The sequence below is a fragment of the Actinoplanes sp. NPDC023714 genome, assembly GCF_040639855.1.
Classification (GTDB): domain Bacteria; phylum Actinomycetota; class Actinomycetes; order Mycobacteriales; family Micromonosporaceae; genus Actinoplanes.
The window spans coordinates 376655-491997 of the sequence record NZ_JBFAAR010000004.1 but is presented as its reverse complement, the minus strand read 5'-3'; the positions used below and the strand labels follow the sequence as shown (position 1 = coordinate 491997).

The following is a 115343-nucleotide window of genomic DNA, read 5'->3' as shown; positions in this document are numbered from 1 at the left end:
GCGGACGCCTATGCGAGGCGGCGCGGGCTGAGTGCGCTTTTCACGACGTACGGGGTGGGCGAGCTCTCCGCCATCAACGCGGTGGCCGGCGCCTACGCCGAGGACTCCCCGGTCGTGCACGTCGCCGGCTCCCCGCGCACCACGACGGTGGCGGCCGGCGCGCTCGTCCACCACACCCTCGCCGACGGCGACTTCGGCCACTTCGCCCGCGCGTTCGCCGAGGTGACGGCGGCCCAGGAGACGCTTCGCCTTTCGACCGCCGGCGCCCAGATCGACCGGGTGCTGCTCGCGGCGCTCACCCACCGCAAGCCGGTCTACCTCAGCGTCCCCCAGGATCTCGCGCTCCAGCGCATCGCCTCGGCGCCGCTGCGCGAGCGCCTCGCGCCCGCGTCCGACCCGGCCGCCGTCGCTTCCTTCCGCCAGTCGGTGGCCGATCTTCTGACCCCATCGGTACGTCCGGCGATCGTCGTGGGCCAGTTGGTCTCCCGGTACGCCCTGAGCACACCGGTGGCCGAGCTCGCCGCCGGATCCGGAGTCCCGGTCGTCACCCAGCTGTCGGCGAAGGGCGTCGTCGACGAGTCCTCCCCCGCGAATCTCGGTTCCTACGCCGGCACCATGCTCGACGGCCCGGCGCAATCGCTGATCTCGTCCGCCGACGTGGTCATCCACGTGGGGACGGCCCTGACCGCCGAGCTGACCGGCTTCTTCACCCACCGCGAGCCGGACGACCGGACCGTCCAGCTGCTGGCCACCTCCGCCCTGGTCGGCTCGAAGCGTTTCGAGGACGTCCTCTTCCCCGACGCCGTCAAGGCCCTCGCCGAGGTGTTGCAATCCCTCGGGCCCTTCGCCGAAGGCACCTCTTTCACGCTCCCCACCACGGGTGAGAGGGACGAGGCCGAGGGGGCGCCGCTGACGCAGGACGGGTTCTGGCGGGAGATGCAGGAGTGGCTGCCGTCCGGCAGTGCCCTGATCGCCGACACCGGCACCTCCTACTGGGGTGCGCTGGCCCTTCGCCTTCCGGACGACACGGTCTTCCTCGGGCAGCCCATCTGGAACTCGATCGGCTGGGCCCTACCGGCGGTCCTCGGCCAGGGCCTGGCCGACCCGGAACGCCGGCCGATCCTGGTGATCGGCGACGGCGCCGCGCAGATGACGATCCAGGAGCTGGGCACGATCGTCGCGGCCGGCCTCGAACCGATCGTGCTGTTGCTGAACAACCGCGGCTACACGATCGAGAGGGCGTTGCAGAGCCCGGAAGCCGGCTACAACGACGTGGCCCCCTGGAACTGGCGCGCCGTGGTGGCGGCCTTCGCCGGCCCGGCGACCGAATACCACCAGGCGACCACCATCACCGAGTTGGCGAAGGCCCTCACCGCGGCGTCCGGCTCCCAATCCCCGGTCTTCATCGAGGTGGAGCTGGACGCCTACGACACCCCACCCCTGCTCCGCCGCCTGGCCGAACGAGCAACCGCCACCCCACCCGCCTGACCCAGCCCCGCCCCAGGCAGGCCGCACCCAGGCAGGCCGCACCCAGGTAAGGCCGCACCCAGGTAGGCCGCACCTCAGGCACGGCTGCGAGCCCTAGGTACGCCGCACCTCAGGCACGGCTGCGAGCCCCAGGTACGCCGCACCTCAGGCACGGCTGCGAGCCCCAGGCAGGCCGCACCCCAGGCAGGGCTGCGAGCCCCAGGCAAGCCGCACCCGGGTAGGCCGCACCCCAGGCACGGCTGCGAACCCCAGGCAGGCCGTTCCTGGGCAGGCTTTGCCCCAGGCAGGGCCACGGCCCAGCAAGACCTTGCCCCTCCGAGCCGCGCCCGTCCCTGCTGAGCCCCCTCCCGCAGGGACGGGCGCGCTCCTTCGAGTCGTCGCTCGCGCGACACCGCCGGACAACCGGGATCCCCACCGATCCCCGGCCCGGCACCCGAGGTCTATCCGGCACCCCCTCCGCCGGTCACGCCCGGCTGGTCGAGCGCGGCCGGAGGGTCAAGCGCGGCCGGAGGGTCAAGCGCGGCCGGCCGAACCGGCTCGGCTGAAGAGCCGAGCGCGGCCGGCCGAACCGGCTCGGCTGAAGAGCCGAGCGCGGCCGGTCGAACCGGCGCGGCTGAAGAGTCGAACGCGGCCGGCCGAACCGGCTCGGCTGAAGAGCCGAGCGCGGCCGGCCGAACCGGCGCGGGTGAAGAGCCGAGCGCGGCCTGTCGAACCGGCTCGGTGGAGGGGGCGGGCTCGGCCGTCCAATCGGGTGGGTCGGTGGGGTGGAGGCAGGGGTCGTCGATGGGGAAGGTTCGGACCGGGCCCGGTGGGGTGTGCGGGCCCTCGAAGCGGACCGTCACCCGGCCCAGGCCGCTCCCCCACACCCAGCCGGGACCGTGGAGGTCGTGGAGGACGTCCTGGCCGGGGCGCCAGGTGTGGAACTCCGGATCGGCGACGGTGGCCGGGGGCGGAGGTTCGAGGACCGTGACCATCCCGGCCTCGGGGGCCACCGCGGTGGCGCGCAGCGAGGAAGGGAGCGGCTCCGGGATCGCGAAGCCCTCCAGGGACGCCGCGGTGAAGAGGTCGTCCTGGGCGAAATCGGCCAGGGTGGACACTCCCACGCCCAGCAGGCGGACGCCGGCGGAGGTGTCGAGCTCGGCCAGCAGGCGGCGGGCCAGCTGGGCTACCAGGCGGCCGTCGTCGGTGGGCTGGTCGCGGGTGACGGCTCGGGTGACCGTGGTGAAATCCGGGCTGCGGACCTTGATGTTGACGGTGCGGCCGGTGAGGCCGCTCGCGCGCAGGCGGCCGGCGACGCGGGCGGACAGCAGGTCGAGCTCGCGGTTGAGGCGGGCCGGGTCGGTGAGGTCGACGTCGAACGTCTCCTCGGCGGAGACCGACTTGGCCTCCCGCTCGCCGACGACGGGACGGTTGTCGTCGGCGCGGGCCAGGCGGAACAGTCCGTTGCCGTGCGCCTGGCCGAACCAGTCGACGAGGTCGTCCAGCGGGACGGCGGCGAGCTGGCCGACGGTGCGGACGCCCGCTCGGTGAAGTCTCTGCTCGGTGGCCGGACCGACCCCGCCCAGCGTGCCCACCGCCAGAGGGTGCAGGACCGCGAGCTCCTGGCCGGCCGGGATCACGGTGAGGCCGTCCGGCTTGTTCAGCTCGGAACCGATCTTGGCGAGCAGCTTGGACGAGGCGACGCCGACCGAGCCGGTGACGCCGCCGGTCGCGGCCGCGATGTCGCGTTTCAGCCGCAGGGCCAGCTCGGTGACGCCGCGGGGCGTGAGGTCGTGGCCGCCGGCAGCGAGATCGAGGTAGGCCTCGTCGATGCTGACCTGCTCGACCAGGGGTGTCAGCTCAGCGAGCAACGCCATCACCACCCGGCTGGTGCGCTGGTAGGCCGCGAAGCGGGGCGAGAGATAGGCCGTGCCGGCCGGCAGCCGCCGCCGGGCCTGCGCCATCGGCATGGCCGAGCGCACGCCGAAGGCCCGCGCCTCGTAGGACGCGGTGGACACCACCCCGCGGCCGGCCACGCCGCCGACGACCACGGGTCGCCCGCGCAGCGAGACCTTGTCGCGCTGCTCGACCGCGGCGAACATCGCGTCGAGGTCGACGTGGAGAATGCTCGGCTCGCCCCTCACGACCGCAGCCTATGCCGGGGGTACGACAACTGGGAGCGCTCACATCCCGGTAGATGCGCGCCGACCTGCGGGATAACACTTTCGGCTTTACAGCCTCGGAAATCCTGTGCCACGATACGGCTCGATCTCATGAAGTCACAGGGAGTGACAGAAGGCACGCAAATACTCAGCGAAAAGGGCGGATCGGTGACGGAGAGTCAGATTGCGGCCGCGCCTGACAGTGCTCTGGTCCGCGCCGCTCAGGGCGGGAGCGCCGGCGCTCTCGACCAGTTGATCACCAGTCACCTGCCGCTGATCTACAACATCGTCGGGCGCGCTCTCCACGGGCATCCGGACGTCGACGATCTGGTCCAGGACACCATGCTCCAGGCGATCCGCGGCCTGCGTTCGCTCCGCGATCCGGACCGTTTTCGATCATGGTTGGTCGCGATCGCGTACCGCCGGGTCCAGATGCACCTGCGCTCCCGGAAGATGACCCTGTCGCGGCGCCATCCCGAGCCGGTCGACGTGCCGGACCCGCTCGGCGACTTCGCCGAGCGGACCACCGCCGAGCTCGTCGTCGCCGAGCAGCGCCGGGAGCTCGCCGAGGCCGGCCGCTGGCTCGAGGAGAGCGACCGCGAGCTGCTCGCGCTCTGGTGGCAGGAGGCCCGCGGCGACCTGAGCCGGGCCGAGCTGGCCGCCGCGATCTCGGTGAAGCCGAAGCACGCCGCCGTACGCGTCCAGCGCATGAAGGCCCAGCTGGATCTCGCCCGCGGGGTGGTCCGGGCGTTGCGGGCCCGGCCGATGTGCCCGGACCTGGCCGAGACGATCCGGTTCTGGGACGGCGCGACCGACTCGGTCTGGCGCAAACGCCTGGCCCGGCACGTGCGCGACTGCCCGAAGTGCCACGTCCACCAGGCCGGCATGGTCTCCCCCGAGCGCCTGCTGCTCGGCATCTCGCTGCTGCCGGTCCCGATCGCGGTGACCGCCGCGGTGCAGGCGGCCGTGTCCGGCGGGGCGGCGGCGACGCAGCCGGCCGCGCTGAGCCTGGTCGCCAACTTCTCCACGATGGTGCAGCAGAAGACGCTCGCCGTGGCGACGGCCACGACGGTGGCGGTCGGCGGCGGGCTGACCTGGGCGGTGTTCTACGAGCCCGGGACGCCGGAGGAGCCCCCGGTCGCGATCGTCGCCCCGCCGTCCCCGGAAACGCGGCAGGAGCCGACCAGGCGACCCTCCGCGGCGCCCTCAGCATCACCAAAAATCGCCAAAAAAGCGGAAATATATGTCTCACCCGACGGCGACGACGACAACGACGGCTCCCAGAACCGCCCCTACGCCACGATCACGAAGGCGATCGAGACCGTCGAACCCGGCCAGACGATCGCCCTGCGCGCCGGCACCTACAGGCCCTCCAGCCCGATTGTGATCACCACGAGCGGCACCGAGGACGAGCGGATCACGCTGACCTCCTACGACGGCGAGCGCGCCGTGATCGACGCCTCCGCCATCCCGGCCGACAAGTGGGCGATCACCCAGGAGGCGTCCTACTGGACGATCCGGGACCTGGAGATCGGCGGCGCGCGCAGCGCCGCGTACACATGCCTCTCCTGCACTGAAACGGTCTTCCAGCGGGTGTCCGTGCACGGCAGCGGCGGCTCCGGCCTGATGCTGCGCGACGCCGGCACGTCCGGGAACCAGGTGCTGGACAGCGACTTCTACGACAACCGCGGTTCCGGCCTGGCGGTGCAGTTCGGCGACGGCGACGGCAACCGGCTGCGCGGCAACCGGGCGTTCCGGAACGGCGGCGACGGCGTGAACCTGGGCGACTTCCGCTCGCCGGTGACCGTCGAGTACACCTGGTCGTTCGAGAACGGCGCGAACGGGTTCGCGGTCGGCGGCGGCGACTCCATTCGGAGCGCCCATCGGGTACGGCACAGCGCCTCCTGGGGAAACGACGGCCACGGATTCGTCGACGAGGGGAACACCGGCGCGATCGAGCTGAGCAACGACACGGCGTTCCGCAACACCGGGCTCGGCTTCGCGATGACCACCGCGCCGGCCGTGCTGCGGCGCAACGCGGCGATCGGCAACGAGCAGGGCGAGATCGGGCTCTCCGCGGACAGCCGGGCCGACAACAACAGCTGGCAGCAGGAGGACTGGTCGGAGGAGACCTTCCGGAGCACCGACCCGGCCGGCACCGACGGCGCCCGCCGGGCCGGCGGCGGACTGCCGGGCACGGACTACCTCGCGACCGGGAACGGCACCGGCGCATCGATGTCAGGAGATTGAACCGGGTGGCGCCGGGGGGTCATGCTGGAACGACCACACCCCACCTGAGGAGCTGCAGTGGAAGTAACCGGCTTCTTCACCGCAATCATCATCGGTCTCATCATCGGCGCGCTGGGCCGGCTGGTCCTGCCCGGCAAGCAGAACATCTCGATCTGGCTCACCCTGCTGGTCGGCGTGGTCGCGGCGCTGCTCGGCACGTTCCTGGCCGCCATCCTCGGCGTGGACGACACCCGCGGCGTCGACTGGATCGAGCTGGCGCTCCAGATCGGCCTCGCCGCCCTCGGCGTCTCCCTGATCGCGGGCGCCAAAGCCCGGCGCTGAGAATGAACCCAAACCGCGCCGGGCCAGCACATTCCCCCGCCCGGCACGGTAGGTTCACGGACATGGCCCGGGTGCGCGCCGCTTTATACCTCGACTTCGACAACGTCTTCAGCGGCCTGATCAAACAGGACCCTGACGTGGCCATCCAGTTCGCCAAGGAGCCGGCCGCGTGGCTGGCCCGGCTGACGGCCTCGCTGACCGTGGACGGGCCGCGGCGATGGCTCGTGGTCCGCTGCTACATGAATCCCGGCGGCTGGGTGCCGAACCCCGATCCGGAGGCCACCCCGCCGCGCCTCTACTACTCCCAGTTCCGCCCGTTCTTCGTGAACGCCGGCTTCGAGGTGATCGACTGCCCGCGGCTCACGCACACCAAGAACGCCGCGGACATCCGGATGGTCGTGGACGCCGTCGACGCCCTGGCCGACCCGGTGGTCTACGAGGAGTTCGTGATCGCCTCCGGCGACTCGGACATGACGCCGCTGCTGGTGCGCCTGCGCCGGGCCGACCGGCGGACCACGATCGTCTCGCCGTCCGACGCGGCGGAGGCGTTCGTGGCGGTGGCCGACCGCCTGATCACCAGCCAGGAGCTGCTGGAGCTGGTGCAGGGCGAGCCGGTGGAGACCGACGAGGAGCCGCCCGAGGGGCCGGCCGCCGTGGTCGCCGAGACGCCGGTCTCCTACGAGCAGTTCCGCGACCTGGTCCGCTGGCGCTACGACGGCGCGACCGCCCCGCTCAACCTGGCCTCGCTCGCCCACGACCTGCGCCGCCAGCTGGGCCCGAGCGTCGACGAGACGAACTGGTTCGGTTTCGGCGGGTTCGTCCGCGGGCTGGAGAGCCTGGGGCTGGCCCACGCGAAGTTCTCGAACCACTTCGTCTGGGACGAGTCCCGCCACGATCCACCCGAGTCCAACGGCGGTTCCGGTCCGGCGCCCGACTCGGTGGGCCGCCTGTCCGCGCTGCTCAGCCTGCCCCGGCTGCCCCGGGAGATGTGGCCGGCGGTCTATCAGGCGCTCGCCGAGTACGCCGCCGGCCACCACTTCAACCTGACCGAGGCGACCCGCTGGGCTCGCGACCGCCTCGCCGAGAAGGGCGTCGACGTGAGCCGGGCCTCGATCGCCTTCGTCACGCGGGGCACCGCGTTCGGTGGCGCGCCGCTCTACCGCCAGCCGCCGCCGCTGGCCGGGGAGATCGCCGGCGCCTTCGCCGACAACGTGCTGAACCGCGCCGAGGCCGCCTCGATCACGCTCACCGACGACGAGGTCGCCGAAGTGCGCGCCTGGCTGGGTGCCACACCGGCCGAGTGACGCGCCTTGCGCTTTCTGCGATTTCCATGGGTACGAGGTCAGAGCGCGGCTTCATGGGTACGAGGTCGGGGCGCGGCTTCCACGGGTCAGAGCGCGTCGAAGAGCCGGGTGGCGGCGCGTTCCCAGGCGGCGACCAGATCGGTCGAGGCGGGGTCGCGCAGCCACTGGATCTGCAGGCCGTCCATCATCGCGATGACCTGACCGGCCAGCTCGAACCGGGCCGCGTCGTCGCCCGGCGCGAGGCTCGCCAGCATCTCCCGGGTGTTGCGCTGGCGCTCCCGGAAGTAGCGGTGGGCCGGGTGCCCGGGCGCCAGCGACTCGGCCTCCAGCACGGCGAACAGCCGGACGATCTCCGGCTGGCCGGCGTTGCGGCGGACCAGCGCGGCGCACACCTGCCGCAGGGTGATCCCGGCGCCCTCGGCCCAGAGCTGGTCGACCCGGACCTCGAGCTCCGCCGCGAGCGTCGCGGCGTCGGTCTCGTCACGGTGTTCGAGCACCGCGATCAGCAGGTTGTCCTTCGAGCCGACGTGGTGCAGCAGGCCGGGGACGGTCAGCCCGCAGCCGTCCGCGACGTCCTGCATCGACAGGCCCCAGAAACCGCGCTCGGCGATCAGCCCGGTGGTCACCTCGATGATCTGCCGGCGCCGCTCGGCGGCCGGCAGCCGTGCCCGCTCTCGGCGGATGGGCTGGGTTTTCACAGCGTCTTTCCTATCAGCCACCCCTTGCCCCGCCCGTCCGGACGGGGCTATGTTTCGGGACAGTTAATACCTAGTAGGTACTCAGTAGCAAGCCATTCCCGCAGGCGAAGAGGGGTTCCGCCATGTCCTCCGAGTTCAGCACCGCCGAGCAGGCGGCCGTCACCAGCGGCAGCGACTTCTGGCACACGACCGCCGTGGAGGCCGCCGGCGTGCCCTCCGTGACGGTGACCGACGGCCCGCACGGCGTCCGCATGCAGGCCGGCGAGGACCTGCTCGCCGGCGTACCGGCCACCTGCTTCCCGCCCGCCGTCGCGAGCGCCTCCACCTGGGACCCCGGCCTGCTGCGGCGGATGGGCGAGGCCCTCGGCGACGAGTGCCGGGCACAGGACGTCGCGGTGCTGCTCGGCCCGGGCGTGAACCTGAAGCGCAGCCCGCTCGGCGGCCGCAACTTCGAATACTTCTCCGAGGACCCGATCCTCACCGGCGTGCTCGCCACCGAGTGGGTGCGCGGCCTGCAGAGCAGGGGCGTCGGCGCGTCGCTGAAGCACTTCGCGGTGAACAGCCAGGAGACCGACCGGATGCGGGTCAGCGCCGACGTCGACGAGCGCACCCTGCGGGAGATCTACCTGCGCGCCTTCCAGCGGGTGGTCACGAAGTCCCAGCCGTGGACCGTCATGTGCGCCTACAACAAGATCAACGGGACGTACGCGAGCGAACATCACTGGCTGCTCACCGAGGTGCTGCGCGACGAATGGGGCTTCGAGGGCCTGGTCGTCTCCGACTGGGGCGCCGTCGTCGACCGGGTCACGTCGATCGCGGCCGGCCTCGACCTGACGATGCCGGGCCCAGACGCCGAAGGCGACGCCGCACTGGTCGACGCCGTCGAGGCGGGCCGGCTCGACCCGGCGCTTCTCGGGGCGGCCGCTTCCCGCGTACGGAAGGTGGTGGAGAAGGCCGGGAAGCGACCGGCCGGAACCTACGACGCTGCCGCGCACCACGCCCTGGCCCGGGAGATCGCCGGAAGGGCGATCGTCCTGCTGAAGAACGAGGGCGGCCTGCTCCCGCTGCCCGGATCCGGAGTGTCCATCGCGGTGCTCGGCGAGTTCGCCCGCACCCCGCGCTACCAGGGCGGCGGCAGCTCGCAGATCACCCCGACGCGGCTCGACGACGCGCTCACCCAGATCCAGTCGTCGACCAGCGCGGCCGTCACGTTCGCCCCCGGCTACACCGTGGACGGCGCCGAACCCGACGAGGCGCTGATCGCCCAGGCCGTCACCGCCGCGCAGGCCGCCGACATCGCGGTCGTCTTCGCCGGCAGCGTGCACGAGACCGAGGGCGCCGACCGCGAGTCCCTCGACCTCCCGGCGTCACACCGCGCCCTCATCGAGCGGGTCGCCGCCGCCAACCCTCGTACCGTCGTGGTCCTCTCCAACGGCGCCGTCCTCGCCACCACGCCGTGGGACTCCGCCGTGCCCGCCCTCATCGAGGGCTGGCTGCTCGGCCAGGCCGGCGGCAGCGCCATCGCCGACGTGCTGTTCGGCCGGGTCAACCCGTCCGGCCGGCTCGCCGAGACCATCCCGGTGAAGCTCGCCGACCACCCGTCCTTCCTCGACTTCCCCGGCGAGAACGGGCACGTCCGCTACGGCGAGGGCATCCACATCGGCTACCGCGGCTTCGACGCCCGCGAGACTCCGGTCGCCTACCCGTTCGGGTTCGGCCTGTCCTACACGACCTTCGCCTACGGCACGGCGAACGCCACCGCCACGGCCACCGGCGTCGAGATCCGCGTCCCGGTCACCAACACCGGCGGGCGGGAAGGCCGCGAAGTCGTCCAGGCCTACGTGTCCCTCCCCGGCTCGCGGGTGAGCCGGGCGCCGCGCGAACTGAAGGCCTTCGCCACCGTCGACCTCGCCGCCGGCCAGACCGCCGAAGTCCTGCTCACCATCGACCGGGACGACCTCGCCTACTGGGAGACCCGGCTCGGCCGCTGGGTCGTCGAAGGCGGCGCCTACCTGGTGTCCGTCGGCGCCTCCTCCCGCGACATCCGCTCCGAGGTGACCGTCGACGTCGCCGCCGACGACGCCCGCGTCCCGCTCACCGCCGAATCCAGCGTCGGCGAGTGGTTCGCCGACCCGCGCGGCGCCGAACTCCTCGGCGCCGCCTTCGCCGAGGCCACGGCCGCGGCCGGCGCCGACGCGGGCCCGATGGCCGCGATGGCCGCCGACCCGGCCATGATGATGATGCTGGGCAGCCTGCCGCTGAGCCGGATGGCTAAGTTCCCGGGCAGTCCACTACGCGCCGACCAGCTGGACAAGCTGGTGGCCGCGGCGAACGGCTGAGCCCGGCGCGCGTTCTTCCCCCTCTCCCCCTCCCCTCCCCCTCGATCTTGTGAAGTTCCGCAGGGACGGGCCTGCACGATTCCACAAGATCGGGGGGAGGCGGGCGCGGGAAGGTCCGCACCCCCACCCCTCCCCTCGATCTTGTGAAGCTCCACAGAGACTGCCCCGCACCGCTCCACAAGATCGAGGGGGCACCGGCACCGGCGCGGGGAGTTCGGCGAACGGGGGGAGAAGTTCGAAGACCACGTGGTACGGGAGTGCGACCAGCCCGATCCGGCCGCACCACAAGTTGGCGATCATGTGGCGGTGCTTGGAACGGATGAGCGGTACGGCACCTCGACCTGAGGCCGGGCGTGCCGGTCAGGCGCGGGCGCGGCTCAGCAGTGCCTGGATCCGGGAGACCAGCTCGCGCGGGCTGAAGGGCTTCGTCACGTAGTCGTCGGCGCCGGCGCTGAAGCCGCCCTCGACGTCCTGCTCCTGGACCCGCGCGGTCAGCATGATGATCAGCATGTCGGCGGTGCCGGGGTCGGCCCGGAGCATCCGGCAGACGTCGATCCCGGAGAGGCCGGGCATCGAGACGTCGAGCACGGCCAGGGTGGGGTGGTGCGCGCGGGCTGTCTCGACGGCGGCCTGCCCGTCCCCGACGGTGATGACCTCGAGCCCGGCCTGTTCCAGCTTGAACGCCACCAGATCGCGGATGTCGGCATCATCGTCGGCCACCAGGACCGTCGTCACAGCGATTCCCCCCTCGCCCCTTTTGACCGACCATATCGCGATATTTCGCAGCTCGGAGCCGAACGGGACGCAACCAAGCGGCAACCCCGGACGCACGGCCCTGCATCCTCCCGGCGTTTTCCTGGTTATCGACTCAGACGGGAGGAACCCATGAACGCAGTGCTCGACGACGTACGGTCGGAAGCGCTCTTCGCCTCGGACGTGCAGCGCTCACAGGAGCCGACGCCCGAGCTGATCCGCGCCGCCGTCGCCGCCATGGTGGACCGGCTCGGCGCGCTGGGCTGCGCCGAGCGGGTGGCCCAGGAGTTCGGCGAACACCCGGACTGCGCGCTCGACCGGATGCGGTGGGCCCGCACCGCCACCCGGATGGCGTTCGGTCAGCCGTACGAAAAAGGATCTGGCGCCGCAGGCGTGACGGACCGTAAGATTCCCACCATGCGCTCGCGAATGATGTGGTGGCCCGCCTGACAGGCGGCCCCATTCCCGCGCGCTCGACCAGCTACCGCGGCCGCCTCCACCGAGGCGGCCGTTTTTTCGTGGGCCGGTCCTCGGCCCGGCGGCCCTCGCCCAGGAACGAGGACCCCATGCCATTCGCTCTCCTCCACCGCGACGGCGCCGACCACGTCGAAGTGCTGACCGGCGACGTCGTCACGGTGGACACGCTCGCCGCCATCCCGCTGCGGCCCGGGCAGCCGGTGCTCGCGGTGATCCCCTATCGGCAGGTGGCCGAGCGCGGTTTCGACTGCGTCGACGACGGGGCGCCGCTGGAGTGCCTGCTGGTGCGGTCCCGGCACCTCGAGAGGAGAGAGGCCTTCCCGCCCGGCGACCTGACCGTCCGCGACGGCGGTTTCGACATCGGCGACGACGAGTACGGCGCGATCGTCGAACGGGTGCTGGACGAGGAGATCGGGCGCGGCGAGGGCGCGAACTTCGTGATCCACCGGACCTACACCGGGACCATCGACGGCGATCCCCTGGAGGCCGCCCGGGCCGCCTTCGGCCGCCTGCTCGCCTCCGAGCAGGGGACCTACTGGACGTTCCTGGTGGACACCGGCAACCGGATCCTGGTCGGCGCCACCCCGGAACGGCACGTCAGCGTCGCCGACGGCATCACCATGATGAATCCGATCAGCGGCACCTTCCGCAACGGCTCCGGCTCGCTGCTCGACTTCCTCCGCGATCCCAAGGAGATCGAGGAGCTCTACATGGTCCTCGACGAGGAACTGAAGATGATGGCGACGGTGGCCGAGCACGGCGGCCAGGTCGCCGGCCCCTACCTCAAGGAGATGGCCCACCTCACGCACACCGAGTACCTGCTGGCCGGGCGCGGCTCCCTGGACGTCCGCGACGTGCTCCGGGAGACCATGTTCGCCCCGACCGTGACCGGCAGCCCGATCGAGAACGCCTTCCGCGTCATCGCCCGCCACGAGCAGCGCGGCCGCCGCTACTACGCCGGTGTGCTGGCCCTGCTCGACCACGACGAGACCGGCCGGCAGACGCTCGACGCGCCCATCCTCATCCGCACCGCCGAGATCACTCCGGACGGTGTGCTGCGGATTCCGGTCGGCGCCACGCTCGTCCGGCATTCCACGCCGGCCGGCGAGATCGCCGAGACCCACACCAAGGCGGCGGGCATTCTGAGTGCTTTCACGTGCGCTTCCTCTTCGGTACGGGGGACCGGACGGTCCCCGGAGACGGACGCGTTGCTGGCCGCCCGCAACGACGACCTGGCCCGCTTCTGGCTCGACTCGCGGTCGCCCGGCGCCCTGGAGGTCCCGGAGCTGACCGGCCGCACCGCGGTGATCGTCGACGGCGAGGACACCTTCACCGCGATGCTGGCGCACCAGCTGAAGGCGCTCGGCCTCCGCGTCTCGGTCGTCCCGTGGTCCGCCGAGGTCCCGCCCGCCGACCTCGTGGTGGTGGGCCCCGGCCCCGGCGACCCCGGCGACCCGGCCGACCCGAAGATGGCCGCCCTGCACGCGCTGGTCCGCTCGCTGCTGGCGTCCGGCCGGCCGTTCTTCACGGTCTGCCTGGGACAGCAGATCCTCGCCTCGGTGCTGGGCCTCCCCCTGCACCGCCGCGACTCGCCCTATCAGGGCCTGGCCCGGGAGGTGGACGTCTTCGGCGTCACCCGCCGCGTCGGCTTCTATTCGAGTTTCGCGGCGGTGGCCCCGGCCGCTCTCGTCACGACCCCGCACGGCCCGGTCGAGCTGGCCGCCGACCCGGAGGACGGCCTGGTCCACGCGCTGCGCGGGACCCGTTTCGCGGGCGTCCAGTTCCACCCGGAGTCGGTCCTGAGCCGGGACGGCGTCGACGTCCTCCGATCTCTTCTGCCTCCGTTGCTGACCGAAGCGATTAGCCCGTTCGTGAACGGGTAGCGAAAAGAGCACCGGTGGTCCAAGGCGATCGAGAGCCTCTCCTTGGACCACCGGCCTCTTTGTCATCCCACCGGCTGGTTTGCCCCGGGGGGCCAGCGGGAAAATCGGTCGGCGTCGCACCAGGAGCACGACCGGGCAAGGAGAGAGCCTTGGCTGAGCCGCACATCACCCTCGACCCGAATTCATTGACCCCGGTGGAAGAGAAACTGCGCGGTCCGCTCGAGGATCAGCTCAGTTCCGCCCTTCAGGCCGCCACGGTCAAGATCGAGCAAACGTACGCGGGAGAGAGCGTCGAGCAGGTCACGAGCATGCTCCTCGAACAGTCGAGGGCGGGCCTGCACCCCGATATCGCCGCGGGATTCAACCCCGACCACGAGCAGTTGCGCCACGTGGCCGAGGCGATCGTCGCGAGGGCATAGAAACGGCCGGGCTCGTCAGAGCCCGGCCGTCTCAGGGAACAGCTGTCACTTCAGGGCGTCGGCCGCGTTCGCCCAGGTCGAGTCGTCCTTGACGTTCTTGAGCGTCAGACCCTCGAGGATCTTGGTCATCTCGCCGTCGGAGAGCCGGCCGTCGCTCGCCACCTGGATGCTGGTCTTGCCGTCCTCGCTGCGGTGCGTACAGAAACCGTTGCCGCACTTGATCGTCGTGTTGCCGGTCGTCTGGTTCGAGTTCGACTGCGGCACCACGAAGATCTCGAAGCTGCCCGGGAGGCTCGCGCCGTCCACCCCGCCGTACGGCTCGACCAGGCCGGTCGTGGCCGGCGCCGGGTTCGCGAAGATCGCGCCGCCGTAGTCGCCGCCCCGGGCGCCGGCGATGCCGTTCAGGCCCGAGATGGCGTGCGAGCCGAGCTCGACCGGCTGGTATCCGGCCGGCACGTAGTCGAGCGTGAACGGCAGGGTCGCCGGCTCGGCCTTCGACGGCTTCAGACCGGAGACGATCTTCTGGAGTTCCGCGTCGGACGGGTCCTCCTCGGAGTTGGAGTGCGCCTCCAGGACCGCCCACGCGTCCGCCTCGTACTGCCAGGCGAGCGTCCGGCGGGTCATGCCGCCGTTGCCGGGGCCGCCGACCTGGTACGCCTCCCTACCGTCCACGGTCAGCTTCGTGGCGCCGGTCAGCTTGGCCGGGTCGTACGCGCCGGGCCGGTAGACGACCAGGTAGGCGTAGATGGTCGGCTTCTCGGGGACGGCCTCGCCCCTCATCTTCTTGTTGAGGTTCTCCTCCATCTCGGCCACCTCCTCCTCGGTGGCCGCCCGGTCGTTCGAGGTCCGGCCGTCGAGGTAGACCGACGCGATCTGGTACGACGTCGACGCCACGATCGGGTCGGCGACGTGCCAGCGGCCGGCGTCGAAGGCCTTGAACGTGAACTGGAACGGGTCGGCGGGGAACTCCCACGTCGCCGCCTCGGCCTTGTTCGCGGTGGCGACCGACGGAGCGGCAGCCGGCGGGAGCGTGCTCTGCTCCGTACCCCCGAAAATCGACGGAACCGTGACCGCCGCACTCACCGCGACCACGGCGAGCGCCGCGCCCGCGCCCGCGAAGCCGGCCCGGCGGCGGCGCTGAGCCCGCCGCCCCTTGCCGACGATGTCGTCGATCGTGTTCCCATCCGGCGGCGCGTCCGACGTCGCCAGATCCACCACCTCATGCAACCGCACGGGACAACTCCTCGATATCCGCGACCTGCAGGTCGATTCTCTCGGCTGCCAGAACCTCACGCAGGCGTCCCAGCCCGCGCGACGTCTGGCTCTTGGCGGTGCCGACGGAGACCCCCAGAACCCCCGCCGTCTCCTCGAGGGTCATCCCGAGGTAGTAGCGCAGGATCAGAGCGGCCCGCTGCTTGCGCGGCACGGACCGCAGGGCGATCTGAACCCGGAGCCGCTCGTCGGTGGCCGCCGCCGGGTCGCGCAGGGCGACGTCGGGGATCTCGTCACCGGCGGAACGTTCCCGGCGCCACGGCCGGCGGGTCTCGTCGACCGCCGCCCGGTACACCATCGTCTTGGCGTACAGGTCCGGCCGGTCGAGCTTGCGCCAGCGCGGATACAGCTTGGCCAGGGCGGTGGCGACGGCATCCTCGGCCGTGTGCCAGTTACCGCAAGTCAGGTACGCCAGCTTGCGCAGCGGGCCCAATTGGGCCGCGACGAACTGGCGGAACCCTTCCTCTTCCTCGGCGTTCAAGATCGGCTACCTCCTTCGACGGAGGTGGAACGTTCAGAGCGGCTCAGAGGGTTGCACGGATTCTCAAATTGATTCCGAAGCAGTTCTCAGGCTGGTTCCGAAGCAGTTCTCAGGCTGGTTCCGGTGCAGATCTTCAGGCTAGTTCCGGTGCAGGTCGAAGATCAGGTCTACGACCAAGGCGGTCCAGCCGGTCTGGTGCCAGGCGCCGAGGCCCGCGCCGTTGTCGCCGTGGAAGTACTCCGGGAAGCAGATCAGGTCCTTCCAGTCCGGATGGGTCTGGAACAGCTCGGTCGCCCCGTAGATGGGCCTTCTGCCGTCCTCGTCCCTCAGGAAGAGCGCGATCAGCCGCCGGGAGAGGTCGTCGGCGACCTCGGTGAGCGACACCTTCCGCTGCGAGCCGGTCGGGTACTCGACCTTCAGGTCGTCACCGTAGAACGCCGCGAACTCCCGCACCGCCTCGACGAGCAGGAAGTTGACCGGCATCCAGACCGGGCCGCGCCAGTTCGAATTGCCGCCGAACAGGCCGCTCGTGCTCTCGGCCGGCTCGTAGCCGACGGTGAAGTCGGAGCCGCCCAGCGAGACCGTGAACGGCTTCTCCAGGTGCGAGCGGGAGAGCGTGCGCAGGCCGTACGGTGAAAGGAACTCCTCCGGATCGAGCAGCCTCGCCAGAATCCGCAACAGCTGGTCCTGGCCCACCATGCTGAGCAGGCGCTGCTGGCGCCGGTCGGCGCCGCCCAGCCGGCGGGCGCTGATCACGTCGCCGTAGTCGCGCTGGGTGTGCAGCATCCAGCGGACCCGCGAGTTCAGCGACGGCAGCCGGTTGAGCGTCTCCGAGGTGAGCCGGGTGGTGGCCGCGAGCGGCAGCAGGCCGACGATCGAGCGGGCCTTGAGCGGGACCTTGTGGCCGTCCGGCAGGCGCAGCACGTCGTAGAAGAAGCTGTCCTCGTCGTCCCAGAGCCCCTGCCGGTACGCGGCCTCGGCGATGTACGTGAAGTGCTCGAAGAACTTGGTCGCCATGTCCTCGTACGCCCGGTCGTGCAGCGCCAGGATGATCGCCATGTCGAGCAGGTTGAGGGCGTACATCGCCATCCAGCCCGTGCCGTCGGACTGTTCGAGCACGCCGGCGACCGGCAGCGCCGCCGACCTGTCGAACGGGCCGACGTTGTCCAGGCCGAGGAATCCGCCCTCGAAGACGTTGTTGCCGCCGACGTCCTTGCGGTTCACCCACCAGGTGAAGTTGAGCAGCAGCTTGTGCATGATCCGCGACAGGAAGTCGTGGTCGCGGGAGCCGTCGATCTCGAAGACGCGCAGCGCCGCCCAGGCGTGCACCGGCGGGTTCACGTCGGCGAACGACCACTCGTACGCCGGGATCTGGCCGTTGGGGTGCATGTACCACTCGCGGAGCAGCAACAGCAGCTGGGACTTCGCGAAGCCGGGGTCCACGCGCGCGATGCTGACGCAGTGGAAGGCCAGGTCCCAAGCCGCGTACCAGGGGTACTCCCACGGATCCGGCATGCTGATCACGTCGAAGCTGTTCATGTGCCACCAGCCGTTGTTGCGCCCGTAGCGCCGGCCCGGTGGCGGCGGCGAGTTGGCCGGGTCGCCGACCAGCCACTGCTTCACGTCGAAGTGGTAGAACTGCTTGCCCCACATGAGGCCGGCGATCGCCTGGCGGGCGACGGCCTTCTCGTCCTCGGAGGCCTTCTCCGGGATGACGTCGTCGAAGAAGGCGTCGGCCTCGGTTTTGCGGGTTTGGATCACGGCTGCCCAGTCCTCGCCGAGGTCGAGTTTTGCGTCACTCTGAGCGAGCCGGAGCCTTATTACGCGGCTTTGTCCGGATTTAAGGGTTATTTCGTAATGTAGGGCGCCTTTGGTGCCGAAGCCCGCCGGGTTCACGGTCGGCATGTCGTGGATCAGGAAGTCGTTGATCCCGTCCTTCGGGTGCTGGCTGCGACCCGGCAGCCCCCACAGCCGCTGCGAGTTCGTCTCGTTGTCGCACATCAGCGCGGGCGGCTCCCCCTCGCCTTCGAGGGTGATGTGCTCCAGCGACTTGTGGGTGCCGGCGAGCCGGCCCGGGGTGCCCTCGATGACCGGGGCGCTGCGGTTCGGCAGCCCCCACGACCAGGTGTTGCGGAACCAGAGGGTGGGCAGCACGTGCAGGGTCGCCGTCTCCGGGCCGCGGTTGGCCACGGTGATCGCTATGCAGACGTCCGTCGGCGAGGCCTTCGCGTAGTCGACGGTCACCGCCCAGAACCGGTCGTGGTCGAAGACGCCGGTGTCGACCAGTTCGTACTCGCCCTCGTTGCGGGTGCGCTGACCGTTGACCCGGACCAGCTGGTCGTAGGGGAACTCGTCCTGCGGGTAGTGGTACCGCCAGCTCATCCACGAATGCGTGGGCGTGGAGTCCTGGTACCACCAGTAGTCCTTGGCGTCCTCGCCGTGGTTGCCGCCGTCGCCGCCGAGGCCGAACATCCGCTCCTTCAGGATCGGGTCCTTGCCGTTCCAGAGCGCGAGGGCGAAGCAGAACGTCTGCCGGTCGTCGCAGAGGCCGGCCATGCCGTCCTCATTCCAACGGTACGCACGGGAGCGCGCGTGATCATGCGGGAAGTAGTCCCACGCCGTGCCGTGCTCGCTGTAGTCCTCGCGAACCGTGCCCCAGGCGCGCTCGGCCAGGTAGGGACCCCAGGCGCGCCACGGTTGCTCGCCGGAGTCGGCCTGCGCCAGGCGATCGCGCTCCGACACTCGCCCTCTCCCCCCGAAAATTCGTCCTGAAGTCGATCACACTGAGACTGTCACGTAGATGTGTCAAGTGCCGGGGGTTTCCTGCCATGCCCGTCGTCTTCGGCCCCCGCGCCGCTTTCTCCCTACCCAGACCTCGGAGACACACTCCCCTCCTCGCGTCGTAGGGTCGGCGTCGTGCCCGCATCCGAATACGTGACCGGCCTCCGCGCCAAGGTCGGCTCCGGCCTCATCATGTTCCCGACCGTGACCGCGGTGGTGTTCAACGACCGCGGCGAGATCCTCCTGCACCAGCGCAGCGACAACGCCCGCTGGACCCTCGTCGCCGGCATCATGGACCCCGGCGAACAGCCCGCCGACGCGGTGGTCCGCGAGGTGGAGGAGGAAACCGCCGTCCAGATCAAGATCGAGCGCCTCGCCGGCATAGCCCTCCACGAGGTCACCTACCCGAACGGCGACCAGTGCCAGATGGTCAACACCTGGTTCCGCTGCCGATCCGTAGGCGGCGACGCCCGCGTGAACGACTCCGAGTCCCTCCAGGTCGGCTGGTTCCCGCTGGACGCCCTGCCCGACCTCAACCCGTATGCCCACCACCGCATCCGCACCGCCCTGCCCGAGGAGGCCCCACCCTGGTACGCCGAACCAGGAGCCGAAATGATCCCCGGCTGGTAGCCCGCCACCGCACAACCGCAGTCCCGTCGCCAGGCCGTGGCCGCTCGCCGCCGCGGCTTGTCGCCGCGCAGCCGCCACCCGGTCGCCGCGCAGCCGCCACCCGGTCGCCGCGCAGCCGCCACCCGGTCGCCGCGCAGCCGCTACCCGGTTGCCGCGCAGCCGCCGCTCGGCCGCCGGAGCCGCTCCACGCCTTGCGCCTCGGCCGGGTCAGCCGGTCAGCCAGCCCGGCTTGATCAGACCTCCCTCGTAGGCCAGCACCACCAACTGCGTCCGATCACGCGCGCCCAGCTTGATCATCGTCCGGCTCACGTGTGTCTTCGCCGTGGCCGGGCTGATCATCAAGCGTCCGGCGATCTCGTCGTTCGAGAGTCCTTCGGCTACCAGGATCATCACCTCCCGTTCCCGGTCGGTCAGCTGTTCGAGCTCGCGCGGCAGCTCCGGCGCACGCCCCTGCCCCGGCCCCGCCGCGAACTCACCGATCACCCGCCGCGTCACGCTCGGCGAGAGCAGTGCCTCGCCGTCCGCCACCACTCGAATGGCCCGCAGCAGTTCGAGCGGCTCGGTGTCCTTCACCAGAAATCCGGAGGCACCGGTGCGCAGCGCCTCGAACACGTACTCATCCAGCTCGAACGTCGTCAGGATCACCACCCGGGTCCCCGACATCTCCGGATCGGCAGCGATCCGCCGGGTCGCCTCGAGCCCATCCACACCGGGCATCCGGATGTCCATGAGCACCACGTCCGGATGCTTGTCACGTACGAGCCCCACCGCCTGCAGCCCGTCCGCCGCCTCCCCCACCACGGCGATGTCCGGCTCGGCGCCGAGCAGAGCCCGGAACCCCGCCCGCACCAGCGCCTGGTCGTCCGCCAGCACCACCGAGATCATGCGTCTCCTCCCGCAGGAAGTCCCACCGAGATCACGCTTCCCCTCCCGTGGGCAGCACCACCGAGATCACGCTGCGCCTCCCGTCGGCAGCACCACCGAGATCACGTTTCGCCTCCCGTCGGCAGCACCACCGAGACCAGGAAGCCTCCCTCGGCCGGCCGACCGGCCTCGAAGCGTCCGCCCAGACTCTCCGCCCGGGCCCTCATCCCCGCGATTCCGCTGCCCCGCTCCCCCACCTCGTCCACATCCGGCTTCGCGGGCGGACCGCCGTTGCGAATGGAGACGTGAAGCGTCGTCGGCAGGTAGTTGACGGTCACCTCGGCGTCCGGCGAGGGACCCGCATGGCGGCGTACGTTCGTCAGCGCCTCCTGCACGATGCGATAAGCCGCCCGGTCCACCTCGGCCGGCAACTCGCGCGCCTCCCCCTTGATCACCGTCCGGACCGGGATCCCGGCGTCGGCCGTCAGCTCCTCGAGCCGATTCAGGCCGAGGGCGGGCTGGCGAGGTGCGGCTTCGCCTTCCGTACGCAACACGCCCAGCACGGAGCGCACCTCCCGCAGGGCTTCGGAGCTGGCCGTCTTGATCGCGGTGAGGGCCTCCCGGGCCTGCTCGGGCCGGCTGTCCATCAGGTGCAGCCCGACTCCGGCCTGCACGTTGATCAGTGAAAGGTGATGTCCCAGCACGTCGTGGAGCTCACGGGCGATCCGCAGTCGCTCCTCGGAGGCCAGGCGGCGTTCCTGCTCGGCACGGGCGCGGGCCTGTTCTTCCCGCACCTTCGTGAAGGCGGCGACCTGTTCGGCGTAGGCCTTCGCCACCGCACCGGCGACCACCGACCCGGCCAGGCCCGCACCCAGGATCAGCGACTCACGCAGGCCGGGCGGAGTTCCCGGCAGGCCGACCCGGCCCATCACGACGAGGGTCACAAGGAGATAGGTGGCGTATCCGGCGCCCGCCGCGGCGAACGCCGTCCGGTGCCGCCCGCAGGAGGACAGCGCGAAGAGCGCGATGACCGGCGCCACCGCATAGGTCCAGTGCGGCGAGGCGATGGTCGCGAAAGCGATGGACGCGGCAGCCGCCACCCCGAACACCACGACCGGCGCCCGCCGCCGCCAGAACAGCGCGAGCGGCCCGATCAGCAGCAGCGCATAGACCAGCGCGTCGAGGTCGTGGTGCACAACGACGTCACGGACGCCGAGCACCTGGAACAGCACCGCACCGATGACCGCCCCGGCAGGCCAGTGCCCGTGCCGCCGAGACCGAGCCCACGGCGGCCGCGGCCAATCCCGCTGCCCCGGCCAATCATCCCGCCCGGGCCAATCATGCTGCCCAGACCGATCATGCTGCCCAGACCAATCATGCTGCCCAGACCAATCGTGGCGGCCCGACCGATCCCATCTGCTCGGCCCATCCCGCCGCCCCGGCCTATCCGGATGCTCCTGACTGCCCGGCCGATCCTGCCGACCTGATGATTCCGGTGAACCCGGTGGGTGCTGCTGATCCCGCCCGCCTGGCGGGTCCGGTGCATCCTCGCGGCTCGGCGGATCCGGCCGGCCGGGCCGGTCCCGGTCGTGCGGCCACGCCATGTGCAGTTGCCACTCTCGCGGCCAATCGCGCTGTCCGGACCGGCCGTCCCGGGCACGCGCTGCCCCGAACCGCCATGTCGAACCGCCCGGACGCTTCATGCAGCCGAACCTACGGCACCGGCCACGCCCGCCACATCGGCGCGTGGGCGGACCTGTGGATACCTCGTACGGCACACGCGGCGGCGGCCGCGTACTCCCCCAGGAGTACGCCGGCCCTCGTTTCCACAGGTTTTGCACTCCCGCAGGATGCGCCCGCTGAGGGACGCGCCGGGGCCCGCCGGCGAGGAGGCTGATGGCAGACGAGCGATCCGGCAAGCCAGCCGAGTCAGCGCTGGCGATACAGCAGCAAAGGAGGAGACCCATGCAACCCGGCACCCGGCTCCGCACCTCCGACACCGAACGAGAACAGGTCGCCGAGATTCTTCGTGCCGCCATGGCCGAGGGGCGCCTCGATCTGGCGGAAGGGGAGGAGCGGCTCGCTGCGACGTACGCGTCCAAATATCGCGACGAGCTCGCGCCGCTCACCGCGGATCTCCCCGACGGAGGCCGCGCCGCCCTGGCCCGGACGCCGAAGGCGCGGGCCGCGACGCGACGATCCCTGCGGCGGCACGGCAGCTTCATCCTGATCATCGCGGGAGTCCTGACCGGACTGTGGATGCTCTCGGGCGCCCAGTTCTTCTGGCCGGTCATCCCGATCGCGTTCCTGGTGATGGGGTTGATCCGGCATGCGCGCTACGGGCGGTATGAGTTCCGGTACAGCTACGCCCACGGCCGCTGCTGACCCCTACGCGGCCGGTGCCGGCGAGCCGCCCACCGACAGTCCACTACGGATGTACCGCCGAGCGGGCAGACCGGGCGCTCTGGCGGCCGCCGCGCGGGCCGCCAAGCAACGGCGGATAGGGCCGCCGCGAGAACGGCTGTCGCGTGGGCGTGCTGACCTGGCATGCGAGAAGTGAGATGGAGGGGGGTGAACCTGCCCGGGGACTGCCGAGTGTGCCGGTCGGGTGAGTCTGCCCAGCGCGCCTGGCACGTGGACTGACGCTGGCGCCCGGCGCGTGGCGCCCGGCGCGTGGCCCGTGGCGCGTGGCCCGTGGCCCGTGGCCCGTGGCGCGTGGCGCGTGGCGCGGGCGCGTGGCGCGGTGCGCGTGGCGCGGTGCGGGTGGCGCTCGGCGCGTGGCGGGGGTACTGACAAGGGTGACTGGCGCGCGTGGTCTGGTGAGTGGACTTGGTGGGCGACACTGTCCACAGGGGCCTAGCACGGGACTTGTCGAGTGGGCGACCACACGGCGACATGCCTGCGACGGTCGTTGATCTTCATGCCCTCCTCTGCCAGAGTGGCCGAGTTTGTTCGGGGAGGGACTAGACACATGATGGGTCCGTCGCACGCGCTTTCGGGCGCGGCCGCCTGGCTGGCGGGTAGCTGGGCGCTCGCTCAGTTCGCCGGCGTCAGTCAGACACCGCTCGAGGTGGCGGTCGGGACGGCGGTCTGCGCCGGTGGTGCGTTGCTGCCGGATCTGGACATGTCCGGCAAGGTCACCCGGAATCAGGGTGGTGCGACGGTGGCTCGGACGTTCGGGGTGGCGTCGCTGTTCGTGGCCGAGGTGGTCGAGAAGTTCTCGCTCGGCGTCTATACGGCCACGAAGCTGAGCCGGGATCCGCGGCGGGAGAACGGGCATCGGACGTTCACGCACACGCTGCCGTTCTGTGCGCTGATCGGGTGGGGTACCACGGCGCTAGCGACGGAGTACGGGAAGTGGGCGGTCGTCGGCATCGTCTTCTTCATGGCCGGCCTGGCGCTGCGCGGGCTGTTCGACGAGTGGGCCGAGCGCGCGGGATGGGTCATCGTCACGCTGGCGTCCGCGTTCATCGCCTGGTTCACCGCCGCGAACCTGCCCGGCGACCGGGGCTATCCGCTGCTGGGGCTGGCCGTGGCGGTCGGGTGTGTGGTCCATCTGTTCGGTGACATGATCACGAAGAACGGGGTGCCGATCCTCTGGCCGATACCTCTCAACCGTCGCATGTGGCGGATGATCGGTATTCCGAACAGCATGGCCGTCAAGGTGGGCGGCAAGGTGGAGGTGGTGGTGCTGCGCACCGCGTTCACCGTGATCTCGCTGCTGTCGATCGCCGGGCTGTTCATCCCGAGCGTGCTGGAGCGCCTCAACGAGGAGTTCTGGGCCAGCCGCTGACGAAGAAAAAGCCGACAAAGAAAAGGCCGACGAAAAAAGCCACTGACGAAGAAGAGCAGCAACAGAGACAGAAAAAGCGGGCCCGCCGGAACGGGCCCGCTTTTTGCGTGTGCGGTCAGTCGATGTTGTAGGCGAGGTTCGGGCGGAGCCAGCGCTCCACTTCGGAGACCGGGACGCCGCGGCGCTCGGCGTAGTCCTCGATCTGGTCCTTGCCGAGGCGGCCGACCGTGAAGTAGCGGGACTCCGGGTGGGCGAAGATCAGGCCGCTGACCGCCGCGGCCGGGGTCATCGCGTACGACTCGGTGAGGTGCACGCCGATCGCGTCGGTGCCGAGCAGCTTGAACAGGTCCTTCTTCTCGCTGTGATCCGGGCAGGCCGGGTAGCCGAGGGCAGGGCGGATGCCGCGGAACCGCTCGGCGTGCAGGTCGGCCAGGACCGGCTTGGCGTCCGGCTCGAACCAGTCGCGGCGTGCCTTCAGGTGCAGGTATTCGGCGAACGCCTCGGCGAGGCGGTCGGCGAGGGCCTTCACCATGATGGCGCGGTAGTCGTCGTGCTCGGCCTCGTACTTGCGGGCGAGCTCGTCGGCGCCGTGGATGGCGACCGCAAAACCCCCGAGATGATCACCGGCGGGGGCGATGTAGTCGGCGAGGCAGCGGTTCGCCCGGCCGGCCGGCTTCTCGGTCTGCTGGCGCAGCATCGGGAACGAGAAGCCGTTCGCCAGCTTGATGTCGTCGCCGTCCGACGAGGCAGGCCAGAAGCCGTACCGGCCGCGGGCCTGGAACGACCCCTCCGCGATGATCTGGTCGAGGAGCGTGTTGGCGTCGTCGAACAGCTCGCGGGCGACCGGCTGCTCGAGGATCGCCGGGTACTTGCCCTTGAGTTCCCAGGCGAGGAAGAGGAACTGCCAGTCGATCATCTGACGGAGTTCGGCGATGGTGGGGGCGACTTCCCGTACCCCGGTGAAGGCGGGCGTCGGCAGATCACCGAAGTCGACCGTCTCGCGGTTCGCCCGGGCCTGGGCCAGGGTGAGCAGCGGCTGCGAGTGGCGCTGCTCGTGCGCCACCCGGAGGCGTTCCTGCTCGGCCCGGTTGTCCCGGTCGAGGACCGAGGAGCGTTCCGGGTCGAGCAGGTTCGAGACGACGCCGACGACCCGGGAGGCGTCCAGCACGTGGACCGTCGGTCCGTCGTACGCCGGAGCGATCCGCACGGCCGTGTGCTGCTTCGACGTGGTGGCGCCGCCGATCAGCAGCGGCAGTTTGATGCCCCGGCGCTGCATCTCGGCGCCGACCGCGACCATCTCGTCCAGCGACGGCGTGATCAGGCCGGAGAGGCCGATCACGTCGGCGCCCTCGGCCACCGCGGTGTCCAGGATCTTCGCGGTCGGCACCATCACGCCGAGGTCGATCACCTCGTAGTTGTTGCAGCCCAGCACGACGCCGACGATGTTCTTGCCGATGTCGTGGACGTCGCCCTTCACCGTGGCGAGCACGACCTTGCCCTGGCCGCGGGCGCCCTCGGCCTTCTCCTTCTCCATGTACGGCAGGAGGTAGGCGACCGAGCGCTTCATGACCCGGGCGCTCTTGACCACCTGGGGCAGGAACATCTTGCCGGAGCCGAACAGGTCGCCGACCACGCCCATGCCGTCCATGAGCGGGCCCTCGATGACGTCGAGCGGGCGGGGCAGCTTCTGCCGGGCCTCCTCGGTGTCCGCCTCGATGAAGTCGACGATGCCGTGCACGAGGGCGTGCGACAGCCGCTCCTCGACCGGCGCCTCCCGCCAGGACAGGTCGATCTCGCGCTTCGCGCCGCTGCCGGTGACCGTGGAGGCGAAGGTGACCAGGCGGTCGGTGGCGTCCGGGCGGCGGTCGAAGAGCACGTCCTCGACGAGCTCCAGCAGGTCGGCCGGGATGTCCTGGTAGACGGCGAGCTGGCCGGCGTTGACGATGCCCATGTCCAGGCCGGCCTTGACGGCGTGGAAGAGGAACGCCGAGTGCATGGCCTCGCGGACCACGTCGTTGCCGCGGAACGCGAACGACAGGTTGGAGATGCCGCCGCTGGTCCGGGCGCCCGGGCAGCGCTCCTTGATCAGCGGGAGGGCGTCGATGAACGCCTTCGCGTAGCCGTTGTGCTCGGCGATGCCGGTCGCCACGGCGAGCACGTTGGGGTCGAAGATGATGTCGTTGGGGTCGAAACCGTCCTCGACGAGCAGGTCGTAGGCACGCGCGCAAATGGAGACCTTGCGTTCGACCGTGTCGGCCTGGCCCTCCTCGTCGAACGCCATGACGACCACGCCCGCACCGAAGTCGCGGATCCGCCGAGCCTGCGAAAGGAACTGGTCGGGCCCCTCCTTCAGGCTGATCGAGTTGACCACGCCCTTGCCCTGCACGCACTTGAGGCCGGCCTCGAGGACCGAGAACTTCGAGCTGTCGATCATGATCGGGATCCGGGCCACCTCGGGCTCGGTCGCGATCAGGTTCAGGAACGTGGTCATGGCGCGCTCGCTGTCGAGCAGGTCGGCGTCCATGTTCACGTCGAGCAGGTTGGCGCCACCGCGGACCTGCTCGAGCGCCACGTCGACGGCGGCCTGGTAGTCGTCGGCCTCGATGAGCCGGCGGAACTTGGCCGAGCCGGTCACGTTGGTCCGCTCGCCGATCATGACGAAGCCGGTGTCCGGGCCGATCGCGAACGGCTCCAGGCCGGAGAACCGGGTGGTCGGGGCCGGCGGGTCGATGGTGCGCGGCGCCAGGCCGGACACCGCCGACGCGATCGCGCCGATGTGCGCCGGGGTGGTGCCGCAGCAGCCGCCGACGATGTTGACGAGGCCATCCGTGGCGAAGCCCGCGACGAGCGCGCTGGTCTCGGCGGGGGTCTCGTCGTAGCCGCCGAACGCGTTGGGCAGGCCGGCGTTCGGGTGCGAGGCCACGTAGACGTCGGAGAGCCGGGCCAGCTCCTCCACGTGCGGGCGCATCTCGGCCGCGCCGAGCGAGCAGTTCACGCCGACGACCATGGGCTTCGCGCGCTCGATGGACCGCCAGAACGCCTCGACGGTCTGGCCCGAGAGGGTACGGCCGGAGAGGTCCACGATCGTCACCGAGATCCAGAGCGGCAGGTCCGGCGCGACCTCGCGGGCCGCCGCGACGGCCGCCTTGGCGTTCAGCGTGTCGAAGATCGTCTCGATCAGCAGCAGGTCGACGCCGCCCTCGGCGAGCGCCGCGATCTGCTCGGCGTACGTCGCCTTCACCTTGTCGAAGGTGACCGCGCGGTAGGCCGGGTCCTCGACCTTCGGCGACAGCGACAGGGTCACGTTCAGCGGGCCGATCGAGCCGGCCACGAACCGCCGCCGGCCGTCCCGCTCGGCGGCCTCGTCGGCGGCCTGCCGGGCCAGCCGGGCGCCCTGCACGTTCATCTCCCGGACCAGGTGCTCCAGGCCGTAGTCGGCCTGCGCGATGCTGGTCGCGGTGAACGTGTTCGTGGTGGTGATGTCGGCGCCGGCCGCGAGGTATTGCCGGTGGACGTCGAGGATGACGTCCGGCCGGGTCAGGATCAGCAGGTCGGGGTCGCCGGTGACGTCCTGCGGGTGGTCCGCCGGGATCAGCTCGTTGCGGTAGTCCGCCGGGGTGAGCTTGGCACCCTGGAGCATCGTGCCCCACGCGCCGTCGAGCACCAGGATCCGCTCGGCGAGCAGCTCGCGCAGGGTGGCGGTGGCGGGAGAAGAAGCCATGGGTACACCTCCGATATGAGTCGGAGGCGCCCTTGTTTCGGGTGGATCACCGGACGAGCGTGACGGGTGGCCCGCTGCAGCGCCTCTCGGCCGGAGAAACAACGATACCGACTTTCTCATTTCGCGTCGGCGTAGGCACCAACCACTGAGACGTCCAAGGGGAAACGCACCGCGGTGTCGCCGAAGAGCATCCGCCCGGCCCGGGCCGCGCACTCGTTCACCGCCTCGACGACGGCATCCGCCTCAGAAGAGGGGCAGTGCACCACCACCTCGTCGTGCACGAAGAGCACCAATTCGGCTGACATATCCGACAAGGCGGTCCGCAACAACGCCAGCAGCACCAGCGCCCACTCGGCCGCCGTCGCCTGAATCACGAAATTTCGGGTAAATCGCCCACGAGCACGCCCCGGCGGCGGCGCCACCTCATCAGGAGGCTCGAGCCCCGAGGCTCGGACAGACGAAGGTGGACAAGTCCGTCCTAGCCAAGATCTCACCAATCCCCCCATTTCACCCGTCCGGGCGGCCGCCTCCACGTAGTCGAACGCCACCGGATAGTGCCGCCGCAACACCGCCAGCGCCGGAAGAGCGTCCCCACCGGTCTGCCCGTACATCGCCCCGAGCAGCGCGATCTTTGCCTTGGCCCGGTCGCCGGCGAAGGAGTCGGCCGCGAGGGCCGCGTAGAGGTCGCCGGCGGCCGCGGCCCGGGCCAGCCGCTGGTCACCGGAGACCGCCGCGAGCACGCGGGGCTCCAGCTGACCGGCGTCGGCCACCACGAACTGCCAGCCCGGATCGGCGATCACGGCCCGGCGGACCACCTTGGGGACCTGGAGCGCGCCGCCGCCGCGGGTCGCCCAGCGGCCGGAGACGACGCCGCCGGGCACGTACTCCGGGCGGAACCGGCCGTCCCGCACCCACGCGTCGCACCAGGCCCAGCCGTGCGCCGTCCAGATCCGGTAGAGCTCCTTGAACTCCAGCAGCGGCGCCACGGCCGGATGGTCGACGCCGCGCAGCACCCAGCGGCGGGTGTTCGGCACCTGGACGCCGGCCCGGGCGAACGCCTTCACCACCTCGGCCGGCGAGTCGGGATGCAGGCCGTGCACGCCGAACGCCGCGTTGATCTCGGCGGTCAGCTCGGCGAGCCGCCGGGGCGGGCCGACCGGTTGCGGTGGACCGAGCAGCTCCCGGAGCAGCTCGTCGTGGACGTCGGCACGCCAGGGGAGGCCGGTGTGTCCCATCTCGGCGGCGATGAGCGCACCGGCCGACTCCGCGGCGACCAGCAACCGGAAACGGCCCGGATCATCGACCGCGGACTGACGAGCGTGCTGGGACCCGTACGCATCAATAAGGTCTTGAAGGTGAAAGGGGTGGGCCGAGGCGGTCTCGAAGAGCGCGGCCTGGGCGAACCCCGGCGGCTCGGCGTCGGGACGCGGCGGATCGGGCGGCACCGGGAGGCCGCGCGACCGGGCGAGCGCCGCGGCGACCCCCCGTGGCTCGCCCCAGCGCCCCGCATGCCCCAGCAGAAGAGCCTCGGTGAGCTCCAGATCGTGGCAGCGGGCCACCCGCACCCCGGCACGCAGCAGGGCCGGATAGATGTCGGCGGTCGACGCCCAGACCCAGCGTGGCTGGTCCGCGGCCTCCCGGGCGGCGATGGTCGCGGGCAGGTCGGCCACCTGGTGAGGTGGTCCGGCCGGCCCGCCGTCGGCACGCAGATCCTGCAGCCGACCGTCAGGGAGTACCGCTACCAGCACGCCGCCATTCTGCGCCCGCGGTACGACAACTTTTACTTGACGGCGCCCGCCGTGAGGCCCGCCTGGATCTGCCGCTGGAAGATCGCATAGACGACGATCATCGGCAGGATCGTCAGGGTCAGCGCCGCGAAGAGCGTGGACCACTCGGCGTGGTACCCGGCCTGCACGCTGATGTTCGCGATGCCCTGGGTCAGCACCCACTTCGAGTCGGCGCCGGCGCCCTGCATGATCGCGACCGGGAGCAGGTACTGATTCCACTGGCCGACGATGTTGAAGATCGTGATGCTGATCAGGCCGGACTTCGCCATCGGCATCATGATCTGGAAGAACTTCCTGGTGTGCGACGCGCCGTCGACGGTGGCCGCCTCGTCGATCTCGTGCGGCAGCGACTTGAAGAACGCCGCCAGGAAGAAGACAGTGAACGGCAGCGAGTACGCGATGTAGACCAGGATCAGGCCGGTGAACGTGTTGATCAGCCCGAAGTTCTTGAGGATGAAGAAGAGCGGGGTGATCGCCATGAACGTGGGGAACGCCAGGCCGGAGACGAACAGGTAGTAGAGGAACCGGTTGCCGCGGAACTGGTAGCGCGCCAGCACGTAGGCGGCCATCGAGCCGAACAGCATGGTCCCGGCCGTGCTGATCGCCACGACGAAGACGCTGTTCAGGAAGTACCGGCCGATGTGCGCCTGGTTCCAGGCCGACACGTAGGTGTCGAAGGAGAACGAGCTCGGCAACGCGAAGGGCTCGCCCAGGAAGATCTCGGTGTTGGTCTTGAACGAGGCCAGAAGGACCCAGATGAGGGGGCCGGCCGTGGCGAGCGCCCAGGCGACCAGGGCGATGTGCGCGAGGCCGTTGAGGGCGCTGAACTCCCTGCGCTTCTGCGCGGCGGCGGGCTTTTCGGAACCGGCGGGCTTTTCGAGAACGGCGGTCATCAGTGGGCCTCCCGCCGGGTGACCCGCAGGGTCAGCGCGGCGAACGTCAGGGTCAGGAAGAAGAGCGCCACGCCGAGGGCCGAGGCGTAACCGGCCTGCGAGTACTCGAAGGCGTTCCGGTAGATCATCATGGCGAGCACCGAGGTGGCGCCGTCCGGGCCGCCCCGGTCCACCGACATGATGTTGATGAGCGCGAAGCAGTCGAACGCCGCGATGCCGAGGTAGACCCAGGCGACCTGGAGGGTGTTCCAGAGCAGTGGCAGCGTGATCTTGAAGAACAGCGTGACCCGGGTGGCGCCGTCCAGCGCGGCCGCCTCGTAGATCTCCGCGTCGATCGAGCCCATGCCGGCCGAGAAGAGCACCACGTAGAAGCCGACCGCCTGCCAGACCGCCACGGCCAGGATGCAGGTGAGCGCCCAGCGCTCGTCGGCGAGGAAGAGCCACGGGCTCCAGGACTCCGGGAAGAGTCCGTTGATCATGCCGCTCTTGTCCGAGGCGAACACCCGGCCGAAGATCACCGCGACGATGGCGAGCGCCATCAGCTGCGGGAAGAAGAAGATCACCCGATAGAACTTGGAGCCCCACACCCCGCGCTTGTGATCGCGGCCCACGTTCAGCAGGAACGCGAAGAACAGCGCGATCGCGATCGTGATGATCGGGAGCAGGATCAGCAGGTACAGGTTGTGCCAGACGGACCGCCAGAACAGGTCGTCGCCGAAGAGCCGCTCGAAGTTGTCGAAGCCGACGTACTTGATCGGGCCGAGACCGGACCAGCTGGTGAAGGCCAGCTGGAAGGTCTGGATGTAGGCCGCGACCACGAAGATGCCGTAGAGCGCCACGGGCACGGCAAGGAAGCCGATGATGAAGGGGTACTTGCCGTGCCGCATGGCGCGCCTACCTCTTTGCTACAGGCTCAGGAACGGGTGAACTTCGTGACGGACGAGTCGGACGCGACGGCCTGCGAGGCAGCCTCCATCCGGTCCGCGAACTTCTGCGCGTCGTAGTCCTTGAACATCAGGTCGTTCGCGGCCGCGCGGGACTCGTCGTCGAGCTTCTTGTACCAGGTGTCGAACAGGTAGCCCATGAAGATGTCCTTGCCGGCCTTGCCGACGGCCTCGTTCGCGCTGGTCAGCCCGGGCGAGATGGTGACACCGTCGGCCGCGCCCGCCACCACGGTAAGCGACTTGGTGAGCTTGGTGAAGCCCAGCGCCGCCTCCTTGGAGAGCATGCCGCGCAGGTACTCCATGCCGCCGCGCGGGTTCTTGCCCTTGGCCGCGACGAAGTAGATCTCACCGGCCGCGGCGTTGAGGGCGGCCGCCGGGAGCGCGTCCGCGGTGGTCACGCTCGGGTACGGGGCGACCGCGTACTCGAAGCCCGGAGGGGTGTCCTTGGCCTGCTCGTTCTCCAGCCAGGAGCCGCACGGGTAGAACGCCAGCTTGTCCTGGTTCTGGCGGAGCTGGACCTCGGTGTGCTTGAGGCCGAGGAAGCTCTTGTCCAGGTGGTTCTTGCCGACCTCGGCCCACGCGGCGGCGGCCTTCACGATGGCGTCGTTCTTCCAGGCGCCGGCCTTCAGGTTGTCGATGTCCTTGAGGACCTGCTCGCCACCGATCTTGCCGGCGCTGGTGAGGATGGCCCGCACCTGGTAGTACGACGCGTTCGCGCCGGCGTAGCCGTACGGCGTGATGCCGGCCGCCTTGATCTTGTCGAGCAGGGCGGTGAAGTCGGCCCAGGTCTCCGGCACGGTCCAGTTGTTCTTGGTGAACAGCGCCTTGTTGTACCAGAGGCCGAAGACGGTGTACGCGTAGTTCACGGCGTACGGCTTGCCGTTGTAGGTGCCCTGCTCGATCGCGCCCGGCACCAGCGTCTCGGCCACGGTCTTGCCGGACACGTCCCAGGACGGCGCGGCGAACAGCTCGGTGAGGTCCTGCGCCTGGCCGGCGTTGACGACCGCGCCGAAGTCCATCAGCTTCGAGCCCGAGTTGTTGATCATGTCCGGCGGGTCGCCGGCGTTGATCCGGGGCTGGACGACCGTGGAGACCTCCTGGGTGGCGGAGTACGTCACCTTGGAGTCCGGCCACTTGGCGTTGTAGAGCGGGATGTCGACGTCGGTGGCGTACTTGGTGCCCAGGCCGCCGTCGAAGATCACCACCTCGATGCCGGTCTTCGGGTCGATGCCGAGCGGGTTCTCCGCCGACTTCTCACCGGTGGCCTGCTCGGGCGCGTCCTCGTCGGCGCCGCCGCCGACACAGGCGGAGAGCATGCCCACCGCGGGGGTGGCGGCCAGGCCGACCGCCGCGGCGCGGCGGAGGAGGGTACGACGGTCGAGTTCGGATGCAGTTATCTCGGACATGAAAAGGCCCTTCTAACCCTTGACGGCGCCGGCGGTCAGACCGGTGGCGATGTTGCGCTGAATGAGCAAGAAGAAGATCACCACGGGAATCGATGTGATGATCGCACCGGCCATGAGGGGGCCCCAGGCGGTACCGCGCTCGGTCTGGTTGTAGAGCAGCCAGGCCATCAGGTTCTGCTTCTCCGGGCTGTTCAGCGTGTTGATGATGATGAACTCGTTCCACGCCTGGATGAACCCGTAGACGGAGGTTGCGACCAGACCGGGACCTGTCAGCGGCAGGATGATCCGCCAGAACACCTGGGCGCGGGTGCAACCGTCGATCATCGCGGCCTCGTCCAGCTCCCGCGGGATGCCGGAGATGAAGCCGCGCAGGGTCCACACCGTGTACGGCAGCAGCAGCACCAGATAGACCAGGGCGACGCCGGGCAGGGTGTTGGTGAGCTCGGCGCGCTGGAGCATCAGGAAGAGCGGGATGAGCAGCGCCAGGAACGGCACCAGCTGCACGGCCAGGATGACCAGGATGATCGCCTTGCGCCCGTAGAACGAGAACCGGGCGATCGCGAGCGCCGCCAGGAAGCCGACCACCAGCGCCGCGGCGACCGCCATGGCCGTGATGATCAGGCCGTTGATCATCGCCGGGATGAAGAGCTCCTCGCCCAGCGCCGACTTGAAGTTGTCCAGCGTCGGGTTGATCGGCAGGAACGTCGGCGTGAAGCTCTTGACCTCGGTCTCCGGCTTGAACGCGGTGTTCAGCACCCAGTAGACCGGGAAGAGCATGAGCAGGCCGAAGATGATGCCCGTGGTGTTGGCCGCGATGGTGCCGGCCCGGCTGCGTCCGACGGTGATGACGCCTTCGTCGTGGCGAGCCATCAGTCCACCTCTCCGATCTTGAACATCTGGCGGATGTAGAACGCCATCACGCCGAGCATCAGCAGCACCGTGATCACCGAGATCGCCGAGCCGTAGCTGTACCGGGACTGGCCGAAGGCCTGGGTGTACGAGAACGTCGCGAGCGTCTGGTAGACCGGCTCGGGGTGGCCGTCGCGCAGTGCCCAGTTCTGGGTGAAGAGACCGAAGTTCCAGATCACCGAGAGCGTCGTGACGATCGTGAGCAGCGGCTTCAGGATCGGCAGCGTGATGTTGCGCAGCGACTGCCAGGACGAGGCGCCGTCCACGGTGGCCGCTTCGAGCAGCTCCTTCGGCACCTGGGTGAGCCCGGCGCTCAGCGAGATCGCCAGGAACGGGATGCCGGCCCAGACCACCAGCGTGGTGATGACGGCCCAGCCCTCCCAGGGGTTGACGAACCAGCTGTGGTTCGCGAAGTCCACTCCGGGGATCTTGTCGATCAGGTAGTTCAGGACGCCGAAGTCGGAGTCGGTCAGCCAGCGGAACGCCTGCGCGGCGACCAGGGCCGGCAGCGCCCAGACGAACATCATCGCGATCATCATGAACAGCCGGACCCGGCTGTGCACCCGGCGCATCAGCAGCGCGATGCCGAGGCCGAGGATCACCGAGATGGTGACCGAGACGACCGTGAAGACGGCGGTCCGCAGAACGACGCCCCAGAACACGCTGTCGGTCAGCGCCTTCGTGTACTGGTCGAAGCCGACCCACGGCGGGGTCAGGCCGGTGATCAGCTCCCGCAGCCGCATGTTCTGGAACGACAGGACGATCATGCGGTAGAGCGGATAGGCCAGCAGACCGGCCAGGATCAGCAGGGTGGGCAGCGAGAGGAACCAGGCGGTCCGGGCCTCACGCTGGCTACGGCGGCGCACCCGGTTGATCTTCCGCGCCTGCGGCGGCGCCGGCTGCGTCCTCGGCGGGGTGTCGACGGCGGTCATGGAATTCCCTCCTGGGCGTGCCGCCCGCCTCACGAGAAGGCGGGCGGCACAGCGAATCAGGCCTCGTTGAGCGTGGCGTTGATCTGCTCGTCGGCCCACTTGGCGCCGTCGGCGACCGTCTTCTTACCGGTCAGGATGTCGGTCAGCATGGTCTGCAGGATGCTGGCCTTCTCCACGTCGGCCCACTTCTCGGCGTTCGGCGGGAACCAGCTCGACTTCGCGGCGAGCGCCGGGTTCTTGATCGCCGGGTTCTCGGCGGCCTTGTCCAGCAGCGCGGTCGAGTTCGGCAGCGCGTTGGCCTTGATCAGGCCCTCCATCGACTTGCTGTCGGTGAAGGCCTTGATCCACTGAGCGGCGAGCTCCTTGTTCTCGCTCTTCTGGGTCACGCCCAGGTTCGAGCCACCGAGGAAGGAGGGGATCTCCGGCATCGGCGCGGCGGCCAGCTTGCCCTTCACCTTGGTCGGGACGAGCTCCGAGGTCGGGTCGTTCGGGTCCTTGCGGACCTCCTCGGCCGAGCCCTGCTCCCAGCCGTTGCCGTAGAACATGCCGCCCGAGCCCTGGGCGAAGATGCCGGCCTGCTCGTTCTCGTTCTTGGTGACGTCGGCCTTCGAGTACTTCTTGGTGACGTCGACCCACTCCTGCAGGCCCTGCTGCGAGGCCGGCGAGGAGAGCTGGCCGACCCACTTGTCGCCGTCCTTGGTGGCGATTTCGCCACCCTTCGACTTGACCCAGGACATCGCGGCGTACCAGTACTGGCCCGGCATGTAGAACGCGCTGAACTTGTTGTCCTTCGCGTTCGCCTTCTGCAGCTTGTCGGCGGCCGAGAGGAAGTCCGCGTAGGTGGCCGGGGCCTCGGCGATGCCGGCGGCCTTGAAGAGGTCGGTGCGGTAGATCAGCACGCGGGCGCCGGCGTAGTACGGCACGCAGTAGGTCTTGCCGTCCAGCTCGCACGCGCCGGAGAGGCCGGTCAGCCAGGTGTCCGAGTTCTCGAAGTCACCCTTGTTCAGCTCCGCGAAGCCGCCGTTGAAGACGTACTTGGAGAACTCGGTGTTGCCGAGCTCGACCACGTCCGGCACGTCGGTGCCCGCCAGCGTCGCGTCCAGCTTGGTGAGGTGGTTCGCCCACTGCTGGTACTCGACGTTCACCTGGGCGCCGGTGGCCTCGGTGAACCGCTTGCTGGCGTCCTCGACGACACCCTTCCACGCGGTCTCGGCGTCGACCATGAGCCAGACCTTCAGGGTCTTGCCCTTGCCGTCGACAGCGCCGGTGGCCGAGGTGACGGCCTCGTCGTCGCTTCCGCCACCGCCACAGGCGGTGGCGCCGAGCAGCGTCGCGGCGAGAGCCGCGGCGACCGCAATCTTGCGCTTCACTTTTCCTCCCGAGGGGACTTCAATTTTTGAGAAGGGTTCAGCTGTCTTGCGCGGCCTTGTGCCCGTGCACCGCCTGAGCGGTGCGCTGGAACGCGGCGTGGGAACGTTCATGGGTCCGCTGCGCTACGGCGACGTAGAGCAGGTCGAGGACGACCAGCTGCGGGTGCCGCGCGCTGAGCGCGTCCGGCCGGAAGGTCGTCGCCTGGGTGGCGGTGAGCAGGACGATGTCGGCGAGCTCGGCCAGCGGTGAGCGCGGGAAGCTGGTGAGCGCGATGGTGGTGGCGCCCCGGCTGTTCGCCTCCGCGAGCAGCTCGATCGTCTCGCCGGTCTCGCCACTGTGCGAGATGCCGAGCGCGACGTCGCCGGGCCGGGACAACGCGGCGCTGGCCAGACCGTTGTGCACGTCGGTCCAGGCCCACACCGGGATGCCGATGCGGTGCAGACTGAACTGCATCTCCTCGCCGACCAGCGCGCTTCCGCTGGCGCCGAAGATGTTCACGCGCGGCGCCGCGGCGATCGCCACCGCTGCCCGCTCTACCTCTGCCAGGTCCAGCAGCGAGGCGGTGTCGTGCATGGCCCGCGTGTCGGCCGCCATGATCTGGCCGAGGACCCGCTCGAGCGGATCGTTCGGCTGGATCTCGCGGCCGATGTCGATGTGCCAGCCGGCCGAGCGTGCCCGGCCGGTCTCCGCCGCGATGCCGAGGCGGAGGTCCGCGTACCCGTCGAAGCCGACCGCCCGGCAGAAGCGGGTGATCGTCGCGGGCGAGGTGCCGCTGCGCTCGGCCAGCTCCACGATGGTGGCGCGGGAGGCGGCGGCGGGGTCGGAGAGGACCTGCTCGGCGACCCGCTGCAGCGCGCCGGTGAACTCCGGCAGCAGCGTGCGCACCCGCAGGAGCACACCGTCGGCCCGCATGTCCTCACGAGGGGTCGCGATCACTGGGCTCCCGTTCAGGGCGGCCTTGTCTGGGCTCCCGTTCTGGGCGGCCTTGTCGCGAACCGACGAGGGGGCGACCGCGGTCCACGCGGTGCCGTCCATCTCCGGCTCAGCCATCGGACACCCTTTCAGGAAGGACTGTTTACTGTCGCGGTAAAAGTTCTTACTAACCGCCCCTTCGTGTCAAGCAGTTGGGTGAAGTTTTCAAACCGTTACCTGACCTGCGGCAATGAACGGATGTTTCCGAGCAGGCGGATGACGGCCATCAATCAGCAAATAACCCTTACGATGTGTGCGCCATCACATGTCCGCAATAAGCCCGTTTTGTCCTCAGCTGTTCGGAGGATGCCCTCATGTCTCAACGGCCGACGCGGGCTAGCACTTTCGGCCGATCTCCGTGACGCGCCGAAACCTGGTCGTCACGCACGAAACAAGATCAAAAAATTTTCCGTACGAGGCCGAGCGGTCGCCGGACACAGCCACCACGCCCCGGCCACGGTCCTCCAGCCAGCGACAACGCAGGCAGATCACCAGACCCGCCGGCCGGGTCGCTGGTCACCCTCCGGCGGTCCCGCTCTCACAAAGAGTCACCCGCGCAGGCCGCGGCCCGACTGCAGCCCACGGTTCCCGACGCGCCCGTTTTCCCACCATGAGCCGCAGCCCCCGGCCCGGCTGCACACCACGGCACGGCCAGCGCCCGAAATGTCGCCCTGCCGTACAGCCGTACAGCCAACGCGCCGCCCGGCTGCACACCACGGCACGACCGGCGCCCGAAATGTCGCCCTCCCGTACAGCCAACGCGACCTGGCTGCACACCACGGCTCGGCCAGCGCCCGAAATGTCGCCCTGCCGCACAGCCAACGCCGCCCGGCTGCACACCACGGCACGACCGGCGCCCGAATTGTCGCCCTGCCGTACAGCCAACGCCGCCCGGCTGTACGGCACGGCTCGGTCCGCGCCCGAAATGTCGCTCTCTGGTACAGCCGGGCCCGCACAGGGACGGGGAGGGCGGCTATTTGGCGGTGTCGGCCACGGCCTGGGCGAAGACCTCGGAACGGTGCTCGAAGTTGCGGAAACGGCCGTAGCTCGGCGCGGCCGGCGAGAGCAGCACGACCCCCCCGGCCGGCGTGACCTCGCGGGCGATGCGCACGGCGTCCACGAGATCCTCCGCCAGCCGCGTCGACACGCCCGACAAATCCGAAATTTCGGAAATGATCCGCCCACCACTGTCCGGCAACCCGATCACTGTCAGTGTCCGCAACGCGAGGAAGTCTCGTAACGGCGCGTAATCCAACCCGCGATCAGTCCCGCCCACCAGCACGGTGAGTGGCCGATCCTCGTAGGCCTCGATGGCGTGGATCGCCGAGTACGGACTGGTCGACAGCGTGTCGTCCACGAACGTCACCCCGGACGGATCCGAAATCTCCGCGAGCCGATGCGGCAGCCCCCGGAACGACCGGACCGCCTCCTCGAGCGAGTCCCGCAGCCCGACGACGTCGATCCCCATCCCGTCCAGCACGGCGAGCGCCACGCACAGGTTCCGCTCGTTGTGCCGGCCCTTCAGCGCCAGCGCCGACCGGGCGAACAGCGGCTCGTCGCTGCAGAACACCGTTCCGTCCTCGACCCGGAACCGGGAGTCGCCGGCGGCGGCCGGCACCGGCGGGAACCCGTTCCGGTCGGCGACTCCGCGGATCTCGCCGCGCAGCCGCTCGTCCTCCGCGTTCACGACGATGAGCTCCGGGCCGTGGCGCAGCAGGTTCAGCTTGTCGCGGTAATAGTTCTGCTCGCTGCCGTGCGAGTCCAGGTGTTCCGGGAAGAGCGAGGTCACCACGGCGACCCGGGGCGAGTCGGTCAGATCGGCGCACTGGTAGCTGGACAGTTCCAGCACGTACAGATCTGATTCGGGCATGTCGAGAAGCGGAATGCCGATGTTGCCGCCATAGGCGTTCGGCCGGCCCGCGGCCGCCAGCAGGTGACTGATCAGGCTGGAGGTGGTGCTCTTGCCCTTGCTGCCGGTCACCCCGACGGTCTTCGCGGCGTTCGCGGCCATCCAGAGCGCGCTGCCGCCGGTCACCGTGACGCCCCGGCTGCGGAGTTCCCGCAGGTACGGGTGGGTGAGCGGGACGCCGGGCGAGCGCACCACGACGTCCGCCGTGTAGAGCGCGGCCTGCGCGTGCTCCCCGCCGGCCAGCGGCGCGAGCTCCGCGATCTCACCCTCCCAGGCGGTGGAGAGGTAGTTCGCGCTGTCGTCCACGGCGATCAGCCGGGCCGGCCCGTGCTTCGCGATCGCGGTCACCGCGGCCCGCCCTTCGCGGCCGGTGCCCCAGACCGCCACCGAGCGGCCGCGCAGATCCTCCAGGCGCACGTCATCTCCCCCAACCGGATCGCTCTCGAGTCGAACTAATATTGCCCGTCGGCCTAATGACAGGAGTTCCCGGGTGCAGTTCGACGTCATGCGCTTCCCCTCGTACTCGTTCGATCCCTCGACCGGGGTGGCGGCGTTCGACTACCTGCTCGACGGTCCGGAGCCGCTCCGCTTCACCGAGACGATCTCGTTCCCGGTGCCGACGGTGCCGGGCAGCGATGCAAAAGAAGTCCCGGAGGCGTTCACCCGGGTCCTCGACCTGCTGCACGTCGTGGCCGGGGTGAGCTACTACAAGGTGGGCGCGCCGGCCCGGGTCGTGGCGCCGAAACCGGTGCCCGCCGCGGTGCGCGACTTCTTCACGGCGGTCTACACGAAGGGCATGGCGGAGTACGCGTACCGCAACCGGCTCCCGCACGTCCTCGAGCAAACGGTCGAAACGACCGACATTCCGGAAATTTCCGAAATGTCGGAGATGGGCGGCCGGCCGCTCTCCGCCGTCGGCGGCGGCAAGGACTCCATCGTCACGCTCGAGATCCTCCGCGCCGCGGGCCTCGACCCCGTCCCGTTCTCGGTCAACCCGAACCCGGTCATCGAGAACGTCAACGCCGCCTCCGGCCTCCCGGCCCTGGCCGCCCGCCGCAGGCTCGACCCGAGGCTGTTCGAGCTGAACAAGGCCGGCGCGCTGAACGGCCACATCCCGGTCACCGCGATCAACTCGCTGATCGCGATCGCCACGGCGGTCTGGCACGGCCTCGGCCCGGTGGTGATGTCGAACGAGCGGTCCGCCTCCGACCCGAACCTGATCTGGAACGGTCACGAGGTCAATCACCAGTGGTCCAAGGGCGCCGAGGCGGAAGGGCTGCTGCGGGACGCCGTGACGGCGTACACCGGGCTGGCCGACCCGTACTTCTCGCTGCTGCGCACGCTCTCCGAGCTGCACATCGCCCGGCTCTTCGCCGGTTACACAGCGTACGACGACGTCGTCACGAGCTGTAACAAGGCGTTCAAACTTCACGACCCGACGGCCCGCTGGTGTGGTGACTGTCCGAAGTGCCGGTTCGTCTTCCTCGCAATGGCGCCGCACATGCCCCGCGAGCGGCTCGCGCACATCTTCGGCCACGACCTGTTCACCGACGAGGCGCAGGTCCCCGGCTTCCTCGAGCTGCTCGGGGTGGACGCGCACAAGCCGTTCGAGTGCGTCGGCGAGGCCGAGGAGTGCCTGGTCGCGCTCTCCATGCTGACCGACGACGCGCCCGTGCTGGTCGCCCTCCGCGCCGCCGTGCCGGCCTCCGCGTGGGACGACGCCTCGCACAGCAACGTCTTCACGCCCGGCGGCCCCAACCACATCCCGCCCGCCTTCCGCAAGATCCTCGACGAGGCGCTCTAGATCCAGATCAAATGCCTTTCCGTGTACGAGGGGAAGCCGCCGAACCGTTCGCCGCGCTGGTGGACGTCCTCGGCGGCCTGCCGTCCGACCCGGGCGCCCAGCTGGTCGTCCACCACGACGGCCGGCGGGTGGCCGACCTCTGGTCCCCGGCGTCCGGCGGCGGCGACGCGCTGACCGGCGTCTTCTCGGCGGGCAAGGCGGCCGCCTACCTCGTGGTCGCGCACCTGGTCGGCGAGGGCGTCCTCGAACTGGACCGCCGGGTCGCCGAATACTGGCCGGAGTTCCCCCTCCGCGCCCTCACCCTGGAGGATCTGCTCGCCCACCGCTCCGGCCTGATCGGCGTGCACGGCGGCTTCACCCCGGCCGAACTCGTCGACGACCGTCTCCTGGCGGCCCGCCTGCTCCACCAGGAACCGTTCTGGAAGCCGGGCACCGCCTACGGCTACCACGCCTTCACGATCGGCGCCCTCGCCGGCGAGGTCGTGTGGCGCGCGACCGGTCGTACGATCAAGAAGCTCTTCGAAGAAGTGATCGGGGCGCCCGATGTCCTGCTCGGATCGGCCGGCCCCCGCTACCGGCCGGTGCTGCCGCCGCCCCGCAGGATCCGCATCCCGGCCGGCAGCCTCACCGAGATCGCGTTCAACCTGAACGCCTCCCCGCCCACCGACATGATCGACTGGATCAACACGCCGTCGGTCCGCGCGGCCGGCCCGGTCTCCGGCGGTGTCGTGGCGAGCGCCCGCGGACTGGCCACCATGTACACGGCGGCCCTGAACCTCATCGACCGCCACACCCTCGCCACCTTCGCCCGCGCCTCCTCGGACGGCTTCGACCGCGTCACCGGCGAACGGCGCCACTTCGGCCTCGGCTTCGAGATCCAGCACCTGCGCTACCCGGGCCTGTCGGAGTCCGCCTTCGGCCACAGCGGAGCCTCCGGCACCCACGCCCTGGCCGATCCGGAGCGCGGCCTCGTGTTCGCCTACACGAGACAGGAGTGCGCCTACCCGACCGGCGCGGCCCCGGAAGTCCCCGCCCTGCTGAACGCGGTCCTGGCCGCCCTCTCCCCTGCCGGAATCGCGGGCACGCGGTAGCGTCGGCCGCTCAACGCGGTCCCGGCCGCCCTCCCCTGCCGGAATCGCGGGCACGCGGTAGCGTCGGCGACCGTGACAGATGGGATCTACGTCGGGAACGCCGACCCGGACGCGCTGGCCGACCGCGGCTGGCTGCTGGGCCACTTCAAGCCGGAGGGCGACCCCCGGCACAGCACGGACGTCGAGATCAAGTGGGGCCGGCACCCGAAGGGCGACCGCCGGGCCCGGTGGGTGCGCGGCGAGGACCGTACCGCGCTGCTCGTGCTGATCAGCGGCTGTTTCCACATGGAGTTCCCGGAGCGGACCGTGGTGCTCGACAAGCAGGGCGACTACGTGGTCTGGCAGCGGGGCGTGGACCACTCCTGGTACGCCGCCGACGAGTCAGTGGTCCTCACCGTCCGCTGGCCCTCGATCCCCGGCTACGCGGTACCGCTCCCCGCCGACGAATAGCCCCGCTGCAGCCGGTTGTCGTAGAGAACGCTTCCCGGAGCAATGGACGACAGCCGGACGGGCTCGGCTGCAGCCCATCGCCGCCTCGCCGCCCGATTTGCCACCCTCTCGTACAGCCACGCCGCGTGGCCGCACGCGAGAGCCGCCCCGCCGCCCGATTTGCCACCCTCCCGTACAGCCACGCCGCGTGGCCGCACGCGAGAGCCGCCTCACCGCCCGATTTGTCGCCCTCTCGTACAGCCACGCCGCGTGGCTGCACGCGAGAGCCGCTTCGGCGCCCGATTTGTCGCCCTGTTGTGCAGCCGGGCCGGGCCGGGTCGTGGGGATCGTGCGGCGGGCTGGGAGGCAGGGGCAGGGGACGAACCGGAGGGTGACGGGACGCCGGGGCCGGCGGCGGCGTGAGCCGGCGGAAGGGGCCGTCAGGTGTCGATGCGTGCGGGACGGTCGTCAGTGCTGTTGGGGACGGCCGCTGTCCCCGTACCCATGAAGGGAAAGCTCCCAGAAAGCGATCGCCGCCGCCGTGGCGACGTTCAGTGAGTCGACGCCGTTGTGCATGGGGATCGATACGCGGATGTCGCTGGCCTGCAACGCCTGGCGGGTGAGGCCGGGGCCCTCGGCGCCGAGGAGGAGGGCGGGACGGGAGCGCTGGGCGGGGGTCAGGGACTGGAGGGGTACGGCGTCGTCGGCCGGGGTCATCGCCAGCAGGGTGAAGCCGGCCTCGCGGATCGCCGAAAGGGTCTGCGGCCAGTCGTCGGACTTCGCGTACGGGATGGCGAACACCTCGCCCATGCTGACCCGGACGGCACGGCGGTAGAGCGGGTCGGCGCAGTTCGGCGAGAGGACCACGGCGTCGATGCCGAGGGCGGCGGCGCTGCGGAAGAGCGCGCCCAGGTTCGTGTGGGTGTTCAGGCCCTCGAGCACGGCGATCCGGCGGGCGCCGGCGAGCAGCGAGGCGAGCGGGGTGAGCGGGCGGCGGTGGAACGACGCGAGGATGCCGCGGTGCACGTGGAAGCCGGTGATCGACTCGAGGACCGGCGGCGGAGCGGTGTAGAGCGGCGCGTCGGACGGCAGGCCGGTCAGCTGGTCGGCGCGCTTCTCGTCGACCATGGCCGAGCGCATCCGGTAGCCGGCCTTCAGCGCCCGCTGGATGACCAGTTCGCCCTCGGCGATGAACAGCCCGTTCGGCGGTTCCCACTTGGTGCGGAGCTCCACGTCGGTGAGGGCGCGGTAGTCGGCGATGCGGGGGTCGTCGGGGCTGGTGATGCTGAACGCTGGCACCCAGGCATTGTGCTCCACCGCGAATCCCGGCCGGTGGGGGCCCGCGCGGGCCGGATTTTCGCCGCACATCGGGCATATGGTGAGGGAGGATGTAGCTAACTTTTCGCGGAGGGTTCGTCAGTGTCGGCTGGTTCGGGACAGGGCTCCGACCCGCATCTGCTCGCGTTGCTGCGGGCCATCCGGTTGCGCCAGAACGCGCCGGATGCGGCTGCTGCCGGTGCGGCGGACACGGCTGCGGCGCTGTCCGACATCGCCGCGAAGGAGCGCTCCAAAACCGCGCCCTCAGCCGACATCCCGGATAAATCCGAGATATCGGGTGCTGGCCGGTCGAGGTCTTCCGCGTACGGAGGTGACGTGTCCCCCGAAGCCAGCTTCCCCGACGAGCCGCCGCTCCACCCCGGCCTCATCCCGCCGGCGCCGCCCCCTCCGAAGCCGGCCGCCCAGCCCGCGGCGACGCCACCGCCGAAAAAGGCCAACTCCGAGCTCCTCTGGCGCGGCGACCCCGGAGCGACCCTCGGCCGGTCCGGGCTGGGCGCCGGGGCCGGTACGGGCGCCCGCCGCCCGGCCGCCTCGAAGGGTGTGTGGGGCGCCGCGGCGGGCCGGACCACCACCCCGATGGGCGCGGCCGGCCGGATCAACCCGATCACCGGCATCAACCCGGCCGGCCCGGCCACCCCGGCGCCGCCGGTCCCCGGACTGGAGGGGATCCGGCCGATCGGCACGCCCGGCACCGAGTTCCCGAACGACCCGTCGGCGTACGGCGCCTACCCGCGGTCGCACCACGACCCGGCCCCGATCCGCAACGCGCCCGGCGCCGACGGCATGGACCCGGCCGACGACGTGGCCCTGCGCGACACGCAGCGGCTGCTGAGCACGAGTCTCACGTTCGCCGGCGGCGTCGAGGAGGTGGCCGAGCGGCTCTGGGGCGCCCTGCTCCAGGCACAGCCCGACCTGCTGGCCACGGTGGCCGGCACCGCCACGACGCAGCGGGCCCAGCTGGCCCGGGCGCTGACCTGGCTCGTGCACAACCTGGACAACCCGCCCACCGTGGTGGCCGGCTGCGGCGAGCTGGGCGCGGCGCTCGCCGAGTGCGGCGTCCAGTGGCAGCAGATGCAGCTGGTCGGCGCGGCCGTCGCCGAGTCGCTGCGGACCGGGATGGCGCCGGGCCAGTGGAGGCAGGACTTCGACCTGGCGTGGCGCTGGGCGTGGCAGCACACCTACGAGTGGATCGTGCACGGCGGGACGCTGGCCGCGTACCAGCCGACGGTCTGGACCGCCGAGGTGATCGCGCACGAGCTCCGCCGCCCCGACCTCGCGGTGCTCCGGGTCCGGCCGTTCATGCCCATGCCGTACCGCCCCGGCCAGTACGCCCGTGTCGAAGTGCCGGACCAGCCGGGTGCGTGGCGCCCGTATTCGCTGGCCGGCGCCCCGCACCGGGACGAGACGCTGGAACTGCACGTCCGCGCCAAGTCGGCGGCGGGGGTGAGCCACACGCTCGTGCACCGCACCCGGGTCGGCGACCGCATCCGGATGACCAAGGCCGAGGGCGACATGGCGATCCCCGCCGAGCCGGGCCGCGGCGTCCTCATGATCGCCGGCGACACGGGCGTGGCCCCGATGAAGGCGATGATCACCCAGCTGGCCGCGACCGCCGACCCGCGCCCGGTCACGCTCTTCTGGGGCGTCCGGGACATCTCCGAGCTCTACGACATCGACGACGTGTCCGCGATCGCCCACGCCTGCCCCAAGGTCACCGTCGTCCCGGTGGTCTCCGAGGGCAACCCGGGCCCCTATGCGTACGGCCTGGTCACGGACGTGGTGGCGGCCTACGGCGAGTGGTCCCGCCACGAGGTCTGCCTGGCCGGCCCGCCGCTGATGGTGGCCGCGACGAGCGCCGCCCTGGAGCAGCTCGGCGTGGCGCGAGCCCGCATCCACCACGATCCCCCGGAATAAGATCTTTGATTTGTACGGGGATGACGCCCGTCCCCACCCGCATCGACGGCAGTCCCGTGGCGCACCACACCTGCGGCCACGTTCCCCCGGCGCGACCCGCCGCCGGCCCCGGCGTGCCCGCACCCTCCACCGCGCCGCTCCCGGCCCCGCCACGCACCCGGCCGCGCCCGTGCCGGCCCACGCGCGAAGGCTCGATGTGCGCTCCCCCGCCGCCCCGGCTGCTGCCCATGGCTGTCGCGAGCCGGCACACGACAATGAGCTGCAGCCGAACCCCGATCGGCTGTCACCCACGGCTCCAGAAAACGCTCCCCACGACAACCCGCTGCAGCCGGCCGCGTCGCCGCGGTGGACCCCCGCCGGCTGGTCGCCTCCGGCGTCTCACCCGAGCGGGGACGGCGGGACGACCAGCCGGCGAGGTAGGGCCGCCGGCCGGAGGTGGGTTCACGGGGGCATTCCGGCCGGCGGGGATCGAGGGTCAGCGAGTTCGCGGCTCGCTCATCGGGCTGTCGCCGGTGGTCGAGGAGCCGCCCGCCGACCGGGAGCCGGCCGCGGACACCGAGCCCGTCGTGGACACCGAGCCGACCGTGGACACCGGGCCGACCGTGGACACCGGGCCGACCGTGGACACCGGGCCGACCGTGGACACCGGGCCGACCGTGGACGCGGCGTCGGCGGCAGACGAAGCGGCGGCCGGGTCGGCCGGTGACGGCTGGGTGGTCGCCAGCTCGTCGGCTATCAGGAGATCCTCGCGGACCCGCCCGGAGCGATACCCCGCCCGCCCGACCATGTGGGCCGCGACCGGGGCCGTGGCCATCTGGAAGACGGCTACGAGGAGCAGGACGCCCAGGTGGTCGCGGAGGCTCAGGGCGCAGCCGGCCAGGATCAGCAGCAGGCCGAGGACCTGCGGTTTCGTGGCGGCGTGCATGCGGGACAGCAGGTCGGGGAAGCGCAGCAGGGCGACGCCCGCGGAGAGGCTGAGGAGGGCTCCGAGGATCAGGCAGAGCCAGGCGACGGCGTCGATCATCGGGGTGGCCTCCGGGTGGCGAAGCGGGCGACGCTGACCGAGCCGATGAAGCCCAGGATCGAGAGGACCACCAGGATCGGCAGGGCGGTGGCGTCGCGGGAGAAGGCGGCCTCGGCGCCGATCGCGGCCATCACGATGGCGAGCAGCACGTCCATGGCGATGATGCGGTCCAGGATCGTCGGGCCGCGGACCACCCGGACCAGGGTGAGGACGGCGCCGGCGGTCAGCAGCACGGTGACGATCACGGCTACGGCGGTCATGCGGGTTCCCCTCGGAAAAGAGCACGCTCCGACGGCGAGCCGAAGGCGTCGACGATCCGGCGCTCCAGGGCCAGCACCTCGCCGCGGAAACGTTCGACCTCTTCGAGCGAGGAGACCCCGAGCACGTGTACGTACAGAACGCCGCGTTCCCGGTCGACCTCGACGATGAGGCTGCCCGGCACCAGCGACAGCGCCTCGGCGGTCAGCGTCAGGCCGAGGTCGGACGGGACCCGCAGGCGTACCGCGATGACGGCGCTCCGCACGGTCGTCCCGAACCGGAACGCCAGCAGCGCCACCTGCGCGCTCGCCACCACCATGTCGGCGGCGAACCGGACGGCGAACCGGAGGACGCCGAGCGGGTGGATGCGGCCCGCGTAGGTGACCGGCGGCAGCGGGAAGACGGTCAGCACGACGACGGCGATGAGCAGGCCGCCGACCACCGTGATCGGGGTGACGCCGCCCCAGAGCAGCGTCCAGATGACGGTGAGCGCGACCGCGGCGACACAGCGGTCCCGCCAGCGCCCCGCGCTCACGGGGCACCGCCCGACGAGGAAGCGGACTCGGCGAGCACCGAACGGGCGTACCCGGCTCGGTCGCTCAGATCCCCGGCCGCCTGATCACCGACCGCGAAGAGCGGCCCCGCCACCACGGTGAGCGCCACGCCGAACGCGACGAGGGCCAGGGTCGGGACGATCATCATGGGCGGGCACCGTCCGGCCTCGGGGGCGGGCATGGCCGGGTTCGGGGCGCGCCAGAAGGCGAGGTTCCAGACCCGGGCGATCGCGTAGAGGGTGAGCAGGCTGGTCAGCACGCTGCCGGCGACGAGCAGCCAGGCCAGCGGCCCGCCGTCGGTGACACCGGCCTCGATCAGGCCGAGCTTGCCGATGAAGCCGGAGAACGGCGGGATGCCGGCCAGGTTCAGCGCCGGGATCAGGAACGCGACGGCCAGGACCGGGTTGAGCCGCGCCAGGCCGCCGAGCCGGTCCAGCGCCGTGCTGCCGCCGCGTTTCTCGATGAGCCCGGCCGCGAGGAAGAGCGTCGTCTGCACGGTGATGTGGTGGACCACGTAGAAGATCGCGCTGGCCATCCCGAGCCGGCTGGTGAGCCCGACGCCGAAGAGCAGGTACCCGATGTGGCTGACCAGCGTGAACGACAGCAGCCGCTTGATGTCCGACTGGGCAACCGCGCCGAGGATGCCGACCACCATGGTGAGCAGCGCGAGCACCAGCAGGACCACTGTGGCGCGCCCGCCGGGGAAGAGCAGGGTCTCGGTACGGATGATCGCGTACACGCCGACCTTCGTGAGCAGGCCGGCGAACACGGCGGTGACCGGCGCCGGAGCGGTCGGGTAGCTGTCCGGCAGCCACGACGAGAGCGGGAACACCGCCGCCTTGATCCCGAAGGCGAGCAGCAGCATGCCCTGGAGGATCAGCTTGAGCCCGTCCGGCAGCCCGTCCAGCCGTTCCGCGAGCTGCGCCATGTTGAGCGTGCCGGTGGCCGCGTAGACCAGCCCGATCGCGGTCAGGAAGATCACCGAGGAGAGGAGGCTCACCACGATGTACGTCGTCCCGGCCCGGATCCGGTTCTCGGTGCCGCCGATGGTGAGCAGAACGTAGCTCGCCACCAGCAGGATCTCGAACCCGACGTAGAGGTTGAACAGGTCTCCGGCCAGGAACGCGTTGGTCACGCCGGCGGTCAGGATCAGGTATGCCGGGTGGTAGACCGAGAGCGGCGTCTCCTCGTGGCCGTCCGCCATGCCCTGCCCGATCGAGTAGATCAGCACGCAGACCGTGACGGCCGCCGAGACGACGAGCATGAGCGAGGCCAGCTCGTCGGCGACCAGCACGATGCCGAGCGGCGCGGCCCAGCCACCGACCGCGACGACCAGCGCGCCCTCGGTCGTGGAGAGGTAGAGCAGGGCGGACGATACGAGCAGGGTCACCGTGAGCGCGGTGAGGCTGACGGTCCGCTGCACCCGCGGCCGGCCGTTCATGAGCAGCGTGAGCGCGGCCCCGAGCAGCGGGATCGTCACCGGAAGGGGAACCAGCCAGGTCATCGGCGTCCCTCCGAGACGGCGACCGGGCCGGCCGCGTCGGACTCGTCCGAGTCGGCGACGCCGGAACCCTCGTCGCGCTCGGCCAGCATCATGATCCGCTTGTCCTCGACGTCGTCCTGCACCTCGTCGTGCCCGGACATGGCCCAGCTCCGGTAGGCGAGCGCCAGCAGGAACGCCGTCATGCCGAGCGTGATCACGATGGCCGTGAGGATCATGATCTGCGGCAGCGGATCGGCCATCTCCTCCTCCGGCGCGCCGCCCACGATCGGCGGGGCGCCGGCCTCGCCGCCGAGCAGGATCAGCAGGTTCACGCCGTTGCCGAGCAGGATCATGCCCATCAGCACCCGGGTGAGGCTGCGTTCGAGCAGCATCGAGACACCGGCCGCGAACAGCACGCCGATGACGACGACGTAGACCAGATTCGGCGTCATACCAGCTCCTTCTCGCGGTCCGGGGCGGCCGGGACGGATGGGGAGGCGTCCTCCCAGGAGGCGTGCTGGCGGTCCAGTTCGGCGCCGAGCGACCGCAGGATCTCCAGCACCAGGCCCACGACGATCAGGTAGACCCCGACGTCGAAGACCACGCTCGTCGCGAAGTGCACATGGCCGAAGACCGGCATGTGTACGTCGACCAGCGCACTTTGCAGGACCTCCCCGCCGGCGACCATCGCGGCCAGTCCGGCGCCGACGGCGGTCAGCAACCCGGCGCCGAGGACCACCCCGGCGTCGACCGGCGCGGCCGCGTTGAGCTCGGGCTTGCCGCCGGCCAGGTAGCGGGTGGTCAGGGCCAGGCCGGCCACCAGCCCGCCGGCGAACCCGCCGCCCGGCGCGTTGTGGCCGGAGAAGAGCAGGTAGATCGAGAACAGCACGATCGTGTGGAACAGCAGCCGGGCCACCACCTGCAGGATGATCGACTGCCGGCGGGCCTCCGGGGTGTCCCCGGCCCGCAGCCAGCCGGCCCCGCCGTCCGGGAGCGACGACGACGAGGGCACCCGGTGCCGCAGCGCGCCGTCCCGCCGGAAGATCAGGCTGGCCACGCCGGTCGCGGCCACCACGAGCACCGAGATCTCGCCCATGGTGTCCCAGGCGCGGATGTCGACGAGCGCCACGTTGACGATGTTGGTGCCGCCGCCGTACGAGACCGAGAGGTCCGGGAAGTCGATCGAGATGGGGATGGCCTGCCGGCCGCTGACCGCCGCGTACGCCATGCCGGCCGCGACCAGGCCGGACGCCACCGCCACCAGGTTGCGGACGATCCGGCTGCCGATCAGCGGGCGGGCCGAGAAGAACGCCGGCAACCGCCGCAGGACCAGCAGGAACATCACGATCGTGGCGGTCTCCACGAGGAACTGGGTGAGAGCCAGGTCGGGCGCGCCGTGCAGGATGAAGAGGACCGCCACGCCGTACCCGCCGACGCCGACCAGGATCATCGCGGTCATCCGCCGCCGGGCCCGGGCCGCGAGCAGCGCGGACGCGGCCACCACGGCGCCCGCGACGAGCTGCAGCGGGCTGTCCCAGAGGCGCAGGCCGGCCGCCGGCCAGGGCGCGCCGAGGCCGAGCGTCACGGCGCCGATGACGACCATGACGACCAGGATCGAGCCGAGGCTGAACGGCAGCGAGCCGCGCTGCGTCGCGCCGGTCACCTCGACGGCGGCCCGGTCCACGGCCGCCATGATCGAGCGGTAGACCGACTCGGCCGCCGGGAAGCGCTGGGCGGGCCACGGTCCGCGGCGGGCCACGCCGAACCAGACCGACAGGCCGATCGCGAGCACCGCGACCGAGAGCAGCACCGGCAGACCGAAGCCGTGCCAGAGCCCGAGGTGGTAGGCCGGCCCGCCGAAGGCGTCCGCCCACGGCGCGAGCAGGACGTCGAGGCGGGTGATCAGCAGGCCGGCGGCCAGGCTCAGGACGGCCAGCAGCACGGCCGGCGCCGTGAAGAGCACGCCGGGAGAAGCGGGGGCGGCCGCCGGAACCCCGGGCTTGCGGGCGAAGGCACCCCAGAGGAACCTCAGCCCGTACGCAACGGTCAAGCCGGACCCGGCAACCAGGGTGAGAAGAACGAGGCGGTCCTGCTCGAAGGCCGCGAAGGCGGCCTCCTTCCCGGCGAAACCGGCGAGCGGCGGGATGCCCGCCATCGACGCCACGGCGACGCCGGCGGCCGTCGCGAGCACCGGCAGGCGACGGCCGAGATCGCTCAGCTCGCGCAGGTCACGGGTGCCGGTGACGCGGTCGATCACGCCGACCACGAGGAAGAGCGCGGCCTTGAAGAGGGCGTGGGCGAGCAGCAGCGCGGCGCCGGCCAGCGCGGCCGCCCGGGTGCCGGCGCCGAACGCGACGGTGAGCAGGCCGAGCTGGCTGACCGTGCCGTAGGCGAGGACGAGCTTGAGGTCGTTCTGGCGCATCGCGGCCCAGCCGCCGAGCAGCATCGTGACCAGGCCGGCCGCCACCGTGATCGCCCGCCACGCGGCGACGTCGCCGAACGCCGGGCCGAGCAGGCCGATCAGGAAGACGCCGGCCTTCACCATCGACGCGGCGTGCAGGTACGCCGACGCGGGCGTGGGAGCGGCCATGGCGGCCGGCAGCCAGAAGCTGAACGGGAAGATCGCCGACTTGGAGAGCGCGCCGGCCAGGATCAGCACGGCCGCGGTGACCAGGTAGCCGCTCGAGGGCAGCTGCCCCGCGGAGATCTCCGACCAGCGGTAGGTGCCGGCGTGCTCGCCGAGCATCACGAACCCGACCAGCATGGCCAGCCCACCGGCGGTGGTCACGACGAGCGCCTGCATGGCGGCCCGGCGGGCCGCCGCCTGTTCCGGGCGATGACCGATCAACAGGTACGAGAAGACGGTCGTGAGCTCCCAGAACACGTAGAGCACGATGAGGTCGTCGGCGAGCACCAGCCCGGTCATCGAGGCCGCGAACGCGAGCAGCGTGCCGGCGAACCGGCCCTCGCCGTCGGTGAAGTAGCGGGCGCTGTAGACCAGGACGATCGCGCCGATCCCGCCGACGATCATCATCATCAGCCGGGCCAGCGGACCCATGTGGAACGCCAGGTTCACGCCGAGCTGGGGAACCCAGGGGTGAACCTCGTACCCAATATTTCCGAAAAATGCGTATAAAAGGGTGCAGGCTGGCACCAGCGCCAGGCCGTACAGCACGCGGTTGCCGCCGAACCGCACCAGGATCGGCGCGGCGAGGGCGGCCACGGCGTGCAGGATGAGGAGAAGAAGCACGCCACACCTTTCGCTCGCCGGCTCGGACAACGGTGACCGGCGGATGTGGCACTCCTGCCCCAGAACCACGACAGGTTCATGACTTTCAGGCAGGGGCGATCAGCGAGCTGTAATCCCAACCCCGCAGCGGGCGGTCGGTGAGCGAGCCGTCGGCGCGCGGCACCCGCAGCGGGTCGCCCTCCTGAGTGAACGACACCGACGCCACATCGGCCCGGGCCGTGAGCGTGCAGACGATCTGGGCGTACGCGAGGACCTCGTCGCTGCGGGCGCTGCCGGCGTCCTCCTCCTCGGTCACCTCGACCGTCACGCCGCCGCCGGAGTCGCGGGCGGACAGCGCGATCCCGGCCAGCGCCGTCGAGAGCCCGAGCCCGCGCTCGGCCGCGGTCGGGCCGGCGATCAGGTCGTCGAGCTGCCGCTGCGGGGTGGGCACCGAGCTGACCCGGCGGACCGCCTGCACGAGGCGGCCGTCGCGGACCATGCAGAGCACCTCGGCGACCTCGCCGCCGGGGGCCGGGCCGGCCGTCACGGTGTTCTGCCCGCCGTGCGGGAGGGTCACCTCGTGCGGCTCGTCCTGGGCCGGGATGCCGCAGCCCGCGACCAGCAGCACCGGCAGCAGCGCCAAGCGTCGTCTCAACATGAGAACTCCACCCGGAACCGTGCTCCGCCGCCCGGCCGGTCCCCGACCGAGGCCCGGCCGTCGTGCGCGGCCACGTGCCCCGCCACGATCGACAGGCCCAGGCCGGTGCCGTCGCCGCCGCCGCGCGCGTTCGCGGCCGGCCCGCGCACGAACCGGTCGAAGATCACCGGGCGGTGCTCCTCGGCCACGCCGGGCCCCTCGTCGTCGACCTCGACGAAGCAGCCGCCGCCGGCCGAGCCCAGCCGGACGGCGACCGGGCCTCCCCCGTACCGGATCGCATTGTCGACGAGATTGCCCAGCGTCTGCTCCACCCGGCGGCGGTCCACCCGCCACGTGTCCGGGGTGCCCGGCAGCGTCACGACCAGATCCTCCGGCAGCCCGCGGGACCGGCACACCGCGCGGGCCAGCTCGGCCATCTCGACCGGCTCCCGCTGCACCGGCCGGTCGCTGCGGGCCAGCTCCAGCAGGTCGTCGACGAGGTCCTGGAACCGGTTCACCTCGGCCGCGATCAGCGTGACGGCCTGCGCGGAGCGCTCGTCGAAGCCGTCCTTGCGCCGCTCGATCACGCTGACCGCCGCCGACAGCGTCTGCAGCGGCGACCGCAGCTCGTGGCTCACGTCCGCGGCGAACCGGCGGTCCCGCTCCAACCGGCGGGCCAGCTGGTCGGCCATGTCGTTGAAGGCGAGCGAGAGGGTGGCGAGGTCGGGCTCGGTGTCCGGGTCGATCCGGGTGCCCAGATCGCCGGCGGCCACCTCGCGGGCGGCGCCGGCCACCACGGTGAGGGGACGCAGCGCGTACCGGGTGACGTACCAGCCGACGGCCGCGCCGCCGGCCGCGACCATGATGGCGACGGCCGCGAGCACCAGCGCCAGCAGCTGGAGGGTACGGTCCAGCTCCCGCAGCGACACGATCTCGTAGAACGAGGACGAACCGGACAGCGGCACTCCGACGACGAGCGCCGGGCCGGCATCCCGGGTGATCCGCTGCGCGCCGGCCTCGCCCCGGGCGAGCATCTCCTGGAGCTTCGCCGGGATCGCCGAACCGGCCGCCGGCTCGGCCGTCCGGGAGTACCACTGGCCGCCCATCTGGAGCAGGACGTACCGGTCGGCGCCGGTGTCGAGCGCCCGCAGTGCCTCGGAGACGTCCGGCGACGGCCCGGCGATCCCGGCGTTCACCACGGTGGCGTCGAAGTACGCGGCCCGCACCGCGGTCCGCTCCCGCTCGGCGAAGAGCGTGTTCCGGATCAGCTCGTACGAGACCAGGCTCACGCTGGCCGAGAGCAGCAGCGCGCCGACCGCGAACGCGGCGCTCACCCGGGCCCGCAGGCCGATCGGCTTCACGGCTGCAGTTTGTAGCCCAGGCCCCGGACCGTCACCAGGTGGCGGGGCTCCTTGTTGTCCACCTCGATCTTGTGGCGGAGCCGGCCCACGTGCACGTCCACCACCCGCTCGTCGCCGAACTCGTAGCCCCAGACGCGCTGCAGCAGCTGCTGCCGGGACAGGACCAGGCCGGGGTGGGCGGCGAGCTCGCAGAGCAGGCGGAACTCGGTCCGGGTCACCGCCACGGGCGTGCCGTTCAGCCTGACCTCGCCGGCGTCCGGGCTCACCTCCAGGTCGCCGAACGCGAGCACCGTCGCCGACGGGGTGGCGGGCGCCGCGGCGGCCGTCACCTGGGCCCGGCGCCGCAGGGCCCGCAGCCGCGCGGCCAGCTCCTTGATCGCCACCGGCTTGATGACGTAGTCGTCGGCGCCCGCCTCGAGCGCCGCCACCACGTCGTGGGTGTCGTCCCGGGCGCTGATCACGATGATCGGCACCTCGGTGTCCCGGCGGAGCTGCCGGATGCACTCGAAGCCGTCCATCCCGGGCAGCATCAGGTCGACCAGGACGGTGTCGGCGGGACGGCGGCGCTGTTCAGCGAGCCCCTCCTCGGCGGTGGCGGCGGTGTACGCGGTGTACCCCTCGTCCTCCAGGGCCATGGACAGCGACAGCCGGATCCGGTCGTCGTCCTCGATCAGCAGCACGGCGGTCATATCCGCATGATGCCGCCCGGAACGCGCGGTCGCCCCTCACGTGCCTGAGACGAGGGGTTTGTCACCGAACTGTCATGGCCGCGGGCCGGTTTCGCCAAGCCACCGGGCCAGGCTGTGAGATCCCGGTTCCCCTTCCTTCGGGAGGTACAGCATGACGGCCGTCAGCCTGGCCGCCGCGGTCGCCGTCGGCATCGTCGCCGGCCTGGCCGCGCTCGTGCCGCTGCGCCGCCGGGGGCTGCCGCTCTGGCTGCCGTTCGCCGCGGGCGTCGGCGCGGCCGTGCTCGCCAGCGTCGTCACGCGGCTGTCGAACGCCGAACGCACCAGCCTGACGTTCGTCGAGTTTCTGCTCCAAGTCCTCTTCGCCGGCGCCGGACTGGCCGCCGTGGCGGTGACCGCAAGGAACGAACGATGACCGACACCGTGATCGTCACCCCGCTGACCGACCTCGACCGGGACGTGGCCGAGCTGATCCGGCCGGCGCTCATGGAGGCGGCCGGCGAGGGCCGGGACGTCGTGGTCGACCTCCGGGCCGTGCACATCATCGACTCGGCCGGGCTCGGGCTGCTGGTCCGCGCCCATCAGGAGGCGAAGCAGCAGGGCGGCCGGTTCGCGCTGGCCGCGCCGTCGCGGTTCGTGCTGACCGTGCTGCACACGATGAAGCTGGACGGGTTGTTCGCGCTCTACCCGGACCGCGAGGCGGCGACGAGCGGCGCCGCCCCGCTCGACATCGCGGAGCTGGTCTCCTGATCGAGCCGGCCGTCCCCTATCAGATTTCTGTGATTCACACCGGATAACGGCAACCCGGGCGCTTCCCCGCCGATCAGGAAGCCATGACTGCCGAAGCCTCCGTGACGCACCCCGTCGAGTGGTGGAAGCAGTTCGAGACCGCCACCGAACGGTTCGACGAGGCGATCCTCACCACCGGCCTGACCGAGCTGCTGCTCCCCAAGATCACGTCGCAGCTGCTCCAGCGGGAGGCGGACATCGCCGCCGACATCACGATCCTCTACCGCAACAAGCCGAAGAGCGAGGGCCTGCACGATCGGTATCTCGCCGCCGCCGAACGGCTCCGCGAGACGATCGCCCGGCTCGCGGTCCGCGACGTCGACCAGTCGACGCTCGCCGAGGCGCTGGCGGTCTCCTGGGTGATCGACGGCGAGTACGCCCGGGCCGCCGCCGAGATGGAGGCCCGGGTCGGCGCGGTGGCGCTGCTGCGCGTCTTCGTCTCGGCGCTGCGCGTCTCGCACCTGAACGTCAACGTCACCGCCCAGCTGCTCAACTCGGGCCGCACCCCGGCCGAGGCGATCTACGCGGGCCGGGTCCTCGGCAAGTACGGCTACTGGCCGGACTGGCTGCAGAGCCTCGTCGTCGAGCACGCCCAGGCCGGCACCCTGACCGAGGAGTTCGTGAAGGCGCTCGACCTGTGCGCGTTCGCGACGCTGCGCTCCACCCAGTCGCGGTTCGCCCGCCAGCTGCTGCGCGGCGAGCCGGCCGCGATCCGGTCCGCGGTCCGCATCCTGGAGTCGATCGGCGAGGCCGAGATCGCCGGACGCCTGCGCGAGGGCGACATGGGAGCGGTGGCCTTCGCCGCCCGCTTCGCGTCGGTCTGAAAGCCGGCGGCCTAGAAACCGGACGCCTTCGGGAGCAGCCGCCCCCCGGTCCAGGCCAGGCCCATCCCGGCCGCGAGCAGCAGCAGCGCCCCCACCGTGGGCAGTGGCTTGGCCGCGTACGACTCCGACCCGATCGCCAGGGCCGCCAGCATCATCAGGACCCCGTCCGCCGGGTTGACCAGCTTCGAGCGGAACACCGCCCAGCCGAGCAGCAGCAACCCCACCCCGGTGATCGTCCCGGCCGCGGTGACGAGGGCCGGCACATGACCGGTCACGATCGGCGCGCTCTCGATCACCGCCTCCTCCGGGAGGGCGGCGAGCGGCACCAGCGTCGTGGATCCGGCGAGGGTCACCAGCAGCCCGGTGAGAGCACACCGCCGGGTACGGGAGCCGGCCAGCAACCCGGCGAGCGCGATCAGCGCGACCGTGGCGAGCCAGCCCGCGAGCAGGCGTACCGCGAGCGGGCCGGGAGCGCTGCTGACGCCGAGGGTGAGCCAGCCGTAGAGGACCGCCGCGACCGGCAGCGCCCAGAGCGCGAGCCGGGCGTACCGGCGGACCGACCAGATCCACACGGCGTCCCGGACCGGGACGGTGTCCAGCCCGACCGCCTCCGCGCCGGCCACCGAGGTGGGCGCGCCGACCCAGGCCGGCGCCACCCGGAGGGGACGCCCGCTGGCGGTCTGACGTTGGCTGATGCTCATGGCTCCGCCTTGTTCACACGGCCCGTGGCAGGCACGAGGTTCGCAGGGGCAACGAGCCGAGCGGCCGGGGGCGCCGGTCGGATCCTGCGAGGAAGCATGTCAGGCCGGACTTAAACCGTGGGCTATTTCACCAAAAAATGGGAAAAGTCAGGCCAGGTGGCTCGCATCTCTGCAGTAGACGAAGGTCGCGATGTCCAACGCCTCCACGGCGCCGTCCCCGCCCCGCACCGCCCGCAGGAACTCACCCTCGTTGGCGCCCTCGACCCCGCGCCACCGATCCGGGGCCTCCCGGACGAAGCGGGTGCGGTGGTACGGCCCGGTCATCACGAGCGCCTCGCCGTCCGGCACGACCTCGTACTCGCTGCCCATCCACCACCAGCGCCCGCACAGTTCGGCCGCCTCGCCGGACGGGACGACCGGCGGCCGCCACGGCACGACCGGCGAGGGCTCGTCGTCGACGACGGTCGTGAGCGTCCGCAGCGCCACGTCCCGGATGTGGTCGCCGGTCAGGCCGTACGCGTTGGCGAAGACGATCACACCGAGCCGGCTCCGCCGGTGGACCACCAGGTGTGCGACGTACCCCGGCATGGAGCCGCCGTGGCCGACGTAGACCCGCTCCCCCACCCGGAAGAGCTGCGGGCCCAGACCGTGCCCGGCGGTCCACGACTCGAGGTCGCTGAGCACCACCGGCGTGCACATCTCGTCGACGGTCTCCCGGGCCAGCACGGCCGGGGCCGGGTCGGCCAGGAATCCGGCCCACTTGGCCATGTCGGTCACCGTCGACCACAGCTGCCCGGCCGGCGCCATCGCCCCGGTGTCCGGGCGCGGCTCCTCGTGCAGCGCGCCGCCGAGGTCGTGCACGACGTAGCCGCGGGCGTACGGCTCGACCGGCGCGTAGGTGGTCCGCTTCATCCCGAGCGGGTCGAGCACCCGCTTGCCGGCCAGCTCGATCCAGCTCTGCCCGGTGACGCGTTCCAGCACCGCGCCGAGCAGCCCGTACGCCAGGTTCGAGTACCGGTACCGGCGGAACGGCTGCCCGGCCAGCTTCTCGTACGTCAGCCCGGCCAGCAGCCGGTCGACGTCCCCGCCGGCGGTGCGCTCCCACCACGGGCCGTCCGGCTCGCGCTGCAGGCCGGAGACGTGCCCGAGCAGCTGCCGCAGCGTCACCCCGCCGATCGGGGTGCCGGGCAGGTGCCGGTAGAGCAGGTCGTCCAGGGCGAAGAAGCCCTCGTCGCGCAGCTGCATCACCAGCGTCGCGGTGATCGTCTTGGTGATCGACCCGAGGCGGTACTGCGTCTTCGGATCCGGGCGGGGCTGCTCGCCGGCGGCCGCGAAGTGCAGCACGGCACGGTCCCGGACGACCGCGAGGGCGAGCGACGGCACCCGGCCGGTGGATTGGGCCCGGGCGGCGATCTCGTCGACGCGGCGGGCGGTCTCCGGAAGCAGCGACACGGTGGAACCTCTCGGTGGGGGGACTGACGGGTTTAACTGTTCGATGACGATTCGGCTACGCCGAATCGTCATGTGCCGGACGTGCGCGGACGTGCCACGATCGATGATGTGGAAGCCGTACTCTGGATCGTCCTCGCCATCGCGCTGGTGATCGGCGAGGCCTTCACCGCGACGATTCTCGTCATCTTCTTCGCGGCGGGCGCCGCCGCGGCCGCCGGCGCGGCCGCTCTCGGTGCGCCGCTGCTCGTCCAGGTCATCGTCTTCGCCCTGGTCTCCGGCCTCTCGGTGGCCGCGGTCCGGCCGATCGTGATGCGGCACGCCCGCCCCGCGATCGAGACGGGCGACACGCCGTTCGGCATCGAGGCGATGGCGGGCGCCCGCGGCACCGTCGTCGACGCGGTCGACGCCGGCCGTGGCATGGTGAAGATCGACGGCGAGTTGTGGCAGGCCCGCTCGTTCGACGGCAACGAGTCGTTCCAGCCCGGCGACCGCGTGCGCGTCGTCAAGGTCCGGGGCGCCACCGTCCTGGTCTGGCACGACGACGATCTCCCCGACGTCTAGTAACGCTCTTCGACAACCTGAGAGGCGTCATGGAAGCCATCATCCTGGTGCTCGTCATCGTCATCGCGGTCTTCGCGGTGACGACCCTCGTGAAGTCGGTGCGGATCGTCCCGCAGCAGCGCATGGACGTGGTCGAGCGCCTCGGCAAATACAAGCGCACCCTCTCGCCCGGGCTGAACCTGCTGGTGCCGTTCATCGACGCGGTCCGCACCAAGGTGGACATGCGCGAGCAGGTGGTCTCCTTCCCGCCGCAGCCGGTGATCACCTCGGACAACCTGGTCGTCTCGATCGACACGGTGCTCTACTTCAAGGTCGTCGACCCGGTGCGGGCCACCTACGAGATCTCCCACTTCCTCCAGGCGATCGAGCAGCTCACCGTCACCACCCTGCGCAACGTGATCGGCTCGCTCGACCTGGAGCGCGCCCTGACCAGCCGCGAGGAGATCAACAAGCACCTGTCCGGCGTCCTCGACGAGACCACCGGCCGCTGGGGCATCAAGGTCACCCGGGTCGAGATCAAGGCGATCGAGCCGCCGCCCAGCATCCGCGACTCGATGGAGAAGCAGATGCGCGCCGAGCGTGACCGGCGGGCCGCGATCCTCAACGCCGAGGGCCACAAGCAGGCGCAGATCCTCACGGCCGAGGGTGAGAAGCAGGCGGCCGTGCTGCGCGCCGACGGTGACCGGCAGGCCCGGATCCTGCAGGCCGAGGGGCAGGCCAAGGCGATCCGTACCGTCTTCGACGCCATCCACCAGGCGAACCCGTCGCAGAAGGTGCTCGCCTACCAATACCTCCAGTCCCTGCCGCAGATCGCGAACGGCTCGGCCAACAAGGTCTGGATCGTGCCGACCGAGCTGACCAAGGCCCTCGAGGGTCTCGGCGGCGCGCTGGGCGGTCTCGCGAACATGGCCGGCGACGTTCCCTCGCAGAACGTCGACTCGGAGGCGGTCGAGCGGGAGGCGGCAGCGGCGGCCGAGGCTGCGGCCGCCGAGGCGCAGCGGGTGAACGCCGAGGTCCGGGCGGCCGAGGCGGAGTCCACATCGTCGGCCCTTCCGCAGGTCCCGCCGACGGCCGCGCTGGGCGGCGCGGATTACGCGGGCGAGGATCACATTCAAAAAGCCTGATGCGTACGAGGGGAAGGCCGGTCCCGCCGGGGACCGGCCTTCGCCCCATCCGCTCGCGCCCCGACCGCCCTCCCCCTCCCTCCCCCTCCCTCCCGACCGCGATCTTGTGAATCTGCGCAGAAACGGTCCAGCACAACTCCACAAGATCGAGCCAAAGACGACCCGGCCGCGCCCTCGGCCGCGCCCCGGCCGCCCCCCGGCCGCGCTTCCCCCGACCGCGATCTTGTGAATCTGTGCAGAGACGGTCCGGCGCAACTTCACAAGATCGAGGCGGAGGGGAGCCCGGCCTTCGTCGTTCCGGCCCGGGGCGGGTGGTCGTCGCCGCGGCCACGGGACTCCGGCCCTACGCCCTCGGACCGCCGCCACGCCCGAGCCTCAAGCCGCCGCGGCACCCCGGGACGGCACCGGCCCGGGGCACGTTCCGGCGAAGCCGGGCCACGCCCGGTCAGCCCCACCCCGAGGCCCACGGCGACCGTCGCGATGCCGAGCCAGACGAGCGGGCGCGGCGACGGCCCGCCCAGCGCCATCCCGGCGAGCGCCGCGCTGATCGGCGCCACCCCGGTGAGCAGGCCGGCGCGGCCCGCGCCGATCCGGTCGACGCAGGTGTACCAGAGCAGGAACGCCAGGGCGGTCACGGCGACCGCCAGATAGGCGCCGGCCAGCAGGTCGGCGGCGGTCAGCCGGGCCACCGCGGCCGGGCCCTCGGTCACCGCGCCGGCCACCCCGAACAGCACCGCGGCCAGCCAGGTGGTGTGCGCCGAGACGCCGAGCGGGCCGTGCCGGCCGAGCAGCGGGACCGCGAGCAGGGTGAACGCGGCCTCGCACGCGAACGTCACGAACGCCCAGGCCAGCCCGGCCGCGTCGGTACGGCCCAGGCCCTGGACCAGGGCGGCGCCGGCGGTCACCACGACGGCCGCCAGGATCACGCGCTGGGACGGGCTGCGACCCTCCAGCATCGGGCCGCCGACCGCCAGCAGGATCGGCACGCACGCGACGGCCACGCCGAGGACGGCCGGCTCGGCGTGCGCGGCGCCGCGGACCAGGGCGACGTTGAAGAGCAGCAGCCCGGTGCCGGTGACGCCGAGCAGCCACAGCCACTCGGTCCCCCGCGGGCGGTGCAGCCGGGCGCCGGTGAACCGGGCCCAGGCCAGCAGCAGGAGGAAGGCGGCGCCGTAGCGGAGCGCCTGCACGGTGAACAGCGGCGCGCCGGCGAGATGCCCCGACACGGCCACGCTGCCGCCGACGAAGACCATCCCGGCGGCGCCGGAAATCACGGGTAACGCTTTCACGCCCCCGATCCTGCGCCGCGATATGGTTCGGTTCGAGGACCAATCCGCACGGAAGGAAGCGGACCAATTCCGGGCTCGGACTTTCTTCAGCTGCGCCCCGGCGCCGCCCCGGCCAAGGGGCTGACCGCCTGGCTGGCCGGCGGGCTGCGCACGGCCGTGGCCGCCGGCCGGCTCGCACCGGGCGACCGGCTGCCCGCCACCCGGCAGCTCGCCGCCGAGCTCGGCGTGTCCCGGGGCGTCGTGGTCCAGGCCTACCAGCGGCTCACCGACGAGGGCCTGGCCGCGGCCCGGACCGGTTCGGGCACCGTGGTCACCGGCCGGCCCGGGACCCGGCGGCCCGCCCTCGACCGCCGGCGCACCCTCGACGAGCTGCGCCTGCCCCTCTCCACTCCGGACGGCATCGACCTGAACCTCTCCCCCGGCGTGCCCGACCTGTCCGCGTTCCCGCGCACGGCGTGGCTGCGGGCCGAGCGGACGGTGCTCGACCGGGTGACCGGTTCCGATCTGGGATACGGCGACCCGGGCGGCGCGCCGGGACTCCGGTCGCAGCTGGTCGGCTGGCTCTCCCGTACCCGTGGGGTCCGGGCCGAAGCGGACGACGTGGTCGTCACCGCGGGCGTAGCGCAAGGTCTCGCCCTGCTCGCGCAGGTCCTGCGCGGCGAGGGCGTGAGCGATGTGGCCGTCGAGGACCCCGGATCGCGCGGCGCCACCGACCAGCTCGCCTACTGGGGGATGCGGACCACCGGCGTCGCGGTGGACGACGAGGGGATGCGGACCGACCTGCTGGCGGACGCCGCGGCGGCGCTGCTCACCCCGGCACACCAGTTCCCGACCGGGGTCGTGCTCAGCCCCGGCCGCCGTCGCACCCTCCTCGCCTGGCCGGGACTGATCATCGAGGACGACTACGACGCCGAGCACCGCTACGACCGGTCGCCGGTCGCGGCACTCCAGGGATCGGCGCCGGAACGGGTCGCGTACCTCGGCAGCGTCTCCAAATCGCTCGCGCCCGGCATGCGGCTCGGCTGGCTCGTCGCCCCGCGCCGGATGCAGACGGCGCTGCTCGCCGCGAAACACGCGACCGATCTCGGCAATCCGGCCGTGCCCCAGCTGGTCCTCGCCGAGCTGCTGGCCTCCGGCGACTACGAGCGTCATCTGCGCGCGGTCCGGGAGCGCCAGCGCCGCCGCCGCGACGCCCTGCTCGGCGCGCTGCGCGCGCATCTCCCCGGCGCGCGGGTGGCCGGCGTCGCTGCCGGGCTCCATCTTCTGGTCATGCTGGAGGGGTACGGGGACACGCCCGACACGGTCCTCGCCGAGCGGGTGGCGGCCGCCGGCGTGATGGTCCACCCGCTCTCCTGGCACCGGCGCCGGCCCGGCCCGCCCGGCCTCGTGATCGGTTACGCCGCCCACCCGCCGGACCGGCTCGCCGAGGCAGCCGGGCGAATTGGAATGGCGCTCAGTCCTCCAGGACGGTGACGAAATCGATCAGGCGCTCCATCGAGTTGATCAGCGGCGTCTCGACGTCCTTGTAGCTGTGCACCGAGGCGAGGATGCGGCGCCACATGTCGGCCGGCTCGCGCACGCCGGCGGCCTCGCAGACGCCCTCCTTCCACGGCCGGCCCGGCGGGATCACCGGCCAGGCGCGCAGGCCGACCCGGTCCGGCTTCACGGCCTGCCAGACGTCCACGTACGGATGACCGGTCACCAGCACGTCCGGGTCCTTCACGGCGGCCACGATCCGGCTCTCCTTGGAGCCCGGCACCAGGTGGTCGACGAGCACCCCGAGCCGGCGCCGCGGGCCCGGCCGGAACTCGGCGACCGCGGCGGCCAGGTCGTCGATGCCGTCGAGCGGCTCCACCACGACGCCCTCGATCCGCAGGTCGTCGCCCCAGATCCGCTCGACCAGGGCGGCGTCGTGGATGCCCTCCACCCAGATCCGGCTGGCCTTGGCGACCTGCGCCCGGACGTCGTTCACCGCGATCGAGCCGGAGGCGGTGATCCTCCTTTTTTGTTTTTGCACGGCGACCGGCCGCCGCAGGGTCACGGTCACCCCGTCGAGCAGGAACGCCCCCGGCGTCAACGGGAAGTTGCGACGCTTCCCGAACCGGTCCTCCAGCACCACGGCGCCCAGCTCGAAGCCGACGACCGCGCCGCAGAACCCGGAATCGGCGTCCTCGACCACCAGATCCGGTTCGGCGTCCACCTCCGGTATCGGCTTGCGTCGACGCCGGCCGCCCGCGAGCACATCCTCCCCATACATGTCCCGCACGGTAACCCGCGATCACGAACACACCGGTGGTGACGCTCCGAGCCGAGACAACCTTCCGTACCGGCACGTACCCTTGCTCGCATGTCACCCGCAACTGGGGCGGCCACCCGCACCGCCCGCCGGTCCACCAGGTTCGTCGCCTGGGTGCGCGCCTGGCGCGCCGGCCTCGTGCCGTTCGACGAGCTCGCCGACGAGATCGCCGACGGCGAGGAGCACCTGGTCGCCGACGCGCCCGGCACCTGGACCGACGTGCCGCTCGCCCAGGCCCTGCCGGCCTTCGCGAAACTGCATCCCGACGAGATCCGGCTGGTCCTGCCGGTGCCCGGCGACCCGCGCGGCCTGCCCGGCCCCAGCGACCTGACCGGCGCCGCGCTGCTGGCCGGCGAAGCGGTGATGACGCCCGGGTTCGGCGTGGTGCCCGAGGTCCGGCGGCACACGTCCGGGTCCGGGGTGGAGTTCGAGACCGTGCTGTGGCGCTTCCACGTCGCGCCCGAGCACCGCCAGGTCTTCCAGATGGGGGCGGCCGAGGCCGAGGCCGAGCTGACCGCCGCGCTCGGCGAGGCGACCATGGCGCTCACCAAACTGGACGTGGCCCAGTGGAAACCCGAGCTGGCCGGCGCCCTCCAGGCCCTGCGCCGCCCGGAGAGCACCGCCACCCTGCCACCCGGCTTCGACCCGCGCTCGCGTCGGCTCTTCGCCCGGGCCAGCGTCCTCGACCAGGTCCTCGCCCTGGCCGAGACGAACGCCCCCGGCGGCGCCGTCAACGGTTTCGAGGCCCAGGCCCGGGACGCGGCCCTGCGCCCGCTGACCGCCGCCTGCCGCCAGGCGCTGGTGGCCGCCTGCAACGCGCCGCTCCACCCCTGACCGCATGAAGCATCACGCCAAGGCGCGGCCCGGCGCGGCCCATGCCCACCCGGCCAGTACCCGATCCGGCCTTTCGGGTCCTGAGCGCGTGCGGCGTCACTTCGGGCCGGAGCGCATGCCGGACAAGCAGGCGCACTGCACGTATTGCGGCGCCCGCTACCAGCCCGGCCAGCCCTGGCCCCGCCGCTGCCGCGCCTGTGGCGAGACCAGTTACCGCAACCCCACCCCGGTCGCCGTGGCACTCCAGCCGGTGGGCGCCGGCCTCCTCGCGATCCGGCGCGGCCTGCCCCCGGCCGACGGGCTGCTCGCCCTCCCCGGAGGCTTCATCGAGGTGGGCGAGACCTGGCAGGCGGCCGCCGTCCGCGAACTGGCCGAGGAGACCGGCGTCCACGCCGACCCCGCAGGCGTGACCCTCTTCGACACGGTCAGCGCCCCGGACGGCACCGTCCTCATCTTCGGGCTGCTCCCGGCCCTCCCCAGCGCCGCGGCCCTGCCACCGCCGCTCGACACCACCGAGGCGCCGGCCCGCGAGGTCCTCTACGGCCCCACCCAACTCGGCTTCAGCATCCACACGGCGATGGCCACCCGCTGGTTCAGCCGCCCCCGCCCCTGACCCTCGCGCCCTCGATCCGGCTGCGGCCCAGCGCTGTCCCGCACGGAGTGTCACGACCACACGCTGCAGCCGGCGGCGCGGGCAGGGCGGCGCCGGTCAGTCGATCAGGGTGGCGGCCCGCAACTCGGTCAGGAGGAGCTGGATCGCGGGTGCGCAGCGGGCCGCGTCGGCCGTGGTGAACCAGGCCAGCTCGGCTATCTCGCTCGCCGGCTCGGGTTCGGCGGTGAGGGCCTCGTCGCTGGTGAAGGTGATCAGGCGGACCCGGGTGCCGGCCGGGCGGTTGTGGGCCTCCGCGTCGATCGTGACGAAGGGGTGGAGGGAGGAGGGGTCGAGGGGGATGCCCACCTCTTCGAGGGATTCGCGGGCCGCCGCCTCGGCGTGGGTCTCCCCCGGCTCGGGTTTGCCGCCGGGGAGGTAGAAGGCGTCCGAACCCTCGGCCCGGACCACCAGGACGCGGCGATCCCGGACGCACACCCAGGCCGCGGCCACCACGACGGCGGACGTGGAAGGGCTCGTCATGCGAGGAGGAAGGGGGTGCCGGCCTCGAAGCGCGCCAGGTCGGCGAGGGAGGCGTGGACCGAGTGGGTGGCGCCGCCGGGGAGGGCGTCGAGCGGGTAGAAGGCGGCGTCGGTGGTCTCGTCGGTCTCGCGGAGCAGGTCACCGGACCATTCGTCGACCCGGACGGCCAGCGAGATGTGCTGGTACGTATGCCCGTACACGTTCTCCGCCAGATGCCCGCCCGAGTAGATCGCGAACGGCGTGACCCGGTGCACGGTCAGCCCGGTCTCCTCGTACACCTCGCGGACGGCGCAGTCGTGCAGGGTCTGGCCGAGCTCCATGGTGCCGGCCGGCAGCGCCCACCGCCCGTTGTCGCTCCGCTTGATCAGCAGGACCCGGCCGTCCGCGTCGCGGAGGACCGCGCGGGCGCCGACGGTCATGAGGACGCGTTCCGGCCCGGCGAGTTCCCGCAGCTGACCCAGATAAGACTCTTCCCACGCCGGCATGGCAGCGACGCTATCAAGACGCCGGGCTCAGCCGGACCGCCCGTCCGCCGAACGGTGGAGAGTGATCGTCAGAGCCGCCGGCCTGCTGCTCGCGGCGCTGATCCCGATGCTGACCGGCTGGTCGGGTTCGGTCGTGGTGAGCGGCTCGATGAGCCCGGCCGTGCGGACCGGCGACATCGTGATCACGGCCCCGCCGACCGGTGAGGGGATCCGGCCGGGCCGGGTCGTCCGGTTCCGCAGCCCGGTCCGGCCGGGCCGGTCGACGCTGCACCGGATCGCCGCGGTCACCCCGGACGGCCTGCTCGTGACGAAGGGTGACGCCAACGCGAGAGCCGACGTCACCCCGGTGCCGGTGGGCGCGGTTACCGGGGTGGGCCGGTGGCGGCTGCCGCGGGCCGGGCTCCCCCTGATCTGGTGGAGGAGCCTCGACCATCCCCGCCTGGCGGTGGCCGCCATGGTTCTGGCGACCCTGCTCATCTTCGTAAGAAATCAGATCTCATCAATCAGATCGGCGACGGAATTGACGATGCGGGACGGCCGGTAAGGGTAGGTCTCGCTCTCCATCCGGCTGCTGATCCCGGTCATCACCAGGATCGTCTCGAGGCCGGCCTCGAGACCGCACAGCACGTCGGTGTCCATCCGGTCGCCGATCATCGCGGTGGTCTCGCTGTGCGCGCCGATCGCGTTGAGCGCCGAGCGCATCATCATCGGGTTCGGCTTGCCGACGAAGTACGGCCGCACGCCGGTCGCCTTCGAGATCATCGCGGCGACCGAGCCGGCCGCCGGGAGCAGGCCCTCGTTGGACGGGCCGGTCGCGTCCGGGTTGGTGCAGATGAACTTCGCGCCGCCGTTGATCAGCCGGATCGCCTTGGTGATCGCCTCGAAGCTGTACGTCCGGGTCTCGCCGAGCACCACGTAGTCCGGCTCGAACTCGGTCAGAACGTACCCGGAGGCGTGCATCGCGGTGGTCAGGCCGGCCTCGCCGATCACGTACGCGGTGCCGCCCGGCCGCTGGTCGGAGAGGAACTGCGCGGTCGCCAGCGCGGCCGTCCAGATCGACTGCTCGGGGACGTCGAAGCCCATCCGGTTGAGCCGGGCCTGGAGGTCGCGCGGCGTATAGATCGAGTTGTTGGTGAGGATGAGGAACGGCTTGCCGGACTCCTTCATCCGGTTCACGAACTCGGGGGCACCGGGGACCGGCACACCCTCGTGGACGAGCACGCCGTCCATGTCGGTGAGCCAGCTCTCGATGGCCTTGCGTTCCTTCATGCGGGGGCTCCTCGTCGCTGTGGGGGCGGGCAGCAGTCGGTGGGACACATGTCCCAGGTCGGGAGCGTACCGATCTTGTTGTGCGGGGCTTCGGCGGTGCGCTCCTGGACCAGCTCGCGCACCATCGAGACGAACCGGGGGTGGATGCCCGGGGTGGTGGCGCGGACGTAGCCGAGACCCAGCCGGGCCGCGGTGTCCTTCGCCTCGTTGTCCAGGTCCCAGATCACTTCGAGGTGGTCGGAGACGAACCCGATCGGACTGACCACCACGTCGGTGACGCCCTTCTCGGCGAGGGCCTCCAGGTGGTCGTTGATGTCCGGCTCCAGCCACGGGATCTGCGGCGGGCCGGACCGGGACTGCCAGACCAGGTCGTACTCCAGGTCGGCGGCGGCCGCCGCGTGCACGAGGCGGGCGGTCTCCTCGAGCTGGGCGTTGTAGCGGCCGCCGGTCGGGCCGGCCGTCTTGGCCATGCTGACCGGGATCGAGTGGGCCGTGAAGACCACCCGGGTGGTGGCCCGGCGCGCCGGGTCGAGGGTGGCGAGCGCGTCCCGCACCGCCTCGATGTTCGGCTCGACGAAGCCGGGGTGGTCGTGGAACTGGCGCAGCTTGAGAATCCGCGGGGCGCCGGGCCCGACCGCCTTCCGGGCCGCGGCGATGTCCTCCCAGTACTGCTTGCAGGAGGAGTAGCCGCCGTACGCGCTGGTGGCGAAGCCGAGCGCGGTCTCCACGCCGTCATCGCGCATCCGGGCGACGGTGTCGGCCAGCATCGGGTGCCAGTTGCGGTTGCCCCAGTACGTCGGCAGCCCGATGCCGTGGGCCGCGAACTCCGTGTCGATGGCCGCCAGCAGATCGCGGCACTGCTGATTGATCGGGGAGACCCCGCCGAAGTGCATGTAGTGCTCGTACACCTCGGCGAGGCGCTCGTCCGGAACTCCGCGCCCGCGCACCACGTTGCGCAGGAACGGCATCACGTCATCGGGCTTCTCGGGCCCGCCGAAGGAGAGCAGGACGAAGGCGTCGTATACCACCCGACCATCCTGCCACCGGATCACGCACCGATCGCGTGGTAACCCCCGTCGACGTGGACCATCTCACCCGTGGTGGCCGGGAACCAGTCGGAGAGCAGGGCGCAGACGGCCTTCGCGGCCGGCTCCTGGTCGGTCAGGTCCCAGCCCAGCGGCGACCGGGTCTGCCAGGCCTCCTCGAACTGCTCGAAGCCGGGGATCGACTTGGCGGCCATGGTGCGCAGCGGGCCGGCCGAGACCAGGTTGCTGCGGATGCCCTTCTCGCCGAGGTGCAGGGCGAGGTAGCGGTTCGCCGACTCGAGGCCGGCCTTCGCCACGCCCATCCAGTCGTAGACCGGCCACGCCACGGTGGCGTCGAAGGTCAGCCCGACGATCGAGCCGCCCCGGCCCATCAGCGGCAGCGCCGCCATGGCCAGCGACTTGTAGGAGAACGTCGAGATGTGCAGCGCGGTCGCGACGTCCTCCCACGGGGCGTCGAGGAAGCCGCCGCCGAGGCAGGACTGCGGAGCGAAGCCGATCGAGTGGACCACGCCGTCCAGCCCGTCGACGTGCTCGCGCACCTTGTCGGCCAGCCCGCTCAGGTGCTCGGGGTTCGTCACGTCGAGCTCGATCACCGGGGCCGGCTCGGGCAGCCGCTTGGCGATCCGCTCCACCAGCGAGAGCCGGCCGAAGCCGGTCAGCACCACGGTGGCGCCGTTCTCCTGGGCGACCTTCGCCGCCGAGAACGCGATCGAGGCGTCGGTGATGACCCCCGTGATCAGCAGCCGCTTACCGGCAAGAAGTCCAGACAATTCAAACTCTCCTGAAAAAAGTGTCAGTGGCCCATTCCGAGACCACCGTCGACCGGCAACACCGCGCCCGAGATGTACGCCGCGCTGTCACCGGCCAGGAAGGTCACCGCGGCGGCGACCTCGTCCGCACTGGCGAGACGCCCGGCGGGTACCGACTTGATGATCTCCGCCTTGCGGGACTCCGGGAGCACGGCCGTCATCTCGGTCTCGATGAAGCCCGGCGCCACCACGTTCGCGGTGATGTTGCGGCTGCCCAGCTCGCGGGTGATGCTGCGGGCCATGCCGACGAGGCCGGCCTTGCTCGCCGCGTAGTTCACCTGGCCGGGGCCGCCGTACAGGCCGACGACCGAGGAGATGAAGATGAGCCGGCCCCACTTGGCGCGCAGCATCTTGGCGCTGGCCCGCTTCGCGACCCGGTAGGAGCCGGTCAGGTTGGTGTCGATGACCCGCTCGAACTGCTCCTCGCTCATCCGCAGCAGCAGCGTGTCGTCGGTGATGCCGGCGTTCGCCACCAGGACCTCGACCGGGCCGAGCTCGTTCTCCACGTACGTGAAGGCGGCGTCGACGGCCGACGCGTCGGTGATGTCGCACTGCACGCCGAGCAGTCCCTCCGGCGCACCCGACCCGCGGTGGGTCACCGCGACGCGGTCGCCCTGCTTCGCGAACGCCTGGGCGATGGCCAGGCCGATCCCGCGGTTTCCTCCGGTCACCAGAACGGTCCGAGGCACGACACCCATCTCCTTCAACGAACTTCGACAACTGGTCCTAACCTGCTGGGAATGGAGACTAACGGCCCTTCCGCGCGCGGCGGCGTGACGGGGCCGCTGACTTACCTAACGTTCAAGCAGGAGATTCCCAGGCCACCGGCCCGGCGTCGATGGCTGCGCAACCTCCTGCCCCTCCTCCTGCTGGGCCTGGCCGGCCTCGGGCTGACCGCCGGCCAGTGGATCGCGTCGGTCCGGGAACTGCCGGTGCCGCTCGATCTCCTGATCGCCGTCGGCTCGGTGCTGCCGGTCGCGGTGGCCTACCGCCGGCCCGTCCTGGCCTGGCGTCTCACGTTCCTGATGCTGTTCGCCGGCACGATCAACGCCGCGCCGAACGAGCCCTGGCCGTGGAACACCGTGCAGATCATCGGCGCCCTCTTCGTGCTCCTCCGGCTCGCCGCGACCAGCGAGTCGCTCGTGACGATCTGGGCGGTCACCCTCACCCTCGTCCCGGTCTTCCTCTACGCGCCGGACGCCAACGCCTGGGGCGCCGGCCTGCTGATCGTGGCGGTGGCCGCGATCGGCGACATCATCTCCCGCCGCCGGAGGACCAGGGAACTGCTTGAGGAGCAGTCCGAGCTCAACGAGCTGGAACGGGCCAAGCGGGCGGTCCTCGAGGAACGCGCCCGGATCGCGCGGGAGATGCACGACGTCGTGGCGCACCACATGTCGATGATCGCGGTGCAGGCCGAGACCGCCCCCTATCGGGTGGAGGGCCTTCCGGACGCCGCGAAGGAGGAGCTCACCGCGATCGCGACGGCGGCCCGGGAGGCGCTCACCGACATGCGGCGCCTGCTGGGCGTGCTGCGCTCGGATCAGGAGGAGACCCCCAAAGAGCCACAGCCGGGGTACGCCGAGATCGCCGATCTGGTGGCTACCGCGCGACGCGCGGGCCTGCCCGTCACCTGTGAGCTGCCGGAGATCGGCGGGTTGCCGGACGCCACGGGGCTGGCGGCGTACCGGATCGTGCAGGAAGCCCTCGCCAACGCGGCGCGTCACGCGCCCGGCGGCCCGGTGCGGCTCGAAGCTCGCGTCTCCCCCAAGAGACTGGAACTGATCGTGCGCAACGAGCTGACCACCGACGCGCCGGAAGGCAGCGGGCACGGGCTGGTCGGCATGCGGGAACGGGTCGCGCTGCTCGGCGGCGAGCTCGACGCCGGACCCGACGGCGAGGGCGGCTATCGGGTCGTCGCGAGGATCCCCCGGCAGAGGAAGGTTTGATGATCAAGGTACTCATCGCGGATGACCAGGCGATGGTCCGGCAGGGGTTCGGTGCGCTGCTCGCGGCCCAGCCCGACCTGCTCGTGGTCGGCGACGCCGCGAACGGCGCGGACGCCGTCACCGCGGCCCGGCAGCTCGGCCCCGACGTGGTGCTCATGGACATCCGGATGCCGGTCATGGACGGCCTCGAGGCGACCCGCCGGCTCACCGGCGCCTCGGAGTCCTCCGGACCGAAAGTGCTCATTCTCACGACGTTCGATCTCGACGACTACGTCTACGAGGCTCTGCGGGCCGGCGCGAGCGGGTTCCTGCTCAAGGACGCGCCCGCGGCCGACCTGGTCAACGCGGTCCGGGTGGTCGCCGGCGGCGAGGGCCTGCTGGCCCCCTCGGTGACCCGCCGGCTGATCGCCGAGTTCGCCGCCCGCCCGCACCGGCAGCGGCCGCGCCCGGTGCAGCTCAACGCGCTGACGCCGCGCGAGACCGACGTGCTGCGGCTGATCGCGCGCGGCCGGTCCAACCAGGAGATCGCCGCCGACCTGGTCGTCGCCGAGCAGACCGTGAAGACGCACATCGGCAAGATCCTGGCGAAGCTCGGCCTGCGCGACCGGGCCCAGGCCGTGGTCCTCGCCTACGAGACCGGCCTGGTTGCCGCGGGAGAGTGACCCGATTTCATTAGGAGCGCCTTAAGGAGTACGCTCCCAGACGGTTCCCAGGCCGCGAACGAGCTATGGAGGTGATCGCTGTGCGAGATAGCGATCCTCCTAGTCGTGGCCGGGACGCTCGTCAGCGCCTCTGACCGCTGACCAGGTTTCTCCCACCCCGCACCCACCGGCCTCACCATGGCCGGCCTCGTCGTGTGCGCCACGACGCCGGGTGCCGGGCTCGGCCGCGAATGTGATCTGCGCGTTCTCTCCTCGCTCAGTCACCAGCGGAAGTTGGACTCCCATGAAGAACTTCGTCGCGCCCCTCGGTTTCACCCTGCTCTCGGTCTGGGTGGTCATGCTGTTCGTGCTCGCGCACGGCACGCCCTGACCGTCCCTCACGGCAGCCGGGACGTCCAGAGCAGGCTCATCGCCGCCCCGATCAGGCCGAGCAGCAGGCCCGCCCCGGCATACCACTGGGTGACCTCGCGCGGCTCGGTCCGGTGCCCGATCGAGCTGCCCATGTCCTCGTAGACCTGCTTGAGCTCGCTCACCGAGGCGGCCTCGTAGAAGTACCCCTTGGTGTTCTCCGCCAGGTCCTGCAGCGACAGCCGGTCGACCGGCACCCGCTGCACCGAGCCGCGGATGTCCACCACGCCGGTGTCGGTGCCGAACGCGATCGTGGAGACCGGCACGTTCGCCTGCGAGGCCGCGGTCGCCGCGTCCTCGATCGACCGGCCGGACGTGCGGTACCCGTCCGAGAGCAGCACGATCCGGGCCGGCGGCGCGCCGTCCGCGCCGTCCGACGGCACCGAGCGGATCGCGTCCAGCGAGGTGAAGACCGCCTCACCGGTCGCGGTCGCCTCGGCCAGCGTCAGCCCGTCGATCGCGGAGATCACCGCGGACCGGTCCTTGGTCGGCGACACCAGCACGTTCGCCGCCTTCGCGAACGAGACGAGACCCAGGTTGTAGGTGGGCGGCAACTCGCTCACGAACGCCTTCGCCGCCTCCTGCGCCGCCTCGATCCGGCTCGGCGCCACGTCGTCGGCCTGCATCGAGAGCGAGACGTCGATGGCGAGCATCACGGTGGCGCGCTCGAGCGGCTGCTCGGTGTCGACGCTCGGCCGGGCCGTCGCCGCCGCGAGCGCGCCCAGCATCAGCAGGAACGCCGCGGCCGACACGTGCCGGCGCCAGCCCAGGCCCTTCGGGGCGAGGGTGCGCAGCAGGTCGACGTTGGTGAAGCGCATCGCGTAGTTGCGTTTGCGGAACTGCCGCCAGACGTACGCGCCGGCCATCGCGAAGACGGGCAGCAGCGTCAGCAGCCACCACGGTTCCAGGAAACGGATCATCGTGTGGTCCCTCGGGTACGGGCGTGGCGCTGAGCGGCCACGAAGCGGACCATGTCGAGCAGCCAGTCGGTGTCGGTGCGCAGCCGCAGGTGGGCCGCGCCGGCGGCACGCAGCGCGCGGGCGATCCCGGCGCGCTGCTCGCCGGCCGCCTCGGCGTACTTCTGCCGCAGTTTCGGGTCGGCGGTCTGCACCTCGTGCAGCGCGCCGGTCTCCGGATCGGCGAGGGTCAGCACCCCGACGTCCGGAAGCTCCAGCTCGCGCGGGTCGACCACCTCGATCGCCAGCACGTCGTGCCGGACGGCCAGCTTGCGCATCGGCCGCGCCCAGCCCTCCACCGGCGCCAGGAAGTCGCTGACCACGACGGCCACGCCACGGCGGCGCGGCGGGCGGTTCAGCGCGTCGATGAGCCGGCCCAGGTCGGCGCGCCCGGGCCGGATCGGGGTCCGGGCGATCGCGCGCAGCAGCCCCTGCGCCTCCTTGCGGCCGGGCCGCGCCGGCATCCGGATCATCGGCGGGCCCAGAACCGGAGAGCTCAGCGGCTGGCTGGGCTGCGTCGCCGCCTTGCGGCGCCATCGGCTCGGGCTCTTCTCCGGTACGCCGGAACCGGTGCCCACCACGGCGCCGATCCGGTTCCCGCCCCGCGCGGTCAGATGGGTGATCGCCGTGGCGGCCGCGATGACGAGATCACGCTTGAGCCAGCGGGCCGTGCCGAAGTCGAGGCTCGCCGACAGGTCGATCGCCATCCACGTCTCGAGTTCCCGGTCGGCGACGGTCCGCCGGACGTGCGGCAGCGTGGTGCGCGCCGTGACCGGCCAGTCCATCCGCCGCACGTCGTCGCCCGGCCGGTATTCCCGCGACTCGCCGGCCTCGGTGCCGGGGCCGGGCAGCAGACCCACGTAGTCACCCTGGAGCAGGCCGTCCAGCTTGCGGGTGACGAGCAGCTGGAGCCGCCCGAGCACGGCCTCGGCCCGCGCCGTCTCGCCGCTCGAGCCCGCGCCGCCCCGCACCCCGCCGGAGAGCGAGGTCTTGCCGCCGCTCTCCTCCGCCGGTGACCACCGGCCGCCGCTCTGCTCCTCCGCACTCTCCCGGCGGCCCCACGACGACCACAGGCCGCCGCTCTGCTCCGCCGCTCCCGCCTGGCCCTCCGGCCGCGGCTGGTTCGCCCAGGGCTGCGGGCCCGCAGCGGGCTGGTCCGCTGCGGGGGCGGGCGGCCCGCCCGGGTAGCTCATTGCTGGCCGGGCCAGCCGCCGGCCTGCGGGTACGGCTGGCGGTTGTCGAAGGCGGGGACGCCGCTCGTCGGCTGGACGCCGTTGCCGTTCGGACCCTGATGAGGCTGGCCCTGATGAGGCTGGCCCTGAAGCGGCTGGCCGGGCTGGCCCGGGTGCGGCGAGGCTTGCTGGCGGGAGGCCACCGACGGCATCGGGACGGTCTGCATGATCCGGGCGACCACGTGGTCGGCCGGGATGTCGTCGGCGAGGGCGTCGTAGCTGAGCACGAGGCGGTGGCGCAGGATGTCGGGCGCGATGTCCTGAAGGTCCTGCGGCAGCGCGTAGTCGCGGCCGCGGAGCAGGGCCAGCGCGCGGGTGGCCCGGACGATGCCGAGCGAGGCGCGGGGGCTGGCGCCGTACTGGATCAGCTGGGCCACGTCGGGCATGCCGTGCTGGGCCGGGGCGCGGGTCGCGAGCACCAGCCGGACCGTGTAGTCGACCAGGGCGTTGTGCACGAACACCTGGTCGGCGCGCTTCTGCAGGGCGAGCAGGTCGGCCGGGGTGAAGACCTGCTTCGGCTCCGGGGCGCTCACACCCATCCGGTAGACGATCTCGCGTTCCTCGGAGTCCGTCGGGTAGCCCACGATGATCTTCATGAGGAACCGGTCGCGCTGCGCCTCGGGGAGCGGGTAGACGCCCTCCTGCTCGATCGGGTTCTGGGTGGCCATCACCAGGAACGGGTCGGGCACCGAGTGGCTCTTGCCGCCGATCGACACCTGATGCTCGGCCATCACCTCGAGCAGCGCCGACTGCACCTTCGCGGGCGCCCGGTTGATCTCGTCGGCGAGCAGGAAGTTCACGAAGACCGGGCCGAGCTCCACGTCGAACTGCTCGCTCGACTGCCGGTAGATCCGGGTGCCGACGATGTCGGCCGGAACCAGGTCGGGGGTGAACTGGACCCGGGAGAACGAACCGCCGACCACCTTGGCCAGGGTCTCCACGGCGAGCGTCTTCGCCACGCCGGGAACGCCCTCGAGCAGGCAGTGGCCGCGGGCCAGCAGGGCCACGAACATCCGCTCGACCATCCGGTCCTGGCCGACGATGACCCTCTTGACCTCGAACATCGCCCGCTCGAGCTGCGTCGCGTCCTGCGACGGCGGCACCGGGGCCTGCTGCTGCGGCGCCGAGGCGTCGGGACTGGTCTCGGTCTCGGGCGTGCTCGGCTGCGCCACCGGTCCTCCACAAGCGGTCGTGATGCGCCGGCGTGGATGCCGACGCTCAAGACTTACACGACAGACAACACCACACGGCTGGGAGGTTCCTTAAGAAATCCGGCCGTGTGCGCCCAGCCTATGCATCGGCCGCGTCACCTGGCAGTCATCATCGGCCGCGGCGCAAGAGGCCGGTCGTGTTGATCTTTCTGCGCGATCCGCCGGATCGGGCACGGTCACCGGGTGGATCCGTTCGGATTTGAAGCGTGTAGCATTTCCGTTGTCGCCGGGCGGCTTCCCCCGTGGCCGCCCGGCGCTAAAACGACTCCCTTCCGTTAGGTTCTCCGGAATGGTCGAGGATCTGAAACCCCAGTGCTCATCCAAGGGCTGCCGTGCCACGGCCGTCTGGCAGCTGCATTGGAACAATCCGAAACTGCACACCCCGGAGCGCCGCAAGACCTGGCTGGCCTGCGCCGATCACCGTGCGACGCTCGGCGCCTTCCTCGACGCGCGGGGCTTCCTGCGCGAGGTCACGCCCTTCGCGGCGGCGGGAGGTGCGGTCATCTCCTAGGCTTCAGGTGTGAGCGAGCCGCCCCGCACTGTCGTCGATGCCCTCGAACCGTGGCCCGACACGGTCGAGTGGCGCCCGGTCTCCCCCAAGCTGATCCTCGTGGAGCTGATCGGCCTCGCCGCCTGGGTCATGGTGATCATCGCCGGGCTCAGCGTCGCGTGGGCGTTCGGCCGGCAGTCCGGCTGGCTCATCGCGATCGGCGCGATCTTCCTGCTCGGCGTCTGGCGCGCGATCGTCGAGGTGCGGGCCGTGAGCGCGTGGGGCTACGCCGAGCGCGACAACGACCTGCTGGTCCGCCACGGCCTGCTGATCCGCCACCTGTCGATCGTGCCGTACGCCCGGATGCAGTTCGTCGACGTCACCGCCGGCCCGCTGGAGCGGGCGTTCGGCCTCGCCACCGTTCAGCTGCACACCGCGGCCGCCGCCAGCGACGCCCGGATCCCCGGCCTGCCGCCCGAGGAGGCGTCCCGCCTGCGCGACCGGCTGACCGCCCTGGGCGAGGACCGGGCCGAGGGCCTGTGACCAGCGCCGGCCTCCCGCCCCAGATCCCGGAGCCCGCCCAGGCTCCCGGGCCGACCGCCACGCCACCCGTCACCCCCGGCCCGCAGCCAGGCTGGCACGACGCCCAGGCCGCCGCGCAGCCGGGCTGGCACGGCACGCCGCCCGACGCAGGCACGCCGCCCGACGGCTGGCCGCATGGCACGCCTCCGCCCGCCGGCTGGCCACACGGCACGCCACCGCCCGACGGCTGGCCGCATGGCACGCCTCCGCCCGCCGGCTGGGCTCCGGGGATGCCTCCGGCCGATCCCGGGGCCGGGCTGGAGAAGCGGCAACGTCTTCATCCGCTGAGTCCTCTGCTGAGCGGCGCCAAGAGCATCGTCGTGATCGTCGCGGCGCTGTCCTGGCAGACGCTCCGCCAGCTCGGCCCGACGCACTTCGCCATGGTCGTGGCGGCGCTCGCGGTCGGGGTCGTGATCTTCTCGGTGATCGGCTGGTACAACACCGGCTACCAGGTGATCGGGCGCGAACTGCGGATCGCCGAGGGGCTGATCTGGCGGCGCAACCGGGCCATCCCGCTCGACCGGCTGCAGGCCGTGGAACTGCGCCGGCCGCTGCTCGCCCAGCTGACCGGGCTCGCCGAACTCCGCCTCGAAGTCGTCGGCGGCGGCAAGACCGAGGCGCCGCTCGCCTACCTCACGGTGCGGGAGGCGTCGATCTTGAGGGAGCGGCTGCTCGCGCTCTCCGGTCGTACCCAAGCCCCCGGCCCATCCCTCGCGGACCCGGCGGCCGGGGCCGCCGCCGCAGCACCCGCCGAGGCCCCCCTCTATCGCGTCCGGAACACGGATCTGCTGGTCAGCCAGCTCCTCACGCCGCAGGCATTCTTCCTGCCGATCGGTATCGCGTGGGTGGTCACGCAGTTCGTGATGGAGGGTTCGTGGACGTTCATCGGCATCGCCAGCACCATGACGGCGATGGCCGGCGTGCTGCTCCAGCCGATCCGGCGCGTCCTCGGCGACTGGGACTTCCGGCTCAGCCGTGACCACGACCGGCGGCTGGTGCTGCACTACGGCCTCACCGAGACCCGCAACCAGGTGGTGCCACCGCACCGCGTGCAGACCGTCCGGATCGTCTGGCCGTTCCTGTGGCGCAAGGCGCGCTGGCTGAACCTGCGGCTCGACATCGCCGGCTACAGCGGACCGGAGTCGAGCGACGACAAGAGCTCCGACCGTCTCATGCCGGTCGGCGACATCGCGACGGCGCGCTCACTCGTCGCCGCAGTGATGCCCGGCGTCGACCTGGCGGCGCTCGCCACCTCGCCGCCGCCGCTGCGCGCGCGATGGCTGCACCCGCTGGCGCTGCGCTTCTACGGCGCCGGCCTCACCCCGGACGTCTTCGTGACCCGGCAGGGGCGGATCACCCGCGAGGTGAGCCTCGTGCCGTACGCCCGGATGCAGAGCGTCCGCGTCGTCCAGGGTCCGCTGCAGCGGATGCTCGGGCTGGGTACCGTCTACGCGGACACGGCAGGCGGCCGCTCCGGGGTGGCGCACGACCGGGATCTCGCCGAGGCGTATGCGATCGCCGAACAGCTCGCGGTGCGGGCCCGCGCCGCCCGGTCGTCGCTCGCTTAGGGCCGCCCGGTCGTCGCTCGCTTAGGCTGGCCGGTCGCCGCTCGCTTAGGCTGGCCGGTCGTCGCTCGCTTAGGCTGGCCCCATGGAGCAGTTCGCGCCGGGCATGAGCGCCCGGGTCGAGTTGACCGTCACCGACGCCGACACCGCGCAGGCCCTCGGCTCCGGCGACGTGCCGGTGCTCGGCACACCCCGCCTCCTGGCCCTCGCCGAAGCCGCGACCGTGGCCGCCACCGCCCGGCAGATCCCCGGCGGGGTCACCACCGTCGGCAGCCGGGCGGAGATCGCGCACCGCGCCCCGACGCCGGTGGGACGGGTCGTGGTGGCGCAGGCGACGCTCACCAAGGTCGACGGCCGGAAGCTGTTCTTCGAGGTGGTCGTGCAGGATCGGAATGCGGTCGTCGCCGAGGTGACGATCGAGCGGGTGGTGCTCGACCGGCAGCAGTTCATCGAGCGGGCTCTAGATTGAGTCGCCCCAGCGGGCGGTGAGCTCGGCCGCGGTCGGCATCGCGGTGGCGCCGCCCGGCCGTTCACAGACGAGTCCAGCAACCTTAAGGGCGAACCGGACATGACTCGACAAATCGTCCAATGTCGCCAAATTTCCGCTCTTGAGCAATCTCGTGATCAACGCCCCCATGACCGAGTCCCCCGCGCCCGTAGCATCGACAGCCGCCACACTAGGCGCCTCGATCATGACCCCTTCATCCCGATTTAACGCGACATATGCGCCTCTAGCGCCACAGGTCACCACCACAGCCTTCGCCCCGATCCTCGCGGCCGCCGCAGCCGGATCCTCCTCCCCGTAGAGCACGCCCGCGTCCGCGATGCTGAGCTTCACGAGATCGGCCCCACCCGCGAACTCCTCGACGAGCGCCCTCAACTCCTCCACGGCAGCCTGATCGGGCAGCAGCGTAGGCCGCACATTGGGATCGAACACCTTGAGCGGCCCCTCCACACGCCAAGCCGCCCGCGCCGCCGACCGGAACGGTTCCCGCAGCAGACAGATCGACCCGGCATAGAGGACGCCCGCCCCCGCGACCACCCCGAGATCCACGTCGCCGGGCCCGAGCAGCGCATAGGACGGCGGCTCCCCATAGAACGTGAACGTCGGCTCGGCCCCTTCGAACGTCGTCACCGCGAGCGTCGTCGGCACCTTCACCCGCGTGATCCCGCGACCGCCCACTCCGGCGTCCCGCAGGAAGCCCGCCATCCGCTCGCCGAGCACGTCCGCACTGAGCGACCCGGCGTACTCGACCTCGCCCCCGAGCCGCGCCACCGCAACGGCCACGTTCAGCGGCGCCCCGCCGATCGCCTGGCGATAGATCTGCTCCCCGCCGGCGTCCGCCTCCAGCAGATCGATCAGCGCCTCACCCATCACCATCGCGTACCCCATGCGAGCAGCCTCTCATGCCCATGTCGCAGCGGGGTGGTGCGTACAGATCGTCGCTACTCTCGCCGAGGGCCCGGCCCGGCAAGAAGCCGCGCCCCACCCGCCACAAAAGCGAAGCCCGCCGCCGGCACAGGCAAGACCGAACGGCGGGCCACTCGAAGAACCCGTCACCCGGGCAGGCGCGGACCCGCCTCCCGCTGCGAAGCCAGCCACTGCTCGACCTCGCCCGACGACCGCGGCAGCCCCGCCGACAGGTTCTTGCACCCGTCCGCGGTCACCAGGACGTCGTCCTCGATCCGGACGCCGACGCCCCGGAGCTCGGCCGGCACCAGCTCGTCCTCGGCCTGGAAGTAGAGGCCGGGCTCGACGGTCAGCACGTACCCTTCCTTGAGCTCGCCGTCCCGGTAGGTCTCCTTCCGGGCGTGCGCGCAGTCGTGCACGTCGATGCCGAGCATGTGGCCGAAGCCGTGCAGCGTCCACCGGCGGTAGATCGTCGAGTTCTCGCTCATCGCCTCGTCGACGCTGACCGGCAGCAGGCCGAGGTCGTGCAGGCCTTCGGCGAGGACGCGCATGCAGGTGAGGTGCACGTCCTTGAACTTCACGCCGGGCCGGATCGCGTCCATGCCGGCCTGCTGTGACGCGTGCACGATGTCGTACACCTGGCGCTGCAGCGGCGTGAACGTCCCGTTCACCGGAACGGTCCGGGTCACGTCGGCGGTGTAGAGGTTGTTGCCTTCGACGCCCATGTCCATGAGCAGCAGGTCGCCCGGCGTGGTGAGGCCGGTGTTGCGCACCCAGTGCAGGATCGTCGCGTGCGGCCCGGAGCCGACGATCGAGGTGTAGCCGACGTCGTTGCCGTCGTGCCGCGCCCGCAGCCCGAACACGCCTTCGAGCAGCCGCTCCTTGACCGGGCGGTCGGCCGGGAGGACCCGGGCCACGTCTTCGAAGCCGCGCACCGTCGCGTCGATGGCGTCCTGCAGCTGGGCGATCTCCCACTCGTCCTTGACGAGTTTCAGCTCGGAGATGACCCAGGCCAGTTCGCGGTCGCGGGGCTTGTCCCGGTTGGGCTCGTAGGCGAGCACCGCCCGGTCCACGTTGGCGTCGAGCCCGCGCAGCACCCGGGTGCGACCGGGCGCCGAGTTGGCCAGCACCGGGCCGAGGTGACCGAGCGACGCCGTCTCGACGCCGAGCTCCGCCGACTTCTCGGCGAGCGTGTGGGTGCGCCCGATCCAGAGTTCGCCGTTGCGGTCCCGGAAGAACCGGTCGGTCTCCTTCGAGTTGCGCTCCCGGGTGAACAGGACCGCGTCGTGCCCGGATCCGCTCGGCCGCAGCACCAGCACGCTGTCGGGGTCGCGGTCGCCGGTCAGATAGAAGAAGTCGCTCCCGGGCCGGAACGTGTAGTCGGTGTCGTTCGCCCGTACTTTCTCGTTGCCACTGGGAATGATCAGCGTCTCACCCGGGAACGCCTCGGAGAGCGCAGCGCGCCGCTTCGCGTAGTTGGGCACTTCCGGCAGCGGCGTGACCGCGAGCGGATCCTCCCGCCACCCACTGCGCATGAACTGCAGAAACGCCTCCGGGAAATCCGGGTCGTGCGACTCAGTCCTGGCTTGCTCGCCCATCTGAGGGTGCCTCCGTTCTCGCTGCCCCGACGGTACAACCCCGGCGGTGGGCGCGGCAGGCGCGGTCGCTTCCGCTCCCTTCATATGTACGAAGATCAGCGTGGCCCCCGCACCACGGAAGGCGTTCCCCACACCTCCCGTGGCCAAGGGTCACCACAGCGACCGATCGGCGCCGTCCCGTGGTGGCGCGTCCCCGGCCGGCCCGGCTAGGCCCGCCCGGGCTGGTTCACGTAGGCCGGCACCGGCTTCCGGGTCAGGCACGCGAGCCGCGCCCCCGCCGTCCCGGCCTCACCGTGCCCGGTGTGCGTGTTCTCGGCGTGCAGCACGAACGACCACGGCGGCCGCTCGGTGCTGAACCGCCACCCCTGCACGCTGCGCGCCGACCCGCGGCCCGCCGCGTCCGCGGTGAAGTCCAGCCAGACCTCGTTCTCCGGGTTCGCGTAGGCGGGGTCGACCGACGGCTTCCCCGGCCCGGCGGCCGGATCGACCCGGTTCTGATAGTGCGGCCCCGCCGCGGCCGGATCCGCGGTGCACGGGTTGTTGTGCAGGTGGGCACCGTAGGCCCGTCCCGGCACCAGCCCCCGAAGCTCGACCGTCACCGTGACCCCGCCCGCAGCCTCCGCGACGGCGACCTCGGCAGTGGCGCCGGCCGGTACCGCGGCAGTGTCGTAGGTGACGGCCGTAGCCCCTTCCCGCCACTCCCGGAACGTCCCCGCCGTGACCGCCCCCGGAACAAGCCCGGCCGGCGTCGTAGCAGTGGTCGGAGCAGGCGTGACGGTCCGCCCCGTGGCCTGCGCGCTGCTGCAGGCGCCGAGCAGAAGAGGTGCCGCAATGAGTGCTATAGCTCGATTCATCCGCAAATTGTCCCAAAGTCACCCATATGACTACGGCGGATCCCGCTCCCATCGACGAGCAGCCCAACCGTCCCCGTTCCCCATACCGCGACCCGGCCGAGCAGCCCGCCCGTCCCCGCTCTCCCCACACCGCGACCCGGCCGAACCCGCCGGCTTCGGGGCAGCGATGGACTGCAGCCGGCCTCGGTTCCGGCCGCGGACCGGGCTCGGCGGGCGGCGGGCGGTGGGCGGCGTGCGGCGTGCGGCGGGCGGGGAGCATGGCGCGGAACACGGACGGTGGTGACAACCAACAGTGCTCCGGGTGAATAGGCTTCGGGAATGGATGACAAGACTGTGCTGAGCCGGATCAACGGCTTGGTCGAGGAGGAGCACGCGCTCCGCCAGCAGCTGAGCCAGGGCAAGATCTCTTCCGACGAGGAGCACGCCCGGCTCAAGGACCTTGAAGAGTCGCTGGACCAGTGCTGGGACCTGCTGCGCCGCCGGCGGGCCGCCCGTACCGCGGGGAACGACCCGGACGGCGAGCAGGCGCACTCCGTCAGCGAGGTGGAGAACTACCTGCAGTGACGCGGTCCCGGTCGCGGCCGCCGTGAACTCGGCGGCCGCGGACCGGAAACCGGATACCGCGGGCTCGGCGGCCGCGGACCGGAAACCGGCCGCCGTGAACTCGGCGGCCGCGGACCGGGAACCGGATACCGCGGGCTCGGCGGCCGCGGGCCGGGAACCGGGCGCCGGCGCGGCATCCCGCTGAGGGGATGCCGGCGCGGCGCGGGGCGGGCGGTCAGCGCAGGCCCGCCTCGTAGTGCAGGCGCTCGATCAGCGTCTCCGGGTCGACGTCGAGGCCCCGGGAGCGGAACCAGGCGGCCACGTTCGTCACGTCCCGAGCGATGAACTCGCCGCCCCGCGGATTGGCGATCACATCGACGATCTGCGGCAGGTCGATCAGGACGAGGCGTCCGTCGTGGACCAGCGTGTTGTACGGCGACAGGTCACCGTGCGCCACCTGCGCCCGGGCCAGCACCGACAGCGCGTCGGTCATCTGCCGCCACAGGTCGGCCAGTTCGTCGTACGAGGCCCGCACCTGAGCGAGCCGCGGCGCCGCCTCGCCGCTCTCCCAGTCGCCGACGAACTCGAGCATCACCTCGGTGCCGATGAGCTGGACCGGGTACGGCACCGAGACCAGCCCGCTCTCCTGGCCGATCTGCCACAGCCGGCCGAGCGCGTCGAACTCGGCGGCCGCCCACTGGCCGGCGATCATCTCCTTGCCGAACGCGGTGCGGTTCGTCATGGCCCGCATCTCCCGGGAGCGGCGCACCCGGCGGCCCTCGAGGTAGCCGGCGTCGCGGTGGAACAGGCGGTGCTCGCCGTCCCGGTACCGCTTCGCGGCGATCATCGAGCTGGCGCCCGTGGTCGGATTGTGCCGGCGGACCAGGAAGACGTCGGCCTCCTTGCCGGTCTTCAGGATGCCCAGCTCGGTGTCGACGGCGCCGTATTCGGTCAGCACCCAGTCGGGGCGGGGTTCGGGACCGTGCAGAGCGCCGTCCCAGGTGGACCAGCGGTCGCCGACCTCGGGCAGATCGGGGTCTTCCTGCAGGACCGGCTCGAGCCGGCCGCGCTTCAGGAAGTCAGGTTCGTCGTCGTCGAACTTGCGGCGCCCACGCCGCATGGAGTGCTCGCGCACTGGAGGGTCTCCTCGGAGAAAGAAGGAAGAAGGGAAGTCAGGACAGAGGGCATGACAAAGACAGCCATGGTGTCCACACCTCCTTCTCTCTCGCGGGAACGACCTCGCGTCGAACCGGCACCAGGAAATCAGCCGGAGCGGGGGCCGCGCAACCTATTTAAATCAGCGGGTCGCCATGATGGCCGAGATCCCCTGGATCACGTTGCCGACCACCTTCGTCGGGGCGAACCGGTTGTCCACCCACTCGCGGCCCCGGTGCAGCCACACCGACGGCAGGCCCATCGCGGCCGCGCCGCCGATGTCCGCCTCCGGGCTGTCGCCGACCACCCAGGCACCGGCGAGCCGCATCCGCACCCGCTGAGCGGCGAGCGCGAAGATCCGCGGGTTCGGTTTGCTCACCCCGCACTGCTCCGAGATCACCCAGTCGGCGACATAGCGGTCCAGCCCGGTACGCCGGATGCGCGCCTCCTGCTGCTCGGCCGAGCCGTTCGTGACGACCACCGGAACGAGTCCCGCGTCCCCGGCGATCTCCAGCGCGCAGCCCACCATCGGATCGAGGCGCTCGAACGCCTGCGGTCCCGCGTTGAGCTCGTCGACGAGATCGATGGTCGGCACTCGTAGCTGGTAGCGGTCCTGAATCAGATCCGCGAGGTCCCAGCGTGAGGTCAGCCCGTCGGCGTCCACCGAGACGAGCCAGTCCAGGTCTTCCTGCGGCGCGGCTATCTCGTCGAGAAAGCCTTTCGCCCACAGACGGAAGGCACCGCCGCGATCAAGCAGGGTGTCGTCCAGAGCGAGGAAGACTAGAGGCACCCGGGCACTTTACGTGAGCCGCCACAGAAGCGAACAGTCCAGGAGTGTTAACAAAACCCTGACAGGATGACGAAATTCGCATCATCAGTTCAGGGGACGGCACGCTATAGGAAGCCGTACGTACGGATTGCAAGAGCCCGGCGCCCCGTGACACGATCAGCGGGTGCCCAGGGTTAGTCAGGACCAGCTAGACGCACGCCGCCACGAGATCCTCAGCGCGGCCCGTGCCTGCTTCGCGCGGTTCGGCTACGAGGGCGCCACGGTCCGCCGCCTCGAGGAGGCGACCGGCATGTCCCGCGGGGCGATTTTCCACCATTTTCGTGACAAGGAATCGCTCTTCCTGGCGGTGGCCGAGGACGACGCCGCCACGATGGTGGAGACGGTCACCCGCAACGGTCTCGTCCAGGTGATGCGCGACCTGCTGGAGCGGGCCGGCAACAGCGACGGCGACACCGCCGGCTGGCTGGGCACGCAACTCGAGGTGGCCCATCGGCTCCGCACCGACCCGGCGTTCGCGAAGCGCTGGTCCGAGCGTTCCGCCGCGATCGCCGACGCCACCCGCGAGCGCCTCGAGCGTCAGCGTGACGCCGGGGTGTTGCGCCAGGACGTGCAGGTCGAGGTCTTGACCCAGTTCTTGGAGCTTGCGTACGACGGACTGGTGCTCCACCTGGCCACGGGGCGGCCGCCCGGCGAGCTGGCCCGCGTCCTGGACCTGGTGGAGGAAGCCGTCCGCCGGCACTGAGCGCGCTCCCCTCGTACCCGGAAGAAAGCGCAAGCGGGCCGCCCGGGCCCGCGCCGCCGGGTGGCAGGATTCAGGGCATGGATCTCGGGCTGGCCGATCGCGTCTACATCCTCACCGGGGCCTCGCGTGGTCTCGGCTTCGCCACCGCGCAGGCGCTCGTCGCCGACGGCGCGCGGGTGGTCATCTCGTCGCGGGACTCGGAACGCGTCGCGGACGCCGTGACGGCGCTCGGCGGACCGGAGCACGCCGCCGGGATCGTCGCCGACCTGAGCGACCCGGACGCCCCGCGCGACCTCGTCGACACGGCGACGGAACGCTTCGGCCGGCTCGACGGCGCGCTCGTCTCGGTGGGCGGCCCCACGCCGGGCACGGCCGCGAGCATGAGCGACGACCAGTGGCGGCAGGCCTTCGAGACGGTGTTCCTCGGCTCGATCCGCGCGGCCCGGACCTTCGCCTCGGCGCTGCCCGAGGGCGGCGCGATCGGTCTCGTGCTCTCCACCTCGGTGAAGACGCCGCTGACCGGGCTCGGTCTCTCCAACGGTCTGCGTCCGGGTCTCGCGATGGTCGCCAAGGACATGGCCGACGAGTACGGGCCGCGCGGCGTCCGCGTGCTGAGCATCCTGCCGGGCCGGTTCATGACGGATCGGAGCCGTGAGCTGTTCGCGGCCGCCGACGACCCGGCCACCGCGACGGCCCAGGTCTCCGCCGCCATCCCGCTGCGCCGCATCGGCGAGCCCGCCGAGTACGGCCGGGTGGCCGCCTTCCTGCTCTCCCCCGCCGCGAGTTACGTGACGGGCACCGCCGTGGCCGTCGACGGCGGCTCGACGAGGACCCTGTGACCCTGTCCCCCGATTTCCGCAAGCCGTCCCCCGCCGAGGTGGCGGCCGCCGCCGGCCGCACCATCCCGGATCTGATCGGGCCGGACCTGCGGGTGCTGTTCTCCGGGATCAACCCGAGCCTGTACTCGGCCGCGACCGGCCACCACTTCGCCCGCCCCGGCAACCGCTTCTGGCCCACCCTGCACGGCGCCGGCTTCACCGACCGGCTGCTCCATCCGTCCGAACAGCACCTGCTGCCCGCCCTGGGCCTGGGCATCACCAACGTGGTCGCCCGGGCCACGGCCCGGGCCGACGAGCTGACCCCGGCCGAACTGGTAGCCGGCGGCGAGCTCCTGACCGCCCTCGCCGCCCGGCTCCGCCCCCGCTACCTTGCAGTGCTGGGCGTGACGGCATACCGGTCGGCGTTCGCCCGTCCCAAGGCCCGGATCGGCCCGCAGCCCGACGAGGTGGGCGGGGTGCCGGTGTGGGTGCTGCCCAATCCGAGCGGCCTGAACGCCCACTTCCAGCTGCCCGACCTCATCACCGCGTTCAGCCGCCTGCGCGAGGCCGCCGCCCGCGAGCCCGGCCACAGCGTGTCGAGTTGAGGCGCGGACCGCACCCCAACTCAACACACCCACCCCGAACCACCACAGCGTGTTGAGTTGAGGCGCGGACCGCACCTGAAGTCAACACGCCCAACCCGAACTGCCACAGCGTGTTGAGTCGAGGCGGGGATCGCACCCCGACTCAACACACCCGCCCCGAACCACCACAGCGTGTTGAGTTGAGGCGCGGATCGCACCTGAAGTCAACACGCGCTGTTGACGGCCGGGGTCAGCTGCCCGGCTTGTAGTCCGACACGCTCCAGCACTCGGCGCCGTCCGGGGTGTCCTCCACGTTGATCGTGACCTTGACCGGGTGGCCGTCGGCCGCGTCGAACTCGGTGGACACCTCGGCGCCGTCCTCATTGGCGGTCTCGGCCATCGTGACGAGCTCGGCGAGGGTCGGCACCTCGATCTCCTCGCCCTCCTGACCGGTGACGGGTCCGAGGTCGACCTCCGCCGACGCGGCCGGCGACGCGGCCGGGGCGCCCACCCGCTCGGCGGCCGTCACCGCGCCTCCGCTCACGGTGACCTGGTATTTCCCGAGAGGAGCGGCGGCGTCGCAGCCGCGGGTCATGACGTACGAATAGGCGGCCGGCTCGCTGAAGGCGGGCGCGGACGCGGCCGTCACCGGCGCGGCGGCGGACTGGGCCGGGTCGGCGAACTCCGGCTTCTCGTCGCCGGATGTGCATCCGCCGGCGAGGGCGGCCAGGACCAACGCGCCCAGGGCAGGCATGAACAGGGCACGCTCGAACCGCACCACGACCTCCGCTCCACGGCCACCGACCGTCGGCGGCGCGATCGCGCGGAGACGGACGACGCTCCCCGCGCGGCGCAATCTAACGCATCATCCTGCCCGCCCCGCGCAACCCGGCAGCTGTGACGAGCCGCACCGAAGCGTCAGTCGCGGACGAACACCGCCACCGACCGTGCCGGCACGACGAGCGAGCCGTCCACCATCGAGGCCTTCCGCAGTTCCGGGTCGGCCGATTCCACCAGCTCCGGATGCATGTATAAATCCGAAATATTCGAAATAGGTGATACCGACTCCGCAGCGGTCGCGTTGAAGACCACCACCACGGTCCGCCACGGCGAGTCCAGCCCCGTCGCGTCCAGCACCATCACGATCACCCCGGGCGCTTCCGCGGGCCCACCCAGCGGGAACGCCACCCGCCGCTGCACCTCGTCCGCAGTGGCCAGCCCGAACACGGCCGACGACCGCCGGATCCGCAGGATCTCCCGATAGCGCTCGGCCGCCATCTCCACGGCTTCCGGCGGCGGGACGAGACCCGGATCCCCCAACAGCGGCCGGGCCAATACCCATTTATCCGAATTATCCGCATAAGGCGGTAGCCCGACCCCGAACCCGTTCCCCGCACCAGGGTCCCACCGGATCTGGTTGAACCAGTCTCCCGAGTTGAACGAGTTCCGATCCAGCGACTTCGACCGCAACCGCTCACTCCCGAGAGCCACGAACCCGGCCCCCTGGCTGAAGACGACCAGCGACAGGGCCAGCACCTGCATCCGCGCCCGGTCGAGAGGAGACGTGTCCCGCGGCAGCTTGAACGCCAGGGCGTCGTACAGAATCTCGTTGTCATGGGCGTCCACATAGTTGATCGCCTCGCCGGGATCGTGCGCATACCCGCTCGGCGACCCGTTGTAGTCGATCTGGGAGCCACTGCGCTCGGCGCCGGTGTGCGTGACGAAGCGGTAGGACGCGAGCGCCCCGGACAGCCCCACCTTGATCTGATCATGAAGCCAGAGCGGGGTACGCGACCCGAGTCCCGAGGCGAACCCCTGGGATTCGCCCTCGAAACCCCGGACGGCGTCCCGGAGACGATCGTTGAAGGTCCCGATCCCGGTGCCCGCCATGTTGACCTGGGTGGCCTGGGCGAACCGGGCGTCGTACGCGACCTCCCCGAAGTTCCACCCCTCCCCGTAGAGGCAGATCTCCTTGCCGTACTCGCCGAGCCGGTCCAGGGCGATCCGCGCCTCCAGGATGTTCGCCCGCGGGTGGTGGCCCATCAGGTCGAACCGGAAGCCGTCGACCCGGTACTGGACGGCCCACGTCACCAGCGAGTCGATGACCAGCTTGCTCATCATCATGTGCTCGGTGGCGGTGTTCGGGCAGCAGGTCGACTCGGCGGTGCTGCCGTCGGCGAGCAGGCGGTGGTAGTACCCGGGCACGATCCGGTCGAGCACGCTGAACCGGTCGAGGCCGTCGCCCATCGTGTGGTTGTAGACGACGTCGAGCACGACCCGGAGCCCGGCCGCGTTGAGCGCCGCCACCGCCGAGCGCAGTTGCAGGATGCGCGCCGAGCCGGCCGGGTCGGTGGCGTAGCTGCCCTCCGGGGTCGTCCAGTGCCACGGGTCGTATCCCCAGTTGTAGCCGTCGGTGCCGGCCACCTCCATGACGGCGCGCTGCTGTTCCTCGGAGTCCGGCGGGAACGACGCGAGGTCGCACTGCGGCGCCGCCTGGTCGGCCCGCCGGTCCGGGACCGTGGCGAAGTCGTTCACCGGCAGCAGGTGCAGATGGGTGAGCCCGGCCTCGGCGAGCGACCGGAGATGCCGCATGCCGTGCGAGTCGGGCCTGGTGAACGCCGCGAAGGTGCCCCGCTCGGCTTCCGGCACCGACGGGTCGGCGATGGAGAAGTCGCGGACCGACACCTCGGCGATCTGCATCCGGGCCGGGGCGACCGCGGGCGGCTTCACCAGGGCGTCCCAGCCCATCGGCTTGAGGTCGGGATCGGACAGCGAGACGAGCTGGCTGTGCGTGGAGTCGGTGGCGAGCGAGTGCGAGTACGGGTCGGTCACGCTGGTGGTCACGACCCGCTGCGCCGCCGGATGCCAGAGCTCGACCCGGTACCGGTAGAACCGCCCGAGCCACTTGCGCTTCACGTCGGCCGACCAGACGCCGGTGACCGGGTCGCGCTCCATCGGCAGGATCCGGGGCTCGTCCGACGGCGTGCGGAACAGCTCCAGCTCCACGGTGATCGCCGTGGGCGCCCACACCGCGAGCCGCGGCTGGTCCTCGTCGTCGAAGGTGAGGCCCAGCTCGGCGTCGGCCGCGTCGGCGTAGAGGTCGTCCAGCACCCCGGCGAGCTGCACCGCCGTGAGCGCCACGACCTCGCCGCCCGCATCACGTCCGGTGATCAGCAGCCGGCCGCGGAGCAGGTCGCCGAGCGCCGCGTCGCCCATCTCCCGGATCGCGAAGGCGCGGTAGGCGCGCAGGTGCGGGAAGCGCCGGCTCTGCGCCTGGAAAAGGCCACCCGGGCGGGGTACGAGGGCAAGCTCCCGCGCCCCCGATTCCGGCGTCAACGAGACCGCGTCCAGCGTGAACGACACCGCCCGCGCCGCGAACCAGTCGGGCAGCGCGATCGTCCCCCGGTCGACGAAGACGGCGAAGGCGCGGGCCGGGTCGAGCTCCGGGCCGAGCGTGCCCAGATCGGGCCGGACCGGGGCGGCGACCCCGGCCTCGACCCACAGCTCCCGGGCCACGGTGAGGTCGAGCCGCTGGTCGTCGGGCAGGTCCTTCTCGTCGCCCCGGTGGATGACGTAGCGGAGCCCGACCGCGTCGGGCCGGACCGGGACCTCGAAGACCGCGCCGAAGGCGTCGAAGCGGGACGGCTCTCTCGGCGTACCCCAGGGGGTTTTGGATGTGACCGGGACCCCCTCCCAGCAGTGCAGGCCCCACCCGCTGTAGTCCCCGCCGGGTCGCCGGTAGTGGATGACGGCGAAGCCGGAATCCTGCTCCTCCTCGACCGCCGGCCCCTCGCTCGAGACCCGGCGATCGTTGGCGGTCACCCAGATCTCCGCGGTCTCGGAGACGTCGACCCACCGGTCCACCTCGACGTCCTTCGCGCCGAACCGGTGGATGACCAGGAATCCGACCTCGCGGGCGTTCTCGGACAGCCGCACGTGGGCGAACCGCCCGAAGGAGTCCTCGCCGGCGAACGGCGCGCCCTCCGGATAGGTCATCCCGGCAGCGACGTCACCCCAGGCGTGCAGCGACCAGTCGGCGTAGTCCCCATCCGGCCGGTGGTAGTGCACGATGAGCCATTGCGGACGGGTCCGGATCTGTGAAGAGGCAGAGGAGGCGGTCGCAGCGATCTCTATCGTCGTCACCGGACCATGGTCGCACCGGAACGCTCAGCGCGTGGCTATGACCGTGGTGATCAGCGGGCCGTCGGCGCCGGTGCGCACCAGGTAGCGGTACCGCTCGCCGGGGACCGCGCCGCCCTCGTCGTCCAGGTATTCCCACTCGACCGCGACCAGCGTGAGCGCCGTGGACAGCCGGTGCACCTCGAGCAGTTGGGCGTGCGCCGCCACGATCCGGTTCTCCCGGTACGCGGGCGCGGCCCCGAGGAACGACAGCGCCACCGCGGCCGGCGTGCTGAACGTGAAGCTGTAGGAGTCGGAGACGACGAGCCCGGGCAGTGCGTGGCAGCCGGCGATCGCCGCGACATCGCCGGTCGTGAGTGCCGTGCCGTACCGGCCGAAGAAGTCGGTGAGCTGGTCGGTGTCCGCCGGTGCCGTCATGCGGCGCGTATGCCCATCTATCGACGACCCCAAACCCCGCCGATGCTGACAGGATCGAGCAGGGAGACCCCGCCTTGCGGGGCCTAGCAAGACGGACGTACGGTTTATGGAAGACGCCAACCGAGAGTTAGGCATACCTAACCCGAAGGTCGCCCTTTCGGTGCGAAAGACTTGACTTCCAGTCGCTGGGTGTGAAGGAGATGACGGTGGCCAGCCTCGACACCTTTGGTGCGAAGAGCGAGCTGCGCGTCGGAGACGCGAGCTACGAGATTTTCACGATCGACAAGGTGAAGGGGCACGATCGCCTGCCCTACTCCTTGAAGATCCTCCTGGAGAACCTGCTGCGCACTGAGGACGGCGCGAACATCACCGCCGACCACATCAACGCGCTCGGCAGCTGGGACCAGAACGCCGACCCGAGTGTCGAGATCCAGTTCACCCCGGCACGGGTGCTGATGCAGGACTTCACCGGCGTTCCCTGCGTGGTCGACCTCGCCACGATGCGCGAGGCCGTGAAGGACCTGGGCGGCGACCCCACCAAGGTCAACCCGCTCGCCCCGGCCGAGCTGGTCATCGACCACTCGGTCATCGCCGACCTGTTCGGCCGCGAGGACGCGTTCCAGCGCAACGTGGAGCTGGAATACCAGCGCAACCGCGAGCGCTACCAGTTCCTCCGCTGGGGCCAGACCGCGTTCAACGAGTTCAAGGTCGTCCCGCCGGGCACCGGCATCGTGCACCAGGTCAACATCGAGTACCTGGCCCGCACGATCATGGAGCGCAACGGGCAGGCCTACCCGGACACCGTGGTCGGCACCGACTCGCACACCACGATGGTCAACGGCCTGGGCGTGCTGGGCTGGGGCGTCGGCGGCATCGAGGCCGAGGCCGCGATGCTCGGCCAGCCGGTCAGCATGCTGATCCCGCGGGTCGTCGGCTTCAAGCTGTCCGGCGAGGCGCCGGCCGGCACCACCGCGACCGACCTGGTCCTCACGATCACCGAGATGCTGCGCAAGCACGGCGTGGTCAGCAAGTTCGTCGAGTTCTACGGCCCCGGCGTCAGCGCCGTGCCGCTGGCGAACCGCGCCACCATCGGCAACATGTCGCCGGAGTACGGCTCGACCGTCGCGATCTTCCCGATCGACGACCAGACGATCGACTACCTCAAGCTGACCGGCCGCTCCGAGAAGGAGGTCGCGCTGGTCGAGGCGTACGCGAAGCGCCAGGGCCTCTGGCTCGACCCGAACGCCGAGCCGGACTACTCGGAGAAGCTCGAGCTCGACCTGTCGACGATCGTCCCGTCCCTCGCGGGCCCGAAGCGTCCCCAGGACCGGGTGCTGCTCAGCGAGGCCAAGCCGGCGTTCCGCGACGCCCTGGGCAACTACGTTCAGGATGAGGGACCGGCGGACGAGGCCAGCCAGGAGTCCTTCCCGGCCAGCGACCCGCCCGCCAATCACACCGATTCCGAAGCGGACAAACCGCACCTCTTCTCGGCCGCTCTCGGCTCGACGGGCCGGGTTTCCAAGCCCACCCGCGTGAAGGGCGACGACGGGGTCGAATACGAGCTCGACCACGGCGCCGTCGTGATCGCCGCGATCACGTCCTGCACGAACACCTCGAACCCGCAGGTCATGATCGGCGCCGCGCTGCTCGCGAAGAAGGCCGTCGAGAAGGGCCTGACCCGCAAGCCGTGGGTCAAGACCACCCTCGCGCCCGGCTCCAAGGTCGTCTCCGACTACTACGACCGGTCCGGCCTCACGCCGTACCTCGACAAGATCGGTTTCAACCTGGTCGGCTACGGCTGCACCACCTGCATCGGCAACTCCGGCCCGCTGCCCGAGGAGATCTCCGCGGCGATCAACGAGGCCGACCTGACCGCGGTCTCCGTCCTCTCCGGCAACCGGAACTTCGAGGGCCGGATCAACCCGGACGTCAAGATGAACTACCTGGCGTCCCCGCCGCTGGTCGTGGCGTACGCCCTGGCCGGCTCGATGGACATCGACATCACCACCGAGCCGCTCGGCACCGGCTCGGACGGCAACCCGGTCTACCTCAACGACATCTGGCCGTCCGCGCAGGAGATCGACGAGGTCATCGCGCAGGCCATCGGCGCCGAGGGCTTCTCGACGGCGTACCAGGACGTCTTCGCCGGCGACGAGCAGTGGCAGTCGCTGCCCACCCCGACCGGTGACACCTTCGCCTGGTCCGGTGACTCCACCTACGTGCGGAAGCCCCCGTACTTCGAGGGCATGGCCGCCGACCCGGCGCCGGTGCAGGACATCTCCGGCGCCCGCGTGCTGGCGAAGCTCGGCGACTCGGTCACCACCGACCACATCTCGCCGGCCAGCTCGATCAAGGCCGACTCGCCGGCCGGTAAGTACCTCGCCGAGCACGGCGTCCCGCGCGCCGAGTTCAACAGCTACGGCTCGCGCCGCGGCAACCACGAGGTCATGATCCGTGGCACGTTCGCGAACATCCGGCTCCGCAACCAGCTGGTGCCGGGCGTCGAGGGCGGCTTCACGGTCAACCACCTGACCGGCGAGCAGACCACGATCTACGACGCCTCGGTGGCCTACCAGGAGGCCGGCGTCCCGCTGGTGATCCTGGCCGGCAAGGAGTACGGCTCCGGCTCGTCCCGGGACTGGGCCGCGAAGGGCACCATGCTCCTCGGTGTCCGCGCCGTCATCGCCGAGAGCTACGAGCGCATCCACCGCTCCAACCTGATCGGCATGGGCGTGCTCCCGCTGCAGTTCCCGCAGGGGCAGAACGCCGAGTCGCTGGGCCTCACCGGCACCGAGACCTTCTCGTTCGCCGGCGTCACCGAGCTCAACGACGGCACCACCCCGCGCACCGTGAAGGTCACCACGGACACCGGCGTCGAGTTCGACGCGGTCGTCCGGATCGACACGCCCGGTGAGGCGGACTACTACCGCAACGGCGGCATCCTGCAGTACGTCCTGCGCAAGATGCTCCGCAGCTGATCCCTGCAGTTCCGGAAGCCCCGTCTCACCTCGAGGCGGGGCTTTCGCATTCGGCCGTGTTCTCAGGCCGACGCATGGCTCCCGCGGTCCGCGCCTTCGGCGGCCTCGTCCGCCGCGGCGTGCGCCTCCTGCTCCCGGCCGACCCGGTCGAGGAACACGGCGTGCCGCTTCAACGCCTTCGCCAGTTCCTCGGTGGCGGTCCGCCGCCGGTGCGCCACGCATTCGGCGCTGTACTCCACGGCATCGGCCCACCGACCCAATTCGGACAGCCGATCCGCGTGGTCGCTCAGCGACTGCCCCAGCCGCGCCTCCGCCCCGGGATCCTCCTGGGCGAGCCGCCGCCACATCTCCAGGGCCCGCTCGCTGATGACCACGGCTTCGGCGTGCTCGCCCGCGTCGGCCATCGCGAGGGCGAGAGCGGACAGCCCGCGCGCCAGCGCAGTCTCCGGAAGGGCCTCCACGATCGACGTGGCCTTCCGTTCGGCGTCCCGCGCCTCGTCGAGCCGCCCGGCCCGCACGAGCCGGTTCGCCAGCGTCACGAGCGCGGTGGCGAGCAGCTGTGCCCGTTCGGGGGCGGCCCAGGACAGCGACGCCGCCTCTTCGGCCAGTGCCAGCGCCTCGCCGTGCCGGTCCAGCGCGGCGAGATACCCCGACTGATCGGTGAGGGCCCGCACCAGTACCGGCTCCGCCCCCTTCACCCGATCGCCGGCGAGCCCGCGCAGAGACCGCACCGCTTCCTCCCCGAGCCCGGCCGCGGCAGCCGCCTCCCCTGCCCGAAATGCCCGCCCGGCCTCATCGACGACCTCAACAGCCCGCGCCACCGGACCACCCGCATGCCGAAGCTTCCGCATCCAACCCACGCCGAAAATCTAAAAACACCGATCAAGCCCCCGCCAACCGGGGTGTTCAAAATGCAAACCAAGGTCAAATTCATGTCGCAGCGGGGTGGGTGTCACCGACCGCAGCTCCCGCCGAGGGCGCGCCGCTACTCGCTGGCCGCTACGCGTCCATCCCGCGAGCACACAACGCGCGACCTGCGTGATGGGTTGCGCCCTCCTCCTATCAGTCCACCCTCCCCAACTCCCCGAAAACCCGGCCAGCAGCCCAACCCTCCCCGATCCGCCACCGAACACCATGCCGGTCGCCTACCCCCGCGATCGCGGCACCGAGGAAGCGCGCTGGCAACCATGGACTGCAGCCGGACTCCCGCGCCGCGCCACGGCCACCACCGTCGAGCGACTGCCGGGAGCGACCGAGCAGACACCCACGCACCCTCTGCCGCCGGGAAGCCACACGGCAGGCGGGGTCAGCACGGCAGGCGAGAGTCAACGCGGCCGACAAAAGACCGGCGCGGCCGGTGGCAGGTCAGCGCCGTCCCGCGTCGAGGTCGTCGGTGGGGCGCGGGGGCAGCACCCGCTGCTCGTGCACCGCCGTCTCGCGGCGGGAACTGTCGGCCGACGGGTGCCAGGCCTCGTCGATCGGGCCCATCAGGCCGCCGCCGACGCCCCTGCGCCGGGCCCAGCCGGCGAACCGCCACAGGGCATGGAGCAGGGCGGCCACGATCCCGGCGGTGATGAGCAGGCCCGTCACGCGTTTCACCGTACCCATGAAAGAGAGGAACGGGAATCAGGGCTCGATGGTGCGGGCGGGCACGGTCAGGATCTCGACGTCCTCCTCGGGGTAGGTGGGTGACGCGGTCGCGAACTGGGTGCGGTAGAGCTCGGAGTAGAGCCCGCCGGCCCCGACCAGCTCGGCGTGCCTGCCGCGCTCGGCGATCCGGCCGTGGTCGAGCACCAGGATCTCGTCGGCGTCCCGGATCGTCGAGAGGCGGTGCGCGATCACCACGGCGGTGCGGCCGCGCAGTGCCTCGGCGAGGGCGCGCTGGACGGCCGCCTCGGACTCGCTGTCGAGGTGGGCGGTGGCCTCGTCGAGCACCACGATCGACGGCTGTTTCAGCAGGATCCGGGCGATCGCGAGGCGCTGTTTCTCGCCGCCGGAGAAGCGGTAGCCGCGCTCCCCCACGACCGTGTCGAGACCGTCGGGCAGGGTCCGGACCAGGTCGGCCACCTGCGCGCCCTCCAGCGCCGCCCACATCTGCTCCTCGGTGGCGCCGGGAGCGGCGTACCGGAGGTTCTCGGCGATCGTCTCGTGGAACAGATGCGAATCCTGGGTGACGACGCCGATGGTGTCGCGGAGCGAGCCGAGCGTGGCGTCGCGGACGTCGACGCCGCCGATCAGCACGGCTCCGCCGGTCACGTCGTAGACCCGGGACAGCAGCATCGAGGTGGTCGACTTGCCGGCACCGGACGGGCCGACCAGCGCGACCATGCGACCGGGCTCGACGGTGAAGTCGACGCCGTCGAGGACGAGCTCGTTCTCCCGGCGGTCGAGGGCCGCCACGTCTTCGAGAGTGGCGAGCGAGACCTCGTCGGCGCTGGGGTAGCGGAACCGCACGTCACGGAACTCGATCCGGCCCGCGCCGGCCGGGATCGGGGTGGCGCCGGGCTTCTCGGCGATGCCGGGGGCGAGGTCGAGCACCTCGAAGACCCGGTCGAACGAGACGAGCGCGCTCATGACGTCGACCCGGACGTTGCTGAGCGCGGTGAGCGGCCCGTAGAGCCGGGTCAGCAGCAGGGCCAGGGTCACCACGGTGCCGGCCGAGACCTGCCCGTTGACCGCGAGCCAGCCGCCCAGACCGTACGTCAAAGCCTGGGCCAGCGACGCGACCAGCAGCATCGCCACGAAGAAGGTGCGCGAGTACATGGCCTGCTGCACGCCGATGTCGCGGACCCGCTCGGCGCGCTCGCCGAACCGGGCGGCCTCGGCGTCGGGCCGGCCGAAGAGCTTGACCAGCAGCGCGCCGGAGACGTTGAAGCGCTCGGTCATGGTCGCGTTCATCTTCGCGTCCAGGTTGTACGACTCGCGGGTGATCTCGGCGAGCCGGCTGCCGACCCGGCGCGCCGGGATGATGAAGACCGGCAGCAGCACCAGCGACAGCAGGGTGATCGGCCAGGACAGCGTGAACATCACGACGGCGGTGAGCACGAGCTGGATGACGTTGCTGAGCACGCCGGAGAGGGTCGAGGTGAACGCCCGCTGGGCGCCGACCACGTCGTTGTTGAGCCGGCTCACCAGGGCGCCGGTCTGGGTACGGGTGAAGAACTGCAACGGCATCCGCTGGACGTGGTCGAAGACCCTGGTCCGCAGCGTGAGGATGATGCCCTCGCCGATCCGGGCCGAGTACCACCTCTGGGCCAGGGACAGCAGCGCGTCGGCGACCGCGAGGCCGGCGATGAGCAGGGCGATCCGCACCACCGTGCCGGCCGCGTCGGCGCCGCCGCCGGTGATCGCGTTGATCACCTGGCCGGCGAGCAGCGGCGTGGCCACCCCGATCCCGGCCGCGACCACGACGGTCAGCAGGAACACCGTGATGTCCCGGCGGTAGGGCCGGGCGAACCGGAGGATGCGCCGTCCGGTGCCGCGCTTGACCTGATGCTTACGCACCTGGTCGGAGCGCTCGATCGAACGCAGCATCATCCAGCTGGACGTCGGGTTCATTCCTCACCTCCCGGGTGCCAAGCATGCACCGCGGGTATGACAACCCGGGAGGTGAGTCCTTTACTCCCCGGATCCGAGCAGGTCGCTGAGGCGCCGGGTCTGCGCCTCCCGCTCGGCACGGTCCTGCTCCGCGTACGACCGCTGGGGCGCACCCAGGAGCAGGGCCTTGATCTCGGCGACCGCGCCGGGGTCGCCGGCCAGGATCGCCGCGGCGAGGTCCGAGACCGCGGCGTCCAGGTCGGCTCGTGGCACGACGGCGGTGGCGAGGCCGATCCGGTCCGCCTCGTCCGCCGGGATCCGCCGGCCGGTCACGCAGATCTCCAGCGCCCGGGACGGGCCGACCAGCTCGGTGAGCCGCTTCGTACCGCCCAGATCGGGCACCAGGCCGAGGGTCACCTCGGCCATGGAGAACTTCGCGTCGTCGGCGAGCACGCGCATGTCGCAGTTCAGCGCGAGCTGGAAGCCGGCGCCGATCGCGTGCCCCTGAACGGCGGCGATTGTCACAATGGACGGGCTCCGCAACCACGTGAACGCGGTCTGGAAGCCGGCAATCCGATCGGCGCACTCGGTGGCGGACAACTGTGCCAGTCTGGCCAGTGAAGAATCGCCCTCACCGCGTGCGACCGACAGATCCAGGCCCGCCGAAAAGGCGCGGCCCTCGGCTCGCACAATGACGACCCGTACGTCGCCCGGTAATTTCCTCGAAATGTTGCCCAGCTCCGTCCACATGGCCGGAGTCTGTGCATTGAGAACGTCGGGCCGGGACAACGTCACCGTTGCCACCGGCCCGTGGAGTTCGTAGCGAACGCCTGGTTCGTCGCTCACCGGGACGGCGTTGCCGGACGTCACGCCTTCTTGCGGCGGCGGGCGCCGCCACGCTGGCGCAACTGCACGCCCGATTCGGTGAGCACGCGGTGCACGAATCCGTAGGACCTTCCGGTGGAAGCGGCCAGCGCCCGGATGCTCTCGCCCGAGGTGTATCGCTTCACCAGGTCCTTGGCGAGCGACTGCCGCTCGCTACCGACGATTCGACGACCCTTCTCAGTACTGGTAGCTGTGCCAGTGGCTGCCATCTTGAATCCTCACGTCGCAGACAGTGCGGTCAGATACGGTCCCACCTATTACACCGTCTCCAACGATCATGCGCCAGGCATCTAGCGCTCGCGAACGTGCCCATTTATTACTGTCAGGAACTTGACGGTTACCACAGGCATCAATGTCAGACAGTTTGCCGGCAGCAGCCCGCGAGGCAATTCCGGTCCGACCGTGATCGTCCGGCGCGCTCCCCAAGACCATCGATCACCTGCAGAAACACTCGATCGAGACGACCCGCAGGTGGGAGGCTTGACCGCTCCGGAGAGTGGGATGATCGCTCCAGAGGGTGACGAAAAGACGGGCCGGGTGCGGTCATCGCCGCGCCCGACCCGTCCGTAAACGCCCGAACATCGCACTGTCTGTGTGGGCACCAGTTGACAACTGACGATGCAGTTGATCCCCGGGAAATTCGCACCACGTGAGCGATCACATGCTCTGCGTGACCCCTCGGGGGCTCAGGCCAGCTCGACCAGTTCCAGCAGATCGTCGCTCCACGCGTCCTCGTCGCCGTCCGGCAGCAGGATCGCGCGGTCCGGCTTGAGCGCCTGCACGCAGCCCGCGTCGTGGGTGACCAGCACGATCGCGCCCGGGTAGTTGGCGATGGCGTCGAGCACCTGCTCGCGGCTCACCGGGTCGAGGTTGTTCGTCGGCTCGTCGAGCAGCAGCACGTTCGCCCCGGAGCAGACCAGCGTGGCCAGGGCCAGCCGGGTCTTCTCCCCGCCGGAGAGCACCCCGGCCGGCTTGTCGACGTCGTCACCCGAGAAGAGGAAGGCACCGAGGATCTTCCGCAGCTCGGTGTCGGTCTGCTCGGACGCGGCGCTGCGCATGTGGTCGAGGATGGTGCGGTCCACGTCGAGCGTCTCGTGCTCCTGGGCGTAGTAGCCCAGCCGCAGCCCGTGCCCCGGCCGCACCTCGCCGGTGTCCGGTTCGAGCAGCCCGCCGAGCATCCGCAGCAGCGTCGTCTTGCCGGCGCCGTTGAGACCCAGGATCGCCACGCGGCTGCCCCGGTCGACGGCGACGTCGACATCCGTGAAGATTTCCAGCGATCCGTACGACTTGGAGAGGCCGGACGCCGTCAGCGGGGTCTTGCCGCACGGGGCGGGGCTGGGGAACCGGACCTTCGCCACCTTGTCCGAGGCGCGGGTCTCCTCGAGCCCGCCCAGCAGCTTCTCCGCACGGCGGGCCATGTTCTGCGCCGCCACGGTTTTGGTGGCCTTCGCCCGCATCTTGTCGGCCTGCGCCATCAGCGCGCCGGCCTTCTTCTCGGCGTTGGCCCGCTCACGGCGGCGCCGGCGCTCGTCGGTCTCCCGGGCTTCCAGGTAGGTCTTCCAGCCCATGTTGTACATGTCGACGACCGAGCGGTTGGCGTCCAGGTACCACACCTTGTTGACCGCGGCGTCGAGCAGCTCGACGTCGTGGCTGATCACGATGAGGCCGCCCTTGTGCTGGGCCATGTATCCGCGGAGCCAGGCGATCGAGTCCTGGTCGAGGTGGTTGGTGGGCTCGTCGAGCAGCAGGATGCCCTTGCCGTTCTGCCCGGAGTTGGCGAACAGGATGCGGGCCAGCTCGATCCGGCGGCGCTGACCGCCGGAGAGGGTGCCGATGGTCTGCGCCAGGGCGCGGTCCGGCAGTCCCAGGTTCGCGCAGATCCGCGCGGCCTCGGACTCGGCGCCGTACCCGCCGAGCGCGGAGAACTGGTCCTCCAGCTGTCCGTAGCGCCGGACCAGCTTGTCGTCCGAGCTCTCCTCGAGCTGGATCTCGAGCTTCTGCATCTCGGCGAGGATGCTGTCCAGGCCGCGGGCGGAGAGCACCCGGTCGCGGCCGGTGACGTTCAGGTCGCCGGTGCGCGGGTCCTGCGGCAGGTATCCGATCTCACTGGTCCGCTCGACCGTGCCGGCGTAGGGCGTGCCCTCGCCGGCCAGCACCTTCAGCGTGGTGGTCTTGCCGGCGCCGTTGCGGCCGACCAGGCCGATCCGGTCGCCGGGCTGCACCCGCAGCGTCGTCGGGGAGATGAGGATCCGGGCGCCGGCGCGGAGTTCCAGTCCGGTGGCGGTGATCATTAAGCTTCTCGCTCTCGGGAAAACGGGCTGACTCAGGGCGCAAGAAAGCGCCGGCCATCGGGGAGGACGGTCGGCGCGGGGCAGGTCAGCCTTCGCAGAGCAGCACGCGACCATAGTACCGGTCACCCCCGCGGAGCTCCCACTCGATTAGTTCACAAGATCAACGGGTACTCGCCCGGGCAACCGTGGCGAAGGCAGGACGACATGGAACTGAACGAACGCGCCGACATCGACACCAGTCAGATCGAGGACGGCCGGGGATCGGGTGGCGGGGGCGGCGGCATAGGCGGGCTGCCGATCGGTGGCGGCGGCCTGGCCGGCATCGTCGTGACCCTGGTCATCGCGCTGGTCGGCGGGTACTTCGGGATCAACACGATCGGCGGGGACGGCGGCGGATCGTCCACCGGCACGCCGCTGTCGGCGTGCACCGGCGAGCAGAAGCTCCAGCAGCTGGAGTGCCGCAACGCGCTCTACGTCACCTCGATCCAGGACTACTGGCAGGACGCCCTCCCGCAGTCCTTCGGCGAGCAGTACAAGCCCGCCGTCACGCACATCTTCGCGAACCGGGTGAGCACCGCCTGCGGCGCGGCCGACTCCGGCGTCGGGCCGTTCTACTGCCCGGCCGACGACAAGGTCTACATCGATCTCTCCTTCTACCAGGTGCTGGCCAAGCAGCTCGGCGCCCCCGGCGAGTTCGCCCAGCCCTACGTGCTGGCCCACGAGTACGGCCACCACGTGCAGGACGTGCTCGGCACCGAGGCGGAGATGCGCCGCCGGCAGGAGCGCGACCCGTCCTCGCAGAACGAGGAGTCGGTGAAGCTGGAGCTGCAGGCCGACTGCTACGCCGGCGCGTGGGCGAACCACGCCGCGAACACCACCGACGCCGACGGCGACAAGATCTTCACGAGCCTGACCGAGCAGGACATCCAGGAGGGCATCCAGACGGCCGGGCAGATCGGTGACGACACGCTGCAGAAGCAGGGCGGCGGCCAGGTCAACCCGGAGGAGTTCACGCACGGCACGTCCGCGCAGCGCCAGCAGTGGTTCCGGGTCGGCTACGAATCCGGCGACCCGAAGCAGTGCGACACCTTCAAGGCCGGCGCGGTGAGCTAGGGCTCGCGCACCAGAATCGTCACTGCGCGAGCCGCGGCGACTGCGGACACCAGGACCGCATGCCGCGGCTCGCGCACATCCAGGAAACGGTCGGCGCGCAATTCCGCGATGCGTTCCAGATCCCGTGACGCCAGCACCGCCTCGACCGCCGAACGATCCCCTCCGGTGATGACGGCCGTCAATCTTCGTACCTCTGGAAGAAGAATGCGCCCCACGATGCCGGCGCCATCGGCAGCGGCCGCTTTCGCCTGATTGTCCCGGCGGCGCGCGAAGCGCTGCTGCGACCAGCCGCCCGCCGCGGTCCGGCCCTGCACGTAGTGGGTGTCCACCTTGGACGTGATCAGTTCCGGACCCACGGCGATGCCCACGGCCACCGCGCCCTTCCGCGCGAGCAGGAGTCCGAGCCTTCGCGGCGTCTGCGCCTGATGGATCAATTCGGTCAGCGTCACGGCCGGGCCGGCGCCGGGAGGCTCGCTCAGCGTCGCCGACGCGCCGTCCGCGGCGGTCACCGTCAAACCCTCTTCCCGGTACGGCCCGTGCCGCGTCGCGAAATTATCCAGCCAGCGCGACAGCCGTTCCGGAGCGACGTCGACCCATTTCCCGCCACCCGCGGCCGCGCGTTCACCCATTCTCGTCACAGTACGGTGGCAGGATGCCTGGACTATGAGCGACCTGGCCGGGACTCTGATGGAACGCCTCACCGCCGAGTTCGCGTCGGCGCGTGATCCGGAACGGGCCGTGGGCATGGAGGCGTACATGCGCGACCAGTTCGCGTTCCACGGCCTGCCGTCGCCGATCCGCCGGGCCCGGGCGCGCGCGGCCCTCACCGGCCTCGGCCCGTGGAGCGCCGACGATCTCCGGGCGGTGGCGCTGGCCTGCTGGGACCGGGAGGAGCGCGAGTTCCAGCAGTTCGCCTGCGACCTGCTGACCGCGCACGTCACCGTCCCCGGTCCGGACTTCCTCGGCACGCTGCGGATTCTGATCACCACGAAGTCCTGGTGGGACACGATCGACCCGCTCGCCACCCGCGTCGTCGCCGGTCTGGTGCGGCGCCATCCGGCCCTGGTCGCGCGGATGGACGAGTGGCACCGCGAGGAGAACATGTGGCTGGTCCGGACGGCGATCCTGCACCAGCTGCACTACGGCGCGGCGACCGATACCGATCGGCTGTTCGGCTACTGCGCTGCGCAGGCCCGCCATCCCGACTTCTTCGTGCGCAAGGCGATCGGCTGGGCGCTGCGGCAGTACGCCCGCACCGATCCGGCCGAGGTCCGCGCCTTCCTGGCCGAGCACGCGGCCGACCTCTCCCCGCTGTCGATCCGCGAGGCGTCGAAGCACCTCTAATCCACCCCGTCCGCGTGTCGACTTCAGGTCCGGTCCGCACCCCAACCCAACACGCCCCCGGAGAAACCCGCCCACGTGTTGAGTCCGGGTCCAATCCGCACCCCAACCCAACACGCAAGCAGGACGGCCCGACTCATGTTGACTTCCGGCCCGCAACGCACCCCAACCCAACACGCCCCCGGAGAAACCCGCCCACGTGTTGAGTCCGGGTCCAATCCGCACCCCGACTCAACACACAAGAAGGGCGGGTCGTCAGGTGGTGAGGAGGAGGTGGAGGGCCAGCGCGGCGATCACGGCGCTCGAGATGAGGGCCGTGATCAGACGGCCGCGCTCCCCGGTCAGTACCCGCCCGATCAGTGACCCGCCGCCGGCGATCAGCAGCTGCCAGCTGGCGCTCGCGAGGAATGCGCCGGCGACGAACCATACGCCGCCGCCTTCACCTCCGCTGCCCAGGACCAGCGCCGCGAAGTAGATCACGGTGGCCGGGTTGAGCAACGTGAGCGCGAGAACGCCGAGATAGGCCTTGCCGGCGCCGGTCGTTCCCTCAGCCGCCCGAACGCCGCGGACCCGCTCCCCGGCCGAGCCCGGCCCGGACGGCGGCCCACCGGCCGAGCCCGGCCCGGGTGGCGGCCCGCCGGCCCTCTTCAGCCGCCGGCGGAAAGGCAGGGCGCCCCATGCCGTCCAGGCGGCCAGGGCGAGCAGGATGACGGCGCCGGCCCAGCGCAGCGGTACCGCCACCGGGGCGATCGCCGCCGCCACGGCCGCGCCGCCGGCCACCGCCACCAGCGCGTAGAGGCCGTCGGCGGTGGCCGCGCCGAGACCCGCGGCGGCACCCACCCGCAGTGAGGTGCGGGCGCTGAGCCCGGCGATCAGCACGCCGATGGCGCCGACCGGCACCGCGATCCCGTATCCGGCGACCACGCCGGCGAGGAAGGCGCCGCTCATGACAGCTGCCGTGACACCGCCGTTCCGCGGACGCGCTGCTGCTGCCCGCCGGCCCGGACGGCAGCGGGGGCAGAGACGGCGGAGTACGGCTCGAAGACGGTCACGCCGCCATCATCGGCCCGGACACCCCTTCCGGCCACCGAATATCCCACCGCCATTCGGTCACGTGACGCATCTCCTCGGATCCGGAGGGTGACCGGCGGGGGTTCCGCTCGATAAGGTCCGATCATGGTCGCTGAACTGATCCTGGTCCGGCACGGGCAGAGCCTGGCCAACGTCGCCTTCGCCGCCGCCGACGCCGACGACCTCATGGAGGCGGAGGTGAGCGGCCGGGACGCCGAGGTGCCGCTGACCCCGGCCGGCGAGGAGCAGGCCGCCGCGCTCGGGCGCTGGCTGGCCACGCTTCCCGGGGAGCACCGGCCACAAGTGGTGATCACCTCGCCGTACCTGCGCGCCCGGGAGACCTGGCGGATCGCCGCCGAGTCGTCCGGGCTCGACCTGCCGGAACCGCGGACCGACGACCGGCTGGTGGACCGGCTCATGGGCGAGCTCGAACTGCTCACCCACGCGGCGGTCGCGGCCCGGTACCCGGGCGAGGCGGCGCGGCGGGCCGAGGCCGGCGAGTACGAGTACGCCCCGCCCGGCGGCGAGTCGTTCGCCGACATCCGGGTGCGCCTCCGGTCCTTCCTCGACGACCTGCACCGCGACCACGGCGGCCAGCGCGTGGTCGTCGTCGCCCACGACGCCGTCGTACTCATGATGCGGGCCGTCGTCGAGGATCTGGAATGGGACCAGGTGCTCGCCGTGGAGGCCGAGTCGGGCAGCGTCCGCAACGCGTCGATCAGCCGGTTCGACGGCTCCTCCGGCCGTCTCACGCTGGACAGTTACAACGTCATCGACCATCTGCCATCCCCATAGGCATAGACGGACATCTTGCAAAGACATATTTGCAAACATATGTTGGGGCGATGCCCGGAAGCCCTCGATCGCTGCGTGGCCTGGCGCACCCGTTACGCCTGCGCATCCTGCGCATCCTGCGGGAACAGGGCGCCTCGACGGCGACCCGGCTGGCCGGCCAGACCGGGGAGAGCTCCGGGGCCACCAGCTACCACCTGAGACAGCTCGCCGGGTACGGCTTCGTCGAGGAGGAGCCGCGTCCCGGGCCGGGACGGGAGCGCTGGTGGCGGGTCTCCGAGACACCGTCCTCGCTGCGGGCCGTCGCCGTCGCCGACTTCCAGCGGGTGCAGGACTTCCTGGCCGTCGCGGGCGCGGTGCCCGACGAGTGGGGTGACAGCGTGACCATCGGCAACCGGGCCCTGCGGCTCACGCCGGCGCAGGCGGCCGAACTGCTCAGGCGCATCGACCGGGTGCTCGCCGACTATCCGGACGACCGGCCGGGCGAGCCGGCCCCCACGGACACCGGGAGGGTGGTGTTCCAGTGGCAGTCCTTTCCGCAGATCCGCTGAGGGCGGCGCCGGCGAGCCGCCAGTTCGCCGTCCTCCTCGCCGCCGAGGGGATCTCCATGCTCGGCAGCCGGATCACCTTCGTGGCGCTGCCGTGGCTCGTCCTGACCAGCACCGACTCGGCGCTGCTGGCGGGCGTGGCCGGGCTGGCCGAGATGCTTCCGTACGTCCTGGCCGGGCTCATCGGCGGGCCGATCGTGGACCGTGTCGGCCCGCGCCCGACCGCCGTGGCGGCGGACACGGCGAGCGTTCTCGCGGTCGCCGGCATCCCCATCCTGGCGATCTGGCAGAGCACGTCGCTCGGCGTACTCCTGCTCCTGATCGCTCTGGCGGGCGCCCTCCGCGGATTCGGGGACGCGGCCAAGCGTGCGCTCCTCCCCCGCACCATCGCGGCGGCGGGCGTCTCCACCGAGCGCGGGACCACGCTTTACGACGGGGTGGCGCGCGCGTCGACGCTGATCGGCCTGCCCCTGGCCGGCCTGCTGATCGCGGCGCACGGTGCGGAGACGGTGCTGCTCTACGACGCCGCCACCTTCGGTGCGGCGGCGATCCTGATCGGCGGATTGGTCCGGGTGGGTGCGGCTGACGCGGCCTGCGAGCAAGGGTACGGCGCAGCCCTGCGCAACGGCTTCCGCCACGTACGCGGGGATCGGCTCATCCTCGGCGTGATGTCGCTGCTCTTCGTCACGAACATGTTCGACCAGGCGTACGCGACGGTGTTCGTCCCGGTCTGGGTGCGCGAGGGCCCGCACGGCCCGGCCGCCCTCGGCGTGGTCGGGACCGCGTTCGGCCTGGGCGCGGTGGCCGGGAACATCCTCTTCACGGTCCTGGCGCCCCGGCTGCCGCGCAGGCGCACGTTCGCCGTCTGCTTCTTCCTGGGCGGGCCGGGCCCGTTGCTGGCGCTCGCGTTCACCGACCGGGTCTGGATCGTGCTGACCGTGGCCGCCATCTCCGGCGCGCTCATGTCGACGGTGAACCCGATCCTGCTGGCAGCCGTCTACCGGCGGATCCCGGTACACATGCACGGCCGGGTCATCAGCGTCCTGATCTCGGTGTCCTGGGCCGGCATCCCGCTCGGCGGCGTCCTGGGCGGCTGGGCGACCGACCGGCTCGGCCTGCAGACCGCCGCACTGCTGGCCGCGATCGGATACCTGGCGGTCACGGCCGCGACGTTCGTCTTCCCGGCCTGGCAGGCCCTCGATCGCAGCGAGACCCGCAAAGCCGTCGCTCCCGCCTAGCCTTCACCGAGTGCCCGCATTCCCGCACGGACCGACTGGAAACCTTCCGATGCGCTAGGTTCGTCGGAATGCCCCTGGCTCATGACATCTCCGGCAGCGGCCCGGCCGTGATCCTCCTGCACTCCACGGTCGCCGACCGCCGGATGTGGGACCCCCAGATGCCGGCCCTCACCGCCGCCGGCCACCGGGTCATCCGCTGCGACCTGCGAGGATACGGCGAATCCCCGATCACCGCAGGCGAGGACTGGGACGACGCCGACGACGTGACCGCCCTCCTCGACACCCTCGGCATCACCCGCACCGCCGTGATCGCCTCGTCCGGCGGAGGCCGCGTCGCCCTCGACCTCGCGGCCCGCAGCCCGGAACGCGTCACCGCCCTGGCCCTGCTCTGCACCGCCCTCCGAGGCCACGAGCCGAGCCCCGCCCTCCGCGACTTCAGCGACCGCGAGGACGCCCTGCTCGAAGCCGGCGACGTCACGGCCGCGACCGAGCTCAACGTGGACCTCTGGCTGGGCCCCGAGGCGGGCGAGAAAGAGCTTGCAAGGGTACGGCGGATGCAGCGCAACGCCTTCGAGGTCCAGCTGGCCGCCGACAGGGCAGCCGCAGCCCTCGCCGCCGACGCCGCCACCGGCCCCACCGCCGAGCCGCAAGCCGCCCCGGCAGCACAGCGCACGCAGCAGACACCGGCCGCCGCCGCCGAGCAGGCCGGATCTCCCGCCGCCGCCGAGCAGGCCGTCGTCAAGCAGGCCGGGTCTCCCGCCGCCGAGCAGGCCGCCGCCGAGCAGGCCGCGGCTCCGGCCGCGCGCGCCGAGGCCGATCTGAGCGTCATCACCGCGCCGGCGCTGCTGGTGTCCGGCGCTCACGACCTCCCCGACTTCCGCGAGATCGCCGCGCACCTGGCGACCGTCCTCCCGAAAGCCCGGCACGTCGAACTCCCGTGGGCCGGCCACCTGCCCAGCATGGAACGCCCCGATCTGCTCAATCCCCTCCTCATCGACTTCCTCGCCGAGTCGCGCTGACCCGCCCGGCCACGTGAATTGCGCGGGCCACGTGAATCGCGCGGGCCAGGGCGGAGATGGCTGGAGCGGAGACGGCCGGAGCGGGGACCGCCCGGAGCGGGGACCGCCGGGTGGGGTGGCGGCCTGGTCGTGATGGAAGGTCAGTCCACGATGCACCACTCCCTGATCTGCTCGGCCACCTCGCGGTCGCCGTCGATGCGGACGTCGGCCAGCGGGATCCGGCGGTAGAGGGCAAGCACCAGGTCGCTGGCCCGGCCCTGGACACGGGTCACCGGCTCGCCGCTGGCTGCCGGGTCGAGGGTGGCGCCCGACGGGGAGAGGTCGACGGTCCAGGACGGGCCCTCGAGCGCCTGGAACTCGACCCTCGCCGGGCGGTGCGGCCAGGCGCCCAGGGAACCCATGGCGACCTGGAGGAACTCGCCGACGCCGTCGACCGCTACGGCGGCGGGCAGGGGCTCGGGCCTGCCGATCGCCTCCTGCGCGTCGAACGCGTGGACGGCCGCCTCCTGCACCTGGTGGCGGGCGATCGCGCCGGACGTGTGCGGCGCGGCCGACTCCGGCCACCAGGACCAGCAGGGCACGTCGGGTCCGGCGGCCGTGAGGGCGTCGAGCAGGGTGCGGGTCGATTCCTCGTACGCATCAAGAAGCTCGCCCGGAGGCAGCACCGGGACCGGAGGCGGGGCGGCGGGATCGCCGGCCCGGACCACCGCCGACCAGAAGCGCTGCACCCGGCTCAGGTGGGTGATCAGATCGCGCACGGACCACCCCGGGCAGCCGGGCACCGGAGCCGTGAGGTCGCCGGCAGCCTCGCGCAGCGCCGCCGACCGCGACTCGATCAGCGACAGCAGCTCAGGAAAGGGCGGTATCGATGCCATTCCCCGGTTCTACCACCGGGGTACGACACAGGGCGGCGCGCTCGTCGGCGCACCGCCCTGAAGACGTACGAAATCAGACGTTGAACCCGAGGGCCCGCAGCTGCTCGCGCCCGTCGTCCGTGATCTTGTCGGGGCCCCACGGCGGGAGCCACACCCAGTTGATCCGGAAGTCCTGGACGAGGCCGCCGCCCGGTCCGGTGGTCAGCGCCTGGCGGGTCTGGTCCTCGATCACGTCGGTCAGCGGGCAGGCCGCCGACGTCAGCGTCATGTCGAGGGTGACCACGTTGTCGTCGTCCACGTGGACGCCGTAGACCAGGCCCAGGTCGACGACGTTGATCCCGAGTTCGGGGTCGACGACGTCCTTCATGGCCTCCTCGACGTCGTCGATCGAGGCCTTCTTCGAAGGAGCCACGGCGGCCTCGGCTGCCGGGGCGGCCTCGGAGACGCTCACCGCGGGAACCTCGGCCGGCTCACCGGACTCGGCGCGCTCGGCCTCGAGCCACGCCGGAACCTGGTCGGCCGAGCCATCCCCGGCAGATCCGGGAACCGACGCCACGGTCTGAACAGAATCGGTCTTGTCGGTCATCGTGCTTTCACCTCCGGGCTCGCGCCCACGTCCACGCCCGCGCGCACCGCCGCGTCCTTGAAAGCCATCCACGGCAGCAGCGCGCACTTGACCCGGGCCGGGAACTTGGCGACGCCGGCGAACGCGATGCCGTCGCCGAGCACCTCCTCGTCCGGCTCGATCTGTCCACGGCTCTGCATCAGTTCGACGAACGAGTGGTGGATCTCCGCAGCGGAAGCCGCGTCCTTACCCTGCAGCAGTTCATGCAGAACGGATGCCGACGCTTGGCTGATGCTGCACCCAAGCCCGTCATACGAAATTTCAGACAAGTCCGAGTTGACCCGAACAGTGATTTCGTCACCACACGTCGGGTTGACGTGATGCGCCTCCCCGTCGAAGGGATCACGCAGTCCCCGGCCGTGCGGATTCTTGTAGTGGTCGAGGATGATCTCCTGGTAGAGACCGTCGAGCATCATCAGCCGAACACCTTCCGCACCTGGTCGAGACCGCGCGCCAGGGCGTCGATCTCGTCCGTCGTCGTGTAGAGGTAGAACGAGGCCCGCGTCATCGCCGGAACGCTGAAGCGGGAGCAGACCGGCCGCGCGCAGTGGTGGCCGACCCGCACCTCGACACCGAGGGCGTCGAGGATCTGGCCCACGTCGTGGGGGTGTACCCCGTCGACGCCGAACGACACCGTGCCGCCGCGCCCGACCGGCGTCGCCGGCCCGAAGATCCGGACACCGGGAACGGCGGTCAGCGCGTCCAGCGCGTAGCGGGTGATCGCCTGCTCGTGCTCGTGGATCGCCGCCATGCCGAGGCCGGTCAGGTAGTCCACCGCCGCGCCGAGACCGATCGCCTCGGTGATCGGCGGGGTGCCGGCCTCGAAGCGGGCCGGCGGGGCCGCGTAGGTCGTGCCGGTCATGGTGACCGTCTCGATCATCGAACCGCCGCCGAGGAAGGGCGGCAGCTCGGCCAGCAGGTCGAAGCGGCCCCACAGGACGCCGATGCCGGTCGGGCCGAGCATCTTGTGCCCGGTGAAGGCGATCAGGTCGGCGCCGAGCTCCCGCACGTTGATCGGCAGATGGGGCACCGATTGCGAGCAGTCGAGAACGAGAAGAGCGCCGACCGCTTTGGTTCGCGCCGAGATGTCCGAGAAGTCGTTGATCGTGCCCAGAACATTGGACATGTGCACCAGCGACACGATCTTGGTGCGCTCGTTGATCAGCTCGTCGGCCTGGCTGAGATCCAGCCGCCCCTCGTCGGTGATCCCGAACCAGCGCAGGGTCGCGCCGGTCCGTTCACACAGGAGCTGCCACGGCACGATGTTGGAGTGGTGCTCCATTTCGGAGACCACGACCTCGTCGCCCGGGCCGAGGCGCAGGTGCTGCCCGGCCGAGTGCGCGACCAGGTTGAGCGCCTCGGTGGAGTTCTTCGTGAAGACCACCTCGTCCGGGCTCGCCGCGCCGATGAAGGCGGCGATGCGGGCCCGGGCACCCTCGTAGGCCTCGGTCGACTCGGTGCCGAGCGTGTGCACGGAGCGGGACACGTTGCCGTTGTACCGCTCCTGGTGCGCGCGCATGACGTCGAGCACCTGCACCGGTTTCTGTGAGGTGTTGGCGCTGTCCAGGTAGACGAGCGGGTGGCCGTTGACCTCCCGCTCGAAGATCGGGAAGTCCTTACGGACCTGCTCGACGTCGAAGCTCATCCGGGAACCTCTCAGGCCTTGGTCAGGAACTTCTCGTAGCCCTCGGCCTCGAGCCGCTCGGCCAGCTCCGGACCACCCTCTTCGACGATCTTGCCGCCGACGAAGACGTGCACGAAGTCGGGCTGGATGTAGCGGAGGATCCGGGTGTAGTGCGTGATCAGCAGGAAGCCGGTCTCGCCGGTGGCGCGGACGCGGTTCACGCCCTCGCTGACGATCCGCAGGGCGTCGATGTCGAGGCCGGAGTCGGTCTCGTCGAGGATCGCCATCTTCGGCTTGAGCAGCTCGAGCTGCATGATCTCGTGACGCTTCTTCTCACCGCCGGAGAAGCCCTCGTTCACGTTGCGCTGCGCGAAGGACGGGTCCATCTGCAGCTTCTCCATGGCGCCGCGCAGCTCGCCGGCCCAGGTGCGCAGCTTCGGCGCCTCGCCGTCGATCGCGGTCTTCGCGGTACGCAGGAAGTTGGCCACCGAGACGCCGGGGACCTCGACCGGGTACTGCATCGCGAGGAAGAGCCCGGCCCGGGCGCGCTCGTCCACGCTGAGCTCCAGGACGTCCACGCCGTCGAGGGTCACGGATCCGCCGGTGATCTCGTACTTCGGGTGGCCCGCGATGGAGTACGCCAGCGTCGACTTGCCGGAGCCGTTCGGACCCATGATGGCGTGGGTCTCGCCGGACTTCACGGTGAGGTCGACCCCGGCCAGGATCGGCTTCAGCTCGCCCTCGGGCAGCTTCACCGAAACCTGCAGGTCGCGGATCTCCAGGGTGCTCACGGCTCTACTCCATTACTGGGTGTGGTCGAAACGTAGATGTCGCCGTCGCGGATCTCGACGGGGTAGACCGCCACGGGGTCGATGGCGGGTGGTCCGGACGGTTCACCGGTGCGCAGGTCGAAGCGGGAACCGTGGAGCCAGCACTCGAGCGTGCAGCCGTCCACCTCCCCCTCGGAGAGCGCCACCGACGCGTGACTGCACTCGTCACGTACCGCGTAGAAGTTGTCGTCGTCGGCGTGCACGATCGCGACCTCGACACCGTCGACCTCCACCTGGAGCGCGGTGCCCTTGGCCACGTCGGACGCCGGGCCGACGTTCTCGAACGTCACTGCCCGGCCTCGGCCAGACGTGCCTCGATGGCGTCGCCGAGGCGCTCGCGCAGCTCCTCGACCGGGATCTTGTTGATCAGCTCGGCGAAGAAGCCGCGGACCACCAGCTTGCGCGCCTCGTCCTCGGGGATGCCGCGCGCCATCAGGTAGAACAGCTGCTCGTCGTCGAACCGGCCGGTCGCGCTCGCGTGCCCGGCGCCGGCGACCTCACCGGTCTCGATCTCCAGGTTCGGCACCGAGTCGGCGCGGGCGCCGTCGGTCAGGACCAGGTTGCGGTTGATCTCGTAGGTGTCGGTGCCGGTCGCGGCCGCCCGGATCAGCACGTCGCCGACCCAGACGGTGTGCGCCGAGGCGCCCTGCAGCGCGCCCCGGTAGCCGACGTAGCTGCGGCAGTCCGGCACGGCGTGGTCGACCAGCTGGCGGTGCTCGTGGTGCTGGCCGGAGTCGGCGAAGTAGAGGCCGAACAGCTCGGCGTCGCCACCGCGGCCGGCGTACTCCACGCTGGTGAACTGGCGGACCAGGTCGCCGCCGAGGGTCACCTGCAGGTGCTGGACGCGGGCGTCCTTGCCGACCCGGAACTTGACGTGCTGGGCCTGCACGGCGTCGCGGTCCCACTCGGCCAGCGTCACGAAGGTCAGCTGGGCGCTGTCGCCGAGCACGACCTCGATGTTGTCGGCGAGGGTGACCGAGCCGGTCTGCTCCAGCACGATCGTGGCCTTGGCGAAGTTGCCGACCTTCACGAAGGTGCGCGCCGCCGCGGCGTCGCCGCCCTTGCCCACGAGCCGGATGACCGCCGCCTCGGCCGGCACGGCCTCGGCCGCCACCTCGATGACGGTGACGCCGGCAGCCGAGCCGTACGCGAGCGCGCTGATCCGGTCGAACGGCGTCAGCACCGGGTCGACGTCGTCGGCCGTCGACACCGTCACGCCGGCCGGCAGGTCGCCGAACTCGACGGACGGCGCCGCGCCGGTCAGCGACGTGGCCTTGACCAGGTCACCGAGCCGCTTGAGCGGGGTGAAGCGCCACTCCTCCTCCAGGCCGTTCAGGGCGGGGAAGTCGGTGACGTCGAAGGAGCGCAGCACCTGCGACTTGGTGCTCGGCGGGGCGATGGTAGTCATTTCGTCCTTTAATATTGTCCGGTTTGCCAGCTTTAGCCGACTGCGCCTTCCATCTGGAGCTCGATCAGGCGGTTCAGCTCCAGCGCGTACTCCATCGGGAGCTCCTTGGCGATCGGCTCGATGAAGCCGCGCACGATCATCGCCATCGCCTCGTCCTCGGTGAGGCCGCGGCTCATCAGGTAGAAGAGCTGGTCCTCGCTCACCTTGGAGACGGTCGCCTCGTGACCCATGTTCACGTCGTCCTCGCGGATGTCGACGTACGGGTAGGTGTCCGAGCGGGAGATCGTGTCGACCAGCAGCGCGTCGCACTTGACCGTGCTCTTCGAGCTCGACGAGCCCTCCAGCACCTGCACGAGACCGCGGTACGACGTCCGGCCGCCACCCCGGGCGATCGACTTCGAGACGATCGTCGACGACGTGTTCGGCGCGGCGTGCACCATCTTGGCGCCGGAGTCCTGGTGCTGGCCCTCGCCGGCCATCGCGATCGAGAGCACCTCGCCCTTGGCGTGCGGGCCGGTCATGTAGACCGCCGGGTACTTCATCGTCACCTTGGAGCCGATGTTGCCGTCGATCCACTCCATGGTCGCGCCCTCTTCGCAGGTGGCGCGCTTGGTGACCAGGTTGTAGACGTTGTTCGACCAGTTCTGGATGGTCGTGTAGCGCACCCGGGCGTTCTTCTTCACGACGATCTCGACGACCGCGGAGTGCAGCGAGTCGGACGAGTAGATCGGCGCGGTGCATCCCTCGACGTAGTGCACGTAGCTGCCCTCGTCGGCGATGATCAGGGTCCGCTCGAACTGGCCCATGTTCTCCGTGTTGATCCGGAAGTAGGCCTGCAGCGGGATGTCGACGTGGACGCCCTTCGGCACGTAGATGAACGAGCCACCCGACCACACGCTGGTGTTCAGCGCGGCGAACTTGTTGTCGCCGACCGGGATGACCGTGCCGAAGTACTCCTGGAAGATCTCCGGGTGCTCCTTGAGGGCCGTGTCGGTGTCGAGGAAGAGGACACCCTGCTCCTCGAGGTCCTCACGGATCGCGTGGTAGACGACCTCGGACTCGTACTGCGCGGCGACGCCGGCGACGAGACGCTGCTTCTCGGCCTCCGGGATGCCCAGCTTGTCGTACGTGTTCTTGATGTCCTCCGGAAGCTCCTCCCACGACTGGGCCTGCTTCTCGGTGGAGCGCACGAAGTACTTGATGTTCTGGAAGTCGATGCCGGTGAGGTCGGCGCCCCAGTTCGGCATGGGCTTGCGGTCGAACAGGCGCAGGCCCTTCAGGCGGAGGTCGAGCATCCACTGCGGCTCGTTCTTCTTCGCCGAGATGTCGCGCACCACCGCCTCGGACAGGCCACGCTGCGCGGAGGCGCCGGCGTGGTCGGCGTCGGCCCAGCCGTACTCGTAACGACCCAGAGCCGCGAGGTGCTCTTCCTGAGTGACGATCTGGTCAGTCATGTATCTGTCCTAACCGTTGATGACGGGATGTGTGTCGTGCACACCCCGTCGCCGTGGGCGATGGTGGCGAGGCGCTGCACGTGGGTGCCGATGAGCCGGGAGATGACTTCGGTCTCGGCGTCGCACAGCTGAGGGAACTCGGCAGCCACGTGAGCCACCGGGCAGTGATGCTGGCACAGTTGCCCGCCGGACGCGATCGTGGTCGCGCTCGCAGCGTAACCCTCGGCCGTCAGCGCCTCGGCGAGCGCCTCGGCCCTGGCGATCGGGTCGGATCCGGCGGCCAGGATCGCGGCCTTCAGACGCTCCTCGAGCGCCCGGACCTGAGAGGTGGCGAAGGCGCTGAGCGCTTCCGGACCGTGCTGCTCGACGATCCAGCGCAGCGCGGCGGTGGCGATGCCGTCGTAGTGGTGCGGGAAGGTCTCGCGCGCGGCGGCGGTCAGCACGAAGCGCTTG

The 115343-nt window shown here is 71.0% G+C and carries 105 protein-coding genes and 2 pseudogenes (2 of these 107 running past the window's edge); 41 read left to right on the top strand and 66 right to left on the bottom strand.

The genetic code is table 11. The features are described from left to right. Positions 1-1488, top strand: partial view of a thiamine pyrophosphate-binding protein gene (locus AB0G10_RS21555; RefSeq protein WP_360924243.1) — the 3' portion only. It extends 177 nt beyond the left edge of the window; only the last 1488 of its 1665 coding nucleotides appear in the window; its start codon lies beyond the left edge, outside the window; its stop codon occupies positions 1486-1488. A gap of 440 nt (positions 1489-1928) precedes the next feature. On the opposite strand, the gene AB0G10_RS21550 is transcribed toward AB0G10_RS21555, so the two are convergent. Further along, positions 1929-3611, bottom strand: coding sequence for a DNA polymerase IV (locus AB0G10_RS21550; protein WP_360924240.1), 1683 nt, complete (start codon positions 3609-3611; stop codon positions 1929-1931). A gap of 186 nt (positions 3612-3797) precedes the next feature. Here AB0G10_RS21550 and AB0G10_RS21545 point away from each other — a divergent pair, with 186 nt between their 5' ends. From AB0G10_RS21545 to AB0G10_RS21535, 3 genes are all read left to right on the top strand, one after another. Next, positions 3798-5879, top strand: coding sequence for a sigma-70 family RNA polymerase sigma factor (locus AB0G10_RS21545; RefSeq protein ID WP_360924237.1), 2082 nt, complete (start codon positions 3798-3800; stop codon positions 5877-5879). 57 nt (positions 5880-5936) lie between these two features. After that, positions 5937-6200, top strand: coding sequence for a GlsB/YeaQ/YmgE family stress response membrane protein (locus AB0G10_RS21540; protein ID WP_360924234.1), 264 nt, complete (start codon positions 5937-5939; stop codon positions 6198-6200). Positions 6201-6262: 62 nt separating this feature from the next. After that, complete coding sequence (locus tag AB0G10_RS21535; protein WP_360924231.1) at positions 6263-7504, top strand: NYN domain-containing protein; 1242 nt, start codon at positions 6263-6265, stop codon at positions 7502-7504. 86 nt (positions 7505-7590) lie between these two features. Here AB0G10_RS21535 and AB0G10_RS21530 read toward each other — a convergent pair whose 3' ends face one another. Continuing rightward, positions 7591-8202 (bottom strand): helix-turn-helix domain-containing protein, encoded by a 612-nt coding sequence (locus AB0G10_RS21530; RefSeq protein ID WP_360924228.1) that lies wholly within the window; start codon positions 8200-8202, stop codon positions 7591-7593. Between the two features lie 122 nt (positions 8203-8324). Between AB0G10_RS21530 and AB0G10_RS21525 the strand changes: the two genes are divergently transcribed. Continuing rightward, the gene (locus AB0G10_RS21525) at positions 8325-10541 is read left to right on the top strand and encodes a glycoside hydrolase family 3 C-terminal domain-containing protein (RefSeq protein ID WP_360924225.1); all 2217 of its coding nucleotides are present in this window, start codon (positions 8325-8327) and stop codon (positions 10539-10541) included. Positions 10542-10901: 360 nt separating this feature from the next. Here AB0G10_RS21525 and AB0G10_RS21520 read toward each other — a convergent pair whose 3' ends face one another. Then, complete coding sequence (locus AB0G10_RS21520) at positions 10902-11276, bottom strand: response regulator (RefSeq protein WP_360924222.1); 375 nt, start codon at positions 11274-11276, stop codon at positions 10902-10904. Between the two features lie 150 nt (positions 11277-11426). Here AB0G10_RS21520 and AB0G10_RS21515 point away from each other — a divergent pair, with 150 nt between their 5' ends. The 3 genes from AB0G10_RS21515 (at position 11427) to AB0G10_RS21505 (ending at position 14073) form a co-directional block, all read left to right on the top strand. Then, entirely contained in the window at positions 11427-11744 is a 318-nt protein-coding gene (locus AB0G10_RS21515; protein ID WP_360924220.1) for a hypothetical protein, read from the top strand. Positions 11745-11860: 116 nt separating this feature from the next. Next, complete coding sequence (locus AB0G10_RS21510; RefSeq protein ID WP_360924217.1) at positions 11861-13654, top strand: anthranilate synthase family protein; 1794 nt, start codon at positions 11861-11863, stop codon at positions 13652-13654. Positions 13655-13803: 149 nt separating this feature from the next. Next, positions 13804-14073, top strand: a complete 270-nt coding sequence (locus tag AB0G10_RS21505; RefSeq protein ID WP_360924214.1) for a hypothetical protein — start codon at positions 13804-13806, stop codon at positions 14071-14073. A gap of 45 nt (positions 14074-14118) precedes the next feature. Here AB0G10_RS21505 and AB0G10_RS21500 read toward each other — a convergent pair whose 3' ends face one another. The 3 genes from AB0G10_RS21500 to AB0G10_RS21490 form a co-directional block, all read right to left on the bottom strand. Next, the gene (locus tag AB0G10_RS21500; RefSeq protein ID WP_360924211.1) at positions 14119-15306 is read right to left on the bottom strand and encodes a hypothetical protein; all 1188 of its coding nucleotides are present in this window, start codon (positions 15304-15306) and stop codon (positions 14119-14121) included. Continuing rightward, on the bottom strand, positions 15293-15826 hold the full coding sequence (locus AB0G10_RS21495) for a SigE family RNA polymerase sigma factor (RefSeq protein ID WP_360924208.1): 534 nt from the start codon (positions 15824-15826) through the stop codon (positions 15293-15295). The genes AB0G10_RS21500 and AB0G10_RS21495 overlap by 14 nt, the downstream gene beginning before the upstream one ends. 138 nt (positions 15827-15964) lie before the next feature. Continuing rightward, positions 15965-18568, bottom strand: coding sequence for a glucosidase (locus AB0G10_RS21490; RefSeq protein ID WP_360924205.1), 2604 nt, complete (start codon positions 18566-18568; stop codon positions 15965-15967). Between the two features lie 174 nt (positions 18569-18742). Between AB0G10_RS21490 and AB0G10_RS21485 the strand changes: the two genes are divergently transcribed. Then, positions 18743-19237: an NUDIX domain-containing protein gene (locus AB0G10_RS21485; protein WP_360924203.1), complete on the top strand. Its 495-nt coding sequence runs from the start codon at positions 18743-18745 to the stop codon at positions 19235-19237. Positions 19238-19444: 207 nt separating this feature from the next. Here AB0G10_RS21485 and AB0G10_RS21480 read toward each other — a convergent pair whose 3' ends face one another. Beyond that, complete coding sequence (locus tag AB0G10_RS21480) at positions 19445-20122, bottom strand: response regulator transcription factor (RefSeq protein ID WP_360924200.1); 678 nt, start codon at positions 20120-20122, stop codon at positions 19445-19447. 101 nt (positions 20123-20223) lie between these two features. Then, positions 20224-21333, bottom strand: a complete 1110-nt coding sequence (locus AB0G10_RS21475) for a histidine kinase (RefSeq protein ID WP_360924197.1) — start codon at positions 21331-21333, stop codon at positions 20224-20226. 733 nt (positions 21334-22066) lie between these two features. Between AB0G10_RS21475 and AB0G10_RS21470 the strand changes: the two genes are divergently transcribed. Together AB0G10_RS21470 and AB0G10_RS21465 are read left to right on the top strand one after the other, a co-directional pair. Beyond that, a complete protein-coding gene (locus AB0G10_RS21470; RefSeq protein WP_360924194.1) occupies positions 22067-22486 on the top strand; it encodes a DUF1707 domain-containing protein in 420 nt (139 codons plus the stop codon). A 586-nt stretch (positions 22487-23072) separates the two neighbouring features. Beyond that, on the top strand, positions 23073-23894 hold the full coding sequence (locus AB0G10_RS21465) for a metal-dependent hydrolase (protein ID WP_360924192.1): 822 nt from the start codon (positions 23073-23075) through the stop codon (positions 23892-23894). A 115-nt stretch (positions 23895-24009) separates the two neighbouring features. On the opposite strand, the gene metH is transcribed toward AB0G10_RS21465, so the two are convergent. The 10 genes from metH to murD form a co-directional block, all read right to left on the bottom strand. Continuing rightward, positions 24010-27615 carry a methionine synthase gene (gene metH, locus AB0G10_RS21460; protein ID WP_360924189.1) on the bottom strand — a complete coding sequence of 1202 codons (3606 nt, stop codon included), beginning with the start codon at positions 27613-27615 and terminating at the stop codon, positions 24010-24012. A 116-nt stretch (positions 27616-27731) separates the two neighbouring features. After that, entirely contained in the window at positions 27732-29363 is a 1632-nt protein-coding gene (locus AB0G10_RS21455) for a bifunctional 3'-5' exonuclease/DNA polymerase (RefSeq protein WP_360924186.1), read from the bottom strand. A gap of 32 nt (positions 29364-29395) precedes the next feature. Beyond that, complete coding sequence (locus AB0G10_RS21450) at positions 29396-30295, bottom strand: carbohydrate ABC transporter permease (RefSeq protein ID WP_360924182.1); 900 nt, start codon at positions 30293-30295, stop codon at positions 29396-29398. After that, complete coding sequence (locus tag AB0G10_RS21445) at positions 30295-31182, bottom strand: sugar ABC transporter permease (RefSeq protein WP_360924179.1); 888 nt, start codon at positions 31180-31182, stop codon at positions 30295-30297. The genes AB0G10_RS21450 and AB0G10_RS21445 overlap by 1 nt, the downstream gene beginning before the upstream one ends. Before the next feature lie 26 nt (positions 31183-31208). Further along, complete coding sequence (gene ngcE, locus AB0G10_RS21440; protein ID WP_360924176.1) at positions 31209-32645, bottom strand: N-acetylglucosamine/diacetylchitobiose ABC transporter substrate-binding protein; 1437 nt, start codon at positions 32643-32645, stop codon at positions 31209-31211. Between the two features lie 12 nt (positions 32646-32657). After that, positions 32658-33515, bottom strand: a complete 858-nt coding sequence (locus tag AB0G10_RS21435) for a carbohydrate ABC transporter permease (RefSeq protein WP_360924173.1) — start codon at positions 33513-33515, stop codon at positions 32658-32660. Further along, positions 33515-34486 (bottom strand): sugar ABC transporter permease, encoded by a 972-nt coding sequence (locus AB0G10_RS21430; RefSeq protein WP_360924170.1) that lies wholly within the window; start codon positions 34484-34486, stop codon positions 33515-33517. Before AB0G10_RS21430 ends, AB0G10_RS21435 begins: the two co-directional genes overlap by 1 nt. Positions 34487-34542: 56 nt before the next feature. Beyond that, positions 34543-35856, bottom strand: a complete 1314-nt coding sequence (locus AB0G10_RS21425) for an extracellular solute-binding protein (protein WP_360924167.1) — start codon at positions 35854-35856, stop codon at positions 34543-34545. A gap of 37 nt (positions 35857-35893) precedes the next feature. Then, complete coding sequence (locus AB0G10_RS21420; protein ID WP_360925012.1) at positions 35894-36769, bottom strand: MurR/RpiR family transcriptional regulator; 876 nt, start codon at positions 36767-36769, stop codon at positions 35894-35896. A 1033-nt stretch (positions 36770-37802) separates the two neighbouring features. Continuing rightward, positions 37803-39155 carry a UDP-N-acetylmuramoyl-L-alanine--D-glutamate ligase gene (gene murD / locus AB0G10_RS21415; protein ID WP_360924164.1) on the bottom strand — a complete coding sequence of 451 codons (1353 nt, stop codon included), beginning with the start codon at positions 39153-39155 and terminating at the stop codon, positions 37803-37805. 88 nt (positions 39156-39243) lie between these two features. Between murD and AB0G10_RS21410 the strand changes: the two genes are divergently transcribed. From AB0G10_RS21410 to AB0G10_RS21400, 3 genes are all read left to right on the top strand, one after another. Continuing rightward, the gene (locus tag AB0G10_RS21410) at positions 39244-40542 is read left to right on the top strand and encodes a hypothetical protein (protein WP_360925009.1); all 1299 of its coding nucleotides are present in this window, start codon (positions 39244-39246) and stop codon (positions 40540-40542) included. Between the two features lie 11 nt (positions 40543-40553). After that, complete coding sequence (locus tag AB0G10_RS21405; RefSeq protein WP_360924161.1) at positions 40554-41633, top strand: serine hydrolase domain-containing protein; 1080 nt, start codon at positions 40554-40556, stop codon at positions 41631-41633. Between the two features lie 72 nt (positions 41634-41705). Beyond that, the gene (locus tag AB0G10_RS21400; protein WP_360924158.1) at positions 41706-42083 is read left to right on the top strand and encodes a signal peptidase I; all 378 of its coding nucleotides are present in this window, start codon (positions 41706-41708) and stop codon (positions 42081-42083) included. A 447-nt stretch (positions 42084-42530) separates the two neighbouring features. Here the strand turns inward: AB0G10_RS21400 and AB0G10_RS21395 are convergent, their stop codons facing one another. Beyond that, positions 42531-43361 (bottom strand): RNA methyltransferase, encoded by an 831-nt coding sequence (locus tag AB0G10_RS21395; protein WP_360924155.1) that lies wholly within the window; start codon positions 43359-43361, stop codon positions 42531-42533. A gap of 120 nt (positions 43362-43481) precedes the next feature. Here AB0G10_RS21395 and AB0G10_RS21390 point away from each other — a divergent pair, with 120 nt between their 5' ends. Continuing rightward, positions 43482-45314, top strand: a complete 1833-nt coding sequence (locus AB0G10_RS21390; RefSeq protein ID WP_360924152.1) for an FAD-binding oxidoreductase — start codon at positions 43482-43484, stop codon at positions 45312-45314. A gap of 718 nt (positions 45315-46032) precedes the next feature. Here the strand turns inward: AB0G10_RS21390 and mnhG are convergent. The 9 genes and pseudogenes from mnhG to AB0G10_RS21345 all read right to left on the bottom strand — a co-directional run. Then, positions 46033-46338 (bottom strand): annotated as a pseudogene (mnhG, locus tag AB0G10_RS21385) (monovalent cation/H(+) antiporter subunit G); the annotation flags it as partial. Beyond that, positions 46335-46598, bottom strand: coding sequence for a monovalent cation/H+ antiporter complex subunit F (locus AB0G10_RS21380; protein ID WP_360924149.1), 264 nt, complete (start codon positions 46596-46598; stop codon positions 46335-46337). The gene AB0G10_RS21380 and the pseudogene mnhG, both read right to left, overlap by 4 nt. After that, positions 46595-47131, bottom strand: coding sequence for a Na+/H+ antiporter subunit E (locus AB0G10_RS21375; protein WP_360924146.1), 537 nt, complete (start codon positions 47129-47131; stop codon positions 46595-46597). Before AB0G10_RS21375 ends, AB0G10_RS21380 begins: the two co-directional genes overlap by 4 nt. Next, a complete protein-coding gene (locus AB0G10_RS21370) occupies positions 47128-48654 on the bottom strand; it encodes a Na+/H+ antiporter subunit D (RefSeq protein WP_360924143.1) in 1527 nt (508 codons plus the stop codon). Before AB0G10_RS21370 ends, AB0G10_RS21375 begins: the two co-directional genes overlap by 4 nt. Further along, positions 48651-49085: a Na(+)/H(+) antiporter subunit C gene (locus tag AB0G10_RS21365; protein ID WP_360924140.1), complete on the bottom strand. Its 435-nt coding sequence runs from the start codon at positions 49083-49085 to the stop codon at positions 48651-48653. Before AB0G10_RS21365 ends, AB0G10_RS21370 begins: the two co-directional genes overlap by 4 nt. Further along, complete coding sequence (locus AB0G10_RS21360) at positions 49082-51883, bottom strand: Na+/H+ antiporter subunit A (RefSeq protein WP_360924137.1); 2802 nt, start codon at positions 51881-51883, stop codon at positions 49082-49084. Before AB0G10_RS21360 ends, AB0G10_RS21365 begins: the two co-directional genes overlap by 4 nt. A gap of 85 nt (positions 51884-51968) precedes the next feature. Beyond that, positions 51969-52520, bottom strand: coding sequence for a GerMN domain-containing protein (locus AB0G10_RS21355; RefSeq protein WP_360924134.1), 552 nt, complete (start codon positions 52518-52520; stop codon positions 51969-51971). Then, positions 52514-53860, bottom strand: coding sequence for a HAMP domain-containing sensor histidine kinase (locus AB0G10_RS21350; RefSeq protein ID WP_360924131.1), 1347 nt, complete (start codon positions 53858-53860; stop codon positions 52514-52516). Before AB0G10_RS21350 ends, AB0G10_RS21355 begins: the two co-directional genes overlap by 7 nt. Beyond that, positions 53857-54549, bottom strand: a complete 693-nt coding sequence (locus tag AB0G10_RS21345) for a response regulator transcription factor (RefSeq protein WP_360924128.1) — start codon at positions 54547-54549, stop codon at positions 53857-53859. Before AB0G10_RS21345 ends, AB0G10_RS21350 begins: the two co-directional genes overlap by 4 nt. 151 nt (positions 54550-54700) lie before the next feature. Here AB0G10_RS21345 and AB0G10_RS21340 point away from each other — a divergent pair, with 151 nt between their 5' ends. The 3 genes and pseudogenes from AB0G10_RS21340 to AB0G10_RS21330 all read left to right on the top strand — a co-directional run bounded on the left by AB0G10_RS21340 (position 54701) and on the right by AB0G10_RS21330 (position 56159). Further along, positions 54701-54961: a GlsB/YeaQ/YmgE family stress response membrane protein gene (locus tag AB0G10_RS21340; RefSeq protein WP_360924125.1), complete on the top strand. Its 261-nt coding sequence runs from the start codon at positions 54701-54703 to the stop codon at positions 54959-54961. Positions 54962-54969: 8 nt separating this feature from the next. Further along, positions 54970-55296: pseudogene (locus tag AB0G10_RS21335) on the top strand (STAS domain-containing protein); the annotation flags it as partial. An 83-nt stretch (positions 55297-55379) separates the two neighbouring features. Next, positions 55380-56159, top strand: a complete 780-nt coding sequence (locus AB0G10_RS21330; RefSeq protein ID WP_360924123.1) for a hypothetical protein — start codon at positions 55380-55382, stop codon at positions 56157-56159. 11 nt (positions 56160-56170) lie between these two features. Here the strand turns inward: AB0G10_RS21330 and AB0G10_RS21325 are convergent, their stop codons facing one another. Beyond that, positions 56171-56860 carry a hypothetical protein gene (locus tag AB0G10_RS21325; RefSeq protein WP_360924120.1) on the bottom strand — a complete coding sequence of 230 codons (690 nt, stop codon included), beginning with the start codon at positions 56858-56860 and terminating at the stop codon, positions 56171-56173. A gap of 147 nt (positions 56861-57007) precedes the next feature. Continuing rightward, positions 57008-58312, bottom strand: a complete 1305-nt coding sequence (locus tag AB0G10_RS21320) for a serine hydrolase domain-containing protein (RefSeq protein WP_360924117.1) — start codon at positions 58310-58312, stop codon at positions 57008-57010. 108 nt (positions 58313-58420) lie between these two features. On the opposite strand from AB0G10_RS21320, the gene AB0G10_RS21315 reads away from it, so the two are divergent. Both AB0G10_RS21315 and AB0G10_RS21310 read left to right on the top strand, forming a co-directional pair. Further along, positions 58421-58873, top strand: a complete 453-nt coding sequence (locus AB0G10_RS21315) for an NfeD family protein (protein WP_360924114.1) — start codon at positions 58421-58423, stop codon at positions 58871-58873. Between the two features lie 29 nt (positions 58874-58902). Continuing rightward, the gene (locus AB0G10_RS21310) at positions 58903-59997 is read left to right on the top strand and encodes an SPFH domain-containing protein (protein ID WP_360924111.1); all 1095 of its coding nucleotides are present in this window, start codon (positions 58903-58905) and stop codon (positions 59995-59997) included. A gap of 257 nt (positions 59998-60254) precedes the next feature. On the opposite strand, the gene AB0G10_RS21305 is transcribed toward AB0G10_RS21310, so the two are convergent. After that, positions 60255-61286 carry a DMT family transporter gene (locus AB0G10_RS21305; protein ID WP_360924108.1) on the bottom strand — a complete coding sequence of 344 codons (1032 nt, stop codon included), beginning with the start codon at positions 61284-61286 and terminating at the stop codon, positions 60255-60257. Positions 61287-61442: 156 nt separating this feature from the next. Between AB0G10_RS21305 and AB0G10_RS21300 the strand changes: the two genes are divergently transcribed. Then, positions 61443-62759 carry a PLP-dependent aminotransferase family protein gene (locus tag AB0G10_RS21300; protein WP_360924105.1) on the top strand — a complete coding sequence of 439 codons (1317 nt, stop codon included), beginning with the start codon at positions 61443-61445 and terminating at the stop codon, positions 62757-62759. Here AB0G10_RS21300 and AB0G10_RS21295 read toward each other — a convergent pair. Next, positions 62740-63543 (bottom strand): DUF3097 domain-containing protein, encoded by an 804-nt coding sequence (locus tag AB0G10_RS21295; RefSeq protein ID WP_360924102.1) that lies wholly within the window; start codon positions 63541-63543, stop codon positions 62740-62742. The genes AB0G10_RS21300 and AB0G10_RS21295 overlap by 20 nt on opposite strands. Positions 63544-63633: 90 nt before the next feature. Here AB0G10_RS21295 and AB0G10_RS21290 point away from each other — a divergent pair, with 90 nt between their 5' ends. Next, on the top strand, positions 63634-64416 hold the full coding sequence (locus AB0G10_RS21290) for a hypothetical protein (protein ID WP_360924099.1): 783 nt from the start codon (positions 63634-63636) through the stop codon (positions 64414-64416). Positions 64417-64531: 115 nt separating this feature from the next. Beyond that, positions 64532-65029 (top strand): NUDIX domain-containing protein, encoded by a 498-nt coding sequence (locus AB0G10_RS21285; protein WP_360925006.1) that lies wholly within the window; start codon positions 64532-64534, stop codon positions 65027-65029. A 96-nt stretch (positions 65030-65125) separates the two neighbouring features. Here AB0G10_RS21285 and AB0G10_RS21280 read toward each other — a convergent pair whose 3' ends face one another. Next, positions 65126-65548, bottom strand: coding sequence for an NUDIX domain-containing protein (locus tag AB0G10_RS21280; RefSeq protein ID WP_360924096.1), 423 nt, complete (start codon positions 65546-65548; stop codon positions 65126-65128). Further along, on the bottom strand, positions 65545-66033 hold the full coding sequence (locus AB0G10_RS21275; RefSeq protein ID WP_360924093.1) for an NUDIX domain-containing protein: 489 nt from the start codon (positions 66031-66033) through the stop codon (positions 65545-65547). Before AB0G10_RS21275 ends, AB0G10_RS21280 begins: the two co-directional genes overlap by 4 nt. Before the next feature lie 61 nt (positions 66034-66094). Here AB0G10_RS21275 and AB0G10_RS21270 point away from each other — a divergent pair, with 61 nt between their 5' ends. Beyond that, on the top strand, positions 66095-66577 hold the full coding sequence (locus AB0G10_RS21270) for a signal peptidase I (RefSeq protein WP_360924090.1): 483 nt from the start codon (positions 66095-66097) through the stop codon (positions 66575-66577). Here the strand turns inward: AB0G10_RS21270 and AB0G10_RS21265 are convergent. The 4 genes from AB0G10_RS21265 to fabG are packed head-to-tail and all read right to left on the bottom strand — an operon-like array spanning position 66523 to position 69846. After that, a complete protein-coding gene (locus AB0G10_RS21265; RefSeq protein ID WP_360924087.1) occupies positions 66523-67302 on the bottom strand; it encodes an HAD-IIA family hydrolase in 780 nt (259 codons plus the stop codon). The two genes, AB0G10_RS21270 and AB0G10_RS21265, sit on opposite strands and share 55 nt — an antisense overlap. Further along, on the bottom strand, positions 67299-68330 hold the full coding sequence (locus tag AB0G10_RS21260; protein ID WP_360924085.1) for a ferrochelatase: 1032 nt from the start codon (positions 68328-68330) through the stop codon (positions 67299-67301). The genes AB0G10_RS21265 and AB0G10_RS21260 overlap by 4 nt, the downstream gene beginning before the upstream one ends. A 20-nt stretch (positions 68331-68350) precedes the next feature. Next, entirely contained in the window at positions 68351-69118 is a 768-nt protein-coding gene (gene fabI / locus AB0G10_RS21255) for an enoyl-ACP reductase FabI (RefSeq protein WP_360924082.1), read from the bottom strand. A 23-nt stretch (positions 69119-69141) separates the two neighbouring features. Next, on the bottom strand, positions 69142-69846 hold the full coding sequence (fabG, locus tag AB0G10_RS21250) for a 3-oxoacyl-ACP reductase FabG (protein ID WP_360924079.1): 705 nt from the start codon (positions 69844-69846) through the stop codon (positions 69142-69144). Positions 69847-69897: 51 nt separating this feature from the next. On the opposite strand from fabG, the gene AB0G10_RS21245 reads away from it, so the two are divergent. Further along, entirely contained in the window at positions 69898-71103 is a 1206-nt protein-coding gene (locus AB0G10_RS21245; protein ID WP_360924076.1) for a histidine kinase, read from the top strand. Continuing rightward, entirely contained in the window at positions 71103-71765 is a 663-nt protein-coding gene (locus AB0G10_RS21240) for a response regulator transcription factor (protein ID WP_360924073.1), read from the top strand. Before AB0G10_RS21245 ends, AB0G10_RS21240 begins: the two co-directional genes overlap by 1 nt. A gap of 377 nt (positions 71766-72142) precedes the next feature. Here the strand turns inward: AB0G10_RS21240 and AB0G10_RS21235 are convergent, their stop codons facing one another. The 3 genes from AB0G10_RS21235 to AB0G10_RS21225 are packed head-to-tail and all read right to left on the bottom strand — an operon-like array spanning position 72143 to position 75533. Next, on the bottom strand, positions 72143-73093 hold the full coding sequence (locus tag AB0G10_RS21235; RefSeq protein WP_360924070.1) for a VWA domain-containing protein: 951 nt from the start codon (positions 73091-73093) through the stop codon (positions 72143-72145). After that, entirely contained in the window at positions 73090-74322 is a 1233-nt protein-coding gene (locus tag AB0G10_RS21230) for a DUF58 domain-containing protein (RefSeq protein WP_360924067.1), read from the bottom strand. The genes AB0G10_RS21235 and AB0G10_RS21230 overlap by 4 nt, the downstream gene beginning before the upstream one ends. Then, positions 74319-75533 (bottom strand): AAA family ATPase, encoded by a 1215-nt coding sequence (locus tag AB0G10_RS21225; RefSeq protein ID WP_360924064.1) that lies wholly within the window; start codon positions 75531-75533, stop codon positions 74319-74321. The genes AB0G10_RS21230 and AB0G10_RS21225 overlap by 4 nt, the downstream gene beginning before the upstream one ends. A 328-nt stretch (positions 75534-75861) precedes the next feature. On the opposite strand from AB0G10_RS21225, the gene AB0G10_RS21220 reads away from it, so the two are divergent. The 4 genes from AB0G10_RS21220 (at position 75862) to AB0G10_RS21205 (ending at position 78678) form a co-directional block, all read left to right on the top strand. Further along, complete coding sequence (locus tag AB0G10_RS21220; RefSeq protein ID WP_360924061.1) at positions 75862-76083, top strand: hypothetical protein; 222 nt, start codon at positions 75862-75864, stop codon at positions 76081-76083. Positions 76084-76092: 9 nt separating this feature from the next. Beyond that, entirely contained in the window at positions 76093-76605 is a 513-nt protein-coding gene (locus AB0G10_RS21215; RefSeq protein ID WP_360924058.1) for a PH domain-containing protein, read from the top strand. 269 nt (positions 76606-76874) lie between these two features. Beyond that, positions 76875-78212, top strand: coding sequence for a PH domain-containing protein (locus tag AB0G10_RS21210; protein ID WP_360925003.1), 1338 nt, complete (start codon positions 76875-76877; stop codon positions 78210-78212). 82 nt (positions 78213-78294) lie between these two features. Then, on the top strand, positions 78295-78678 hold the full coding sequence (locus AB0G10_RS21205; protein WP_360924055.1) for a hotdog domain-containing protein: 384 nt from the start codon (positions 78295-78297) through the stop codon (positions 78676-78678). On the opposite strand, the gene AB0G10_RS21200 is transcribed toward AB0G10_RS21205, so the two are convergent. From AB0G10_RS21200 to AB0G10_RS21190, 3 genes are all read right to left on the bottom strand, one after another. After that, complete coding sequence (locus AB0G10_RS21200; protein ID WP_360924052.1) at positions 78670-79602, bottom strand: carbohydrate kinase; 933 nt, start codon at positions 79600-79602, stop codon at positions 78670-78672. The genes AB0G10_RS21205 and AB0G10_RS21200 overlap by 9 nt on opposite strands. A 164-nt stretch (positions 79603-79766) precedes the next feature. Beyond that, positions 79767-81218, bottom strand: a complete 1452-nt coding sequence (locus AB0G10_RS21195) for an aminopeptidase P family protein (RefSeq protein ID WP_360924049.1) — start codon at positions 81216-81218, stop codon at positions 79767-79769. Between the two features lie 206 nt (positions 81219-81424). Further along, positions 81425-82072, bottom strand: a complete 648-nt coding sequence (locus AB0G10_RS21190; RefSeq protein ID WP_360924046.1) for a superoxide dismutase family protein — start codon at positions 82070-82072, stop codon at positions 81425-81427. Between the two features lie 318 nt (positions 82073-82390). Here AB0G10_RS21190 and AB0G10_RS21185 point away from each other — a divergent pair, with 318 nt between their 5' ends. Next, positions 82391-82636: a DUF2630 family protein gene (locus tag AB0G10_RS21185; RefSeq protein WP_360924042.1), complete on the top strand. Its 246-nt coding sequence runs from the start codon at positions 82391-82393 to the stop codon at positions 82634-82636. Positions 82637-82850: 214 nt separating this feature from the next. Here AB0G10_RS21185 and AB0G10_RS21180 read toward each other — a convergent pair whose 3' ends face one another. Both AB0G10_RS21180 and AB0G10_RS21175 read right to left on the bottom strand, forming a co-directional pair. Next, positions 82851-83735, bottom strand: a complete 885-nt coding sequence (locus AB0G10_RS21180; RefSeq protein ID WP_360925000.1) for an RIO1 family regulatory kinase/ATPase — start codon at positions 83733-83735, stop codon at positions 82851-82853. A gap of 177 nt (positions 83736-83912) precedes the next feature. Then, positions 83913-84560, bottom strand: coding sequence for an HAD family hydrolase (locus AB0G10_RS21175; protein ID WP_360924039.1), 648 nt, complete (start codon positions 84558-84560; stop codon positions 83913-83915). Between the two features lie 163 nt (positions 84561-84723). On the opposite strand from AB0G10_RS21175, the gene AB0G10_RS21170 reads away from it, so the two are divergent. The 3 genes from AB0G10_RS21170 (at position 84724) to mug (ending at position 86725) form a co-directional block, all read left to right on the top strand. Then, positions 84724-85302 (top strand): helix-turn-helix domain-containing protein, encoded by a 579-nt coding sequence (locus tag AB0G10_RS21170; protein WP_360924036.1) that lies wholly within the window; start codon positions 84724-84726, stop codon positions 85300-85302. A 77-nt stretch (positions 85303-85379) separates the two neighbouring features. After that, positions 85380-86141 carry an SDR family oxidoreductase gene (locus tag AB0G10_RS21165; RefSeq protein WP_360924033.1) on the top strand — a complete coding sequence of 254 codons (762 nt, stop codon included), beginning with the start codon at positions 85380-85382 and terminating at the stop codon, positions 86139-86141. Continuing rightward, the gene (gene mug / locus AB0G10_RS21160; protein ID WP_360924030.1) at positions 86138-86725 is read left to right on the top strand and encodes a G/U mismatch-specific DNA glycosylase; all 588 of its coding nucleotides are present in this window, start codon (positions 86138-86140) and stop codon (positions 86723-86725) included. Before AB0G10_RS21165 ends, mug begins: the two co-directional genes overlap by 4 nt. Positions 86726-86954: 229 nt before the next feature. Here the strand turns inward: mug and AB0G10_RS21155 are convergent, their stop codons facing one another. From AB0G10_RS21155 to AB0G10_RS21145, 3 genes are all read right to left on the bottom strand, one after another. Then, a complete protein-coding gene (locus AB0G10_RS21155) occupies positions 86955-87482 on the bottom strand; it encodes a hypothetical protein (protein WP_360924027.1) in 528 nt (175 codons plus the stop codon). 140 nt (positions 87483-87622) lie between these two features. Continuing rightward, positions 87623-90847 (bottom strand): pullulanase-type alpha-1,6-glucosidase, encoded by a 3225-nt coding sequence (gene pulA / locus AB0G10_RS21150; RefSeq protein WP_360924024.1) that lies wholly within the window; start codon positions 90845-90847, stop codon positions 87623-87625. 24 nt (positions 90848-90871) lie between these two features. Further along, complete coding sequence (locus AB0G10_RS21145; protein ID WP_360924021.1) at positions 90872-91261, bottom strand: hypothetical protein; 390 nt, start codon at positions 91259-91261, stop codon at positions 90872-90874. A 191-nt stretch (positions 91262-91452) separates the two neighbouring features. Between AB0G10_RS21145 and acnA the strand changes: the two genes are divergently transcribed. Beyond that, positions 91453-94239 carry an aconitate hydratase AcnA gene (gene acnA, locus AB0G10_RS21140; protein WP_360924018.1) on the top strand — a complete coding sequence of 929 codons (2787 nt, stop codon included), beginning with the start codon at positions 91453-91455 and terminating at the stop codon, positions 94237-94239. Positions 94240-94301: 62 nt separating this feature from the next. Here the strand turns inward: acnA and AB0G10_RS21135 are convergent, their stop codons facing one another. The 6 genes from AB0G10_RS21135 to AB0G10_RS21110 form a co-directional block, all read right to left on the bottom strand. Beyond that, on the bottom strand, positions 94302-94970 hold the full coding sequence (locus tag AB0G10_RS21135; protein ID WP_360924015.1) for a tetratricopeptide repeat protein: 669 nt from the start codon (positions 94968-94970) through the stop codon (positions 94302-94304). A gap of 634 nt (positions 94971-95604) precedes the next feature. Further along, positions 95605-95838 carry a hypothetical protein gene (locus tag AB0G10_RS21130; RefSeq protein WP_360924012.1) on the bottom strand — a complete coding sequence of 78 codons (234 nt, stop codon included), beginning with the start codon at positions 95836-95838 and terminating at the stop codon, positions 95605-95607. A gap of 27 nt (positions 95839-95865) precedes the next feature. Further along, positions 95866-97797: an ABC transporter ATP-binding protein gene (locus tag AB0G10_RS21125; protein ID WP_360924009.1), complete on the bottom strand. Its 1932-nt coding sequence runs from the start codon at positions 97795-97797 to the stop codon at positions 95866-95868. 60 nt (positions 97798-97857) lie between these two features. Next, positions 97858-98646, bottom strand: coding sequence for an enoyl-CoA hydratase/isomerase family protein (locus AB0G10_RS21120; protein ID WP_360924006.1), 789 nt, complete (start codon positions 98644-98646; stop codon positions 97858-97860). After that, the gene (locus AB0G10_RS21115; protein WP_014441759.1) at positions 98643-98870 is read right to left on the bottom strand and encodes a helix-turn-helix domain-containing protein; all 228 of its coding nucleotides are present in this window, start codon (positions 98868-98870) and stop codon (positions 98643-98645) included. The genes AB0G10_RS21120 and AB0G10_RS21115 overlap by 4 nt, the downstream gene beginning before the upstream one ends. 477 nt (positions 98871-99347) lie before the next feature. Continuing rightward, complete coding sequence (locus AB0G10_RS21110) at positions 99348-100952, bottom strand: ABC-F family ATP-binding cassette domain-containing protein (protein WP_360924002.1); 1605 nt, start codon at positions 100950-100952, stop codon at positions 99348-99350. A 204-nt stretch (positions 100953-101156) separates the two neighbouring features. On the opposite strand from AB0G10_RS21110, the gene AB0G10_RS21105 reads away from it, so the two are divergent. Continuing rightward, positions 101157-102065: a neutral zinc metallopeptidase gene (locus AB0G10_RS21105; RefSeq protein ID WP_360923999.1), complete on the top strand. Its 909-nt coding sequence runs from the start codon at positions 101157-101159 to the stop codon at positions 102063-102065. Here the strand turns inward: AB0G10_RS21105 and AB0G10_RS21100 are convergent. Further along, the gene (locus AB0G10_RS21100; RefSeq protein ID WP_360923996.1) at positions 102062-102694 is read right to left on the bottom strand and encodes an acVLRF1 family peptidyl-tRNA hydrolase; all 633 of its coding nucleotides are present in this window, start codon (positions 102692-102694) and stop codon (positions 102062-102064) included. The genes AB0G10_RS21105 and AB0G10_RS21100 overlap by 4 nt on opposite strands. Positions 102695-102728: 34 nt before the next feature. Between AB0G10_RS21100 and AB0G10_RS21095 the strand changes: the two genes are divergently transcribed. Further along, a complete protein-coding gene (locus tag AB0G10_RS21095) occupies positions 102729-103409 on the top strand; it encodes a DNA alkylation repair protein (protein ID WP_360923993.1) in 681 nt (226 codons plus the stop codon). Between the two features lie 252 nt (positions 103410-103661). On the opposite strand, the gene AB0G10_RS21090 is transcribed toward AB0G10_RS21095, so the two are convergent. Further along, entirely contained in the window at positions 103662-104354 is a 693-nt protein-coding gene (locus AB0G10_RS21090) for a LysE family transporter (RefSeq protein ID WP_360923990.1), read from the bottom strand. Positions 104355-104582: 228 nt separating this feature from the next. Here AB0G10_RS21090 and AB0G10_RS21085 point away from each other — a divergent pair, with 228 nt between their 5' ends. The 4 genes from AB0G10_RS21085 (at position 104583) to AB0G10_RS21070 (ending at position 108074) form a co-directional block, all read left to right on the top strand. Beyond that, complete coding sequence (locus AB0G10_RS21085; protein WP_360923987.1) at positions 104583-105272, top strand: histidine phosphatase family protein; 690 nt, start codon at positions 104583-104585, stop codon at positions 105270-105272. Between the two features lie 50 nt (positions 105273-105322). Beyond that, positions 105323-105820 carry a helix-turn-helix domain-containing protein gene (locus tag AB0G10_RS21080; protein ID WP_360923984.1) on the top strand — a complete coding sequence of 166 codons (498 nt, stop codon included), beginning with the start codon at positions 105323-105325 and terminating at the stop codon, positions 105818-105820. Further along, positions 105793-107055: an MFS transporter gene (locus AB0G10_RS21075; RefSeq protein ID WP_360923981.1), complete on the top strand. Its 1263-nt coding sequence runs from the start codon at positions 105793-105795 to the stop codon at positions 107053-107055. Before AB0G10_RS21080 ends, AB0G10_RS21075 begins: the two co-directional genes overlap by 28 nt. A 68-nt stretch (positions 107056-107123) precedes the next feature. Next, a complete protein-coding gene (locus AB0G10_RS21070; protein ID WP_360923979.1) occupies positions 107124-108074 on the top strand; it encodes an alpha/beta hydrolase in 951 nt (316 codons plus the stop codon). A 140-nt stretch (positions 108075-108214) separates the two neighbouring features. Here AB0G10_RS21070 and AB0G10_RS21065 read toward each other — a convergent pair whose 3' ends face one another. The 9 genes from AB0G10_RS21065 to AB0G10_RS21025 form a co-directional block, all read right to left on the bottom strand. After that, positions 108215-108949 carry a maleylpyruvate isomerase family mycothiol-dependent enzyme gene (locus AB0G10_RS21065; protein ID WP_360923976.1) on the bottom strand — a complete coding sequence of 245 codons (735 nt, stop codon included), beginning with the start codon at positions 108947-108949 and terminating at the stop codon, positions 108215-108217. A gap of 73 nt (positions 108950-109022) precedes the next feature. Next, complete coding sequence (locus tag AB0G10_RS21060) at positions 109023-109535, bottom strand: metal-sulfur cluster assembly factor (RefSeq protein ID WP_360923973.1); 513 nt, start codon at positions 109533-109535, stop codon at positions 109023-109025. Then, positions 109532-109990 (bottom strand): Fe-S cluster assembly sulfur transfer protein SufU, encoded by a 459-nt coding sequence (gene sufU, locus AB0G10_RS21055; RefSeq protein WP_360923970.1) that lies wholly within the window; start codon positions 109988-109990, stop codon positions 109532-109534. The genes AB0G10_RS21060 and sufU overlap by 4 nt, the downstream gene beginning before the upstream one ends. Further along, positions 109990-111219, bottom strand: a complete 1230-nt coding sequence (locus tag AB0G10_RS21050) for a cysteine desulfurase (RefSeq protein WP_360923967.1) — start codon at positions 111217-111219, stop codon at positions 109990-109992. Before AB0G10_RS21050 ends, sufU begins: the two co-directional genes overlap by 1 nt. 11 nt (positions 111220-111230) lie before the next feature. Continuing rightward, positions 111231-111989, bottom strand: coding sequence for a Fe-S cluster assembly ATPase SufC (gene sufC, locus AB0G10_RS21045; RefSeq protein ID WP_360923964.1), 759 nt, complete (start codon positions 111987-111989; stop codon positions 111231-111233). Continuing rightward, on the bottom strand, positions 111986-112318 hold the full coding sequence (locus tag AB0G10_RS21040) for a non-heme iron oxygenase ferredoxin subunit (protein ID WP_014441745.1): 333 nt from the start codon (positions 112316-112318) through the stop codon (positions 111986-111988). Before AB0G10_RS21040 ends, sufC begins: the two co-directional genes overlap by 4 nt. Then, positions 112315-113436, bottom strand: a complete 1122-nt coding sequence (sufD, locus tag AB0G10_RS21035; protein ID WP_360923961.1) for a Fe-S cluster assembly protein SufD — start codon at positions 113434-113436, stop codon at positions 112315-112317. The genes AB0G10_RS21040 and sufD overlap by 4 nt, the downstream gene beginning before the upstream one ends. A 32-nt stretch (positions 113437-113468) precedes the next feature. After that, entirely contained in the window at positions 113469-114890 is a 1422-nt protein-coding gene (sufB, locus tag AB0G10_RS21030) for a Fe-S cluster assembly protein SufB (protein WP_360923958.1), read from the bottom strand. Continuing rightward, positions 114887-115343: the 3' portion of a transcriptional regulator gene (locus AB0G10_RS21025; protein ID WP_360923955.1), read on the bottom strand. It continues 245 nt past the right edge of the window; only the last 457 of its 702 coding nucleotides appear in the window; the start codon falls outside the window, past its right edge; the stop codon is at positions 114887-114889. Before AB0G10_RS21025 ends, sufB begins: the two co-directional genes overlap by 4 nt.

Coding starts and splice junctions, on each gene's coding strand:
- AB0G10_RS21535 (WP_360924231.1), top strand. CDS start 6,263: ATGGCCCGGGTGCGCGCCGCTTTATACCTCGACTTCGACAACGTCTTC.
- AB0G10_RS21525 (WP_360924225.1), top strand. CDS start 8,325: ATGTCCTCCGAGTTCAGCACCGCCGAGCAGGCGGCCGTCACCAGCGGC.
- AB0G10_RS21515 (WP_360924220.1), top strand. CDS start 11,427: ATGAACGCAGTGCTCGACGACGTACGGTCGGAAGCGCTCTTCGCCTCG.
- AB0G10_RS21510 (WP_360924217.1), top strand. CDS start 11,861: ATGCCATTCGCTCTCCTCCACCGCGACGGCGCCGACCACGTCGAAGTG.
- AB0G10_RS21480 (WP_360924200.1), bottom strand. CDS start 20,122: ATGATCTCGGTGGTGCTGGCGGACGACCAGGCGCTGGTGCGGGCGGGG.
- AB0G10_RS21470 (WP_360924194.1), top strand. CDS start 22,067: ATGCAACCCGGCACCCGGCTCCGCACCTCCGACACCGAACGAGAACAG.
- AB0G10_RS21465 (WP_360924192.1), top strand. CDS start 23,073: ATGATGGGTCCGTCGCACGCGCTTTCGGGCGCGGCCGCCTGGCTGGCG.
- metH (WP_360924189.1), bottom strand. CDS start 27,615: ATGGCTTCTTCTCCCGCCACCGCCACCCTGCGCGAGCTGCTCGCCGAG.
- AB0G10_RS21450 (WP_360924182.1), bottom strand. CDS start 30,295: ATGACCGCCGTTCTCGAAAAGCCCGCCGGTTCCGAAAAGCCCGCCGCC.
- AB0G10_RS21445 (WP_360924179.1), bottom strand. CDS start 31,182: ATGCGGCACGGCAAGTACCCCTTCATCATCGGCTTCCTTGCCGTGCCC.
- ngcE (WP_360924176.1), bottom strand. CDS start 32,645: ATGTCCGAGATAACTGCATCCGAACTCGACCGTCGTACCCTCCTCCGC.
- AB0G10_RS21435 (WP_360924173.1), bottom strand. CDS start 33,515: ATGGCTCGCCACGACGAAGGCGTCATCACCGTCGGACGCAGCCGGGCC.
- AB0G10_RS21430 (WP_360924170.1), bottom strand. CDS start 34,486: ATGACCGCCGTCGACACCCCGCCGAGGACGCAGCCGGCGCCGCCGCAG.
- AB0G10_RS21420 (WP_360925012.1), bottom strand. CDS start 36,769: ATGCGGGCCGACGGTGTGCTCCTGCGGGTGCGCACGCTGCTGCCGGAG.
- AB0G10_RS21410 (WP_360925009.1), top strand. CDS start 39,244: ATGCGCTTCCCCTCGTACTCGTTCGATCCCTCGACCGGGGTGGCGGCG.
- AB0G10_RS21405 (WP_360924161.1), top strand. CDS start 40,554: ATGCCTTTCCGTGTACGAGGGGAAGCCGCCGAACCGTTCGCCGCGCTG.
- AB0G10_RS21380 (WP_360924149.1), bottom strand. CDS start 46,598: ATGACCGCCGTAGCCGTGATCGTCACCGTGCTGCTGACCGCCGGCGCC.
- AB0G10_RS21370 (WP_360924143.1), bottom strand. CDS start 48,654: ATGACCTGGCTGGTTCCCCTTCCGGTGACGATCCCGCTGCTCGGGGCC.
- AB0G10_RS21365 (WP_360924140.1), bottom strand. CDS start 49,085: ATGACGCCGAATCTGGTCTACGTCGTCGTCATCGGCGTGCTGTTCGCG.
- AB0G10_RS21355 (WP_360924134.1), bottom strand. CDS start 52,520: ATGTTGAGACGACGCTTGGCGCTGCTGCCGGTGCTGCTGGTCGCGGGC.
- AB0G10_RS21345 (WP_360924128.1), bottom strand. CDS start 54,549: ATGACCGCCGTGCTGCTGATCGAGGACGACGACCGGATCCGGCTGTCG.
- AB0G10_RS21340 (WP_360924125.1), top strand. CDS start 54,701: ATGACGGCCGTCAGCCTGGCCGCCGCGGTCGCCGTCGGCATCGTCGCC.
- AB0G10_RS21330 (WP_360924123.1), top strand. CDS start 55,380: ATGACTGCCGAAGCCTCCGTGACGCACCCCGTCGAGTGGTGGAAGCAG.
- AB0G10_RS21325 (WP_360924120.1), bottom strand. CDS start 56,860: ATGAGCATCAGCCAACGTCAGACCGCCAGCGGGCGTCCCCTCCGGGTG.
- AB0G10_RS21310 (WP_360924111.1), top strand. CDS start 58,903: ATGGAAGCCATCATCCTGGTGCTCGTCATCGTCATCGCGGTCTTCGCG.
- AB0G10_RS21295 (WP_360924102.1), bottom strand. CDS start 63,543: ATGTATGGGGAGGATGTGCTCGCGGGCGGCCGGCGTCGACGCAAGCCG.
- AB0G10_RS21290 (WP_360924099.1), top strand. CDS start 63,634: ATGTCACCCGCAACTGGGGCGGCCACCCGCACCGCCCGCCGGTCCACC.
- AB0G10_RS21285 (WP_360925006.1), top strand. CDS start 64,532: ATGCCGGACAAGCAGGCGCACTGCACGTATTGCGGCGCCCGCTACCAG.
- AB0G10_RS21280 (WP_360924096.1), bottom strand. CDS start 65,548: ATGACGAGCCCTTCCACGTCCGCCGTCGTGGTGGCCGCGGCCTGGGTG.
- AB0G10_RS21275 (WP_360924093.1), bottom strand. CDS start 66,033: ATGCCGGCGTGGGAAGAGTCTTATCTGGGTCAGCTGCGGGAACTCGCC.
- AB0G10_RS21265 (WP_360924087.1), bottom strand. CDS start 67,302: ATGAAGGAACGCAAGGCCATCGAGAGCTGGCTCACCGACATGGACGGC.
- AB0G10_RS21245 (WP_360924076.1), top strand. CDS start 69,898: ATGGAGACTAACGGCCCTTCCGCGCGCGGCGGCGTGACGGGGCCGCTG.
- AB0G10_RS21240 (WP_360924073.1), top strand. CDS start 71,103: ATGATCAAGGTACTCATCGCGGATGACCAGGCGATGGTCCGGCAGGGG.
- AB0G10_RS21235 (WP_360924070.1), bottom strand. CDS start 73,093: ATGATCCGTTTCCTGGAACCGTGGTGGCTGCTGACGCTGCTGCCCGTC.
- AB0G10_RS21230 (WP_360924067.1), bottom strand. CDS start 74,322: ATGAGCTACCCGGGCGGGCCGCCCGCCCCCGCAGCGGACCAGCCCGCT.
- AB0G10_RS21220 (WP_360924061.1), top strand. CDS start 75,862: ATGGTCGAGGATCTGAAACCCCAGTGCTCATCCAAGGGCTGCCGTGCC.
- AB0G10_RS21210 (WP_360925003.1), top strand. CDS start 76,875: ATGCCTCCGGCCGATCCCGGGGCCGGGCTGGAGAAGCGGCAACGTCTT.
- AB0G10_RS21205 (WP_360924055.1), top strand. CDS start 78,295: ATGGAGCAGTTCGCGCCGGGCATGAGCGCCCGGGTCGAGTTGACCGTC.
- AB0G10_RS21200 (WP_360924052.1), bottom strand. CDS start 79,602: ATGGGGTACGCGATGGTGATGGGTGAGGCGCTGATCGATCTGCTGGAG.
- AB0G10_RS21195 (WP_360924049.1), bottom strand. CDS start 81,218: ATGGGCGAGCAAGCCAGGACTGAGTCGCACGACCCGGATTTCCCGGAG.
- AB0G10_RS21190 (WP_360924046.1), bottom strand. CDS start 82,072: ATGAATCGAGCTATAGCACTCATTGCGGCACCTCTTCTGCTCGGCGCC.
- AB0G10_RS21185 (WP_360924042.1), top strand. CDS start 82,391: ATGGATGACAAGACTGTGCTGAGCCGGATCAACGGCTTGGTCGAGGAG.
- AB0G10_RS21180 (WP_360925000.1), bottom strand. CDS start 83,735: ATGCGGCGTGGGCGCCGCAAGTTCGACGACGACGAACCTGACTTCCTG.
- AB0G10_RS21165 (WP_360924033.1), top strand. CDS start 85,380: ATGGATCTCGGGCTGGCCGATCGCGTCTACATCCTCACCGGGGCCTCG.
- AB0G10_RS21145 (WP_360924021.1), bottom strand. CDS start 91,261: ATGACGGCACCGGCGGACACCGACCAGCTCACCGACTTCTTCGGCCGG.
- AB0G10_RS21125 (WP_360924009.1), bottom strand. CDS start 97,797: ATGAACCCGACGTCCAGCTGGATGATGCTGCGTTCGATCGAGCGCTCC.
- AB0G10_RS21115 (WP_014441759.1), bottom strand. CDS start 98,870: ATGGCAGCCACTGGCACAGCTACCAGTACTGAGAAGGGTCGTCGAATC.
- AB0G10_RS21110 (WP_360924002.1), bottom strand. CDS start 100,952: ATGATCACCGCCACCGGACTGGAACTCCGCGCCGGCGCCCGGATCCTC.
- AB0G10_RS21105 (WP_360923999.1), top strand. CDS start 101,157: ATGGAACTGAACGAACGCGCCGACATCGACACCAGTCAGATCGAGGAC.
- AB0G10_RS21100 (WP_360923996.1), bottom strand. CDS start 102,694: ATGGGTGAACGCGCGGCCGCGGGTGGCGGGAAATGGGTCGACGTCGCT.
- AB0G10_RS21095 (WP_360923993.1), top strand. CDS start 102,729: ATGAGCGACCTGGCCGGGACTCTGATGGAACGCCTCACCGCCGAGTTC.
- AB0G10_RS21090 (WP_360923990.1), bottom strand. CDS start 104,354: ATGAGCGGCGCCTTCCTCGCCGGCGTGGTCGCCGGATACGGGATCGCG.
- AB0G10_RS21085 (WP_360923987.1), top strand. CDS start 104,583: ATGGTCGCTGAACTGATCCTGGTCCGGCACGGGCAGAGCCTGGCCAAC.
- AB0G10_RS21080 (WP_360923984.1), top strand. CDS start 105,323: ATGCCCGGAAGCCCTCGATCGCTGCGTGGCCTGGCGCACCCGTTACGC.
- AB0G10_RS21070 (WP_360923979.1), top strand. CDS start 107,124: ATGCCCCTGGCTCATGACATCTCCGGCAGCGGCCCGGCCGTGATCCTC.
- AB0G10_RS21065 (WP_360923976.1), bottom strand. CDS start 108,949: ATGGCATCGATACCGCCCTTTCCTGAGCTGCTGTCGCTGATCGAGTCG.
- AB0G10_RS21060 (WP_360923973.1), bottom strand. CDS start 109,535: ATGACCGACAAGACCGATTCTGTTCAGACCGTGGCGTCGGTTCCCGGA.
- sufU (WP_360923970.1), bottom strand. CDS start 109,990: ATGATGCTCGACGGTCTCTACCAGGAGATCATCCTCGACCACTACAAG.
- AB0G10_RS21050 (WP_360923967.1), bottom strand. CDS start 111,219: ATGAGCTTCGACGTCGAGCAGGTCCGTAAGGACTTCCCGATCTTCGAG.
- sufD (WP_360923961.1), bottom strand. CDS start 113,436: ATGACTACCATCGCCCCGCCGAGCACCAAGTCGCAGGTGCTGCGCTCC.
- sufB (WP_360923958.1), bottom strand. CDS start 114,890: ATGACTGACCAGATCGTCACTCAGGAAGAGCACCTCGCGGCTCTGGGT.